Origin of the sequence: Pedobacter paludis (assembly GCF_003173575.1) — a bacterium.
GTDB classification, from domain to species: Bacteria; Bacteroidota; Bacteroidia; order Sphingobacteriales; family Sphingobacteriaceae; genus Pedobacter; species Pedobacter paludis.
The window spans coordinates 461,372-576,714 of record NZ_QGNY01000002.1 but is presented as its reverse complement, the minus strand read 5'-3'; the positions used below and the strand labels follow the sequence as shown (position 1 = coordinate 576,714).

The window sequence follows — 115,343 nt, the reverse complement described above, 5'->3', positions numbered from 1 at the left end:
CCTACAGCTCTTGAAAAATTCATAACGTTTTCTAATTTAATATTGCCCAAATCTGTTTGAGGTTTTCGGCTACTTCTTTTTATTTACTGCAATTGCTCGCAACTATTATAAGAACGGCTTCTACAGCCAATAGGTTTTTATAAAATGCTGATTTAGAACAACTAAACAGAATAGATTAAACAATTTGGTTGTTAAATTGTATGTACTAAGAATCGAAGTAGTGCGTTCACGCGTGTGCCTATTAATGCATAAAAGAAAATTTGTAGAAATCCAATTGCCACTTAGTTTCGTTTATAATAGAGAAAAACATATATTAAAAAAAAATATCCTATCCCTATGGAAGATCTATTTGCTTTAAAGACGAAGAATGTTGCGGGAAATATTAGAAAAATTAGAGAATATAGAGATTACACTCAAGATTACCTTGCAGCAAAATTAAAGATTTCTCAAAATGCCTATAGTAAAATAGAACTTGGTTATAGCAAGTTAACTATAGAACGTTTATTTCAAATCGCATCTATTTTAGAAGTTGAAGTGACTCATTTATTGACACTTGACCACACCGATTTAATTAAGATTATCTCTCCAGATGATAAATCTGTAGCAGTTGGATAACAAATTGCTTAAAATCTTATTAAAGTATTAACATTTTTTTTGGCCTGAAGGATTTTCGAATACCTTTGGGCCGAGAGAAAAAGTTATGCAAAATTCTATTACAAGCACCATTGCCTTTGTTAAAAAAACATTAGAAAATGCCGAAGCCGGCCACGATTGGTTTCACATTGAACGTGTTTATAAAACTGCCCTAAACATAAACGAAAAGGAAAAAGGCAACGAACATGTTGTAATTTTTGCTGCCTTATTACATGATATTGCCGATCCAAAGTTTAATAACGGAGATGAAGAACTGGGCCCAAAAGTAGCTGAGGATTTTTTAAAATCGATCTCCGTCGATAATGAAGTCATTGCCCATGTTAAGCTCATTATTCAAAATATGTCGTTCAAAAACAGTTTTGATGGTGCAGGCTTTACCTCAAAAGAAATGCAAATTGTTCAGGATGCGGATAGATTAGATGCTATAGGCGCAATAGGCATTGCTAGGGCTTTTACCTATGGAGGCTTTAAAAACAGAGTGCTTTACGATCCGGCCATTAAACCCCAACAACACCTTACCAAAGAAAGTTATAAGAATACAACGGCACCAACCATCAATCATTTTTACGAAAAGCTTTTATTGCTTAAAGATATGATGAATACCGAAGCTGGAAAAATTATAGCGACTGAAAGACATAATTTTATGCTTCAATACCTCGATCATTTCTATAAAGAATGGGAAGGAAATTAAAGCTAAATCACGGCTAACTTTAAATTTTCAGAATACCGATTTATAGGTATTTGATTTAATTTTTATTGCCCGTAAATTAGTGGTAAATCTACATCCCATGCAATCTTACCAACTTAAGTACCACAAGAACAGTCTGTTGCTAATTTCTATGATTGTTTTTCCTGTTATTTGTGCGGGGATAATGTTTGCTTTCTTATCCATTTTGCCACAGTCTTTACCCGAATGGGCAATGTTAACCTTAGTCTGTTCGTCTATTGGAATTATGATTGCCTTATCCTTTTGGATGATTAATACACAACTCATTGTAAAATGTTCTGTTAATATTGATGAAAGAGGAGTAAACCTCGAGATAAACAAATCGAGTCTCTTTTATAAACAAAAATATTTTTTTGCAGATTGGGAAAATGTAAATCACATTACAGAAAAATTCGATGGACGAAACGGAAGCTACTATTACCAAATTGCTTTTAAAACTCCATCTTTTAAAGCCAATTTCAATGCATTAAATCGTGGGGAAGAACAAGCTGAAAAATTTTATACTGAGCTTCGATATTTCCAAGAAACATATAATTTGCAAAAACTTCCGAAGTTTGATAATCAGGAATATGTTTCCAACTCGTGGGCAAATGCCTAATATTTTATTCCAAAAACGAATGTTATTTACCAAGCCTTACTAATTTTGTTAGCTATATTTTTGCTATTTTTGTTAGCAAATCTACTTGGCTATGTCTGATCGAATTCGTGAAAAATTAAATATTCTTGCCGATGCTGCTAAATACGATGTTTCTTGTTCATCTAGTGGCGGTACCCGTAAAAATGATAATAAAGGTGTAGGTAATAGTCATACCTCTGGCATCTGCCATACCTATACGGAAGACGGCCGATGCGTTTCCTTACTGAAGATTTTATTAACCAATCACTGCATTTACGACTGCCTTTTTTGTGTTTCAAGAAAGAGCAATGATGTAAAACGTGCAGCTTTTACGGTTGATGAAGTGGTAGAGTTGACCATGAACTTTTATCGCCGCAATTATATTGAAGGATTGTTTTTAAGCTCAGGAATATTTAAAAATGCCGACTTTACCATGGAACGACTTCTTTTGGTATGTAAAAAACTTCGATTAGAACAACGTTACAATGGTTATATCCATTTAAAAATGATTCCGGGCGCTAGTGATGAATTGATAAAAGAGGCCGGGCTTTATGCCGATAGAATGAGTATTAATTTGGAAATGCCTACTGAAGCCGGATTAAAACTTTTAGCACCAGAAAAAAGCCATGCAGATGTGATTAAACCTTTGGGCTTTGTTCAGCAAAACATAGTTCAGTTTGCTGAAGATAAAAAATTGATTAAACACGTTCCAAAATTTGTTCCTGCAGGCCAAAGCACCCAAATGGTAATTGGTGCCACGCCAGAAAGCGATAAGGATATTATGTACACGGCAAATGCATTTTATAAAAATTTCGCATTAAAGCGTGTTTATTATTCTGGTTATGTACCCATAAGTAACGATAGCAGAATGCCTATTTTAGGGACGCAACCTCCATTATTGAGAGAAAACAGATTATATCAAACCGATTGGTTGATGCGGTTTTACGGCTTTAAAGTTCAGGAGCTTTTAAACGATGCCAATCCAAATTTAGATGTAGATATCGACCCAAAATTAAGTTGGGCCATTCGGAATATGCAACACTTCCCAGTTGATATTAACAAGGCTGATTATAGAATGATTTTACGTATCCCAGGAATCGGAGTAATGTCGGCTCAAAAAATCGTTCAGGCCAGAAAATTTGGAAAACTCAGAATCGATCAATTGAAAAAAATTGGAGTTTCCTATAATCGTGCAAAGCATTTTATTACCTGTGCAGATAGTCCTTATCAATTAAAAGATTATCAAGGAACTCAGATAAAGGCCTTTATAATGGCCGAAAGCCAGAGTAAATATTTAAAGACAGATAGTAATCAAATGATTTTGTTTTAGATACATATAAATAAAAACCGCACTACAACATTCAATTGGCTGACACATTTTAATCTTTGAAATTAAACTGTAATGACTTATATTTTCGATGGCTCTTTACCCGGACTTTTAACTGCTGTGTTCGAATGGTTTGAACGTAAGCCAGGAAAAGTTACGCTTAAATCGATCGAAATTTTTCAACCAGAAGCTTTTGCCGAATGTTTTACCGTAACCACCAATTCTGAAAAAGCAGATCGGGTTTGGGCTGGATTGCAGAAAAAGTTAAAGAAAGATTGGCTCCGAAAGTTTTACTGCAGTTATTTATCAGAAATCCCCGAAGCTTTTAACCATCTTTTTCAGTTTACCACCTATATTTTTCAAAATGAAAAAGGCGCAGAAAGTAATTACGGGAACGAGCACGTTATTGCATTGGCCAAATATGCCAAAAGTGTAGAAAGAGAAAAGCACAGAATGGAAGCCTTCATTCGTTTTCAGCATACAGCAGATGGGATTTTTTATACTGGCATAGATCCAGATTTTAATGTTTTGCCATTAATTTCCAATCATTTTAAAAATCGTTATGCCGATCAACAATGGATTATTTACGATTTAAAGCGAAAATATGGTTTGCACTATAACTTAAATACCGTTGAGGAAATTACAATTAGTTTTACGGAAGGCGTAAATAAACAAAAACCCGCTGCAGTTTTAATGGATGCAAAAGAAGAACTTTACGCCGTTTTATGGAAGGATTATTTTAAAAGCGCCAACATTGTAGCCCGCAAAAACACCAAATTACATGTACAGCACGTACCAAGGAGATATTGGAAATATTTAACCGAAAAGCTTTGAGTTAACATTCCATTAACATAAAAAGCTTTAAATTGCAACATGAAATTAAGCGTGCTGGTTTTATTTACCGCTCTCGCGGTTGGCCTATCTATCGGGATGGTGAACTTTTATTTTCAGCACAGCTGGTATTATCTTGCCATTTCATTCGGGGTTTCTTTTTTAAGTAGTTTTTTGGTTTTTTATTATCTACTGGAAAAGTACATATATACAAAAATTAAGCTGATTTATAAGCTAATCCACAACCTTAAATTGGGCAAGGATTTAAAAGATGCGCTTGGAGAATACGTAAGTTCTGACCCGATTAACGATGTGGAACAAGAAGTAAAAGAATGGGCAGGCGCTAAGAAAAAGGAAATCGATTTGCTTAAAAAACAGGAACAATTTAGAAGAGAATTTCTTTCAAATGTTTCGCACGAATTTAAAACGCCTCTTTTTGCCATACAAGGCTACGTAGAAACCCTGCAAGATTGTTTAGTTGATGACCCGGAAATGGCCTTGAAATTTTTAAAAAAGGCAGAAAGCAATGTAGAGCGTTTAAGTTATTTAATTAACGATTTGGATGCCATTGCCAAACTAGAAACAGGCGAGGCGCCAATAAATTACCAAAAATTCGATTTTGTTTCTTTGGCAAAGGAAGTTATGGATAATTTGGAAGACAGAGCAAAGGCCAAAAATATTAAACTGTTTTTTAAAGATAAATATACTGCTGTAACAGCTGTTATGGCCGATCGCGAAAAAATCCGTCAGGTATTAATTAATTTAATGGTCAACAGCATTAAATATGGCATTAATGGTGGTGAAACTGCAATTAAGATTTTCGAACTGCACGATCAATTCTTGATAGAAGTTACGGACAATGGCATAGGCATAGAAGAAAAACATTTATTTAGGTTATTTGAACGTTTCTATAGAATAGATAATCACAGAGCGAGAGAAGTAGGTGGAACAGGGTTAGGCTTGGCGATTGTGAAACATATTTTAGAAGCTCATCAACAAACAATTTCGGTTCGCAGCACGCCTGGAATTGGAACTACGTTTGCTTTTACGCTGCAAAAAAGCGGGTAATTGTTGAGGTTTTTTCCCCAGAATACACAGAGACAGTCACAGTGCACACAAAGTTAGGTCAGGGCTTAATCATATAAGACATTTAAGAAAAATATAAGCTCATAATTCCATACAATCGTCATTGCGAGGCACGAAGCAATCTTACAACGGTAGCGATAAACTATGTATAAAGAGTGCTTCGTACCTCAGAATGACGATGTGTTTATTCTAGGATCCAACTCCGTTCTTAAACCCGATATAAGCGGCAACCCCAAATTTTTTTAATGAGGGCTATAGCGTTTAGCGGGACTGTCGTTTCAGAAGCACCACTGCCTTTGGTTTCCAAATCTTAATCATTCATAATCAATAACATAAAAAAGATGTTGAAATGACCAGAATGGCTATAAAACACTTAATATAATTTAGAACTTAACATTAACTTAACATTGGGCTTGTAGCTTTGCAACATATTAAAAATTAACATGAACAATATTTTTAAGTTCTTTACCCCTCAAGATAGAAAGTTTCATCCCCTATTTGAGCAAGCTGGCAGCAATGCATTAAAAATTGCAGAAACGCTTTTAGAGATGGTTAGCACTGGCGATGCAGAAAACAGAAAAACAATTTTCAAAGAAATTGAGCGCCTAGAGCACGTTGGGGATGACATTACACACTCGATTTTTCTTGAGTTGAGCAGGAACTTCATTACACCGTTTGATAGGGAAGACATCCACCAATTGGCTACCGCCGTTGATGATGTAGCCGATTATATTTATGGTACTGCCAACCGCATGCAGATGTACAACATGAACTCGATTAGTGAGCCGATTGTTAAAATTGCAGAGCTTTTGGTAGAAATGTGTACCGATATTGATAAAGCCATTAAAGAATTGCGCAGTTTCAAAAACATCCGTGTTATTGCTGATGCTTGTATTCGCATTAACAGCGGAGAAAATCAGGCTGATTACGTTTTCACTTTAGCGGTTGCCCGTTTGTTTGAATATGAAACAAATGCGATTGAATTAATTAAACATAAAGAGGTTTTACAAACGATAGAAAAAGCGACAGATAAGTGTGAAGATGTAGCAAATGTGCTTGAAACTATCCTTGTTAAAAACGCTTAATAAAACACAAACATGGTAACTACCTTATTGGTTGTTGTTGTAATTCTGGCCATTGCTTTCGATTACATTAACGGCTTCCACGATGCCGCTAACTCGATTGCAACGGTTGTTTCTACAAAAGTACTTACGCCTTTTCAGGCGGTTTTGTGGGCTGCCCTTTTTAATTTTGCGGCTTACTTTTATTTTACCGATCATAAAGTGGCTAACACGGTAGCCAAAACAGTTATAGAACATTATATTACATTAGAGGTAATTCTTGCTGGTTTAATTGCGGCAATTATTTGGAACCTCTTAACGTGGTGGTACGGAATTCCTTCCAGCTCATCGCACACCTTAATTGGTGGCTTTGCAGGTGCAGGTATGACTTATGCCTTGATTACGGGAGCTAGTCCGCTAGATGCCGTAAACATGGGTTATGTCATCAAAATTATTTCTTTTATTGTACTAGCGCCAATAATAGGTTTGGTCATCTCTGTTGTGTTAACGTTGATCATTATTAATATCTGCCGAAACGCAAAGCCAGCAACGGCTGAGAAATGGTTCAAAAGATTGCAGTTAATTTCATCAGCAGCTTTGAGTTTCTTCCACGGTGGTAATGATGCCCAAAAAGTAATGGGAATTATTGCAACAGCACTAATTGCTGCCAAGGTTATTCCAAATTTTGAGGCTATGCCTTGGTGGGTTCCAGTAGCTTGTTATTCGGCAATATCTCTAGGTACCATGAGCGGTGGCTGGAAAATTGTAAAAACAATGGGATCAAAAATTACCAAAGTAACCGCTCTAGAGGGTGTTGCGGCAGAGGGTGCTGGTGCCATTACCTTAGGGATTACCGAACATTTTGGAATTCCTGTTTCTACTACACACACCATCACAGGTTCAATTGTAGGTGTGGGTGTTGTAAAAAGTGTATCGGCTGTGCGTTGGGGCGTAACCATCAACTTAATCTGGGCTTGGATTTTAACCATTCCAGTTTCAGCAACCTTGGCTGCTATTATTTATGCCGCCATTTATTATTTCAAGTAAAAACAAAATCCTTTAAATATACTCGGAAGACTAAAGCAGATGCTTTAGTCTTTTTTGTTTAATATGGACCTGTATAGCCTCTTCGTTATTGCGAGGTACGAAGCAATCTTAATGCGCTCGCTATAAACTATTGTAGTAGGATTGCTTCGTACCTCGCAATCACGGCTGTTCATGTTATGCACTTAATTATCTTCTATTAATCATCATCTATGAGCATGGTAAAAATACTCAATTGTAATATCACAAATTACGTTTCATCTCTTTTGCTACTTCTTGCGCTAAAACATCATTGGTTTTCTCTAAATGTTCAATTATACTTTCTTTGTTTTTAGCAGAATGGTTCTGACTCATTTTAAATACGTGATCCAGCTGTGTAACCAAAATCTCGAATCCTGTTATCGCTTTTAAATGTTTTTGAATATACGCCTCATCCATTTTATTAAATGCAGCGGGACTCGTTTCCGGATCTTCGTACTTATTTGTCAAATCTCTAATCACATGATAGGTTTCTTCAGAAGATAATAACCTAATTATTCCCTTTGCCTGAACCGTTTTATAATTCCATGTAGAGGCAGATGCCGGATGTTCGTAAACAGACGCACTAATGTAAGCATGTGGACCTGTGAAAATGGCCATTACATTTGGATTATGTTCAAAAGCTTTACAATGATCAGTCTTGGTCATGATGTGGCCAATTAGCTTTATAGTTTCACCATCTACAATGGTTTTAACGGGTACTTGAGTAGCAACGGGGAATTCGCCATCAAAGCCAACCAAGGTTATAAAAGTATTGTTATGCATAAATTCAAGAAGATCTTCTTGGTTATCTGCTGTATAGTGTGGGAGTTTGTACATGTTCGGAAATAATTTATTCTGCAGCCCAAGCATCTTAGCTTAAATTAAAAAATCAGAGCATCTAATCTATTAGATGGATGCAATTTGGCAACAAATATTTATAAATGTATTTTGAGTGAATTAAGGAGTTAGAATTTCACGTTCATTTCAACCCTATCTGTTCCTTTTTTTGGCAAAACCCAGTCTGGGCCAGTTTCAATTAATCTTTTTGCTTCAGCATCAGCCAGTTTATTTAGGCTTTTAACAATTTTAAAATCCGTTGGACGGCCATTCTTTTTAACTCTAAAGCCAATTCTAACATATTGCGCTGGGCCTTTAGGGTTGAACAATTTATTGTTGTTTTCCAAATACTGTTCATAGTTAATTGTAGAAACTGGAATAGGTTTTGTGGCCTCGCCAGCAGATTTTCCATCAAGGTTTTCAACTGCCTTTAGCACAATTTTTGGAGCAGGGATATTTTCCTTTTTCCGGCCATTCGACCCCATGATCATCGCAATATCATTGATGGATTTATCTCCGGTAAGGGCCATTCTAATCCGGTTCGGATCTGAAGCAGCAGAAAGTGCAACATCGCTATAGCCATCAGCTTTGACCAAAATATCTTTGTTTTTGAAATTGCTATCAACTGGTAAAGAAAATGCTCCATTGGCATCGGTTGTGGTTGTGGCCTTACTTCCAGCTACTTTAACAACGGCACCTTTTACAGGCGCTCCATCCTGAGCAACAACATTACCACTGTAAACTATTTTATTCGAGGCGATTGCAGGAGCAGAAGTTATGGCATTATTTTTAGCTTTCGCATAGCCGACTGTTACAACTTCATTTAAAGAATTTTGATCTTCCTTAAGTGCAATTTTTAAGGTTTTTTTATTATCTATCGAAGCAATTGTGTTCTCGTAACCAAGATAACTAACCGAAAGATTTTTTGCTTTGGTACTATCAATCGCAAGACTAAAAAACCCGTCTTTATCAGCCGTAGCCACTTTATTTAAACCTGCAACTTTAATACTGGCTCCGGGTAATGGCTGTCCATCAACTTCAGAAATTACTCTCCCACTAACTACTTTATTTTCCTTTGCCGGCGCTAAAAAAGCAGGTGCAGCTGCAACTTCTGCCTTCTGCATTACTATTGGAGCGACTTCAGTTCTGGTGATTTCTGCTTCTGCAGATCTATTCTGTGCATAACTGCTTCCCTTAAACTCCGCTTTGTTAGCTGGAGGAATGGATTTAGTGTTTTTAGCTAAATCGCCAGTTTTAGCATCAGCAAGTGCTTTATCAATTAAAGTAGGCTGGACACTTTTATTCGCCTTTAAGGATGTATCATTTAGATAAGGTTTATTAGAAGCAATTGTTGTGTTGGTATCTAAATTTACAATTACGCCTTTGGCTCTACGCTGAGCGATTTCTGCATTTTTACGATTGGTTTCTCGCATAAAAAACAGGATACTAACCGCAATAAAAGCGACTGTTGCAGTGGCTGCAATGCTTAACCTTTGCGTAGTAATGCCCCACATTCTGCGCTTAATCGGCTGACTTGCAATGCGCTGATATAACTGTTTTTGAAGAATAGAGATATTCTCCTTACGTTTTGGCGATTGGCGCAGACCTTCTAAAGCTTCAGCGACGAAAGGATCTTCCAAAGCCTGGCGCTCAACAAAGTGCATAGCTTTAGCGTCAAGCTTACCGTCTAGGTAATCTTCCAGCACATCAATATCTAACCAATCGTTATTCACTACTATTTTTCTCTATACAAATCTTTAAATTCCGCTTACCATTTTGGATGTAGCTTTTTACTTTAAGCATATCATAGCCTGTTAAATCGGCTACTTCTTTATAGCATTTTTCTTGCAAATAAAATAAATCTACGCTTTTCCGCTGTTCTTCGGGCAATGTTTCCATGCACTTTTCCATTATGGTAAGCTGCGTTTCTTTTGTGTTATCAATATCTAGATGCACAAATTCACTGTTTTCCACAAAGGTATCGTCTATTGAAACGTTATTTTGCTTCGCAGATTTTCTTAATGCCATTAAACAATGGTTTCGAGTTAATACGTGCAACCAACTTTTAAAATTTTGCACTTCGTGAATTTTAAGTTTAGTAACCAATTCCTCGAAAATTTGCATCACGGCATCCTTACTCAGCTCTTCATCTTTAAAGTAATTTAAACAAACCCCAAAAACCAGGTGCATATATTTGTTGTACAGCGTGCCCAACGCATCTAAATCGCCCGTATTTTTGTACTCGGCAATAAGTTCTGCATCTTCTTTCTGGTTATTTCCAGCTGTGTTTTTTATAAACTTCAAAAAATTGGGTAGCTATGACAAATATCTTTCAAGTATAAAAAATATTTTTGAGTATCGATATGGAAAACGTCGGGTAACTACATCATCCTTAAAAATTAGAGATTATGAAAAAGTTACTTTTATCCTTAATTGCCTTAGTTTTATTGGTAAGTTTTAAACCGGCCACAACCCGAATAATTACAGGAATTGTTACAGACGGCACTGATGCATTGCCTGGAGCGGCAATTGCAACCAACAATAGTAAGCAGGTTGTTGCCACCAATATTAAAGGAGAATTTAGCATTACCATAACGGATAAAGACACCGAACTAAGGGTTTCATATATTGGCTACGTTAGTCAGCTTGTTAAAATCGGTAAAAGCAACAAAATTTCTATTCATCTAATTCCAGATTCCAAGTCGCTTTCTGAAGTTATAGTAGCTGGTTACGGCGTACAAAAAAAGGTGACTATGACTGGATCGGTTTCAACCGTAAACGCAGCTTCTCCTTTGCAGGGTAGAGTTGCCGGAGTTTCTGTAAATAGGTCAAAATCGAATGTTGTCCGCAATGATGAAAGTTACGCTGCCATTAACGAAAATACTTTTCACAAAGCTAAGAATGATCCCCTTTCTACCTTTTCTATAGATGTTGACGTGGCTTCGTACACAAACATAAGAAGGTTTATTAATGGTGGAAATCTTCCGCCAGTTGATGCAGTGAGAATAGAAGAAATGATTAATTATTTTGATTATAGCTACGAGCAACCCAAAGGAAACGATCCTGTAAATATTGTAACAGAAATTGCACCTGCCCCATGGAACAATAAACACAAACTGGTTCAAATTGGCTTACAGGCAAAAACAATTCCTACTGTTAATTTACCTGCATCTAACCTAGTATTCTTGATAGATGTTTCTGGATCAATGAACGACCCAAACAAACTGCCCTTACTCGTTTCTTCATTTAAGTTGTTAACAGATCAATTGAGAGCAAAAGATAAAGTTGCAATTGTAGTTTATGCTGGTAATTCTGGCGTTGTTTTGCCAGCGACCAGTGGCGATGAAAAAACAAGAATTAAGGAGGCACTGGATAAATTAAGTGCGGGTGGCTCTACAGCGGGTGGCCAAGGAATTGAACTTGCTTATAAAATTGCGAGCGAAAACTTTGTTAAGGGCGGGAATAACCGGGTAATTTTAGCAACTGATGGCGATTTTAATGTAGGTGCGAGCAACGATGTGGAGATGCAAAAATTAATTGAGGAGAAAAGGAAAACCGGTATATTCTTAACTGTTCTGGGGTATGGAATGGGAAATTATAAAGACAGCAAAATGGAAATCCTTGCCGATAAGGGAAACGGAAATTACGCTTATATTGATAATTTAACAGAAGCCAGAAAAGTATTGGTAAATGAGTTTGGAGGAACTTTGTTTACCGTTGCAAAAGATGTTAAATTGCAGATAGAGTTTAATCCATCAAAAGTGCAGTCTTACCGTTTAATTGGATATGAAAATCGTTTATTAAACAAAGAAGACTTTAATGATGATAAAAAAGATGCTGGTGAAATTGGATCGGGCCATACGGTTACTGCGCTTTATGAAATTATTCCGGTTGGTATAAAAGATGATTTATCAGATTCGGTTGATGATTTGAAATATCAGAAAACAAACCAATCAAAATCTGATCATTCTGATGAGATACTAACAGTTAAGCTTCGGTACAAAGAACCAAGCGGTAATAAAAGCAAACTCCTAACTAAAGGAATTATTGATAATGCGCTGGGTTTTAATGCTACAAGCGACAATTTTAGATTTGCTGCCGCCGTTGCAGAATTCGGAATGATATTGAGGAAGTCTTCCTTCAAACAAAATGCTACCTTTGAGCAGGTAATTACTTTGGCCGAAAACGCAAAAGGCAAAGATAAAGAGGGTTACCGATCAGAATTTTTAAGTTTAGTAAAATCGGCCAAACTAATGGCAAAGGATTTGCTAAGCATAAAAGATAAACTCATAATGAATGAAGAAAATTAATATTCTATCTGCATCCCTAGCATTAATATTATTTACAAACTTAAATGTTCAAGCGCAAATAAAGCTAAGCGACATTTTTAAAAAGATTACTGAAAAATCATCAACAACAAGTGCAACCGGAACCCCGTCTACTTTAGAGATCGGACAGGGGATTAAGGAAGCGTTACAAATCGGTGTTTCTGCCGGTGCAGACAGATTATCTGTTAAAGATGGATTTCTCGGAAATTTGGCCGTTAAAATTTTGATGCCACCAGAAGCGCAAAAAGTAGAGAAAACATTAAGAAGTATTGGCTTGAATAAACTCTGCGATAATGTGATTGTAAGCTTAAATCGTGCTGCCGAAGACGCAGCAACTGAAGCCAAACCTATTTTTATTTCGGCGATTAAGCAAATGACGATTACAGATGCCACTAACATCCTTTTGGGAAACAAAGATTCTGCTACTGAATATTTCAAACGTGTAACCACATCGCAACTGATGCAGAAATTTAGCCCGATTGTAACCACAAGTTTAAATAAAGTAAACGCCACAAAATATTACAGCGATTTAACCACACAATACAATCGTTTACCTTTAGTTAAACCCGTAAATACCAATTTAACAGAATACGTTACGCAAAAGGCAATTGATGGCTTGTTTTTAGAAGTTGCAAAAGAGGAACTGAAAATCAGAGACAATTTCAGTTCACGTAGCTCTACCTTATTGCAAAAAGTATTTGGCTATGCCGATAAGAAAAAGAGTTAAGTCTTGGTAAAATCATAAAAAGGGAGGATTCGGGTTTCAAAAGGACTTGAATCTTTTTTGTTTAAAACTATTTGTAAAATTGTACATGACTAAAATCAGCAGTAAAATCGTTTCTCTTTTAATTCCTTGTGTGGCGCTAATTGTTTCCTGTAATAACAATAAATCCGGCGAAGAAACTACCAAAGCCGTTTTGGATACCGTTTCTTTGAGCAATAAAAATTTCGCCCTTGCTTATCAGGATGGAAGCAAAATTGTGGCAACGAGCATCGATACCATGAAACAGATTTCGTTTGGTGGGGCAACCGACCCCGCCATTTCTCCTGATGGAAATAAACTGGCTTACACCGTTAACGACACCGCAGGTCACAGAACCATTTGGGTTGCTGATATGGAAAATAAAAGTCAGTTGCTATTGCAGGTAAATAGCGGTAATTATTATCAGGCAGTTTGGTCGCCCGGTGGAAATTCGATTGCTTTCAACATTTTCAACGCTAAAAATCTTTGGAAAATCGGCATTATCAAAACCGATAACACGGGTTATGTGATGTTGGATAGCGCCTCGAAAATTAATGTTTATGCTCCTACCTGGAAAAATGAAAAGGAACTTATCGGTCAGGATTTGGTTAATCTTTACACCTTCGACATTTCAGGAAAATTGACAGACACAAAATCTATCGCCGGCTTAATTGGTAAAGATTTTACCATTGCAAGCAGTAATCGTTTCTTTTATACTAAAGATGGAAAAAAATTAATTTTTAACGCCGGCAATGCCGATGTTTTGGATGGTTTAACAGGTCCGAGTGAAGCGGTTTACATTTTAGATTTAGCCGGCAAAAAAATAAATCGAATTTCGCCAAAAGGCATGAATGTTCCTTATGTTTTTGTAACTGCTGATGACAGAATTTTTTACAGCGGTTCGGAGAAACCTTACATTCAAAATAAGATTTATGTTTCTGATTTAAGCGGTAACAGTAAATTATTGGTTGATAAGGGAACGAACCCGACCGGGGCGTTGAAATAGGATTAAAGAGTGAAGAAGCTGTACTTCTGCTCAATCTGCTAAAAAGAACCACCCCGCCTTTCAGGCACCCCTCAAGAGGGGAATGCTAAGCGTCGAGTAGCAATTTGCAACCCAAGTTTCTTACACTGTTTTTGTTGTTTAAACCTGATTGCAATGGAAATACTTTTTTTTGTAGCACCCCTGAATAAGCTGTTATGCTGAGGCACGAAGCATCTGGAGCCTATGAAACAGATTCTTCGTTCCTCAGAATGACAGAAGTTTAAAAAAGATTGGAATGAAAAGCAGGGCTGAATTTTGCCAAAAGTTACGGCCTTTCGTTTTCAAAAAAAATGCTTCCAACTTAATTAAGCAGAAAGACTTACGAAGTTCAGCCCCCACGTAGACTGCCAACTTCATAAGTCATTAAAAAAACTTCAGAAATTTAAAGTAATATTGGGTTTCATCCGTTTACAGCTTTATTAAACAAAAATTTTGCCGACAAACGAACCCCAAAATATAATTTCTACGGTTGCCAATTATGGTAAACGCTTATTCAGTTTCATTCGCGGGCGGGTGAATACGGATGAGGACGCGGAAGATATTTTGCAGGATGTATGGTACCAATTGAGCAATCAGCCTGAAGCAGGAACCATCGAACAGATTAGCGGATGGTTGTACCGGGTGGCGAGGAACAAGATTACAGATAAGTATCGCAAGCAAAAAGATGTGCTTATCGAAGATTTGAGCTACGAGGATGAAGATGGGGAAATCAATTTCAGGGAGATTTTATTGGCAGAATCTTTTTCGCCTGAAGAAGAAAGTTTAAAGAAACTTTTCTGGGACCAACTGTTTTTAGCCCTTGAAGAATTGCCCGAAAACCAGCGTTATGTTTTTGTTCAAAATGAATTGGAAGACAGAACGTTTCAGGAAATTGCCGATGAAACGGGCGAAAACATTAAAACTTTAATATCGAGAAAAGGTTACGCGGTGAAACACCTGCGAAATCGTTTACAAAATTTATATCAAGAATTTATTAACTATTAATTGAGCTGAAAATGATGAACAGAAAGTTTAGTAAAGGCAAGAAATTCATTTTCTTTTTACCTGTTGTGGCATTAATTGCCTCGGCACTGGGTTTTATTGTAATGTATTTGTGGAACTGGATTTTGCCTGAAGTTACGCATGCGGGGAGATTGAATTTCTGGCAGGCGCTCGGGCTTTTGGTTTTATGTCGATTGCTTTTTGGTAATTTTAATAAAGGTGGTGGCGGTAATAATCGTTTCCGCGAAAAGGCAATGGGTATGCGCTCGAAATGGCATAGTATGAATGAGGAGGAACGGGCGAAATTTAAGGAAGAATATAAACGGAGATGTGGTGGTTGGGGTCATCGCAACAAGGAATAAATTTTAAGCCAGCTTTTCAGCTGGCTTTTTCTTTGCAATTATATTTTTCAATGTGTTGATCAGTTTGCGATTTATAAATTCCATAAATACCGACTTACGAAGTTGGTGATGGTTTTGTTCCGGGGAACTTCGTCAGTCTCTTAGTAGTTTATGGTTAAACTGTCAAAGCCAATTCTTTTTTTGGCCTAATCTGATCTCGCAAGCTGATGATCGGTGATAAAACCTTCAATCCCTCCAAACCAACCTAATACCTCATCTTTTTTAATTAATGTTCTGCTTCTAGATAAGTATGCCTGATAAGACGAATATTTATATTGTCCCATATAAGCCACAAGGTTATCCTGAACTGGATTTTGATGAATGTAGGTAATAATTCGAGTATAATAACTTTCAGAATCAATCTTTTTGCTTTTGTATCTTCCTTGAAATAGCGAACCGACGCGTTCATATTTTAGATTTATTACTTTGGAGTAGGAGATAAAAAAGTTCTTAATTCCTTTTTCAAAATCAACTTGATTAGTAACTTTTAAAAAGAAATGAAAATGATTGGGCATCAAAACATAAGCATAAACTTCTGCGCACGGATAAATATATTTTGCGAATTGAGATAAGAAAAACCTGTAGTTTTGATCTTCAAAAAATATTTCATTCTTATTATTGCCTCTATTGTAAATGTGGTAGTAGCAGTTTTCCTCTATTTTCATTTTCTTGTTTTTTTCGAAATAGGGAACTCTAATCTAACAAATTAACGTGACTTCGCAAATTGATGTCGACCAACGAAGTTGGTGATGGGTTTTGTTCTGGGGAACTTCGTCAGTCTATTGTGGAAAACCTGGTCAATCTCTTGATAAATTTTGTTTAACTGTCGAAGTCTGCCCCAGCTCTTGACCTGCCCCGACTTCGCAAGTTGATGAATGATAAGAAGTATATAAAAAACAATTTTTTATTTTTTTTAAAGTAAAAATAAATCTTCTCCGTCTACCCTATAAAATAACAAGAAATTAAAAATGAAACAGATATTAAAATCAATAGGGTTCGGGATTGTACTTGGTGCAGTCGCTTTCTTTATACCATTTATATTCAAATTTATCTTCGCTGTAATGATAATCGGTTTTGTGTTCAAAATGATTTTCAGAGGCGGAAGACCTCGCCATTTTGCGAACAGATTTGAGGGATTTGGAAACTACTATTCGCCGATAGTTCCAATCGATAACCAATGGTACAAACCAGCAGTTCAGGGAAATGGTCCGGTTCAAAACATTAACGTAAATTATTAATCGCCATGAAAGCATTTAGAATATTATTAGCCTTAGCTGTTGCAGGAGCAACATTTTACAGCTTAAACGCATTCGCCGTAAAGAACGGTTATCGCGATAGATTGGATTTCAAAAACAGGCATTATCACGAGTACGACTGCAACCACGAACATTACAGAAACCATGGTTTCAGTCACCACAACAGAAAAGCTGTTGATACTTCGATAACACCAATTGATAGCACAACATTAAATAAATAAGCTGATGTCTCAAGTTCTATTTTTAAGCGTTCCGTCACAAAGTGATGTTAATCCAAATCTTAGTTTGGCCAGTGAGTTGATTACCCGTGGCGAGCAAGTAACGTTTTTCAGTTCTGATGAATTTAAACAACCCATTGAAAGTATTGGTGCTGATTTTAAGGCTTACAGTAAAGATTTGGATGTTTTCAATACAACGGAAGATAACGAAAAACCTAAATCAGGTTTGATTACGGCGCTTTTAGAACCTATGAAGTTTATTGATGATATCGTGGTGCAGATAAGAGGATTGAAATTCGATTATGCCGTTTTCTCACCTGCTTATCCGTACGCGAACATCATCTCACAATTATTGGGAATTCCGAAAACGGAGTACGGCGTTTCCAATTAAAATATTGGCTTAGGCCGATAAATTAACAGATTAACAACAATTAAAATTAAAAAAATGTATAACGAAAATAGATGCCATTCAGGCAAAGTGAACAGAGGTTGGGGCGGAAGATTTGGTGGTCATCACCACGGAAAATTTGCCCGCCATGCAGAAGAAATGTTTGGAAAGGGTTTCAGACGTGTACCTGCAAATATTGAAGAAACAGATGAAAGTTACATCATTCACCTTTTTGCACCAGCGTTGGTAAAAGATGATTTGAAAGTGGTAACGAAAGATGATGTTTTAACCATTTCTTACACACCAAAAGAGGGTGCAGAATCTGCAGAGAAATTTAGCAGAAGAGAGTACAGCAACGGCGCTTTCGAAAGGGCTTTTGCTTTAAACGGAAAAGTACTTAGTGAAAATATATCGGCCAAATATGCTGATGGAATTTTAAAAGTTACACTTCCTAAAAACCCCGAAACGAATATACCTGCGAAAGATATTGCAGTAAACTAAGTTTCGTCTATTATAATTTCTGAGGCCTCGATTGTTTTGCAATCGGGGCTTTTTTGGGTTTTGGTTTTACCACAAAGAGCACAAGGGTTTTTTGCCACGGAAACGCAGAAGACACGGAAAAAGTAAGTTTAACTTGCGAAGTTTAAAAGGCCAAAGCGTGGGAGAACTTCGGAAGTTTAATAAGCTCTGGAATTGAATTTTGAGACTGGCGAAGTTTCTTACAACTTAACCCAGTGAAACTTCGTAAGTTGGGTTTTGCGCTTTGCAACCTAAGTTTCTTACACTGAATTGAGTTATCTAAACCCGATTGTCGCGGAAATACTTTTTGTTTGTACCAACCCCGAATAAGCTGTCATGCTGAGGCACGAAGCATCTGTAACCAATGAAACAGATGCTTCGTGCCTCAGCATGACAGGAGTTTAAAAAAATTGGAGCAAAAAGCGGGACTATCACAACCAAAATGCTCCGAACATTGCTTTCCAAATCATTTAACATATCGAGTTTAAACTCCCGTTTGCTATTCGCCGTATTTTAAGGTACTTTTGCTAAAAGACATAAACATAACAGATTGAATTTTAACGACTTTAATTTTAACCCCGACTTATACGAGGGCCTGATGGCCATGGGGTATAAAAGCGCTACTCCGATACAAGAACAAGCCATCCCCGTAATTTTAGATAATCACGACCTTATTGCCTGCGCTCAAACAGGAACAGGAAAAACCGCCAGTTATTTACTTCCCGTGATGGATAAAATAATGAGGGCGAAAGACAGGCACAACAATACTTTAATTTTAGCGCCAACCCGCGAACTTGCTCAACAGATTGATTTACAGGTTGAAGCACTTGCATATTTTACTAACATTAGTTCGCTTGCGGTTTACGGCGGTGGCGATGGCATTGCTTACGAACAACAAAAACGCTCGATGCGTGATGGTGTTGATGTAATTATTGCAACGCCCGGTCGCTTGATGGCGCACCTTTCTTCTGGTGTTTTGAAGCTGGAACATTTGCAACATTTAATTTTAGATGAGGCCGACAGAATGTTGGATATGGGTTTCTATGATGACATTATCCGCATTATAAGCTACCTGCCGAAGAAACGGCAAACGCTTTTGTTTTCGGCTACAATGGCGCCAAAAATCAGGGCGATGGCTGGTAAAATTTTGCACGAACCGCAACAAATTACCATCTCTATTGCGAAACCTGCTGAGGGAATTAACCAACAGGCTTATATTATCCACGACCAGCAAAAGCAAGCTTTGCTTACTGATATTTTTAAAGATGGAACCTATAAAAGTGCCATTATTTTTGCCTCGACAAAAGAAAAGGTTAAAGCTTTATACAAAACATTTAGGGGTTTAAACATCAAAGCAGATGCTTTCCACTCTGATTTAGGTCAGAAAGAGCGTGAAGATATTTTACTGGCTTTTAAAAATAAAAGGTTGCCAATCATTATCGGGACTGATGTTTTATCTCGAGGAATTGATGTAGAGGGTGTGGATTTGGTTATTAATTACGATGTTCCAGGCGACCCTGCAGATTATGTTCACAGAATCGGGAGAACGGCGAGAGCTTCGACGAAAGGAACGGCCATTACCTTGGTTAACGGCAGAGACAAACGCAAGTTTGATAACATTGAGAAACTTATTGAAAAAGAAGTTCCGAAAATGACTTTGCCCGAGCATATTTCAGCCATGGAAATTACCCATGTAGAAGAGAAAAGACCGCATCAAAATAATGGCAAGAAAAAGGTTTGGCATAAGAAAAAACCCAAATCAACAAGCTAATTTATTTAACATAAACATGATATTAGCTTTCTTGTTTAACAACTATTAAGAGTAAATTTAGTACATCAAAAATAGAAACAAACATGGAAGCAAAAATTGGAATTACCGCTAAAAACAGGCAAGCAGTTTCAGAACAATTGGCTAAATTATTGGCCGATGAATATGTTTTATATACCAAAACCCGCAACGCTCACTGGAATGTTGAGGGACCTGATTTTTTATCTAAACATAAGTTTTTCGAAGAGCAGTATGGTTTGCTTGAGGGATTTATTGATAGCGTTGCCGAGCGAATCCGCAAGATTGGACACTACGCTCCTGCTACCCTTAAAAACTTTTTGGCTTTAACCCATTTAACAGAATACAGCGAAAGAAAAAATGATAGTCTTGGCTACATTAAGGATTTATTGGCCGACCATGAAACCGTTATCGAATTCATCAGAGGAAACATCAATCCGATTGCCGATGAATATGGCGATGCGGGAACCAGCGATTACTTAACAGGTTTAATGGAAGAACACGAAGAAATGGCCTGGATTTTAAGGGCGCATTTATAAAATAATTTTCTTTTCTGAAACGCCAATAGGATTAATTCTTATTGGCGTTTTTCTTTTATCGCTATCTTTGCCGTATTCAATGGCAAATTTCATTTTAATCGGGCTGTGTATCCTTGCGGGAATTCTCTTTCGCAAAAGTAAAAGTTTACCAAAAGATGCACACAAAGGCATCAACGCCTGGATAATCTACATCGCACTTCCTGCAGTTTCATTTAAATATCTTCCGCACATTACCTGGACAAAAGATTTACTTTTTCCAGCTCTGGCACCGATTTGTGTTTGGATGCTGGGTTGGCTCTTTATCACCATTTATTCGAGGTTTCCAAAACTTAGTAGGGCAACTTCGGGCGGATTGAAACTAGTGAGTTCGTTAAGTAATACGTCGTTTATCGGTTTCCCGTTAATCATTGCCTACTTTAGTGAAAAGGAATTGGCGATTGCGATAATCTGCGACCAGGTTACTTTTACTTTGCTATCTACAATCGGAATTATTGTGGCTATTCGTTCATCGCAACAGCAGAAATTAAGCGCTAAACTTGTGCTTAAAAAGGTATTGACTTTCCCGCCCTTGATTGGTTGTGTTTTGGCTTTGATTTTACCACGATATTTAGATTTATCATCGTTGGATGTGCTGTTCGATAAACTGGCAGGAACTGTTGGGCCGCTGGCCTTGTTTTCTATTGGCTTGCAACTGAAATTCGGCGGTTGGTTCAGTGAAATAAAACACATCAGCTTTGCTTTATTATACAAGTTGATTTTAGCTCCGCTTTCTGTTTTAGTTTTCGCTTTACTTTTAGGGATGAACGGAATGATAACCAAAATAACGATTTTCGAAATGGCCATGCCGACTTTACTAACCGCGGGTGTAGTCGCCGACCAATATAATTTAAATCCAAAAGTTTCTAATCTGGTGGTTGGGATAGGGATTTTATTGTCGTTTATTACAACGGGAATTTGGTGGTTGGTGCTGAATTATTCGGGCTTGGTTTAGGTTTAACCTCAAAGGCGCAAAGTTTTCACAAAGAACAAAGCTTTTACCATATAAGACATTTAAGGAAATATAAGCTGGAAGCAGGTTATTACCACAAAGACTTAAGGGAATGTAACCACAGATAAGAAAGGATAAACACAGATGTTTTGATATTCGGTTTAAATTACTACACCCTAATTCCCTCTTTTTCTGAGAGGGACAGCATTAAACTAGCCCAACCTCTACACTTTCATAGGGTGAGGCTTTTTAAACCACAAAGACACAAAAGAACACAAAGATTTAAAGGGAATTTAAACACTGATATTTTGACATCCAGGTTTAATTACTACACCTTAAATCCCTCTCTTCAAGGAGAGGGACAGCACTACCTTACCCAAAGCACCAACTTTGATAGGGTGAGGTTTTCTTGAGTGAACTAAAATGTCTTAGGTGGTGAAGTTTTAACACTCAGGCAAGCTAATCGGGATATTGGTAGCCAAACCTCCATCTGAAGTTTCCTTGTATTTTGCATTCATATCCAAGGCGGTTTCCCACATGGTATTTACAACAGCATCTAAACTTACCTTTGCTTTATCAGGATTACTTTGTAACGCCAACTGACTTGCTGTAATCGCTTTAATTGCGCCCATTGTATTACGTTCGATGCACGGAATTTGAACCAAGCCTCCAATCGGGTCGCAGGTTAACCCCAAATGATGTTCCATGGCGATTTCCGCTGCCATTAAAACCTGACGTTGCGAACCTCCTAAACATTCTGTTAATGCTGCAGCGGCCATTGCAGAAGAAACGCCAATTTCTGCCTGACAACCGCCCATCGCTGCTGAAATCGTTGCGCCTTTTTTGAAAATGCTTCCAACTTCTGATGCACAGGCAATAAACTGAATGATTTTTTCTTCAGAATAGCCATCGCAAAAGGTAATAAAGTATTGCAACACTGCCGGAATTACGCCCGCAGCGCCGTTTGTTGGTGCCGTTACAACTCTACCGAAGGAAGCATTTTCTTCGTTTACGGCTAAAGCAAAGCAACTCACCCAATCTAAAATATAATTAAATCCATTTCCGCCATTTCGAATGGCTTCAACCCAGGAATTATAATCATGATATTCGCTTTTGCCAATCAATCGTTTATTTAAAGGGAATGCTCTTCTTGCTACTTCCAATCCTCCGGGCAAAAAGCCTGTGGTGTGGCAACCGCGATAAATGCAATCCCGCATCACATTAAAATGCTGAAGGATGCCTGCTTTGGTAACCGATTCTGGTCGCCAGGCAGTTTCATTTTCCATTACGATTTCGCTTACTTTTAAACCTGTAGATAAGCACCAGTGCAAAAGTTCTTTCGCTTTTTCTACAGGAAAAGGTAAATCAACTTGTGATTTTTGACTATTATCTTCTCCCTCTTTTACTACGAAGCCACCGCCAATTGAATAATAGGTTTCGGAAAAAGCCTTTCCATTGCTTAAAAAAGCTTGAAAAGTCACCGCATTCGGGTGGAAAGGAAGACTTTCTGCAAAAAGAAAAAGTAAATCGTTATTATAATCGAAATCAATAATTAATTTTCCTGTAAGGTTTAATTTTTTGTCCTTTTGGATTCCCTCAAAAGTTGGAGTAACCGCATCAACATCAAAAGTTACCGGATCGGCACCGGTTAAACCTAACAAAATTGCAACATCGGTTCCGTGGCCTTTTCCTGTTTTGGCAAGCGAACCATAAAGCAATATTTTCACCATTTCTACATCTTCCAAAAGGTTTTTTTCTTTAAGTGATGCTGTAAATTGTTGAGCTGCTCTCCAGGGACCAAGTGTGTGAGAACTTGATGGACCAATGCCTATTTTAAAAATATCGAAAACCGAAATCTGTTCTTTAATCATGAATATAGTGAGTTATACAAAGCTAAGATTGTTTTAGAACTTCATATGAATTAATTTTTACGTCAGGATAAAATATTTTATCTTTAATTTCAACAAATAGCGCTCTCTTATGGATTTTAATTCTAAAACTTACGAACAAATTGATTACCGTTATTGCCGAGCCTCTTCGGGATTAAGATTTGCAAATTATATTATTGATACCCTTTTTATTTACTTCTTGATTTTCTGCCTTGGAATTGTGATTGCGATTATTGACCCAACAATTATTGATACAATTGATGATGGAATTACGGACAGGATTGTTGGTACAATCTTTTATGGTGTAATGATGTCTTTCACAGAAATCATCTTAAACGGCAAATCGATTGGCAAGTTAATCACCAAAACCAAGGCTGTGAACTTAGATGGAAGTGATCTTAGTTTCGAAAAAGCATTTACTAGAAACTTAATTCGGATAATTCCATTTGATGCGCTTGCTGCGTTAGGAACTCCATCAATTCCGTGGCATGATAAATGGTCTGACACTATGGTTATTGATGAAAAAAAACTTGCCTTACAAAAACAAAGTGCAGATTTATTTGGATCTTTTAAAAATCAAACTCAATAATCTCATTGTCCTTCAGCATTCGTTCTACAAATTTTTGATGATTTTTTGGCGTTCCCGTTGCCGTCCAATTTCCGGTGATGATGTTGTTTACCAGTTGATGTTTACCCCTTTGTGGCTTTAATTTGCTCTCTCTAAAAACTTCTTCATAGCTTTGTAAATCGCCGTGGGCATGCTGTTTTTTAACGATCCGATAAACACGTTTTGTAAAACGGCGATCGCCAATTTCTTCTAAAAACGGGAAAATAATTAGCGCCAAAAGTACAACTGCGGTAACGCCTATTGCTTGTTCATAAAAGCCTGAACCTACCGCCATTCCTATGGCTGCAACAATCCATATAATACAGGCCGTGGTTAAGCCTTTTACTCTATTTTCTTCTTTAAAAATTACCCCCGCACCTAAAAAACCTATCCCGGTAACAATGTTAGAGGCAATTCTATCCTGACTTGTAGCGCCTATTTTTATGGAAAGAATGGTAAATAATGTGGCGCCCAAGCCAATCATCATCATGGTTTTTAACCCTGCTGATTTGCTTCTATATTCGCGTTCGGCACCGATTAACCCACAAAGGAGCGTGGCTAAAAGAAATTTATTGACTTCGCTTTGCGTGATAAAATGGTTGCTATCCAGTAGGTCGTTCATTTTGGCATCGATTTACAAAGCCAAATTAATAAAAATCGTAACATCTTAAGCCATTCGCTCTTCCACCATTAGAACTATTTGGAAAATATTTCTCGTAACCTACTCCAATTTCTGTTGATCCACTGGTGTTGGTGTAGTTAAGCTTCGATGTTGTTGCGTCGTGACTGATGCCCAATCTAAATTTTTCGCCATTGGTTCTGCGATTAAAAATATCGAAGATTACCGAAAACACAATTGCATCGTTTCCATTAGAATTTCCATCATTACGGTACCAAATACCCGCATTAATGCCTGCATATTTAAACTGTGTACCAAAACTGTACGACATTACATTCTGCTGTTTGTAAACCACCACAGAAGGAATTAAGTAGGTTCCATCGCGATCGTACTGATCGGGAATTAAAGAAAGCTTGTAACTCAAATTTCCGGAAATTCTAACAGGAAGTTTAGATTGAAAACCACTTAAAGATTCGTCTGGGTGATTAAGATGATGCATTCCTGCACCAATCATAAATTTACCATAAACTAAATTGGCACCGGCATTTGCATCGAAATAAAATCGACTGTCTACACTTGGTCTTTCAGCTCCAGATACACTGCCTGGAATATATCCTTGACTAAGATCTATTTGATCGCCAAAAACCAGTTTACTCCAGTCTAGCTTTTGATTGGTAATGCCTCCCTGCAAACCGAAAGATAATGTAAAATCATCGCCACCAATGATATATGAATAGCTAACCGCAACATTGTTTTTGGTTAAATAAGCGGTTCCCTCGCTGCTGCGATTAAAAATTATGCCCAAACCACTGTTAATTTTTTGGAGGTTTAAATCTGCCGAAGCACTCATGTAAGAAAAATCGCTGGCTAAGCCTGTCCATTGATTTCTATATAAGGCATTAAACCGAATATCGCCTTCAAATTGTCCTGTTAAAGCAGGATTTAAATAAATAGGCGCATTGTAAAACTGCGAGAATATATGATCCTGCCCTAAAGAAACAAAAGGCAAGCTCAGCACAAGCATCAATACTATCATCCTCCTCATCATCATCTAATTAAATATATTAAGCCTGTTTTTCTAGGTGGAGATGAATCATAGGTCATCCCTTTCCAATCACTTCCATTAATAAACTTCACTTCTATTCGCCAATAATAAACCCCTTGCTGTTGTGGCTGGCCGTTGTAAGTTCCATCCCAGCCCTCCATTGGAGCGCCGTCATCTAGTTTTGTGGTTTCCCAAAGCATTTGTCCCCATTTGTTAAAGATCATCATACGCCACTCCTGAATTCCTCTTCCTTTAGCCTTAAATGTTCGAAGTTCGTTTTTTGCGCTTGCCGGCATAAATGAATTCGGCAGATTTAAGTATCCGGGAACTCCAATAATCCGAACGGATTGGAAAGTGTTTGACGAACAGCCTTCCTTGCTCAAGATTTTTAGTGTTACATTATAAACGCCTTCTTCCGCATAAGTATGGATGGGATTTTGAAGGGTAGAAACCGAGCCATCGCCAAAACTCCATTCCCAACTTACAGCACCCAAACTGGTATCTTTAAAACTGAAGGTATAGTTAGGGATTGATGTTTCATTACCTGGGCTTATCGTAAAAAAAGCCTGCGGTGGCGCAACGATGTTGATGTAATTTTGTACCGTTACACTATTTTTACAGCCCAAAAGATTGGTTGATGTTAAGGTTACTGTATAATTTACTCCAGAACCTTTGTATGTATGCTGAGGTTCAAATTCTGCTGATGTTGTACCATCGCCAAAATCCCATAAATAACCTATTGCGTTTTTGCTCGTGTTTTTAAATTTCACCAAAGTTCCATCGCAGCCCACTGTTCTATCCGAGCTAAAACCAACGGTTGGTTGCTCCAAAACAGTTATTGTTTCGGTGGTTTGTGCGTTTGAACAATTATTAGAAGCGTATAAAGTTACCGTGTACACACCTGCTTTTGTAAATACATGTTGAACAACTTCTGGGGCAGAATTGGTTACCTGTGTTCCGCTTCCATCGCCAAAATCGTAAACAAACCGATTTGCACCCTTGGTATTGTTATAAAAATTAACGGTTAGTGGCGCACAACCCTGCAATTCGTTTGCGTTTACAACCAATTCTGGTGTGATGTTATTTGGCGAAACCCGAAGCGTATAATTTGAGGTGCTTTTACCACAGGCATTCTCAGCAGTCATGGTAATTACGTAATCGCGAACAACCAAAGTAGTAAATAAATGGCTCACGGTACTTCTATCTGTAGTGGTTACAAGTGGCGAACCATCATTAAAATCGAAAGTATAAGTTGTGCCCGAACTTTCTGGCGAGGTATTGCTGAAGTTAACCGTTAAGGGTGAACATCCGGCGGTTTTATCAGGGCTAAAAATAGACACTGCTTTTCCCTGAACAAATACAGTTGAAGTCTGCGTTGTAGTTCCGCAAGGGGTAACAGCAGTTAAAACAACGGTATAGGTAATATCTTTTCCTGTTGGATCTGCCTGATAAATTACAGCAGGAGGTTGAGCTAAGTTTGAAGTGGTTCCATTACCAAAATCCCACTTAAAAGTAGAAGCGGTTAAAGAATTAGAAGTATTGGTAAAATTAACCGTTAACGGTCCACAGCCTTGAGTTGCAGATTGTGTATAACTGGCCGTTACGCTTTGCTGTGTGGAGAAGGCATGCGAGCTTTCTGCCCCAATACAACCCAAACTACTGGTTACAACAAGTTTTATAACCACGCTTTTATTATCTCCTACAATGGTATATCCCGGAAAGGTAATGCCTGTTCCTATTTGAACATTATCTGCAAACCAAGTATAAGTATTGTTTCTATCGGGATAAGGCGTTGCTTTAACATTTGCCGGAGTTAAAATAAACGGCGGACATCCTGTATCAGAGGTAAAGGTAATTTCAGCTCTGGCTGGAGGATTTAAAGTGATTTTAACCTGATTACTTAAATAGCTGGAACATGCCCCACTGGATACCGAGCGTCTATATAAAACGGTTGCCGTAGGTGCAGGAGGCGTAAAGTTAATCCCTGTTGCGCCACTAACATCTACCCAAGTTGTGCCGTTATCTAAGCTAGATTGCCACTGATAGGTATAAGTTCCACTTCCGCCTGTTGGCGTAGAGCCTGTAATTTGACTAGCTACACCACCCACACAAACGCTTTGATCGGCAGAAATTGTATTATTTCCCAATCCCGGTAAAGTTTGAATCTGGATGTCATTACTATTAGAAGTACAGGTACTGCTATTAACAATTCTTCTATAAAAAGTTGATGTAGTTATTGCCACACTCAAATCTTTCCCTATTTGGCCATTAATGTTAGTCCAAGTTGTTCCATCAGAACTGCTTTGCCATTGGAACGTATAAGTGCCACTTCCGCCAGTTGGCGTATTGCCCACAATGGAAATGTTCGAACCTGAACAAACCGTTGTAGAGGTTGAAGTTATGGTATTTATTAAGTTTGGATAATAAGTAACCGTTGTTTCAGAAAATGTAGTTGGACAGGTTGCAAAACCAGTTATAGTCCATCTAAACGTATAATTTTCTCCCGGCACCAAACCCGTAACTGTTGTATTATACAAAGTTGGGTCAGTAATGGTAACTCCTGTTTGCGCTGAAACCAATGTCCACAATCCGGTATATGGCGCAGGATTATTTCCATTCAACGTAACTTGATTTCCGCTACATAAGCTTTGGTTTGCACCAGCGTTTGAAGCTGTTGTGCCTGCATTAACTGTTACAGTACTTATAGTTGAGCTTGCTTCAGCGCATATTCCATTGGATACGATGGCTCTAAATTTTGTAGTTACGGTTAAATTTGAGAAAACATACGGGTTCGCAGTAGAAGCAATTGGAATCCAGCTTATGCCGTTATCCACCGATCTTTCCCATCTAATTATATTTCCTACCTGACCAGTCAAGCCAATATTGCCTCCATTTGTACCACTACAAACGGCAACATCTCCACTTGTCGTACCTCCCGAACTTTGTGCTTTTACAGTTACAACTAAAGTAAAAGGAACACCATCGCAATTATTTAACCGTGGTGTTATGGTATAGGTTACACTGGCATCGGCCGATAAATCTGTATTTGTTAAAATATCCGTTATTGCTCCAGAACCCGATGTGCTAAAACCTGATGCCGAAGCAGAACCTGTTGCCGTCCAAGTATAAGTTGCGCCAGCTGGACTACTAATTGGTGTATAATTTACCGCAGTTCCTGTACAAACCGTTTTTACTGCCGGGCTCGTGATGGTAAGATTTGGTTCAATTTTTAAAACTACTTCATCATCAACCTGAGCGCATGGTCCAGTTAACCCCGTTATTGCCCTTAGAATTAAATTTACACTTCCAGCGGATTTTTCTGCAGCTGTTGGTGTATAGGTAGCATTTAAGGTATTTCTATCTGGCGAAAAAGTACCTAAGCCTCCTACCCAGCTTTGGCTGGTGGTTGTGCCCGTTACTGCACCATTGAGTGTAAAACCTGCGCCAATGAAACAGCTTGTTTGATCAGGGCCGGCATTAACAATAGGCGCAGTGATAAAAGTTAGCTTTTGAGAAGCCGTAGCTGTTCCACAATTGTTGGTATGGGTTACGGTTACGGTATATTCTACATAATCATTAAATTTTATGGATGGATATTGAGAAGTTGCGCTCGTGCCTCCGGTAAAAGTGAAACTCCCTCCGGTAACCGTCCACAAATATGGCGTTACCGCTCCTGATGCACTTCCCGTCAATGTAGATTTTGTAGGGCCAGTGGTTGTTGGATTAAAATCGTAAGTAGCCAAATTACACAATACAACATCTGGAGACAACACTGCAGTTGGGCTTGCATTAACAACAACCGTTTGAGGTGCTGAAACTATATTTCCGCAAGAAGCTGAGGAAATGCTTAATGTAACTACATAATTTCCAGGAACGGTAAAATTAAATTCTGGCTCTTTACTTGCTGCAGTTGTTCCATTTGCAAAAGTAACAGCAGGCGTAACCGTCCAATTGTAATTATTAGTAGCGCTACAAATTGGATCTATAACAGAAATATCAGTTGCCTTTAAAATACTTGGCGCACAGACTGTATTAGAGGGAAGTGTAAATGACGGTTTTGGTGGGTCTTGGATACAGATTGGCATTTCTACCGGATCTGCATTACAGGCGCCATTACTATTCGATTCTAGCCGAATAACATGTGGACCATGTGTGGGAAAATTCCAGACTAAATTATAAGATCTCGGTTGATTTGCTTTTACAATTACACCATCAACAAACCAATTATAGGTTACGTTATTTGGCGTGCAGCCTGGTGTATTCGTGTTTGGGTTTTCACCCACAATCGATGTATTAACAAATGTGATATTGGTTGCGGTACAACCCGGAGTGCCAAACGTGAAAGAATTTACAGGCTTAACTACAACTTTTGCTGTTGTAGAAACCGCGGTTCCTACATCGCCACAAAAATTATTATTTACACTTACCACCACATCAAAGACATTGTAAACGGTTCCGCTACTTCCTGTTGAGTTAATACCGCAAGATGATTTGGTGTAAAGATGCCTTACCTTATCCGAGTTATTTAAAATATCACACAACGTGTAGGTTGATGTGGTATTATCACCCCAATTAATTTTATAAATATCTCCAGGAAAATTGTTCTGGATCCCTCCGGTACCAGAAGTTGTAACTGTGAATTCTAAAAATCCAGCGGGTAAACAAACAATGTTGTTTCCACTGGTCGCGAAAGCAGTTACTACAGGGTTATTAACAATTAAATAAGCTTTTGTGCCAACTGTTCCATTTGGCATTACGGCTTTGGTAAAAACGGTATAATGAGCCAATTGAGCCTTAAACGAAGGTACGCCTGATGCAAAATTTAAATTCGCTGGCGCACCACCATTAATTTCGTCGGTAACAGTTGCTGTAACGGTACTTCCTGTTGTAGAAAGATCATTAAAAAAGAAATCTTTATTGGGAGATGGTATACAAGTTCCAAATGTTTCTTGATTTGATGCATTTAATAAAGGTGCTGATGATATTTTTGCAGAAACTGCTGGACCGGCCTTAATTTCAAATGGACCAGAAGTTGAGCTAATCATTAAAGGAGTGGTAGATTTTATCCTAACCCGATAGCCTGTACCACCGGGTGTACCATTCGGAATGGTTCCGTTAACGTAAGTACTGTAGAAACTAGCGTAAGTACCTATTAAGGTCTCTGTTGCAAAACTGCCACTGGCATCAGATAGGTATAATTGAAATGTATTTCCGGGAGTAATACAAGTTGCAGGATCGATACTAAACATTGCCGCAATTGTACTTCCTGGCGTATATGGTCCCGCATCAACAGTTGTGATGTTTAATTGAGCGAAACAAGATGAGGTAAAAAACAATACCCCAAAAAATAGGGCAACACAAGGCCACTTCCTTCTACAACTGGTCTTCATAAATCTCTAACACTAGGGAACTATTTAAAGCACACACCTTTTTAAGAATTCAGAAGCTTGTTTGAAGTGTTTCTTCTGAGAGAGCAACTTAACAGGAGATTTAGTTAAAATCATCTTTAAATATTCTGTTTCAAAGAACGTAATTTTTTCCTTACAATATAAAATATTTACACGAATCGAACGAAATGAACAGCGATAGAAAGCTATAAACGCCATATAGAAGCTATTTTGGGCATAAAAAACCCCCCAAGCTTTTTAAGCAGGGGGGAGTAATATTACACGAAAGTATTTCGCAATAGACAGTTAGATGTTAATTACATCATACCGCCCATGCCGCCGCCACCCATAGGAGGATGAGCGCCAGCACCACCTTCTTCAGGTTCGTCTGCCAATACAACTTCTGTAGTTAATAGCATCGCTGCGATAGATGCCGCGTTTTCTAATGCAACACGACTTACTTTAGTTGGATCGATAACACCAGCACCAATTAAGTTTTCGTATACATCGGTACGGGCATTATAACCGAAATCAGCAGTTCCTTCTTTAACTTTTTGAACTACGATAGAACCTTCGATACCTGCGTTTTCGCAAATTTGACGTAATGGCTCTTCGATAGCACGACGAATGATTTGGATACCTGTATTTTCATCTTCGTTAATTCCTTTAAGGTTAGCTAAAGCTTCTACCGCACGGATGAAAGCAACACCACCACCTGCAACAATACCTTCTTCTACAGCTGCACGAGTTGCATGTAAAGCATCATCAACACGGTCTTTTTTCTCTTTCATTTCAACCTCACTGGCTGCACCAACGTAAAGAACTGCAACACCGCCAGCCAATTTAGCCAAACGCTCCTGTAATTTTTCTTTATCGTAATCAGATGTAGTGGTTTCAATTTGGGCTTTGATTTGGCTAACACGAGATTTAATATCATCAGAGTTACCAGCACCATTAATTACAGTTGTATTGTCTTTATCAACAACAACTTTCTCAGCAGAACCTAAATAAGTTAGATCAGCATTTTCTAATTTATAACCTCTTTCTTCTGATACAACGATACCGCCGGTTAAAATTGCGATATCTTCCAACATTGCTTTTCTTCTATCGCCAAAACCTGGTGCTTTAACCGCAACAACTTTTAACGAACCACGAATTTTGTTAACCACTAATGTAGCTAAAGCCTCGCCATCTAAATCTTCAGAAATGATTACCAATGGTTTACCAGTTTGAACTGTTTTTTCTAAAACTGGCAACAATTCTTTCATGTTGCTAATTTTTTTGTCGTAGATTAAAATGTAAGGATTTTCTAGTTCAGCCTCCATTTTATCAGCATTGGTAACAAAGTATGGAGATAAATAACCTCTATCAAATTGCATACCTTCTACTGTTTTAACTTCAGTTTCAGTACCTTTTGCTTCTTCTACTGTAATTACACCATCTTTACCTACTTTGCTCATTGCCTCAGCAATTAACGAACCGATAACCTCATCATTGTTAGCTGAGATTGATGCAACTTGTTTAATTTTATTGTTATCATCACCAACCGCTTGCGATTGAGATTTTAAGTTTTCTACAACAGCTAAAACTGCTTTATCAATACCACGTTTCAAATCCATTGGATTTGCACCAGCAGCAACGTTTTTAATACCTGTAGTAATAATTGCCTGAGCTAAAACCGTAGCAGTAGTTGTTCCATCACCAGCAATATCAGCTGTTTTAGAAGCTACTTCCTTAACCATTTGAGCGCCCATGTTTTCAACCGCATCTTTTAATTCGATTTCTTTAGCAACCGTTACACCATCTTTGGTAATGGCTGGTGAACCGAATTTTTTATCGATAATAACATTACGGCCTTTTGGACCTAAAGTTACTTTTACTGCATTTGCAAGAATATCTACGCCACGTTTCAGGGCGTCACGAGCTTCTACGTTATATTTTACTTGTTTTGACATTTTTTTAAATTTGATAATGTGATGATTTGATGATTAGCTAATTAACTAATTACCGCATCTGCTAATTTTTATTTATCCTACAACAGCGTAGATATCGGTTTCACGCATAATTAAGTAATCCTTTCCTTCATAAGGGAATTCTGTACCACCGTATTTACCATAAATAACAACATCACCAACTTTTACAGTAGCTTTTTTACCTTCAGAATCTTCTTCAGAAACAGAAACTACAGTTCCTTTAGATGGTTTTTCTTTAGCAGTATCAGGGATATACAAACCCGATGCAGTTTTTTCTTCTGCCGCAGCCGGTTCAACGATTACTCTGTTCGAACTGCCAGCAATTGGTTTAAGGTTTAACGCCATAACTTTTTATTATTTTATTTTGAGTTTACTTTTATTAACTAGGCTTTCAATTAACACTTTTTATGCCAAGTGCCTTCTAGGGACAAATTTGCACCTGTACTGTCAATTTTTTAAACAATTAAAGAATATAGCAAAATTTTAAGTGTCAGCTTGGCAGAGGATTTTTTTCAAAATTGCCAATGATTGAGATTTTAGGGAGATGTTAAGCAAATTTTATATTGAGATTCTATATCTCTCTACAAAGAGTGGTCGTCATTGCGAAGCATGAAGCAATCTAATAATTATTGCTTTAAGATTGCTTCGTACCTCGCAATGACGTGACGGTTATTCCAACGACTAAAAAATTCATTTTAGGCAAAAATGAATGAACTCTGGCTAATACAATAAAGAATATTTGCGATGTTTCAAACACAAAAAAAGCTTTCCCTTTGGAGGAAAGCTTTTAAAATGCTAATTATTATTAATTTATTTCTTTGTAGTATCTGTTGCTGCTGGTTTTGCAGGAGCCGCATTGTTTAAACCACCACCAATTGGAGATGGAGAAGGTGTTTTATCTAAACGCTCTTGAATGGTTGAGTTTCCGCCAACAGCACTTGCGCCACCGCTAGTTTTGGCAACTGTAGTAATGGATAAAGTTAAAACAACAATCGCAGCCAATAAAACCCACGATCCTTTTTCTAACACATCGCCAGTACGTTGTACACCAAACATGTTACTACCGCCACCACCAGCAGCTAAACCGCCACCTTTAGGATTTTGTATCAACACAAATAAGCCTAAAGCTACACACACAACAATTAATAAAATGATTAAAAAAGTTATCATGATAATATTATATTTTAAAATTTCTTTTCTATAGATTGGATAAGGTCGGCAAAGTAACGGCTTTTTTCCGGATATTTCAAACTTAATTTTTTATAAGTATCTATGGCTTTGTGGTAAAGCATTTGCTCGATATAAATTTTGGCTAAAGTTTCCGAAACGAGGTCGTAATGATCTTCAGCGCTTTTCTTTGCCTTGTTCTCATTGTCAATCTGCTCGGGTTTTGGTGGCTTTATCGTTGGGTCTTCTTTTAAAAACTTCTCAATAATTTCTGCACCCTTTGCATCTTTAACCTCCGTTGATGGATATTCTGCCAAATGATCTGCTACTTCGAAAGGCGTTTGAATGTGGAAAATATGTTCAACATACTGTTGCTGAAACTCTGCCCTTTCTTGGTTTTGTTTCTGCTGTTGTTTTATAACACCCGGTTTCGGTTGTGCATAAGGCTGAAAAATTTGCTCATGTTCTTTTCGGGTTTTGGCCAACCACCACAAAAAAGTATAGGGTAGCTGATCATCGTCGTATTTAGATACAAAACTTACTTCTGGTTCGTCTGGCGTTACTGTTTCAATGTGCGGTGCTTCGGGTACCACATCGGTACTTAACTTCTGCTCGAAAGCAAAAAAATCGGTACTCGATACCTGTTCAATAAAAGAATCGTCTTCTGCGGGCAAATCCAATAAATGACTGTCTATTCCCGGCAGGTTATTTGGCGTTTCGATATTTACAGGCTGTGTAACTTGAGGTGCCGGATTTTCATCAACCTCGCCGATTTCATCAAAAATCTCTTGCTCATCCTGGGTGCTTTCGGCATCAACTGCAGCAAAACTTTCAGCTTCTGTTTGTTCAACTTCTTCTGATTCGACTTTTTTTGGCTCCTCAACCGCTACCGATTGTAGAATTTTATACAAAACATTTCCATTGCTGTATAGTGCTGCTTTGGGTACAAACTGCAAATCGGCTTTTGCCAGAAGTAAATGAATGGGTTGTGCGTATGGATATTCCTTTAGCATTTCCTGCAACATTGGGATATGCGCCGACCCAACCTTTCCGGGTTGTGCAAGTAAATCTGCCAGGAGCTTTTTGTTATCCATTATTGAGGTTTGCTGCTAAGTTAAAAATGTTTTCGGCTTTTTTAAAAGCTCAATCCGTGTTTTAGTCTTCAATAATTAAATCAAAAACCGAATTACCACTGCGCAAATGCACGGTTAAAAATATCTTCAGATAATTGTTTGTTGATATTTTCGATAGCGCCAGGCAATAAGGTTTGAATGGGTGCTCCGCTGATCGGGAAATCAAAATATCTGGTAAAGCTTTCTTCAAAACTTTCTTTTTCGTGGTCTTTTACATTATTCCTATACTTTACAGAAACCGTTATGGTTAATCTGTTTGCGCCTGCGGTAGGTGTAGCACTATTTTGAAGCGCTACCGGCTTAATATCGTAACCTGTTATTCTGCCCTCGAATGATGCATCGCCCTCACCTGATGTTGAAATAATCAATTTGGTTTGGTTACGGATTCGGGTTTTTAACGATTCGGTAATTTGGTTACTTAGCGTTGGTATTACTAAAGGCGCATTGTTTTCAAACACCCGAATAACCACTGTTTTTAATCCTGTTGTTGATGCCCCGCTAAATTTATAAGAGCAAGCGCTCCATATTGAGGCAAGAAGGATTAAAGCAAATATTTTTATTTTCATCAGTATAATTGGTTTTTAAAGGCGATGAACTTATAAGTTTAATTCTTTAATTTTTCTGTAAAGCGTACGTTCAGATATTCCCAATTCCTGAGCAGCAAACTTACGCTTGCCTTTGTGCTTTTTTAGTGCTTTCTTAATCAGATCTGATTCCTTATCAACAAGCGATAAAGATTCTTCTACTTCTTCGGCATCATGCGCAAAATAATCTGAATTGCCATTGCCATTAATGTTGTTATTGTTTGGCGCTGGCTGTTGAATGGTAAAAGCATGTTCCTGTCCGGCTGGCAATTCTACGTCTCTGTAAAGCTGATTGATATATTGAGGATTATCAGCCAAAACTGTTGCTGTATTTCCGCCGTGCTGAATAATTTCTGCAACCAGCTTTTTGAGTTCGACCATATCTTTCTTCATATCGAAAAGCACCTTGTACAAAATATCTCTTTCTGTAAAATCTTCTTTCGAATTTGAATTAATCGTCATCGGTAAATTGCTTCCGGCTTCGTTCGGGATGTAATTTAAAATTGCAGGTCCGGTTACATTCCGATCTTTCTCCAAAACACAAATCTGCTCTGCAATATTTTTCAATTGGCGCACATTTCCGGGCCAACTGTAATTGGTTAAAATCTGTATGGCATCGGGCTCTAAATGCAAAGCTGGGCTTCTATATTTATCGCTAAAATCGGCCGAGAATTTTCTAAACAAAAGATAAATATCTTCTTTACGTTCGTGCAATGCTGGAATTCTTAAAGGAACGGTATTTAATCTGTAATATAAATCCTCACGAAATTTTCCGTTTTTAACACGGTTGTAAACATCAACATTTGTAGCGGCAATAATTCTTACATCTGTTTTTTGAACTTTTGATGAACCGACACGCAAATATTCGCCACTTTCTAAAATTCTTAATAAACGGGCCTGAGTACCTAACGGAAGTTCGGCTACTTCATCTAAAAAGATTGTTCCGCCGTTGGCAACCTCAAAATAACCTTTTCTAGCTTCATGTGCGCCGGTAAATGAGCCTTTTTCATGACCAAACAATTCAGAATCTATCGTTCCTTCTGGAATGGCACCACAGTTTACAGCTATGAAAGCACCGTGCTTGCGGGCACTCATTTGATGGATAATTTGAGAGAAAACCTCTTTACCACTCCCACTTTCGCCAGTAATTAAAACCGACATATCGGTTGGTGCAACTTGGCTGGCAATATCTATGGCACGGTTAAGTAATGGCGAATTGCCAATAATACCGAACCGCTGTTTTATATTTTGTGTATCCATTCTTTAGTATCAAGTATGAGTCATTAAACAAGCTCCGTCATTGCGAGGTACGAAGCAATCTTACTACTATGGGTTATAACAAACGCATTAGGATTGCTTCGTACCTCGCAATGACGAAACCTTATACTATCTTTCCAATCAGCGTAGCTGAAGTACATTTTTCGATCAACACATTTGCATATTGACCAGGCTTTACACCTTCAATTGCAGGGAAAATTGCCATTGCACCACTATCTCCTCTTCCGCAATAATCTAGATCTGATTTTTTTGATGTTCCCTCAATTAAAACTCTTACCGTTTTACCAACCCATTCTTGTAAACGCATTAAAGAGTGTGCCTGTTGTTTAGCTAAAATTTCTGCCAGTCTACGTTTTTTAACTTCTTCTGGAATATCATCTGCCAATTTACGAGCGGCCAATGTTCCTGGTCTTTCTGAGTAGGTGAAGTTATAAGCAAAATCGTATTTAACATAATCCAACATGCTTAAGGTATCCTGATGTTCTTCTTCCGTTTCCGTACAGAAACCTGCGATGATATCGGTAGAAATTGCACAGCCCGGAATAATTTTTTTAATCGCATCAATCCTGTTAATGTACCATTCGCGGGTGTAAGTCCTGTTCATTAAATCTAAAACACGGGTATTTCCAGATTGAACGGGCAAGTGTATGTAATTGCAGATGTTATCGTATTTGGCGATGGTGTATAAAACCTCGTCAGTAATATCTTTTGGATGCGAGGTTGAAAAACGAACCCTTAAATCTGGGCTAACCAATGCCGTTTGCTCTAAAAGTTGAGCAAAATTTACAGTTTCTAGCCCATCTTCTGATGTCCAGGTATATGAATCTACATTTTGGCCCAATAGGGTTACTTCGCGATAGCCGGCCTCGAATAAACTTTTTGCTTCTGCAACAATCGAATGTGCATCACGACTCCTTTCGCGACCGCGGGTAAATGGTACTACGCAGAACGAGCACATATTGTTACAACCTCTTGTAATCGAGATAAAAGCCGTAATACCGTTACTATTTAAACGAACGGGGCTAATATCTGCGTAAGTTTCCTCACGAGATAGAAGTACATTCACGGCTTTATGTCCGCTTTCTACCTGCTCAATTAGGTTCGGTAAATCACGGTAAGCATCCGGGCCCACAACTACATCAACCAAACGTTCTTCTTCTAAAAATTTAGATTTTAAGCGCTCTGCCATGCAACCCAAAACCCCTACAATTAATTTAGGGTTACGGCGTTTTTCTACACCAAACTGCGATAAACGATTTCGCACCCTAGTTTCGGCATTCTCGCGAATAGAGCAGGTATTGATGAAAATTACATCGGCTTGATGATAATCTCCGGTGGTTTCAAAACCTGTTTCCGAAAGTATCGAAGCAACAATTTCGCTATCTGCAAAATTCATGGCGCAACCATAACTTTCTATATATAATTTACGTGCATCAGCTTGTATGGGTTTATCCAAAATTAGGGCTTCACCTTGCCTAGCTTCATCATGCGTCTTATCCTGTACTTGTAAATCAATCATTATCAAAAAACATTTTGGGATTGCAAAAATACATAAATTAAATTAAAAATGACAATTTGACATGTTTAGTTATAATGTTTACAAAGCAATTATTTATTAAAACAAAACTCATAATTGACGCTAGTCTGGATTTGCAATCCAGACTTAAGAACTTAGGATTTGTAATCCTTTGACAAATTATCTCTTAAATAAGCTAAAGGCAATGAAAGACAAATCCTTTAAGGGGATTCTAAATCCACTTACAAAGGAAGAGATTGCTCCACGGGAGTTCCTTTGGAACAAATCTCCACCAGCAAAGGCCACAAAAATCCGTCAGCTAAAGCAAATGGCAATGAATAGCAACTTGCAGGAACAAACCTTTTGGCTACCAATATGTTCTACACTGATAAGCAAAAATTATGGTCGCTCAAAAAAGCAAAAAAATTTGGATTTGGATAGGAAGCATATTAGGCGCTTTGGTTTTAATTTTAGCCTTTGGCGCTATGTTCTTGAGTGCCAGATGGAAACCGCTTTTAACCGAAAAAATTAAGGAAGGTGTTTACAATGGCTCTCATCATTTATATAAAATCGATTTTAAAAGCATTAACTTAAACCTTATTACAGGAAGTTTGGCGCTCCGCGATGTAACTTTAACACCCGATACATTAGTTTTTGATTCTCTAAAAGCCAAAAAATTGGCTCCAGCCCATACCTTCGAAATCAAGTTAAAAAAACTGCAGGTTACAGGGGTGGGAATTTTAACGGCCTACTTTAAAAAACGGGCAGAAGTAAGCGCAATTATTTTAGATAAGCCGTCGATAAACATGATTTTTAACAAGGTTCCAAAAGAAATTGATTCGGTGAAACCTGAAAAAAGTTTATATCAACAAATTTCAAATACCTTTAAATCACTTCACATTAAATCGATAAAAATTGTTGACGCCGATTTCGATTACCTAAACAAAAGTCTCGCTAAAAAAACAAAGAAATCCATTAAGCATCTTGATATCAATGTCGTTGATTTTCTATTAGATTCTCTCTCGCAAAATGATTCGAGCCGTTTTTATTACACTAAGGACATTTCTTTTCAGGTTGCCGGCTACAAAGCTTTAACCAAAGATAAAATGTATACCATGAAGGTAGATACGGTTAGTGGCTCTTTGGCTACCAAAAAAATAGTTGCCAAGGGATTTAAGCTAACGCCCATGTACCCTGAATTAACCTTTGCAAGGAAATATAATGTTCAAAAAGACAGATACAATTTAACTTTCGATAAAATTGAGTTTAATGATGTTGATTTTATGGGGCTCAATACCGATCAGAAGTTACATGCAAAATCGTTAAGAGTTGGTCCAGCGACTGTGGAGGTTTTTATGAGCAGAGAATCGCTCCCGCCTCCGGGATTGGACAAAGCCAAAAATTTCCCTCATGTCGCATTAAAAAGATTAGATTTTCCTGTCCGAATAGATACAGTAAAACTGCGGGATATTGATTTAAAATATTCTGAATACAATCCGGCAAGTAAAAAAATAGGCTCTGTAAATTTTAAGTCGCTAGGTGGCAATATCCTTAATGTAACCAACGACAGTGCAAGGCTGGCCCAAAACAACCATGCGGTTGCAGATTTGAACACTTTGCTAATGGGCTCGGGGAAATTAAATGTTAAGATAGATTTTAACTTAACAGATAAAAATGGTGCATTTTCATATAGTGGAAGCATGGGCACTTTTGATTTCACAAAACTGAATCCTCTTTCAAAAGCATTGGGATTGGTAGAAATTGAAAGTGGCAATGTTCAAAAGATAAATTTTAAGGCAAGTGGAAATACCAGAACCGCCACAGGCTCTATGAATATGCTTTACACCAATTTAAAAGTTAAGCTTCTATCAGATAATATTGATGGTGAGGGCACAAAAGAAAAAGGACTTCTATCTTTTTTGGCAAATACCATTTTGGTAAAGGATGAAAATCCTAAAAAGGGAGAGGCTCCAAGAACTGCAACAATGACGAATACAAGAATTAATTCTGCATCGTTTTTTAACTTGATGTGGAAAACGGTTTTTGTTGGAATTAGGGATATTGTAGGGGTTGGCATTGTGCCTGTTAAAGATCCGATTCAGCAGCAGAAAAAGGTAGCGAAGAAAATCAGAATTCAAAAAAGAGAAGACCGCAAAGAGGCTAGAAAAGCAAAGCGGGAACAGAAAAAGAATCAATCTACACAGAAATAACTCGGTTTTAAGGCAAATTTATGGCTCATTTTTTTTCAAATAAGTTTATAAATGTATATTGCTAGTAAAATCCAGCCCATTCGTTAAATGCAAGAAACAAAAAGACATCGTTATAGATTTTTGAAATGGGTTGCCGGTGTTATTTTTATTGTTTTTATTTTATTAGCCAGTGTAGCCTGGTTCTTGAATGTAAAATCGAGGCCATTGCTTACCGATAGGATAAAAACCTTACTTTACAAATCTACCGATAGCCTTTATACCATTAGTTTTACCCGGGTTTCTACCAATATTTTAACGGGTAATGCAACGCTTCAAAATGTAATCATCAAGGCAGATACCAATCGTTACAAGGAATTGGTGCGCTTAAAGCGAGCGCCAAATAATCTATATCAGGTTTCTTTAAAAAAATTGGTGGTTAAACATTTCCATCCTATAATTCTTTACAGAGAACACAAACTAGAAATTGAGGAAGTTTTATTTGACAAGCCAGAGGTGCTCATGACAAATAAACAATTGGCCTTTAATGAGAATAGGCCACCCAGACCTATTAAATCTCCATATGATATCATTTCTAAAAACCTAACCTCATTTAATATTCAATCTATATTGTTTAGAGATGCGAGCTTTAAATACATCAATAAAAATGTAGCCAAGCCAGAGGTTTTTGCTATTGATGATTTAAATATCGGCTTAACAGATTTGCTTGTTGATTCTACCTCTGCTGAAGATCCAACCCGATTTTATCTGCTTAAGGATGTAGTAATCAATCTTAAGGATTACGTTTATCCAACACCGGATAAAATGTATAAAATCAATTTAAATCAACTCGATTTTAGAGCATCAACAGGACGATTAAAGGTGAAAAAATTTGCCCTTGAACCTTTATACGATGAAATGAAGTTTGGGCGTGTTGCTGGGTATGCAAAAGATAGGTTTGATATTCAAATGAGCGATATTTCTTTAAACGGGCTCGATTTGCCACTTTATATTAGCAAGCAAGAAGTTTGGGCTAAAGAAATGGCTGTAGCCAACGGTTCGGTTTCTGTTTTTAACAACAATGAATTACCCAAGCGTGAAAAGGAAAGCAAAATCGGCAAGTTTCCCCATCAACTCTTACAAGCTTTGGGCATCCCGATTTTAATTCAAAAAATACAGCTTAAGGATATAAATATTGTTTATTCGGTTTTTGATAAACAGAGTAAGCAACGTGGAAGATTATCATTCGAAAACACATCCGGTACAATAAGCAATGCCACTAATGTAGAAAAAATTAAAGCCATAAATCCTGTTATGGATGCCAATTTAACCACTTATTTAATGGGTCAGGGCAAAATGGATTTAAATTTTAAATTCGACCTTACCGCAAATAATGGTGCCTTTTCTTATAATGGTATACTTCAAAATTTTAATGCCCGGGTTTTAAATCAAATTACAAAGCCTTTAGGCATGGTTAGGATTAATAGAGGAAATGTAGATAAGCTTTCTTTTAATTTTAAAGCAAATGATTTGGGCGCAAAAGGAAAACTAGATTTTACCTATTTTGATTTGTCTGTTGCATTAATGAAAAACGACCCCGAAAAAGATCATTTGGTTAAGCGTGGTTTGCTTTCGTTTTTGGCTAATGCGCTAATTATAAAATCAGAAAACCCGGGGCCTGACGGAAAAGTCGTTTCTGCTAACGTAAGCTATGATAGACCAGCCAACACATCATTCTTTAATCTAATATGGAAAAGTCTTTTTGTTGGCATAAAGTATAGCATTGGCATTACCGAAGAAAAGCAGAACGAAATGCGGGACCATATTGCCAAGTTTAAGGCTATGAGAGAAAGTCATCGTTTGCGAAAGTTGAAAAGACTGGAGCGTAGGCACCAGAAAGAAGAAAGAGAACAAAACGAAAAGCGTTAGTTTTTTGTAACGTTTTTCTATATTTATTCTCTAAAATCAAAAAACTAAAACTATGGTTATTGCCCTCCTAATTATCGCCTTTGTATTTATCATCGGGATTTTCTTTTACAACTCCCTTATTGGGAAGAGAAATCAGGTTACCAACGCCTTTTCTGCAATTGATGTAATGCTAAAAAAGCGTTTCGATTTAATTCCGAACTTAGTAGAAGTTGTAAAACAGTACACCACCTACGAGTCGGGTACGTTGTCAAAAATTGTCGAGCTTCGTGCTAAAGCTACTTCGGGTACCATAAGTGATGCTGAAAAAGCATCATTAGATGCTCAATTAAGTACGAGCGTGAAAGGATTGATGGTTAATGTAGAAAATTATCCGGATTTAAAGGCCAATACCAACTTCATTAATTTACAAACCACCTGGACAGAAAGTGAAGAGCAGATTGCGGCCGCAAGAAGAACTTACAATTCTGCAGTTACAGATTACAACAACTCCATAATGATGTTTCCTGGAAGTATGTTTGCAGGCATGTTGGGCTATCAGCAAATTTCTGTTTTGGATACAGCCGAAGAGGAACGCAAAAATGTAAGTGCAAAGGATCTTTTTAACAGTTAATGAGCTTAAGTATTGATGGAAATGTTGCCCTACAGAACGTATTGGCAACATTAGAAGTTGAACGTAAAAAAATTGCATCTACCCAAACCAAAGGTTATCTTTTTATCGGTGGTGGAATTTTATTGGGCATATTGGGTACTGTTGCCGGTTTCCCTGTACCATCTATATTGGCAGGATTAGTCCCTATTATTTTTGGCGGGATTACCCTTTACCGCATAAGCGATGAGCTACGTGCTTACAAAGACGCCTTTAAACGGGATGTAATTGGTACAGCGCTAAAAAACTTAGATCAAAGCTTAACAATTGACCCGTATAAAGGCATTTATGAGCCAGAGTTTATTGGTTCTCAGCTTTTTAAAACAGATCCAGATCGTTATAGTACTGAAGATTTAGTAAGAGGGGTAGCAGGTAAAACTGGTTTTTATTTTGCGGAGGTACATGCAGAATACAAAACAGAGGTACGAACTAAAAATGGAACGCGTACCGAATGGCACGATATTTTTAAGGGAATTATTTTCGTAGCCGACTTCAACAAGAATTTTAATGGTGTAACCATAGTTAGACCGAAAGATATCGGCAGTTCTATTGGTGCATGGTTTTCCAAAAATGTTTTTTCTTTTGGCAACAACGATGTTGTTCAGTTGGAAAATACCGCTTTCTGCAAAGAGTTTATAACTTATGCTAACGATCAGGTTGAGGCTAGGTATATTCTTACACCTGCAATGATGGAAAGAATTTTAGAGCTCAATAGCCGGGCAAAGTACACCCTTACCATGTCATTTATCAGCTCTAGAATGTATATCGGTTTTCCGTTGGATAGAAACTATTTTGAAGCACCAATATTTAAAACACTATTAAACCCCGATTTACTAAATGAGGATATCTCTACAATTAATTTTATGTATGATATCATCAGGGAATTGGATTTAAATACAAGAATTTGGGGCAAGAACTAACTTAAATGTTTTCTTACAATTTCTTCAAGAGCAGCAATATCAAATGGTTTTGATAAATAGCTATCTGCTCCAGCTTCGTTAGCCAATGCAGAAATATCGTTATTTGCCGAAAAATAAATAACTGGGATGTGCTTTAAATCCGGGTGATTTTTTAGCGCTTTTGTTGCTTGGATTCCACCCAAATCCGGTAACCAGTTATCCATAAAAATAATATCCGGCATGTAATCTGCTACTTGCTTTTCGATGTTATTTGCATTTTCTGATGTTTTGATTTCATATCCGGCATCCTCTAAAATAAAGGTGCATAAATCAAGGATATCCTTATTATCATCAAAAACAAATACTTTCTTTGTAACCATCATAAATCTATCTACAGAAAGGCAATCCTATCGTTTAATTAAATTGTTAATATATTCTGCCATTTCGGTGGCATGTAAAACTGCGTCAGCCTTTACGTTGCTAAACGCTTGCTGAGGCATATACGGCATTATAGCACTCTTAGGATTCTGTATAACCACCTTGCCCCCTAAATTGTTTACAACTTTTAGGCCATTTACTCCATCAGCGTTAGAACCTGACAACAAAATGCAGACTAAACTGTATTTAAATACCTCTGCAGCAGATTGAAAAGTTACATCAATTGATGGTCTTGAATAATTTACTTTTTCAGAATAATCTAAAGAAAAAGTCTTGTCTTCTTCGATTAACAAATGATAATCTGCCGGTGCTATATAAACGTTTTTGGCCAATAGCGGAGTTTTTTCTTCTGCTTCCCTTACATTTAAAACGGTTCTCGCCTGAAGCAGATCCGTTAATAAACTCTCATTATTAGCCTTGCGATGCACCACCAAAATAATGGGAAAATCTATATCATTGCTTAATGCCGGAAAAATTTCTAAAAGCACATCCAGGCTTCCGGCAGAACCACCTATTACCAGTGCACCGCAAGAATTAAAAGTTAAAGTTTCCGCCATATTTTTTCGGTTTTAACTCTCTTATACTCTTTGGATTTGGCCCAAAATTCTAAACTTTCCTTACTTCCTAATGCAATATAACCTAATTTTTCTATGCTGTTATCAAATAAATTAAACACTTTGTGCTGAAGTTCCTTATCAAAATAAATTAATACGTTTCTGCAAAGGATTAGCTGAAACTCATTAAAAGAATGATCAGATACCAGGTTATGTGTAGAAAAAATCATCTTCGAACTTAATGTTTCATCAAATTTCGCCAATGAATAATTGGCTGTATAGTAACTCGAAAAATCTTTTATTCCTCCCGAATTTACATAATTTTCGGAGTACTGTTTTAAGTAGTTTAACGGAAACATACCCTTCTTGGCCTTTTCTAAAACCGATGGGTTTATATCCGTTGCGTAAATAAGCGATTTGCTTAATAAATTTAGCTCTTTTAAAACAATTGCAAGTGAGTAAGCTTCTTCGCCGGTAGAACAACCTGCAACCCAAACCCTTATAAATGGGTAAGTGCCTAAAACAGGCAAAACATCGTTTCTGAGTGCTTTGTAGAAAGATGGATCGCGGAACATTTCTGTAACGTTTACGGTAATCTCTTCTAAAAACCTTTTAAAATATTGTTTGTCGCTTTTAATGGTATACCGAAACTCTGCAAAGCTTACAAAGTTATCTATAGCATATAAACGTGTTATTCTACGCTTAATGGATGCATGCGAATATTCCAGAAAATCGTATCCGTGAGCTTCCAAAACATCATTCAAAAGAATCTCTACCTGCTCATTATCTATCGCATCACTTATCACCTTCTATGTTGTAAAATTTTCTATTTGTATTAATAATTCATCTACGTTAATGGGTTTGGATATATACCCCGAAGCACCTGCAGATAAACACCGTTCCTTATCGCCAACCATGGCCTGAGCAGTAACTGCCAAAACTGGAATATCCTGCATTTTAGCAGATTTTTTCATTACCGAAATGGCCTGGTAACCATCCATATCCGGCATCATCATATCCATTAAAACAATTGCCACGTTCTCGTTTTCTTCCATTATAGAAAAACCCTCCCTGGCACTCAAAGCAGATACACATTCAAAACCTTTGGCTTTTAAAACAGCTTTTAATGCGAAAATGTTTCGGTTGTCATCATCAATAATGAGAATTAATTTTTTAGGCATAATTTATTAAAAAGAGGGTTAAGAGTTGTGGTGATTTTCGTAAAGCCAAACGCGTAACAGTGAAACCAGCTGATCCATATCTACAGGCTTGCTGATGTAATCTGATGCGCCCGCAGCAATACATTTTTCCCTATCGCCCATCATGGCTTTGGCGGTTACAGCTAAAATAGGCAAATTGCGGTATTTCAAATCTTGCCTAATTGCTGTCGTGGTTTCATATCCATCAAGTTCTGGCATCATCATATCCATTAAAACCACATCAACATTTGTATTTTCGCTTAGTAGTTTTAAGGCTTCCTTACCATCTGTGGCAGCCAAAACCTTCATTTGATGCTGTTCTAAAACCTTAGTTAACGAGAAAATATTTCTAACATCATCATCCGCCACCAAAACAGTCTTACCCTTTAATACATCCTGCAATTCAGAGAATTTCTTAGGCGCCTTATTTTTGTCTTTGTTTTTTTCTTCTACCAGATGAAGAAACAAACCTGCCTCATCTAAAATACGTTGATAAGAATGGGCTGTTTTTACAACGATAGAATCTGCATACTGCTTAATTCTATTTTCCTCTCCTTTAGATAAACTTTTTCCGGTAAAAATAATAATCGGCAGGTTTTCTAAACCAGGCGTTTTCTTTACCACTTCCAGTGTTTCGTAAGCGTGCTTATCCGGAATGCCCATATCTAAAATAACACAGTTTATATCTGGCTTATTTAATGCAGATACCCCTTGGCTAACTTGATTTACAACTTCCGTTTGGATATTGAAATTGCTTAAGAAGTAACTTAGGGCTTTGGCATGTTGTTCGTTTTCCTCAACAATTAACACCTTTTTGGGGTGGCGGCTTAAAGCATGTTCCAGTTTATGAAAAATTTCCTGCATGTGCTCGAAAGCGAAAGGTTTATTGATAAAATCAACCGCTCCCTTTAGTAAACTTTCTTTTTTTACCTGCAATGAAGACATAATGTGTACTGGAATTGGGCGAGTTTCTGGATTTGATTTTAGCTCTTCCATTACTTGCCAGCCATCTTTTATAGGCAACTGGATATCCAATAAAATTGCAACAGGATTGTAGGCCTTTGCCATTTCGATTCCAACATCGCCCCGAACCGCAACTAAACCCTTGTAATTTCGCTTACGGGTAAAATCGAGCAGGGTTTTGGCAAATGGCGTATCATCTTCTACAATTAAAATTACCTTGTCATCAGGTTGAATATTTTCGCGGTCATCTTCAATTTCTTCTGGAATATTGGAAACCGTTAAATTGCTTACCTTTTTAACGGGCAACTCTGGCACTACAACTTCTACAGGTTTTTCCCAAGGATTTGAAACCCCCTCGAAACCTTTATTTTTATCAATAGGGAGTGTTAAGGTAAAAATACTTCCTTCACCTTCAGCGCTTTTTAAATCGATGTAGCCACCCAAAAGCTTGGCTAATTCTCTGCTTATGGATAAACCTAAGCCCGTTCCGCCAAACTTGCGTCTGGTAGATCCATCAGCTTGCTGGAAGGCTTCGAATACCATTGCCTGTTTTTCTGGCGCAATACCTACTCCGGTATCGGTAACTTTAAAAATTAAGGCATTGAGATTCTCATTTTTAACAATATTTAAGGTAACAGAACCTTGTGTTGTAAACTTGATTGCATTTGATAAAAGATTTTTCAGAATCTGTTCCAATCGCATTTTATCGGTATGGAAAAACTCTGGCACTTCATCGGTTTTTTCTACAACCAGTTTTAGGTTTTTATCTTTTGCTACCGGATTAAATAGCGAGCGCATGTTGCTTATAACCTCATCAATTTTAATATTGGCACGATCAAGCTCCATTTTACCAGCCTCAATTTTCGAAAGATCGAGAATTTCGTCAATTAAGCTTAATAAACCTTGTCCAGAGCTTTGAATAACCTCGGCATATTCTTGATGTTCTTTTTCTATCTCTTCATTTTCGGCCATTAATCTAGAGAGCAGCAAAATCGAATTTAACGGCGTTCTCAGTTCGTGAGACATATTCGCCAAGAATTCCGACTTATATTTTGTGCTTAATTCCAGTGCTTCGGCTTTCTGCTGAATTTCAATATTTCGCTCTTCGATAAGTTCGTTTTTCTCTTCTAAAAGGCTACTTCTTTCTTCGAGTTCCTGGTTACTTTGAAGCAATTCTTCTTGTTGAACGCGAAGTTCTTCTTCCGATGCCTGAAGTTTCTGGGCCTGTGCTTCAAGCTCTGCATTCATACCTTCTAGCTCGTTGTGCTGTACTTGAAGTTCTTCTGACTGAGCTTGTGTTTCTTCTAACAATTGTTGAAGTTTTTGTCTGTTTTGTGCGCCCAATAATGCAGTACCTACATCGCTTAAAACAAGATTTAAAAAATGCAGCTGCAAATCTGAATAATTGGTGATGGTGCCCAACTCTAAACCGCCAATCGAAATTCCGTTTCTTATAATTGGCAATACCAACAATTGCGCCGGCTTAATATTTCCTGTTGCATAACTTATGGTAATTTCTCCCTGTGGAACATCTTCCAGCAATATTGATTTTCCTGATTTTACGGCCTGACCAATTAAGCCTTGCCCTAATTCTATAACCTCTGCCAGATCTTGCTTATGCAATGCATACTGTCCTTTTAAATGAAGATAGCCATCATCCTTAAAAAGGTAAACAGCTCCAACTTGACTTTTAGTATAGGAAACCAAAAATTCGATAATGTCATCAGCCAAATGGAAAACGTCTTTCTCGCCAACCATTTTAACATTCAAGTTGGCCACTCCAGTTTGCAACCACTCATTTTCTGCAAGGGTATCAAATGATTTTTTGAGTGAAAACGACATCGTATTTAGAGATTCGGAGAGTTCTCCAATATCATCTTTTGATTGTTCATCCAATTTAACGCCGTAGTTACCGCTAGAAATTTGAGAGGCAATTTCTTTAATGGCAACAATCCGTTTCTCCATCTCATATTTTTTATCCTCGATTTCTTTTTGAAGCTTAACGCGTTCGTCAAAATCAACCGAGACTTTTCTATAAAAAAACAAGGTGATTAAAATGGCTAAAATGGCAGCAACCAATATTAAGATTGGCGTGTATGATGTTAGTTTGTTTAGTTCTATCGTTCTAACCTCCAACAGTCGTCTTTCTTCCTTAACCATTTGGCTCACTACGGTTCTGGCCTGGTCCATATAGGTTTTACCCTGAAACAGCACGGTTGGATCCACCTGTCCGCCAAGCGATTTAATTTCTATTGTTGACTGTAAAATCCCCATTCGCTTAGACATAATATTTCTCAACTCAGCAACTTTCTTTTGCTGAACGGGGTTGTCTTTGGTGTTTTCGCCAACTTTGTTTAAAGTATTTAAAGCGGTATCGCTTGCACCGTTATAAGGCTCTAAAAAAACTTTATTTCCGGTTAACAAATAACCTCTTTGACCAGTTTCGGCATCTTTAAGGGTCGATATAATATTCTGTACGTCTAATATAACCTCATCGCTGTGCTTAACCAGCTCAGTGCTTTTAATTAGGTTGCTAATGCTTACATATGAAGCTAATGAACTGATAAAAAGAATAATTAGCGATAAGCCCAAGCCTAAGCGTAAATTATTTTTAAGAGTTGTTTTCATTTATTGAGAAGTATATTGTGTTTGTTTGGTAATTAGAATCAGTTAGGCTTCTACGGCAAGGTTTTTTTCTTCTATAATAGGGATAATGAAATAAAATTCGGAACCCTCATTAAGAACGCTATTCACTCCAATTGTTCCGCTGTGTCTTTTAATAATTTCAGAACAGATGTACAACCCGATTCCCAAACCGTTAAAGCGATTGCTGTTTTCTTCTACACGATAGAATTTTTCGAATATTTTGAGCTGCTGTTCAGCGTCGATTCCGATTCCGAAATCTTTTACGGCCAAGTAAAGTTTACCATCTTTAATGTTGATGGTTACATTTACCTGATTGGTTCCGGGTGCATATTTTATAGCGTTGGTTATAAAGTTAATTACAACCTGCTCTAACCTCACCTCATCTCCAAAAACCATTTCTTCGGTTTTGCCTAACTTAGTAATCTTGAAGTCTGGATAATTTTGTTGCAACATTTCTATGGCATTATTAACCATATTATCTGCACAAAAAGGCTGCATATTAAACTTCAGTTTTCCGCTCTCGATTTTAGAAATATCAAGCAGGTCAACTATCAGATCATTTAGCTTCTCTAATTGAATGCTGGCCTTATTTAAATGATTTTGAGCAGTAGCTTTATCATCTTTATTAATGCTGCGCTGAAGCAGCTGAATGTATCCCTTTACGCTGGTTAAAGGGGTTTTTAATTCATGACTGGCAATGCTGATAAATTCATCTTTTTTATGCTCGGCCTGCTTTCGAAATTCGATTTCTTCTAATAGCTTTTCCTGAACTTCGTTTAGTTTTCTGCTCTGCTCGTAAATCCGGTAAAAGGTTTTTATTTTAAGCAATAGCACATTAATATCAACGGGCTTGGTAATGTAGTCCAATCCGCCGCTTAAGTAACCTTTGGTAATAAATTTAAGTTCTGTATTTACTGCCGATAGAAAAATTATGGCGGTATCTTTTGCTTTGCTAAATCCAGATATGGCTTCTGCAACCTCAAAGCCATCCATATCTGGCATCTGAACATCGAGAATGATTAGAACGTAGTTATTTTTTAATACTTTTTTTAGCGCTTCTTCGCCGGATGATGCGGTATCAACCTCAAAATTGTGTGCTTGGAGTACTTTCGATAAAGAGATCAGGTTTTCAGGCCTGTCATCAACTATAAGGATCATCTTTGATAAAACAAATAAGAAGCCGGGATAATTATGTTTGGTTTAGAGAAAAAATTCTCGATAACTGTAAACAAACAACAGAAGTTTAAAATGGTTTTAACTTTTTATAAATTATTTGAATTAAAGGTATCGCCTTGTTTAATATCGCCGGTTTCAAATCCTTTTTTAAACCAGTACATGCGTTGTTGCGAAGTTCCATGGGTAAAAGAATCGGGCTGTACATCGCCTGTAGCTTGTTTTTGCAACTTATCATCACCAATTGCATTTGCAGCGGTTAGCGCTTCTTCTATGTCGCCTTCATCCAATTTAAAATCCTTTAAGTTTTGAGCATTATGCGCCCAAAGGCCGGCAAAAAAATCGGCCTGAAGTTCTAATTTTACTGATAAACGATTGTATTCTTTTTCGCTTACCTGCCCGCGTGCCTGGTCTAGTTTTTCGGAAATGCCCAAAAGATTTTGTACATGATGACCCACCTCATGCGCAATAACGTAAGCTTGGGCAAAATCGCCAGCGGCACCAAAACGGTTTTTCAGTTCGTCATAAAATGATAAATCGATATATACCTTTTGATCTCCAGGGCAATAAAACGGACCAACATTGGCGCTGGCATTTCCGCAGGCCGTTTGAACAGCTTCTCTAAATAGCCTAAGTTTAGGATATTCGTACTGTTTGCCCATTGCCTTAAATTCCTGATCCCAAACCTGTTCTGTAGATTCTAAAACACCCGAAACAAACTGCGCCTGAGGATCATTCTGTGGTACACCTTGTTTAACTTCGGTATTGTCCGTTGCAGGAATCTGGCTTACCAAACCGCTTAAATCCTTACCAAAAAACAAGCCTAAAACAATAACAATTAAGCCAATACCGCCACCTAGAACAGTTTTACCTCCGCCACCGCTTCTTCCATCTTCTACATTATTACTTCCTTTACCGAACCATTGCATGTTTATATATTTTTAGTTGTATGAATAACCCTTGGTATTTAAAATTGTTATACTAAAGTATAAATTATTTCATTTGGTTTAACACGCTTTTATTCTTTTGGGTTGTAAACGCTTTTAAATAAAAAAAACCCAAGTGTTAACCTGGGCTTTCTTTAGTGCGAGCACTTAACTATTAAAAACAGCAATTGCCTTTTCTATTCGGGATTTGGTTTCTTTGGCACCAAGTAAAATTGCGATATCAAAAACCCCAGGCCCAAACTTACCGCCAACCAGCATTATTCTAAACGGAAGCATTAATTCTCCTGGTTTAAATCCCTTTTCTTCGGCTAATGCCTTAAAGGCTGTTTCTGCAATTGAGGCATCAGTTAAGTTTATATTTTCAGCGTAAGCTTTAAAAAACTCCGCTTTCTCCGGTGTCCATTTTGGTTTTACAGATGCTGTATCGTATTCGGCAGGTGCCCTAAAGAAGTAACCGCTTTGAGCAACAAAATCTGGCAATAAGGTACAGCGATCTTTAATTAAATCTATAATTGTAAATAAGAACGAATCGTTTTTTACATCAACACCTGCAAATTTTAATTCTTGCTTAACGCTTGGTGCCAAACGTTCGGCTGATTGTACTTTAATCCACTCGTGGTTATACCATTTGGCCTTTTCGAAATCGAATTTAGCCCCTGCTTTGCTGATTCTTTCGATAGAAAATTTTTCTTCCAATTCTGCTAAGGCAAATAATTCTTGATCGGTTCCATCATTCCAACCCAAAAGGGCTAACATATTGATGAAAGCCTCAGGTAAAAAGCCCATTTCTTTAAAGCCTTTGGTCATATCGCCAGTTTTTGGATCAGTCCAGTTCATGGCATAAACGGGAAAGCCTAAACGATCACCGTCACGTTTGCTTAATTTTCCATGTCCATCAGGTTTCAAAATTAAAGGTAAATGCGCCCATTGAGGCATATCGCTTTCCCAACCCAGATATTTCCAAAGTAAAATATGAATGGGTGCAGAAGGCAACCATTCTTCTCCCCTAAAAGCATGGCTAATTTCCATGGCCTTATCATCTACAACAACCGCTAAATGATAGGTTGGCATACCATCTGCCTTTAATAAGACTTTATCATCAACCTGTGCCGTTTCGAAACTTACATCGCCACGAATTAAATCGTTGAAATGAACAACTTCGTTCTCAGGAATTTTTATGCGAATTACATGTGGTGTGTTAGCACTTAAAAGGTCTTCTACTTCGCTAATGGTAAGCGTTAACGAATTGCGCATCTGCATCCGTGTGGCCTGCCCATATTGAAAGTTTGAAATTTCTTTTCGCTTAACATCCAGTTCTTCTGGCGTATCGAAAGCGTAATAGGCATAGCCATCTGTAATTAACTGCTCTGCAAATTTTCTGTAACTTGGTTTACGCTCGCTTTGGCGGTATGGCCCGTAATTACCGGGGTTATTTGGGCTTTCATCTGGAGTAATGCCACACCAGTTTAAACAATCTACAATGTATTCTTCAGCACCTTCAACAAAACGGTTTTGATCGGTATCTTCAATACGTAAAACGAAAGTTCCATTGTTTTTTTTTGCAAACAAATAATTAAACAATGCGGTACGAACACCGCCTAAATGCAGGCCACCAGTTGGACTTGGGGCAAATCTTACTCTAACTTTTTTATCCATAATTGGGTTGTTGAGCGATTATGTTTGGCCTTTTTACGCTTTAAGCGCTTATTGCCAAATATTAACCGCAAGACGCCACAAAGATATGTTTTTCATCTATTTTATAATGCCTTTATCTGCGGTGAAGCCATTATCGTTGCTTAATGGTTTTTGAAAAAGCATAATGGTTTTGTGTTTTTTTCGTTTTGTTATTGTATTTTGCCTATCCAAAGCATGAATCCATACGAAAAGAAACGCCGCTGGAAATTTTTCCTTCTCATTTTTGCCATTCTAATTGGCATCGCCTCAGTATTTTACACCGACTCTTTTGTTAAAAAAATGGAGCGTGAAGAAGCCAATCAAATTCAACTTTGGGTTAAAATACAAGAACGCTCCATGTTCTTAATGGACAATGACAATTTCACAGAAATCGTAGAAAGCGTACGAAAAAACACAAAAGCGCCTGTAGTAGTGGTAGATTCTTCTGGACATATTACCACATACTTTGGATTAGATTCGACTAAAACGAATTATTCTACAGATACTAAATTGGTTTACGACAGCCTTTATTTTGTTCATCAGCTTAGCAAAATGAAAGCCCAACACCGGCCTCTGGATATGAATATTTTAGGTGCACCATATAAAGCCTATTATAAAGATTCTTTTATACTTACTCAGCTTCGATATTTCCCATACATCCAAATGATAGTGATTTTCCTTTTCTTGATAACTGCCTATGCGGCTTTTAGTTCATCGAGAAGAGCAGAGCAAGATCATGTATGGGTTGGTTTGGCAAAGGAAACGGCACACCAGTTGGGTACTCCAATTTCATCACTCATGGCCTGGACGGAGTTAATGAAATCTAAATTCGATGCCGAAGATGATCCATTGATTGCTGAAATGGAAAACGATATTAAACGGCTGGAAATTATTACCGATCGTTTCTCCAAAATTGGCTCAAAACCGATTTTAGAAGACCATACAGTTTACATTGTGATCAGTAATTTTATCGATTATTTTAAAGTAAGAACATCCGATAAAGTTAAATTCAGCATCACTGGCGATGATCAGGTTAGGGCGATGTTAAACATTCCTTTATTTGATTGGGTTATCGAAAACCTGTTAAAAAACGCCGCAAATGCCATTGAAAATGAAGGTTCGATAGCCATTAACATTATAGAAAATTTGGCAAAGGAGCAAGTGTTTATAGATGTGACCGATAGTGGAAAGGGAATTCCAAGATCTAAGTTCGATGCTGTTTTCCAGCCGGGATATACCACTAGAAAACGTGGCTGGGGTTTGGGTTTATCGTTAACGAAACGCATTGTAGAAAACTACCACAGCGGAGAAATTTTTGTTAAAGATTCCGAACTTGGCAAAGGCACAACCTTTAGAATTATATTAAAAAGCAGTTTAACATATGAACCGACCACAGCCTAACGAATATCCTGTTTGGGGCGAAACTTACATCAGTAAAGTTGATGGCGATATTTTCGAAATTCTGGAAGAACAGGTTTTTAGCATTCCGGCTTTGTTCGAATCTAGTAAGCAAAAAGAAAATTTTGCTTATGCCGATGGCAAATGGACGCTTAAGGAAATGCTTGGCCACATTATAGATTGCGAACGTATATTTGTTTACCGCATGACCTGTTTTGCACGAAACGAGCAACAGCATCTTCCTGGTTTTGAAGAAGACGATTATGTTGCCAATGCCCATTTTGGCGAGCGTAACTATGAAGACATGATTGAAGAATTTGGAGCCCTTCGCAAAGCCAATCTTTATTTTTTCAAAAGTCTTAACGAAGAAGAATTAAATAGAAAGGGAGTTGCTTCGGCAAGAGAGATTACTGTAAAATCTATTTTATTTATAGCGGCGGGTCATATTATTCATCATGTTGGTGTACTAAAAGAACGTTACCATGTGGTTTAAAGACTTTACAATTGATGATTTAAACAATCGCCCGAAAAACCATTTGGGTGCTTTGCTCGACATTAAATTTACAGAAATCGGTGAAGATTTTATTGTTGGAACCATGCCAGTAGATGAAAGAACCCATCAGCCTGCCGGAATTTTACATGGTGGTGCTTCGGTTGTTTTGGCAGAAACACTCGGGAGCATTGCTTCTTACATGTGTATCGATCCAGAAAAATATGTTGCCGTAGGTTTAGAAGTTAACGCCAATCATTTACGTCCGGTTAAAAGCGGTTTGGTTAAAGGCATTTGTAAACCTTTGCACGTTGGCGCAAAAACCCAGGTTTGGGAAATTAAGATTTACGATCAACGTGGAAAAATGAACTGCATCAGTAGGCTTACTGTTGCAATAATAAATAAACCGCAATAACGGAGGAATATGCTTAAGCCATGGTACGTGTCTCCACGTACCATTAAACTTGTTTATACTTTATAATCTTTTTCGATGGCTTTCTTTTCTATCAAAAATGAGGTTATTAAACCTAAACCGCCAAAAATTCCGACAAATCCAAAGTAAATTGCAACAGCCTGTCCTTCTTCAGCGTCTGTCATGCTGCCACAAAACACACCTCTAACGGTAAATAAAGCAACCAACAAACCTAAGCCTACACCAACCATTAACAAGCCGAATTTCAAACTTAAATACGGTTTCGGTACCGAAGCGCGATTAAGTCTTGGATCCATGCCCCGCTCAATCATTGCCATTTTTTCTTTGTTCGATAAATATCTGATCCCAAATACCATCGCGAATGTTCCCAAGAACATTGATATGGGTACTAATATGCCATTCATAATTATAATTTTTTATTGTTAATACTTCTGTTTTTATTTTGAACCGCGTTCTGTGTATTATGACAACATGGTTTTTAATCAGGTTACACCCGGTAGAGAAAAAAATCAATAAATAATCATCGGTTTCAAATTGGAGGTAAAAAACTTCTTTACCTTTACCGCATGAACTGGATTATATTAATTATAGCTGGCTTTTTCGAAGTTGGCTTTACAACCTGCCTAAAACTTTCGAATAATTTTACGAACGTAAAATGGAGCATCGGTTTTTTAATTTCCATAACATTAAGTTTTATTCTGTTGAATAAAGCCACTCAAACGTTACCAATGGGAACTGCATATGCCGTATGGACAGGCATTGGCGCCGTTGGAACCGTAATAATCGGGATTACATATTTTAATGAACCAGCAACTTTCTGGCGCATCTTTTTTATCTGCACGCTTATTGGATCTATCGCCGGATTAAAGTTTTTTGCCTCGCATTAGTATTTCCAAACATTTTATTAGGTGCTGTTCGGGATGTTAGCAAAGCGCACCTCGAACATGGGGATATTATGGATTTGTAATCCATCCACAACACATTGAGGTTTGTCAAACCTCCATTATCCTTAAATTCGACATGCCCTGCGGAACATATTGAACAGCGAATATTGCAGTTCTCCAAATTGAACTGTCCTTTCATTTTTGAAAAACCATCTATAAAACATCTGCAGATAATAATACAAATCGTTCTTTTGCCTGTAACCTCGATATCTTTAATGTAGTCTTAGTTTAAGCATGGAGCAAAAATTTACAGATTTAGAGCTGATCCAACAGGTATTGAACGGCGAAACCGGGCAATATGCATTGTTGGTGAAACAGCATCAAAGGTTTGTATTTACACTTGCCCTAAGGTTTGCAAAAAACAGAGAAGATGCTGAAGAAATTGCTCAAGACTGTTTTGTTAAAGCCTATAGAGCGCTGGGAACTTTTAAACAAACGGCAAAGTTTAGCACTTGGCTTTATACCATTACGTACACAACAGCCATGACTTTTTTGCGCAAAAAGCGTTTAGAAACTTCATCCATTAACGAGGATGATACGCTAATTCAACTCGAAAATCATATTTCGGGCTTTAACGCAAATGGATATGAAAAACAGAATAGTCATGCTTTTTTAAACCAGGCCATTACACTTTTAGCACCAGATGATGCAACAATCATTACCATGTTTTATCAAGGCGAGCAAAGTTTAGAGGAAATTGGTGAGGCTTTACATATTGAGCCAAATACGGTGAAGGTAAAATTGCACCGAGCAAGACAAAGATTAAAGGAAAAATTACAATATTTACTAAAAGATGAAGTAAAGGAGTTACTATGAATACAATAGAACAACAGCTTTGGGATTATATAGATGGCAATTTAGATGAAAATCTAAAAAAATCAATCGAAGAAAAAATTGATTCTGATCCACAAATTAAGCTTCAGTATGACGAGTTTTTAAAGTTTAACCTCACTTTTAGCAATCTGGATTTAGAAGAGCCATCAATGTCATTCACTAGAAAGGTGATGGAAGATATTGCCTTGGTACCGGCGCCAATTTCGTTAAAAACAAAGGTAGATAAGCGAATTATTTATATTATTAGCAGCTTTTTTGTTTTATCTATATCGGCAATTTTAGGTTTTATTGCTTACAACACCAAGTTTACAATGCCAAATTTTGATTTCGATTTAACTTTTAATTTTGATACAGGCAAAATAATTACGCCAACAACGATCAACATTTTCTTGTTTGTAGATTTGATCATCGGGCTGGTTTTTATGGATTATTTTTTGAGAAAGAAAACTGCCCAAAAACAGTTATAGATTATAGACGTATTATTCCCGCTGATCAAAATGATTTACGCAGAGTAATTATCTGTGAAATCTGCGAAATCTGTGGGAGCTAATAGAAAAACCTATTTGGCAAAACTTAGTATTTCCCGCTGATCAAAAGGATTTACGCAGAAAATATTTCAATCTGCATAATTAGCGAAATCCGTGGGAGCCAATAAAAATCTACTTGGCCAAAACTTAACATCCAATTATCAGTAAAAATAAAAAGGGTTGCCTTCTTGCGAGAGCAACCCTTTCCATAAATATGATAAATAAATTAAATTACTTTCACATTAACGGCGTTTAAGCCTTTTTTACCGTTAGCAACTTCGTACTGAACTTTGTCGTTTTCACGGATTTCGTCGATAAGACCTGTTGAATGAACAAAAATTTCGCTATCGCCGTTAGCTGGTACGATAAAGCCAAAACCTTTAGTTACATTGAAGAATTTTACTGTGCCTTCTTGCATTGTATTAAATATTAAAATTAAGTGTGCAAGGTAAGTTTTAATTTTTAAAATCAAAATAAATTTTAACATTTTTTTAACGTTAAAATTTTGTAAATAGCAGATTACTAAGGCTTTTTAATTGCCTTGCCTACAATCATAACTGTTATTTGGCTGTTGTGTGCTATTCCTAATGTTGTGCCCGGAACAATATTGAATAGATTTCTGAGGTAAACATCGGCCACACCCTGCATCATTCTTTTTTTGCCTTCGGCGGTTTCTGCCAACACCCCATTAACGTTTAAAATTTTTACCCTTCCGGCATAATCTACAATAGCCGAACACTCATAAGCAAAATCTTTATATGCCCTATCGATTTCAATTCTATACTGTGGAAACAGGTAATCGTAAGCGGCAGTTCGTTTTTGAAGTTTATCTACTGTACTGAATTTCTTAACCGTAACAATTTTGCTTTTGGGAATAAACTGAACTGGTGAGGTTGCCGCAAAAGCACTATCGCTATTCGCATTAACCTGTGCCGATCTTTTCTCTATGAACAATGTATCTTGCTTACTCGGTTTTTGCAATTCGGCTGCCGAAATTTTCAATTTATTTTTAATATAGCTTTGGGCATAAAAAGTCATGTTTACATCCGAACGGATATCTGCAGCAATTACTTTTCCATCGACCTGAATGCGTTGAAAAACTAAACTGTCTTTACTAATGTGCTTTACCTTAAAAAACTCTTCTGCAAAGTTGTACACGTTTCCATGATCATATTGAAGGTAAAACTTTTGCATAATCTGTTTCTGCGGGCTCCAGGCCATCATGGTGTCTTCTGCTGCAACTTCAATTATCCATGAGGGTTTTTGCATAAAGCCATCCTCATTAAAAGAAAGGCCATTGCTAAAACGTCTCTTTACCTCCTCATAACGGATGCCTTTTACGGGTGCAAAGGTAAAATCTCTCAAAGTTGCATCGGTACTTTTGGTTCTGGTACAAGCAGAAAAAAGCAACGCCAAAAAGAAAAGCTTTATAATATTGTTGATCATTTTTAAACTAAAATCTTCGGCTAAAATAAATAATTAACCTTAGGGCAATAAAATTTATTTCTTCCTTTTAACTAAAACCACATTGGCTACCTTTCGTTGCCCTGCATGGTCCCATTTTTTGTTATCTGTAGGGTAATTGATTACTCCACCATCTGCAAAACCGTTTACCCATAACGTGGTAGAGCCACCGCCATCAAAATTAAGCACCGTTGAACAGCCCAGCCATTTCATTAATTTGGTTAGTTCGTGCAAACTCATACCTGCTGAATTGTCATTTCTCCCATCAACAGTTAGCAGAATTACCCTTCCATTTGGTTTAATGCCTAAACAGGTTCTTGGATGGCGTAAATAGGTAAAGCTGGTTGTATCTAACATTTCATTCACGTTATTAAAAGTTAGTAAAGGTCCGTTTAGCAAAACGTTTTGTTCGGGTAATCTGGTTTCCCAATCTGTTGAGCCATCCCATTTTTTTACGGCAAGCATTCCATTATCAATTACAACAGCCGCCTGTTGGTGCCGAGCCCGAGTTCCGTTTTTATCCAATCTAACCGTATTAATTACCTGGCCATTTACCTTTACAAAATCGACTGAGCCTCCATTTTTAACATCAAAGAAATTACCATTAACCGCAGCAATAGCTGTATCTCTTAAACCAAAATTACTTGTGGTTATCAGTTCCTTTACTTCTGCATCTAATGCAAAAACGGCTTTTCTGCCTGTATTTTTTATTTCTAGATAGGAAATGTTCTCATTGGCCAAGAATAGGTTTTTCTGGTTAAAATGATGTTGATACAAGCGCACCTGTTTAGCCACTCGTGTTTTCTGCCATTTGGCCTTAACTATTGTTATCGAATCGGTGTTTTGAGCAAAACCAGATAAGGCGCAAATACACAGTAACATTAAGCATGATAGTCTTTTAAACATAGGAAATAGATTTGCATTAAAATTAAAAAAAAACGGAGCAAACCAACTTAATGATCTGCTCCGTTTTTGTAACATTAAGAAAACACTTACTTTTTAGGATCGAGAATGTTTTTGATTCTAATACCCAAATCTTCGTAGTGTGCTTTTGTAACTGCATCTCCAGCAACCGATCTTGCTTTAACAGTAACAAGCAGAGACTTAAGTTCTGCTCTAACCAATGGCCTGATATCCGATAGGCTGATGTTAATTGGTGTTAAGCCATAACTTGCAGCGGCATCAACAGGAAAACCAACAGGCAATTCAGATTCGGTTGTCATTAAAGATCCCAAACGATCTACATATGCTCTCTGTAAGTTGCGTTTAAAACCATCGGCTCTGCCTGCCACAAAAACCGAGGTTTTTAAATCTGCAAATAATTCTGGCAAGGTATAGGCTTTAGTTGCGCCATTTTTTGTTTCGTTATCTAATAAACGAGCAATGCGTGATGCAGATAAAAGACCAACCAACGTGTTTGTTTGCACAGATTTGATTCTGTTTAACAATACTCCATTATCGAATTTGCCTAGTTGCTCGTTATTGATTAACCAAAGTGGCGTAGTAAACAATTGCTGATTGAAAAAAGTGATTGCCTCTTTCTGTTTTGCTTTTGATAAATATGCATAAACAGGACCAGATTGATCGTAGGTTTTAAAATTCTCGCTCATACCGCCAACATTTGTAGCAACGTGCCCCATGTAACGGTTATATTGACCAACAATTTCCGTGTAAATTTCTTTTAAATCGCTATAGTCTTTTCCTTTTTGGTAGGTCCATTTTTCTACGTTTGGCAAAATGCGCTTTAAGTTTGCAATGCCATAATTACTGGCTTTCATTGCGTTATCGCCCAAATCCTCACTCTGTAAACGAGGATCCAAAGTAGTACCCTGGCGGCCATAAAAATATAAAGGGTTGCCCGCATTTTTTAAGGTCCATTGGTCTAAAACTTCTTTTTCCTGCTCTGAAGATTTATTGCCTGGAAACCAGGTATATCCCCATTTTACAGCCCATTTATCGTATTCGCCAATTTGAGGATGAAGTTTGGTCACGCCATCTCCAGGTTGAGCAATGTAGTTGAAACGGGCATAATCCATAATAGACGGTGCCGTTCCATGTGCATTGGTAAAGGTTTTAGAACGAAGTGAATCTACCGGATAAGCATAGCTAGAGCCGAAATTATGAGGTAAACCTAAAGTATGCCCTATTTCGTGTGATGACACAAAACGAATTAATTCGCCCATTTGTTCATCTGTAAACTGTGCTTTACGAACTGCGGGATTAATGGCCGCTGTTTGAACAAAATACCAATTGCGCAATAAGCTCATTACGTTGTGGTACCAACCAATATGGGTTTCTAAAATCTGGCCAGTTCTTGGATCGCTAACGTGCGGACCATAGGCATTTGCAATATCAGAAGCGAAATAGCGAACAACAGAATATCTAGAATCTTCTACACTAAATTGAGGATCTTGTTGAGGAGTTGGCGCTTCTTTACCAATAATTGCATTTTTAAAACCCGCAGCCTCAAAAGCAACTTGCCAATCGTTAATCCCCTCAATTAAGTAAGGAACCCATTTTTTCGGCGTAGCCGGATCAATATAAATAATGATTGGTTTTATTGGCTCAACCAATTCGCCACGTTTGTAAGCGTTGGTATCTTTTGGGACCAAATTCCACCTGTGAATATAAGCAGTACGTTCTGCCTTTTGCGCATTTGTTCCGTAATCGATTTGAGACTGACCAAAATATCCCACTCTGGCATCCATAATTCTTGCCTTTACCGGGATTTTTGGCAACAACAACATCGATGTATTAAATTCGAACGTAACCGCTGCGTTGCTATTATCTGTTGGCGATTCTAATGCACGATAAGTTTTTGCTGTTTTAACCTCAATGTTAATTGGGAAAGTTTTAACCGTATCAATGTAAGAACGAGTGGCATCAAACATGGTAACTTTATACATTTTACGAATTTGATCGGTAGCACCAATCGCCATAATATCGCCATTGTAAAAATCAGTAACATCGATAACCACACCGGTGGTATCTTTATTATAAGCCTTAACTTCAAAACTTGCCAAAATCTGATCAAGATTTGAGTTTTTTACAGATTCAGACATATCGCTGTTTGGATCAGCCTTTGTTGCATAACTTGGAACACGGATAAAAATCTGCTTTCCTCTACGCTCCCACTTCCAAACCTGCTCATTTAATTCTTCGCCGCCGTATTGTTGATTGCCAACTTTTACACCTGCCGGAACTTTTGCTAAACGAGTAACCACTAACATTTCGCGATTGATCATCGAATCTGGTATTTCAAAATACCACCTATCGTCTACTTTATGGGTTTTAAAAAGACCTGTTGTTGTTTTTGCTTTGGATGTAATTACTTCAGAAAAAGGTTTAATGCCTTCTTTTTTTTGTGCTGCGGGTGCTGGTGCAGATTGAACTGGAGCAGTTGTTTTTTTGGGAGTGGTTTTGTTTGGCCATTTTTGTGCGTATGCCGTGCTTGTTCCGGCCACACCAAATGCAACAATACCTGCAAAAGCAAGTATTTTAACTTTTTTATTCATGTGTGTTTATTGGTTTTATGATAATAAGAGGCCGAAGTTAAGGCCTTGTTACAGGATAGTTTAAGTGTAACTATAAAATTACCAGCCTTGCGCTAAATTCTTTTCTCGAGTTTTACAACTACGTAAAACACACGATCATCCCGATAAATTTCGAAGATTACATTTCTAGCATTTGATGATTTAAATAATTCGGTGAGGTCGTTTAAGGTATATGAATCAACAGGTTTAAAATTTACACCAATAATTTCATCTTTAGCGCAAAGTCCGGCTCGTTCTGCAGGAGAATTTTCATCTATCTCTCCAATTAAGAATCGCTTGTATTCTTGCTGATCGAGGTAAACCACCATTCCAACCATGTCGTGCTCAAAGGGTAATCTAGCATATTTATTTGGTTTTAAATAGATGAATTGTTGCTGATAGTTGAACTGAATATCAAACTTTCGGAGTAAATCTGCACCTAAATTTCCATTACGTTTGGTCAGGTCGATTTTATCCGCTATTGTGTTATAATCTGGGAAACCAGAAACAACGTTTGTAAAAACTTGATCGCCCAAAGATATTTGATGAACCCTTGCGATATAACCCTTAATCTGCCCACTTAAGCTCATTCCCAAATTGGCCTTTATTTTTCTTTCCGGAACTGTAACGGCTCCGCCATCAATCATTTCCATAGAAAGCGCATGGCTGGCGCCTGTATCCATTAAAAACTTACCCTTTACAGCTCCGCTATCCTGAACCTGAACATCTGCTGTAATATAAGGTTTAAGATTTTCAATTTCAATGGGAACTTTTTTGCCACGGTATTTCACCCTAGAATATGGATATGAAAATATAATTCTGTTTTCGCTATATCGCACATCAACCATAAAACTGTTAAAGAAGTTGAAACCGATCAGCCCATAAACCTTTATGCCCAAATGGCCAGATAAATTAAAAAGATCTTCTTTTAAAATCGCCGTAGGGATATGTTCTATTTTTGCCCGCCCAATACTTGCATTTATATTTTGAGATACATAAGCCTCTACGGTTTCTACACCCAAGCCTGTTACCTTAATTTTGCGGAGCATGTTAAAATCCAAAGAATCGATAATGGATGGCTCGGTAACAATCATTGGCCCTACACCGGTATCCAAAACAAAATCAAACGGCCCTTTTCCATTAATAAAAACAGGGATAACAATTAAATTTTTTATGCTCTTGAAGGGTAAGGACTGCTTAATCTGATTGCCCGAAAAAAAGAATTCCTGACCTTTTACTTGGGTAAAAAACAACAATAAAAGCCCCACGCAAAATATCATTTTGCGACAGCACAAAAGTGTTACAGGCCTATACTTGGTTAACATTAAATTAAATTTAATAAATTAGTTGATATTATCACCCACAACCTCAAAACATGTTTCGTTCCATAACCTCAAAACTATTTATTTCGGCTTCCTTAGCACTTACCGTTCTTATCTCCGGTTGCTCAACCGATAAAATGATTTCTAGAAAAGTTGCAAAAGAGTTTAAAAATTCGGCCATTATTAAAGAATATATGGTTGGCTTTGCACTTTATAACATGGATAGCAAAAAGATGCTTTATCAAAAAGATGCCGACAAATATTTCACACCAGCATCCAACACCAAACTGTTTACCTTTTACACCAGTTTGAAAATGTTGCCAGAAGATATGCCAGCGCTTAAATATATTGAAAGAAATGATTCGTTAATTTTTTGGGGAACAGGAGACCCATCGTTTTTGCACAGTACTTTAAAAAGCAAGAACACATACAATTTCTTAGCCTCTAGCAACAAAAAACTGTTTTTTGCACCCGGTAGGTACGAAGGTAATTTTTATGGAGAGGGTTGGGCCTGGGATGATTATAATGCCTATTATCAGCCAGAAATTAATGAGTTGCCAATTACTGATAACATGATTGCTACAAAATATGCAGCTTCAAACAAAATCAGTATAGAGCCTAAAATGTTTGCCCCATTATTTAAAACTGATTCTGCAAAAACCAAAGGCGATTTTTATGTTGTAAGAGATTTCCTGACAAACAATTTTGTAACGCCATTAATCGACGCTAAGCCTACCTACAATCAGCAGATTCCTTACAAAACATCACCACAAACTACGGTTGATGTACTGACAGATACTTTGCACAAACCGGTTGGTTTGATTAAGATGAAGATCCCGACCGATGCCAAAACCTTTTATGGCGCAAAACGCGATTCTGTTTTAAAACACATGATGTTACCAAGTGATAATTTTATTGCCGAGCACTTATTGTTGGTATGTTCCAATCAACTTGGCGATACATTAAGTACTGATAAAGCCATAAATTATGCTGTAAAAAATTATCTTTCCTTTTTGCCTGATAAGCCTAGATGGGTTGATGGATCTGGTTTATCGAGAAAGGATCTGTTTACGCCGAGAGACATTGTTTTTCTATTGGATACCATTTATAAACAGGTAAACAACCGCGAAAAATTATTTGATATGTTGCCCGCAGGGGGAAAAAGTGGAACGTTAAGAAATGCCTACCCGAAAACCGACACGCCATTCGTATACGGCAAAACGGGTTCGCTAAGTGGCGTACACAATCAAAGCGGTTATGTATTAACCAAGAAAGGCAAAATGTATATCTACTCCTTTATGAATAATAATTTCGTTAGACCAACTTCGGATATTAGAGGTGAAATGGTGAGAATTGTGACTTATATTCATGATAATTTTTAATAAATTTTCATCATGAAATCCTTTTTACTCAGCATATTTACCTTTTTTTGCTTAACAGCATCGGCACAAAAGCAAATTGTTTTTAATTCTAAAAACTTGCCACAGGCAGATACCGTTTGGGTATTTACACCAAAAAAGATAGACAAAAAGACAAAATTTCCAACAGTAATCTTGCTCCACGGTTTCAGTGGAAACTATAAACAATGGAACAACATTATGGATGCTCAAAAATACGCCGATGAATATGGTTACATTTTGATCCTCCCTGATGGATTGTACAAAAGCTGGTACATGAATAGCCCGGCGAAACCAGATTGGCAATACGAAAGTTTCTTTTTTGATGAGCTGTTGCCCAAAATGAAATCAGATTTTCCGATAGATTCTTCAAAAATTTGCATTACTGGTTTAAGCATGGGCGGGCATGGTGCTTTGCGTTTATTTTTAAAACATACCGAATTATTTTTGAGCGCAGGAAGCACAAGCGGTGGTGTAAATCTTCGCGATGCAATTGGAAAATTTGGAGTGCCCGAGTTGTTGGGAAACCCTGATAAAGACAGTGACATCTGGCTAAAGTATTCTGTAATTACGGATATTGAAAAACTTGCTGGAAATAAAAAATCGATTATTTTCGATTGTGGATCGGATGATTTCTTTTATGCATCGAACAACGCTTTGAAGAAAAAATGCGATAACTTAAAAATTAATGCGACTTATATCTCCCAGCCTGGAAACCATAATGCTAACTATTGGAAAAAATCCATCAAACAACAATTCGAGTTTTTCCAAAAACAAATTCTGAATTAATGCCTACAGATTTTACTTCGCTTGATCAACCTTTCTCTAATCAAATTAACATTAAAGGCGAATCCTATTTGTATTTCGGGGGAACTGCTTATCTGGGCATTCCACAAAATCAGGAATTTTTAAAATTATACATCGACGGTATAAAAAAATATGGCTTAAATAACGGAACAAGCCGAAGCAATAACATTCAGCTTGGCATTTATAATGATGCTGAGACAGTTGCTGCAGTAAGATTTAAATCAGAAGATGCACTAATTACATCGAGCGGTTACTTGGCAGCTCAGCTCACGGTTAAAACCTTAAGCCAACACGGAAAAGTTGTTTATGCACCTGCAACCCACCCTGCATTGTGGCTGCAAAACCAAGAATCTGACACTCGATCATTTTCAGATTGGGCAAAAAATACCCTTCAATTAATTAATACTTCTGAACAAAAAAACTGGGTAATCATAAGCAATTCCATGAATAATCTTTTCCCGGAGATTTATGATTTCAGTTTTTTTCTTCAGGTAGATCCAGAAAAACATGTGATTTTAATTGTAGATGACTCACATGGAATCGGAGTGAATAATTTTGGTTCGAGTGCTTTTGATCTTTTACCGCAGCAAAAAAACATAGATCGGGTTGTGGTGGCATCAATGGCAAAAGGTCTAGGTGTTGATGCCGGTTTAGTTTTAGCTTCAAAAGAAACTATTCAGGGGCTCAAAAATACCAACGAATTTAACGGCGCATCGCCATCCGCTGCTGCTGGTGCCTATGCATTTATGCATGCAGAAAGCATTTATAAAATGGAATGGGAAAAGCTGCAGCAGAATATTTCATTTTTGGTTGATAAACTAGATTCGAGATGGAAATTTGCGACGCATTTTCCAGCATTTTTAATTCATGATCCAGAAATTGATCAAAAACTTTTAAAGCATAACATATTGATTTCCTCTTTTCCATATCCTACCAAAAACAGCCCGCCAATTAATAGAATTGTATTGAGCAGTTGGCATCAAAAAGCAGACTTAAATCAGTTAATTAATTCAATAAATTCTTAGTTACAATTTGTCAATAATTTTTTCAACCTTTAATTATGAAAAAATTGCTTCTTTTATTTTCTTTAACGTTACTCTTTACACAAATTTCATTCGCTCAAACAACTGATATTTGGGTGGTTAGACATGCGGAAAAAGACAAAACAAATCCAGACGATAAAAATCCAAACCTATCGGATGAGGGCAGAATAAGAGCTGGCGATTTGGCCATCTATTTAAAAAAGGTAAAATTCGATGTTGCATTTGCTACCCCAACCAAAAGAACACACCAAACTTTAGATTCTTTAGTAATTAAAAAAGTGATCGATTATAAAGACGTTAAGGAATTGGTAGATGACATTAAAAAAAATTATGTTGGCCAAACCATCATGATTGCTGGGCATTCCAATACGGTTTTAGAAATTGTTGAGGCTTTTGGTGCAAAGCGACCTAGGGAAGACTTAACCGATGATGATTACGACTATATTTTTCATTTAACGGTTAAAGGAGAAAAAGCCAAGGTAAAAATGGGTCAATACGGCCGACCGCATCATTTATAATTGCCCGAACGGTATATCCATTAAATCGTAGTTTTGCCAGCCGTTAAAATCAAAGTGCCACCACTCATTATCGAGCACGGTGAAATTATACTTTTGCATTGAGGCAATTAAGAAATCCCTATTTTTTTTCACTTCTGCAGAAACAGGTGTATAGTTAGCCGCAGCTGCCGCAGAAAAACTATCGTAAGGCGTTTCCATTACCACATCCTTACCCGTTTTTAAATCAATTATGGTTAAATCTATGGCACATCCTCTATTGTGTTTAGAACCTTTGGCGGGGTTTGCCACAAAGTTTTTGTCGCTAGCCTTTTGGTAAAATGCAACGGTTACGGCGTATGGCCTGTAACCATCAAATATTTTTAACCCGTAACCTTTTTTCTTTAATTCAGCCTGAATTTTCTTTAACGATTCTACAACAGGTTTCCTTGCAAATGCCCTCGCTTGCTGATACATTACCTGTTTCATAAAGTTATTGGTAGTTGCATAGCGAATATCAAGTTTTATACTTGGAATCGCCTTTTTAATTTCGACCAGCTCGTTATTCGAGTTCTTTTTTACTGATTTTATATATTGATTGTATGAACTTACAACAACCAGTTTTTTGGGTACTTCTTGTGTATTCTGAGCAATTGCAGAAATATGCGGTAAAAGAAGAAGTATGAAGAATTTAAATTTCATATTCGGCGTGTTTAGGTGGTTCGTCATTGCGAAGCACGAAGCAATCTTAATACTATAGTTACATAGCAATCGTTCTAAGGTTGTTTCGTGCCTCGCAAAGAAGATGTATATATTCTACTGATTTGAAACCACCAAAAGTTCTAAATCCTTAAAAGGCAGATTAAACATATCGGCCAAATCTTTATTGGTTACATTGCCTTGGTAAATATAAAGCGCTTCACGAATTCCAGGATTATTCCAAACCATATTCATCAGTCCGCCAAACTCGCCAATATCCAACAGAATTGGAGCAAAAATATTAGTCAACGCGTAAGAGGCTGTTCTAGGAACACGAGAAGCAATATTTGGTACGCAGTAATGAATTACATCGTACTTTCTAAAAACCGGGTTGGTATGGTTGGTTACTTCTGATGTTTCGAAACACCCGCCTTGATCTATACTTACATCGATAACAACAGAATGTGGTTTCATTCTGGCAACGGTTTCTTCCATTACAATACATGGGCTTCTTCCGTGGCTTGCACGAATGGCGCCAATCACTACATCGCATGTAACAATGGCCTTATTTAAAACTATAGGTTGCATTACCGAAGTAAAAACCCTGCTGTTTCCTAAATTATTTTGTAAACGACGTAAGCGGTAAATTGAGCTGTCGAAAACCTTAACTTCCGCACCCAGCGCTAAAGCGGTTCTAGCAGCATATTCTCCTACGGTTCCAGCACCTAAAATTACGATTTCAGTTGGCGGAACGCCAGTAAACCCACCAAGCATTAGACCTTTTCCACCGGTAACATTGCTTAAATATTCTGCTGCTATTAATATGGATGTAGAACCTACAATTTCACTCATTGCCCTAACTACACTCAACACATTTCCTTCATCCCGTAGATTTTCGAAACATAATGCATTAATTTTTTTTTGCATTAATGCCTTTAAATATTCTTGTTTTAATGTTCCGGTTTGAAGCGAGGAAATTAAGGTTTGCCCTTTGTGCATCATCGCAATTTCCTCAAGCATTGGAGGCGCAATTTTTACAAGGATGTCAGAATCGAAGACTTCCTTTTTATCGTAGGCTATTTTAGCACCTTGCTCTGCATATTCAGAATCAGAAAAATTAGCCGCTATGCCCGCTCCGCTTTCTAAAATTACCCTATGGCCATTATTTACCAAAAGCGCAACGGATAAAGGTGTAAGTGCTATTCTGTTTTCTTGAAAAGAAATTTCCTTTGGGATTCCAATATTTAAATTGTTTTTTCTATTTCTGGTTTCTAGTGTCGCTTCCTGTGTTTGTAATAAACCCTGGCGAGCTATATCGGCCATTCCTTCGCGTAATCCTGTAGCCATGATGCTTAAAAATGTATTTGTTTTAGGTTGTTCAAGATACGGAAATTCTGTTAAAATATTGATAACTAAATGTTATACCTTCGAAAACCTGAATAATCTTTGGGTTTCAGCCTCAACAGCAATCTCTACTTTAATGTAGTGCTCAGGCAAAAGCTCATCTACCCTTTCTGGCCATTCTATCAAACAAATTCCACCACCATAAAAATATTCTTCGTAGCCTAAATCATATGCTTCCTGAATATCCTTTATTCGATAGAAATCAAAATGAAAAACTGATCCACTTGGGCTTTCATACTCATTTACAATAGAATACGTTGGACTCGAAACCACATCCGAAACCCCTAAAGCTTCGCATAGTTTTTTAATGAAAGTAGTTTTACCAGCGCCCATATCGCCTTCGAAAACAAATATTTTTTCGGTAGATGCAAATTCGATAAGTTGTTTTGCAACGCTTGGTAAATCTAAAAGGCTATTAACTTCTATCTTCATTTTAAAAGAATAAAGGCAAAAGTAATACATAATTGTATCGCTTTTGCCTTTAATATTAAGTGCTTGAATAAATCGTCATTTTGACCGTAGTGGGGAAATCTTTGAAACAATAAATTGATAAAAATCCAAAGATTTCTCCATTTCGCTCCGCTTCAGTCGAAAAGACGAATTGTTGAATATATTTATCTCGGCGAGTAAGTAATTACCGGAATAATCATTTCCTCCAAAGAAATTCCCCCATGCTGGAAAGTTTCATTATAGTAATTTACAAACTGATTGTAATTATTAGGATAAACGAAATAACTATCCTCTTTGGCAAAAATGTAACTGCTGCTAATGTTAATCTTGGGCAACATCGCATCGTGCGGATTTTTAATTGCAAAAACTTCTTTAGCATTAAAATTAAGGTTTCTACCTTGTTTATACCTCAAGTTTGTATTCGTGCTTCTATCGCCTATAACCTTAACAGGTTTTTTCACGCGGATGGTTCCATGATCGGTTGTAATTACAACTTTAACTTGTTTTTGAGAGATTTTTTTAAGCAGTTCCCAAAGTGGCGAATGTTCAAACCACGATAAGGTAAGTGAGCGATATGCGGCATCATCGTTTGCAAGTTCACGAATCATTTGCATATCGGTACGGGCATGGCTCAGCATATCAACAAAGTTGAAAACAATTGCATTAAAGTCATTTTGCAACAAGTTGTTGGTTTGTTCTACCAAATCTTTCCCTTGCTCGAAAGTTAGAATTTTGTTGTAGCTAAATTTACATTCCTTTCTTAAGTTGCGTTTAATGTTATCGGCCAAAAAGGCTTCTTCGTGCATGTTTTTTCCACCTTCATCATCGTCATTTTGCCATAATTGAGGAAAGCGTTTTTCCATATCCAAAGGCATTAAGCCAGAGAAAATAGAGTTTCTAGCGTATTGCGTTGCGGTAGGCAAAATACTGGTATACATATCTTCCTCATCAATTCTAAAGTATTCAGAAATTAATGGGTTAATAATTTTCCATTGATCATAACGCAAATTATCAATCAGGATAAAAAATACCGGCGTTGTATCGTTTACATGTGGAAATGCTTTTTTCTTAAGCAATTCGTTAGAAAGTAGAGGAGATTTATCTTTGTCCTTAATCCAGCCTAAATAATTTTCTTCTATAAATTTCGAAAACTGTGTATTGGCTTCTTGTTTTTGCATGGTTAAAATTTCATGCATTTGAGGGTCATCGAGTTTCTCTAGTTCAAGCTCCCAAAAAACAATCTTTTTGTACACCTCAATCCACTCTTCGTAGTTTAATCTATCGCTCAAAGTCATCCCCAAGCGTCTAAAATCCTGTTGATAAGCCATCGAAGTTTTTTCGCTCACCAACCTCTTGTTATCGATCAGCCTTTTTATGGTTAATAAAACCTGCTTCGGGTTTACGGGTTTAATCAGATAATCATCAATTTTGCTCCCTATGGCATCTTCCATTAAGTTTTCTTCCTCACTTTTGGTGATTAAAACAACCGGAACTTCAGGATTTAAATTTTTAATTGCCGAAAGGGTTTCGATGCCACTCATTCCGGGCATGTTTTCATCTAAAAAAACAAGGTCGAAATGTGATTTTCCAAAAGCTTCGAGTGCGTCATTACCATTGGTAAAAGTGGTTACTGCATAACCTTTATCGTTTAGTAATAATATATGAGGTTTTAATAAGTCGATTTCATCATCGGCCCACAATATTTTAGTTTCTTGCATGTTTTTGTAAAAATAAATAAGGATTGCCTTTATATTTTGGCAGGTAAATCAAACTATAAATAAAAATAGCAATTTTTGTACCGTATCTGTCTATTTAACTATTTTTAACGATTGAATAAGAAGAAAATAATAAATGATCCGGTTTACGGATTCATTAGTATCCCGTCTGAACTGGTTTACGATGTAATTTCGCATCCTTACTTTCAGCGTTTGCGCTACATCAAGCAACTTGGCATGACGCATTTGGTTTATCCGGGCGCTTTACATACTCGTTTTCATCATGCTTTGGGTGCAATGCATTTAATGAGCCTTGCCATTAATTTATTAAAGAGTAAGGGCCATGTAATTACCGAGGGCGAAGAAGAATCTGCTATTCTGGCTATTTTACTGCACGATATTGGCCATGGTCCTTTCTCGCATGCGCTAGAACATTCGCTGGTTACCGGAATTAAGCACGAAGATATTTCGGCAAAGCTGATGCACGAACTGAATCTGCATTTTGATGGAAGGCTAACACATGCAATAGAAATTTTTAACGGTACCTATCCTAAAAAGTTTCTTCATCAGTTAATATCTGGCCAGCTTGATTTAGATCGAATGGATTACCTTAACCGCGATAGTTTTTTTACAGGCGTAAGCGAGGGCGTAATTAGTTTTGATCGGATTATCAAAATGTTTAACGTTTATGATGATAATCTGGTTATTGAAGAAAAGGGGATTTATTCGATAGAAAAATTTTTAATCGCCCGCAGGTTAATGTACTGGCAAGTTTATCTGCATAAAACAGTAATTGCTGGTGAAATGATTTTGGTTAAATTATTAGAAAGAGCAAAACATCTTTCGGCCAATGGCGAAGATCTGTTTGCATCACCCTCGTTAAACCATTTTTTAAAAAATGAGATCAGCGAAATTGATTTCTTTGAAAAAGACATCAATTTAAAGCATTTTACCAATCTCGATGACCAAGATATTTATGCCGCAGTTAAAGTTTGGGTCAACCATCCAGATAAAATACTTTCTACGCTTTGCCAAATGCTCACATCGAGAAATTTATACAAGGTAGAAATGGGAAATGAAATGGCCGACCAAGATAGAATTGAGTTTTTACAAACCGCCGCGATAAACCTTTTGGGTATTGAGCCATTGGAGGCAGGATACTTTGTTTTCACAGATTCTATTCAAAATAGAGCTTATAATGCCGGGGTTGGAAATATTAAAATATTGATGAAAAATAACGATATTGTTGATATTGCAAAAGCATCAGATTTATCGAACTTGGAGTCGTTACAAAAAACTGTTGAGAAATACATCCTTTGTTACCCGAGGGGGATTTAAGTTTTTTTAACAAAATATTTAACTTTTAGTGCCGTTTTAAGTCTTATTATTGTGTAGAATATACACTAATTAACCTATGTAGGTTTTTTTGTTCATATCAATTTAACATTTACCTTTGTACGATGCAATTTACTGCCAAGCAGATAAGCGAGTTTTTAAATGGTTCCATTGATGGTAACCCCGATGTAGCCGTAACCGAACTCTCTAAAATAGAAGATGGTAAAGAAGGCTCCTTGTCTTTTCTTTCTAATCCGAAGTATGAAAACTTTTTGTATTCTACTCAGGCATCGGTAGTTATCGTTTCAAAAGATTTTAATCCAACCCAAGATTACAGCAGCACACTTATTCGTGTAGATAATCCTTATAGCGCTTTTACTATTCTTTTAGACAAGTACAATGAGGCTGTTAATGCGCAAACTGCAAAATCTGGAATCGATAAATTGGCTTTTGTTCATCCATCCGCAAAAATTGGCAAAAATGTTTTTATAGATGCATTTGCTTATGTTGGCGAAAATGTTCAAATCGCTGATGGTTGCAAAATAAATACGCAAACTTTTATCGGTGCAGATTCAAAAATTGGAGAAAACTCTACATTTTATCCCGGTGTAAAAATTTATCACAATTCTATTATTGGGGCTCGCGTAATTATCCACGCCAATACCGTTATCGGCAGTGATGGTTTTGGTTTCGCACCACAAAAAGATGGCACATACAATAAAATCCCTCAAATAGGAAACGTTATTATAGAAGATGATGTTGAAATTGGTGCCAATACTGCGGTTGATCGTGCCACAATGGGATCAACAATTGTAAAAAAAGGGGCAAAAATTGATAATTTAATTCAGATTGCGCACAACGTAGAAATCGGCGAAAACACCGTTTTAGCGGCACAGTCTGGCGTTTCTGGAAGTACTAAAGTAGGGCCAAATAGCGTTATTGGAGGGCAAGTTGGTATTGCTGGCCATTTAACACTTGCAAAAGGCACTCAAATTGGTGCCCAAGCAGGATTAAACTTTAACATTACCGAAGAAAATAAACAATGGCATGGTAGCCCAGCACAACCTTTAAGGAACTGGATGCGTGCATCTGTAATTTTTAAACATCTCCCAGATGTAGAAAAGAGAATAAATACGCTCGAAGAAGAAATAAAAAGACTTACATCTGAGTTGGAAAAGAATACAATACAAAATGAACGTTAGACAAAAAACGATTAAAAAAGAAACATCTGTATCTGGAGTTGGTTTACATACCGGAGCAAATGTTACCCTTACTTTTTGCCCTGCGCCAGAAAATCATGGCTTTAAATTTCAGCGTGTTGATTTGGATGGTCATCCAATGATTGATGCTGATGCAGATAACGTAACCGATACTTCTCGAGGTACAACACTTACTCAAAACGGCGCAAGCGTTAGCACGGTAGAGCATGTTATGGCCTCGTTAATTGGAATGGACCTTGATAATGTTTTAATCCAATTAGATGGGCCCGAGACCCCAATTATGGATGGCAGCTCTATCCAATTTATAGATTTACTTGAAGAAGTTGGTAGTATTGAACAAAATGCAGATCGGGAGTATTTTACCATTCCTCATAACATTACGTACACTGAAGCAGATAGAAAAGTAGAAATTGTAGCCATGCCTTTGGATGACTACCGTTTTACTTGTATGATAGATTACAACTCTCCTGTTTTAGGCAGCCAACATGCAGGCATTAATACCATTGCAGAATTTAAAAAAGAAATTGCCTCTTGCCGTACCTTCTGTTTCCTGCACGAATTGGAATATCAGTTATCGCACAATTTAATAAAGGGCGGAGATTTAAATAATGCCATTGTTATTGTTGATAAAGAAGTAACAAAGGATGAATTAAGCCATCTTGCCAAACTGTTTAATCGCAAAGATATTGATGTTGCGCCTCAGGGTATTTTAAATAACATGGAATTGCGTTACCAAAACGAGCCTGCCCGTCATAAATTGTTAGATATGATTGGCGATTTAGCTTTGGTTGGTATGCACTTAAAGGGTCACATTATGGCGGCCCGTCCCGGACATGCGGCAAATGTTGCTTTTGCCAAAAAGATTAAAGCAGCAATAAAAAAAGAGAAAAATAAAAAAATACAAAAGGTTTACGATCCAAGTGCAAAACCATTATACGACGTTGTTCAGATAATGGACATTTTGCCTCACCGTCAACCGTTTTTATTTGTAGATAAAATTTTGGAACTTTCTAAAAACCACGTTGTGGGCGTTAAGAATGTAACCATGAACGAAGAGTTTTTTAAAGGACATTTTCCTGGTGCGCCCGTTTTCCCCGGCGTAATCCAAATCGAAGCAATGGCTCAGGTTGGAGGTATTCTTGTACTCAGTACCGTACCAGATCCAAGAAATTACTTAACTTACTTTTTAAAGATTGATAACGTGCGTTTTAGAGCCCAGGTTTTACCTGGCGATACGATTGTTTTCCGTTGCGATTTACTAGAACCGATTAGACGGGGCATTGCCCAAATGAAAGGTGTAGGAATGGTTGGGGAGAAAATTGTTGTCGAAGCCGAAATGATGGCCCAAATTTCAAAAATTAAACAAGCAGAACCCGCTCAATAATGATACAACCTTTAGCATATATACATCCTCAGGCAAAAATTGCCGAAAACGTGGTAATCGAACCTTTTGTTGTGATACACAAAGATGTTGTGATTGGCGAAGGAACATGGATTGGTTCTAACGTAACCATTATGGATGGCGCTCGTATCGGTAAAAACTGCCGTATTTTTCCAGGAGCTGTAATTTCTGGAGAACCTCAGGATCTTAAGTTTGCAGGTGAAATCACAACTGCAGAAATTGGTGATAATACAACAATTAGAGAGTGTGTTACCATTAACCGTGGTACCAAAGACAAATGGAAAACAACCATTGGAAGCAATTGCCTAATCCAGGCTTATTCTCACATAGCGCATGATTGCGAAGTTGGCAATAACTGCATTTTCTCTAACAGTACAACCTTAGCTGGCCACATTACTATTGGAAACAATGTTGTTTTAGCAGGCTTGGTGGCTATCCATCAATTTGTTAAAGTTGGTTCTTATGCTTTTGTAACAGGCGGCTCATTGGTTCGTAAAGATGTTCCTCCATATGTTAAGGCGGCTCGTGAGCCACTTTCTTACGCTGGAATTAACTCCGTAGGCTTGCGTAGAAGAGGGTTTACAAACGAACAGATTGATGAAATCCAAGAAATTTACCGTGTACTTTTTGTAAAGCACAATAACGTAACCAAAGCCTTAGATATGATTGAGGCCGAATTCAAACCAACTGAGATTCGTGATGAGATTGTAGATTTCATTCGCAACTCTAATCGCGGTGTAATGAAGGGTTTCGGAATGGGAAGCTAGTTAAGGTAGGAAGTAAAACCTAATCTTAATGTTGTTCTGTGTCTAACTTGGTAAATATTTAATAATCTCATGTGTGACCTAACGCTTATTAGAACAAATTCAGAGCACACCGATTTTAAAAAATTGGTTGTTTTGTTGGATAAAGATTTAGCGATAAGAGATGGTGAAGAGCATGCTTTTTATGCTCAGTACAATAAAATTGACGCAATTAAGGAAGTTGTTGTTGCTTACCAGAATAATATTCCGGTAGCTTGCGGTGCAATCAAACCGCTTTCAGAAACCGCAGCCGAAGTTAAGCGGATGTTTGTTCATCCCGACTACAGAAAGCAAGGTATTGCAGCAAAGATCTTAACTGAGTTGGAGCAATGGGCCACGGAATTGGGTTTTGGTCAAGCTGTTTTAGAAACAGGAAAAAAGCAACCCGAGGCAATCGCCTTATATCAAAAAGTTGGCTATCAAATTATACCAAATTATGGTCAGTACATTGGTGTAGATAATAGTGTTTGCATGGCTAAATCGCTTTCCGGTCTTAATACCTGAAACCATTCTTGATACGAACAAATGAAGATAGCTTTAAACAATGTAGGCAGGAGATTTAACAAGGAATGGATTTTTAAAAACCTTAGCGCCGAATTTATTTCTGGCGAGAGCTATGCAATTTTAGGCCCCAACGGTTCCGGAAAATCAACGTTATTAAGCGTGCTTACGGGCAGTTTAACTCCATCAGAAGGTGAGATTAGCTACTCGAATTCGAAAGAAATCCCTGTTGAAAGTATTTACAAATACATCAGCTTAGCGGCTCCATATCTTGAGCTAATTGAAACCTTTACATTAAAGGAAATCATCGACTTTCATTTTAAGTTTAAAAACTTTGCTGCGGATGTTGATGCTAAAAAGCTGATTAAAATTTTGGGCTTGGAAAAATCTGTTAATAAACAAATTAAATATTTTTCATCGGGCATGAAGCAGCGAACCAAACTTGCTTTGGCCTGCTGTTCCGATTCGCCTATACTATTTTTAGACGAGCCAACGAGTAATTTAGACGTTCAAGGAATAAATTGGTATCGCGAATTGATTGAAAATTTCACAAAAGATAAGCTTACTATAATTGGTTCTAATCAAATTCAAGAGTATGAATTCTGTGATAAACAGATTCAAATAGCTGATTTTAAATAAATTAACTTTCTTTCCTACTTCTTTCGTACCGGCCTGTTTGTCATTTATTTGTATTATAAAAATATTTTTAAAAATTTATTTTGTATTTAATAAATTGTTCTTACCTTTGCACCACCAAAAAGAGAAACAATTAATATTTATCTCTTAGAGGAAAAACGATCATTTTCTCCGTTTTACGGAAACAAAATATACAGCTTTAAAAAGCGAAAAAATTTTTCATAGTTTAGTTTGAGGTTTAGGTTGATTATGCCTTTGGAGTGGTTCCCAAAGGCATTTCTTTTATACGGAGGTTTTGCTAGAAAAGTCGTCATTACGAATCAATCCTAAAGCGCTCATAAATGAAAACCCCTAGCAGGATTGCTTCGTGCCTCGCAATGACGGTAAGGCGTTTTTGCAAGGGCAGCTCTTGTTTCTTGCACAAAACCAGGTTATCTAAACCCGATTGTTCGGAAATACTTTTTATTCTTACAAAAAGATAGAGCAAAGGCGGAACTACAGTAACCGATTAATCCATGTTTTGTTCCAAAGGAATTCTTTCGGAACTTTCCAAATCAAAAATCCTTTATTTAACTTTGGTGTTTTAAAAAAAACATAATTATTAATGGCAAAGGCATCAGAAGTAAAAAGCGGAAATGTACTTCGTTTTAACGGAGAGTTGGTAAGTGTGGAAGAATATATTCACCGTACACCGGGCAATTTAAGGGCTTTTTATCAGGCTCGTATGCGCAACGTTAAAACCGGTAAAATTGTTGAATATCGTTTCCGTACAGATGAAGAAGTTACGATCTGCCGAGTGGAAACCAACGATTATCAGTATTTATATGAGGATGGTGATTACTTGGTTGTTATGGATAATAACACATTCGAGCAATATAATATCCCGAAATTGTTGTTCGGCAGTTCGATTAAGTTTTTAAAGGAAGGCATGAATGTTACCATTGCTTTCGAAAGCGAGGAACCGATTGTTGCACAATTGCCAAATAGCGTTGAGCTTGAAATTACCTATACCGAACCTGCCGTAAAAGGCGATACATCAACCAGCGCACAAAAATATGCCACGGTAGAAAGTGGTGCAGAAATTAGGGTTCCGTTATTTATTAACCAAGGCGATAAGGTTAAGGTAGATACCAAAACCGGAGATTACGTGGAGCGTGTTAAGTAGGTTACAACACCCTTACATCCTAAACCTTAAGCCTAAACCTTTGTAGGTTTTTGCCAAAATAATTTTACCTTTGCCGTCACAAAAAACTGAAATATAAAATCCAGATAGGATAACAGAATATGGCTAAAGCATCAGAAATTAAAACAGGTAACATCCTGCGTGTAAACAACGAGTTGGTTACTGTCGACGAATGGAATCACCGTACACCAGGTAAAGGCGGCGCTTTTTACACTGGTAAATTTCGCAACATTAAATCGGGCAGAATTGTTGAGGCTCGTATGAACACAGACGAGGCTGTTGAAATTTGTCGCGTTGAAACTAACGATTATCAATATTTATACGAAGAAGGCGATTATTTGGTCGTGATGGACAACAATACTTACGAGCAATATAATGTAGAAAAATCGTTGTTCGGTTCGGCAATCAAATTTTTAAAAGAAGGTATGAGTGTTATCGTTTCTATGGAAAGCGAAGAGGCGATTATGGGTCAGTTGCCAAACTTTGCTGAATTTGAAATTACCTATTCTGAACCAGCTGTTAAAGGCGATACTTCTACAAATGCATTAAAAGCGGCAACATTGGAAAACGGTGTTGAGGTTAAGGTGCCAATGTTTGTAAACCAAGGCGATAAAATTAAAGTTGATACCCGCACAGGCGAATATGTTGAGCGTGTAAAATAATTTATAAAAATTTTAAAAAAAGCCCTTGAAAATGAATTCAAGGGCTTTTTTGTTGGTGGTAGCAGGATAAATTCTGCGCTTTGCACTTTCCCCTCTTTTAGAGGGGTGTCCGCAGGACGGGGTGTTTATTTGTCTTAGCAAGACAGGCTTTTTGGCAACAAAAAGAAACAAAAATTGCCGGCTGAAAATTTTTCTGTTGAAGTCAGTGGTTTAGCGTTGATGGTGGAGCCCGAAAAATTTGTTAGGCCGGATTGAAGTGGAACGGGTATACAATGCTTTGACCTAGCTAGATAGAGATGCAAATCTTATATATGGGATTACATTTGTTACTAAAATTTTCAATTGCCCCTGCAAGAAACAAGCTCCGTCCAAGTTGATATAAATACCTAACTTTGATTATGCTAAAATCCGAAATCAGAAAACAAGCTTTAAAAGATAGATTAGCCATTAGCGATGAAGAATATGGATCGCTGAACAAGGGATTGTTGCATCAATTTATTGCACTAGATTTCAGCTTGGTAAATACCTTGCACATCTTTTTACCTATTGAAGAAAAGAAAGAACCAAATACCTTTCTTTTAATCGAATGGTTGGCAGAAAACCATCCGGAAATTAAAATTATTGTTCCAAAAGCCGATTTTGAAACCGCATTAATGACACACCATGAATATTTGGGCATTGATGATTTAAAAAAGAATCTGTACAATATTTTAGAGCCACAAAAAGGAATTCTTCATAATGGCGAAGTAGATATGATTTTAGTTCCTTTGCTGGCTTTTGATCATCTAGGTTATCGAGTGGGTTATGGCAAGGGCTTTTACGACCGTTTTCTTCAAAATATAAATGCTCAAAAAATAGGCTTATCTTTGTCGCCTGCAATAAATAAAATCGATGATGTAAATGAACACGACATCCGATTGGATTACTGCATAACACCAACAGAAACCATCAAATTTTAAGCTTGCAATCATGGCACAGGAAATCGTTATCAAAACAGAAAAACAATACGAAGATAACATGATTGCAGTATTCGAACTGCAGGAAAAAGAAGAGCTTACGGCCGATGATTTAAAGCAGATAGATTTAATGCTAAAAGCTGGTGAAAAATACGAGGCAGAGCATTTGTAATTAATTTTTTTTCTGCGGTTCTTTCTCCTGTTTCGAGCTTATGGAATCAGCATATCCATGCGCATTTTAGGCTAAAATTCCCCACTTCGTTCTAAATGGTGCTTTCTTATAACCTTAGAATCAATCCATTTCCAATAAAACCGGGCAATGATCAGAATGAATTGCATCAGGCAAAATGCGCACATTTTTTAATCGGCTCTCCATTGGTCGGGTTGCTAAATGATAATCGATTCGCCAACCCAAATTTTTTCCTCTAGAACCTGCTCGATAACTCCACCAAGTATAATGATGCGGATCTTTGTTAAAATGCCGAAAAGTATCTATAAAGCCGTTATCCAAAAATAACTGCATCCATTCGCGTTCTTCAGGCAAAAAACCCGATGAGTTTGCATTTGATTTTGGATTATGAATATCTATTGAAGTATGGCAAATGTTATAATCTCCGCTCACAATTAAATTTGGAAATTCTTTACGAAGCTCACCAATATAAGTATCGAAAAATCTCATAAACTCATACTTTTTTACCTGGCGCTCATCGCCACTAGATCCAGATGGCATGTATAAGCTCATAAGCGAAAAGTCATCAAAATCCGCTCTTAAAATTCTCCCTTCGCGATCAATCCATTCTTCTCCGCAACCGTATTCTACATGATTTGGCTTTATTTTAGTTAGAATCGCAACACCGCTATATCCTTTTTTCTCAGCAGGAAACCAATAATGGTGATAACCCAATTGCTCTATCAGACCAATAATTTCAGGGATTTGCGAAGGCAATGCTTTAACTTCCTGCATGCAAACCATATCGGCATTGGTTGCCTGCAACCAGCCAAAAAAATTTTTGGTGCTTGCCGCCCTTATGCCATTAACATTATAGGAAATGATTTTCATTATTTCAAATCTCCTTTCAGTAACAATTTCTCCAGCTTCTTGGCATCTCTTTTCTTCAAAATGGTGATTTCCATTTTCACATCTTGCTTTGGGCGGTTATTTTTATCAGTTGGAAGAGCGGCAATCTTATCAACCAAATCCAGGCCCTGAACAATTTCGCCGTAAACCGTGTAATTTCGGTCTAAGTGTGGGGCACCTCCTATTGTCTTATACACCTGCCTTTGCCATTCAGGTATTTTAAATTTCAAGCGCTTTTCTTCAACACTGTTTAATTGCTCATCGGTAAAAACCTTGCCCTGCACCAAATAAAACTGGCAACTGCTCGATGCTTTCTCAGGATTGTTGTCTCTGGCCGCAGCAAGCACACCCTTTTTATGGAATAAACTATCTCTAAATTCAGCAGGGATTGTATATTTTAATCCGCCCTCGCCCAAAAGCGAATCAGGTTTGGCATTTCTTGAGTCAGGATCACCACCTTGAATCATGAAATCCTTAATCACCCTGTGAAATAATGTACCATTATAAAACCCTTCTTTTGTCAGTTTTAAAAAATTATCACGATGAAGTGGGGTTTCATTATAAAGCTTAACAATACATTCTCCAAAATCGGTTTTGATTCGGATATATTGATTTTTCGGCTTAGCCCCAAAGGCAGATAATACTGAAAATGTGCAAATTATTAAGAGTAGTTTCTTCATTAGAATAGTGTTTCAGGCTAAATTAAGTTAAAAAATGAAATTGAATAAATAAATACCTAAGCAATTCGATTTTTTTTGCTTTACCTTTGTAAAGATGAAGTTAAAACAAAAAATAGCACTTTCTTTGGCCGTATTTTACACGGTTAGTGTTATGGGTTTGGCTTTAAGCTTACATTTTTGTGGTGGCAAACTAGAAAATGTAAAGATCTTCAGCAATGAAGTCTCGTGTAAATTCTGCAAAGATATTCCTGCTGAAAAGAAAAAAGACGACGGCTGTTGCAAAAATACGCAGGTAACGGTTAAAGTAAAGGACAGTCATCAAACGGAGGCACAGATTCAAATGCCGAAGTTGTTTTCGATTCAGCTTTTTCTGCACCCGCCTGTTTTAGAATTCGCATCTAACATTACTCCTGCATTTTTAAGCAAGATAGCAAACAAAGCTCCGCCATTATCGGCTCGGCTTCCCCTCCACATTTTCAATTGTATTTTTAGGAATTAGGATTAAATAAATCCGCAATGCTGAACTTCTTTCAGCATCTAATTTTGCTATAAAGACTCTGAATTAAATTCAGCACTCGATAGCATAAGGTTTATTCTAATTCAAAAAATCATGAAAACAATAAAATTATTCAGCATTATTATGCTGCTATTTGCCGTTAATGTTTCGGCACAAAAAATCACTTCGGCAGATTTACAAGTTACAGGCTTAACCTGCTCTATGTGTTCAAATGCAACACAGAAATCGTTGGAAACTTTAGGTTTTATCAGCTCGGTAAAGCCCGATTTAAACAAAAACATCTTCGTTTTAACCTTTAAAAAAGATGCAGATATCAACCTGGATTTAGTGCGAAAAAAAGTTCAGGATGCAGGTTTTTCTGTTGGCGGATTAACTGCAAGCTTTAGTTTTAATCAGGTAAAAGTTGATGAAAAAGGCCAGGCAATTGTAGATGGAAATGTTTATCGTTTTGTTAATGCCAAAAACAAAACCTTAAACGGAACGGTAAAAGCGAGCGTGGTTGATAAAAATTTCATATCGGGCTCTGCATTTAAAAAACAGGCTACAACAGCCAATTCTGATGCTTATGCAAGCGGAACTGGTTTAATAAATGGCAAGAAAACTCGTATTTATCACCTTAGCATTTCTTAACGATGAAGAAGCTATTCTTTTTGGCATTGATAATTCTCTGTGCCAGAATAACTGTTTCTGGTCAGGAATTATATGTTTTTACAGAACCGGCAAGTAACATGCCTACAAAATCCATTGGCGTAAGAATTACCAACGAAGGTATGTTTAATTATCCTGGCTATGTAAGCAGAACGATTCCGGAGGTTATGTTTGGTTTCAATAAAAACCTGATGGCACATGCACAGGTCTTTCTTTCGGATATGGATGGAAAATACCGTTTAGAAGGCGGAAGCATATATGCAAAGTATCGGTTTTTATCGCTCGATGAAGCTCATAGCCATTTTAGAGCTTCGGCATTTGGTAGAGTAAGCACAAGCAAACGGCCGACTTATACGAAAGATATCAATCTCGAAGGGGACAACAGTGGCATGCAGGGCGGTTTAATTTTCACTCAGCTGCTTCATAAATTAGCGCTTTCTGCAACACTCGGTTATGCACATGCTTTCGAAAATCAAGCTCGGCAAATTGCTGGAATGCCTCGCCCCAATAATATGCTTTCTTATAGCTTATCATCTGGATACTTGGTTTTACCGATTACCTACAAAGATTACAAACAGCCCAACTTTAATGTATATTTAGAATTGCTCGGCAAAACCGATCCAAGTAGTGGCCAATCTTATTTAGACGTAGCTCCTGCCGTACAGATGATCTTAAATAGCAAAACGCGGATCGATTTGGGCTATCGTTTTCAGGCAACGGGCGATATGGAAGGCAGATATACCAAAAACATGTATCTGGTTAGAGCAGAGTTCAATTTTTTTAACGTTTTAAAATGATAATAATGAAAAAGATTTTCTTATTTATAGCAATCCTCGCAATTGCGACAACAAAAATCAGTTTTGCTCAAAGTAAAGCTGATGGCGCATTTAATCAGGTATTAACCGCTTATTTCGATTTAAAGAATGCATTGGCATCCGACAAAAAAGATCTGGCTACAGCAAAGGCCAAAGCATTGGTAGTTAAAATTGACGCTGTGCCGCATAAAGATTTACCTGCAGATCAGCATAAATTTTGGATGGAACAATCTACGCTAATCAAAGCCAAAGCAAAGGAACTGGCAAATGCGAAAGACATTAAAATTCAAAGAAAAGCATTTGAGGGAATTTCTTACCCAATGATTAAAACGCTGAGAACAATAAAATTTAATACAAGTACAGTTTATGTTCAGCATTGTCCAATGGCAAAAGCGAGCTGGCTAAACGAGAAAGAGAACATCGAAAACCCATATTACGGAAGCATGATGTTCGAATGCGGCGATGTTGCTGAAACAATCAAAGCTAAGTAATGATCTTGCACATCAAAAATATGGTTTGCAACCGTTGCAAAATGGTGGTTAAGGCTGAGCTGGAAAAGCTTGGCTTTAACCCTATTTCTGTTGAACTGGGTGAAGTTTCTTTATCAGAAAATATTTCTGCAGATGATAAAATAAACATCGCTCAAAAACTAAGTCATTTTGGTTTTGAATTGTTGGAGGATAAAAAAACCCAAATAGCCGAACAAATAAAAACTACAATAATTAATTTGGTTCATTATACCAGAGAGCCGTTAAAAATTAATCTTTCTTCTTACTTAAGCAAGCATTTAAATTTAGAGTACTCTACTTTGAGCTCAATTTTTTCTGAGATGGAGAACCAGACTATCGAGAAATATTTCATTGCTCAAAAAATAGAGAAAGCCAAAGAAATGCTTACTTATGGCGAACTCACTTTAAGCGAAATTGCTTTTCAGTTAAATTACAGCAGCGTTGCGCATCTCTCTTCTCAATTTAAAAAAGTTACAGGTTTAACGCCGTCTGCCTATAAAGGAGAAACTGTTGATAAGCGAAAAACGCTGGATGAGATTTAAAGTTCCGTCAGTTTCAAACTGAGGGCAAGGAATAGCAAAGCGTTCAAAAATTAGAGCTTTAACATTTCGATTGGTTACGCTCATTGCCCTTAACTTCAATCAACGGATAATAATGAAAAATAATTGGCTTTACCACAATTCTTCTTTCTTAACATACATCAAGCCTTTAAAATCTGATATAATGTAATTTTAGAAATAATTTCAATGCCATGTCAACATTATCTCAATTCAGAAGTTTTACTCAACGTTTGCCACAAACGGATTTAATGCCAACATTATTTATTGGCCATGGATCGCCGATGAATGGAATTGAGAACAACGAGTTTAGCCAGAGCTGGAAAGACTTGGCTCGTAAAATTCCGGTTCCAACAGCCGTATTGGTCGTATCCGCACATTGGTATACCCACGGAACTTTTGTTACTGCGATGGATTTTCCAAGCACAATACATGATTTCGGAGGGTTTCCTCAGGCACTTTTTGATGTTCAATATCCAGCTCCGGGAGATCCTAAATTGGCAAATGAGCTACCTGGTTTGGTACATTCTACACCTATAGGTTTAGATCATGATTGGGGATTGGATCACGGCACTTGGACAGTTGTTAAACACATGTATCCTGATGCAAATATTCCAGTTTTACAATTGAGCATTGATTATACAAAATCGCCAGAACAGCATTACGAAATTGCTAAGGAGATTTATGCCTTGCGCAAAAAAGGCGTGCTCGTTTTAGGAAGTGGCAATATGGTTCATAATCTGAGGATGATCAGCTGGGAAATGATTAACGGCGGGGGTTACGATTGGGCCCACGAAATGAATGATAAGTTTAAAAATTTAATTGCCAGTGGCGATCATAAACCATTAATTAATTACCGCAATTTAGGTACCGATGCCATGTTGGCAATCCCAACACCAGAACATTATTTGCCTTTAATTTATACACTGGGGATGACAAACGACAATGATGAAATTTCATTCTTTAATGATAAAGCGGTTGGCGGTTCTTTAACGATGACTTCTGTATTGGTGGGATAATCTCAGTATTTACCACTAGCGGTTAATAAGTTGTCATGCTGAGGAATGAAGCATCTGTTTCATGGTTTGCAGATGCTTCGCTCCTTAGCATGACAGTTTTTGAATAAAATTCTATAACATTTTATGATTATTCTGTAACAGGATTAATTACTCTGTGAGGTAACTTTGCCTAAAGTTTTAATTATGACACATACCTATCAACTTACCGGAATGACTTGCGGAGGTTGCGAAAATAAAGTTAAAAGCAATTTATTGGCTCTCCCTGATGTAACTTCCGTAGAGGTTTCAAAAGACACGAATTCTGCAACAATTGGCATGGATAAACATATTGGGATAGACAAGTTTCAACAAGCGCTCGGAGGAAAAGATAGTAAATATCAGATCGCTACAACAGCAAATAGCGAGGCACTTGAAGAAACTAAATCTTGGGCCGAAACATACAAACCGATCTTGTTGATTTTCGGTTATGTTACCGCAATTTCGCTGGTGGTTTCTTGGCAAAATAATGCCATAAACTTCATGACTTTCATGCGAGTTTTCATGGCAGGGTTCTTCCTAACTTTTTCCTTTTTTAAACTGCTAAACTTAAAAGCTTTTGCCGAAAGTTATGCCATGTACGATCTAGTAGCCAAAAAATTTAGCACATGGGGCTATTTATATGCTTTTATTGAACTCGGATTGGGTTTAAGTTTTGTGCTTAATTTATCGCTCGCAATTGTAAATTGGGTTACCTTAATTGTAATGACGGTGAGCATTTTAGGCGTATTGGAAAGTGTTTTGAACAAGAAAAAGATTCAATGCGCTTGCCTTGGTGCCGTTTTTAATTTACCCATGAGCACTGTTACCATTGTTGAAGACGCAATTATGATTGCAATGAGCGCCGCGATGTTGGTGCTGATGTAGATTCTTCATTAGGATTTAACCTGTTTTGGAATTTAAGAAAATATAAGGTTAGGTCTTCGAAATCGTGTTTTTAATATGCGCCAAGTGGTGTTTCCCATGCCATGCGTACATACCTAACATGTTTGCCAACGTATGTTCTTTGCCGTGTGCAGGATGAATATATTTTCTTTTATAATCTTCGATCTTTAATGTTTTAAGGAAAGCTACCCATCGCTGATGCAAACTTGCCAATAACGCAATAGACATTTGGATATCGCCATTTTTTGCCTCTTCGGTTTCCGCCCAGCGTTCTTCAAAATAATGTCTGATGATTGGAAGATCTTCCGTTATGGCTTGCTTAAAGCGGATATAAGCATTCATGTGGCTGTCTGGAATGTGGTGAACTACTTGCCTAAGTGTCCAGCCACCGGGACGATAAGTTTGATTTAATTCATCGTCGCTTAGATTTTCAGTTGCACTTTTGATCTGTTCAGGCAATTGTTCAATTTCAGCAATCCAGATTTTTGCTTGTTGTTCATTAAAAATTTCGGGCATCAAAAACTGACCAATCGGGTATTTTAGTTGTTCTAAATCCATATAGGCAAAATAGGTTTTTTATAAGAATAAGGAAAAATGTTTTTGCCACGGAAACACAAAAACCAAAGAAAATTTATGCCTTTATTCTGGGCATGTATTTTTTCCAATCATATTTATTAGGCCTGTTATTTATCATTTAAGGAATGTAAAAGAAATGAGCTGTTAAACTGATACGAAATCTCTTGCATGTTCAATTAAATTTAGTTAAAATACGTCCATTTCATTAAAAATTCATTCATTTAAAGCATATTGCATTAAAATTTAAATTTCGCAAATGAAGAAATTGTTTTTTGTTTTCGCATTCTTGATTCCGCTGATTACCCGAGCCCAAACCATTAAAACAGATGTGCTGGTAATTGGAAATGGCGATGCGGCTTTAGCGGCAGGAATGCAGTCTTACAAATCTGGGGTTAGAACAGTAATCTTAACACAGGTTCAGGGATTTACAGGTCAGAAATCAGGCTCAACTAAATCTGCTGAGGTACAAAAACTCTATAAAAACTTAACCATATGGGAGGCTAAAAAGTTAGCTCAATTAGGAGAAACAACTTCAAAGGTTAAAGGCAAGGAGGTGAAAAAAATGATAGATAGTACTACCTATTTAAACGTGATTCATAATGTGCAGTATACAGAAATTAGTCGTTCTGGAAACGGATGGGAACTTAAGCTGGCAAACGGCCAAAGTTTAAAATCCAAAATCCTGGTTTTGGTTGATGATCCTACAAAGCTCTTAAGTGCCTTGAAAATTAAAACACTTGCTTCGGTTGAAACTGAAATTTTAAGTTATAACAAAAACTTATACAGAACAACAGTTGCTGGCATCTCCGCTTCAGAACCTCGATACCTTTCCTTATATAATTTGCTCATTCCCAATCAGGAAAATTTATTGTTTATCCCGCCAGGGAATATAGAACTTGGGCAAGCCGCCGGTGCAACCGCAGCCTATGCTGCCTTTTTCGAAACTAAAACAAGTTTATCAAACCTTAAGCGAATTCAAGGTGAGCTTTTAAGTTATAAGCTCGCTTTAATGCCTTTTGAGGATATTAAAGCGGTAGATTCTAATTGGTTAGCCATTCAAAAAATAGGCGTTACCGGTATTTTAAAGGCTGAAATTAAAGGTGGTAAAGCTTATTTTAATCCGGAAGTTAAGGTTACTTACGATGAGATTAAGCAACCGCTAAAAGACTATTACTATAAAGCTCAAATCTGGTTTGATGATCATCAAAATATTCCCATCAATTTAGAAAATACAATATCTCTTGTTTCGTATGTAGGCAACAAATCTGCAGAAGCTACAAAAACAGAGCTTCAGAAAAAATGGAACAAAAGCTATAAGTTTTCCAGCAAATACGATCTGAACAAAAATCTTACGCGTAGGGAATTTTCAGTAATCATCAATGAATATCTAAAGCCTTTCGATGATGTAAATGTCGATAAAACCGGGAGGGTAATTAGATAACCCACCCTATGAAAGACAGAGGTTATTTACCGAGCAGTGTCTTCCTCTTCTAAGAGAAGGAGACTTGGCCTTTATTTAAACCTATCGAATTTACTTATAGTGTAAAAAATCCCTCTCTTTTAGGAGCGTGACGTAAAATAAAGGCCAGAGCAAATCCTTTGATGGGGCGAGGCGTTGTAACATTTCCATTTCCTGATGAATTTCGGTATCCTAATAATTAAATTGCGATACCCAAACTAAAATTCATGAAGAAATATTTACTTTTCCTTTCGATTTTTGCAGTAGAATATTCTTTTGCACAACAAATTGCTCCATTAACTGTAGAAAAAATTATGCGAGACCCAAAATGGATGGGTATTGCACCAACAAATTACCGTTGGACAGCTGATAGCAAAACCGTTTACTTTAATTGGAATCCAGAAAACAAGCCAAAGGAAGAATTATATAAAATTTCAATTGCTTCTGCTAAACCGGTTAAAGCTGTAGATAAAGAAGATGAGAAATTATTGGCCACTAATTTTATTTATAATAAAGATAATTCTTTAGGCCTAATTGAAAAAGGAGGCGACATCTACTTGCAAAATTTCAAAACAAATAAAGAAATCCGTTTAACCAATACGATGGAAAGAGAAAGCAATCCTGTTTTCTTAACTAATGGTGATGTTGTTTATCAACTGGGCGATAATCTTTATGAGGTAAATCTTAAATCGGCAGAAACCAAACAGCTTACAAATTTTGTAAAAGGCAAAAAAGCAAACAGGCCTGAAATGAAACCGTTAACTGATCAGGATAAATGGTTAAAGGCCGAGCAGACAGAACTTTTTGATATCATTAAAAAGAGAAATGCAGAAATAAGGGGTGGTGCAAGAGGCGCTGGAGGTGGAAGAGGTCGTTTTGGTGCTCCAACTGGCGATACAAAATCACTTAAGGAAATTTACGCAGACGACAAATTTCTTAATGCGGTAACGATAAGTCCAGATGGGCATTATATTACTTATAAACTTACTACGCCGGCATTAAACAACCACAGTACCATCGTTCCGAATTACGTAACTGCTTCTGGTTATACTGAAGATATTCCAGGCCGTACCAAGGTTGGTGAGAATGAAAACATTTCGGAAGGATTTATTTACGATACACAAAAAGACTCGATATATTCTATCCAACTTTCTACCATTCCGGGGATAAAAGATCTGCCAGATTTTTACAAAGATTACCCAAAGGAACTAGAGGCGATTAAAAAGAAAAACGAAGATAGACCGGTAAATTTTTTCGGTCCTGTTTGGAATGAGAATGGAACTACGGGAGTTTTGGTAGCCACTTCAATTGATAACAAAGATCGCTGGATTTTAAAGCTTGATGCATCCACTGGAAAACTTTCTTTAATTGATCGTCAGCGTGATGAAGCTTGGATTGGTGGGCCTGGAATAAGTGGCTTTTTTCAAGGCAGTACAGGCTGGATAGATAACAATCGTTTTTATTATCAAAGCGAAGCAACAGGATATTCGCACCTATATGTAGCCAACATTTCAAGTGGCGAGAAAAAGCAACTGACCACGGGAAAATGGGAAGTACAAACCTTAAGGCTTTCTAAGGATAAAACCACTTTTTATTTTACGGCGAATAAAGAACATCCTGGCATTACCAACTTTTTTAAAATTGGAGTAAATGGAGGGGAGCCCATTCAAATAACCAGTATGAAGGGCTTAAACGACATTACGCTTTCTCCTGATGAAAGATGGGTTGCCATTAATTATTCTTTTATGGATAAACCTGCCGAATTGTACTTACAGCCAAGTAAACCCGGCGCAAAAGCAGTAAAAATTACACAGTCTACATCGGCAGAATTTAATTCTTATAAATGGCGCCAACCAGATATGGTTACTTTTAAAAACCGTTATGGTACCGATGTTTATGCAAGGGTTTATAAATCAGACAATCCTCACCCAAATCACCCAGCGGTTGTTTTTGTTCACGGAGCAGGTTATTTACAAAATGTTCACTTTGGCTGGAGTACCTACTTCCGCGAGTTTATGTTTAATAATTTATTGGCTGATAATGGTTACACCGTAATTGATATTGATTATACAGGAAGTTCTGGCTATGGTAGAGATTTCCGTACAGGAATTTATCGCCACATGGGCGGAAAGGATTTAACCGATCAGGCCGATGGTGTTAAATTTCTGGTTGAGAAGTATGGCGTAAATCCCAAACATGTAGGTTTATATGGAGGTTCTTACGGTGGTTTCATTACCCTAATGGCGATGTTTAACGAATCGGATGTATTTACGAGTGGTGCCGCATTACGCTCCGTTACCGATTGGGCACATTATAATCATGGTTATACATCCAACATTTTAAACGAACCTTTTAATGATCCGATTGCATACAAACAAAGCTCTCCCATTTACTTTGCAGATAAACTTAAAGGAAACTTATTAATAGCACACGGAATGGTTGATGTAAATGTTCATTTTCAGGATATCGTTCGAATAACACAGCGATTTATAGAACTCGGAAAAAACAATTGGGAACTTGCGGTTTTCCCTGTTGAAGATCATGGTTTTGTTGAGCCAAGCAGCTGGACGGATGAGTATAAAAGGATTTTTAAGCTGTATGAAAATACATTGAAGAAATAGAATTTTGAATCCCTCTTGATGAAAATTTAGAGGGATTTTTTGTTCCCTTCGGCTGAAGCATGATGGCAATGAAATAAAACCCTGATGCTTAGAAAAGGGCAAGGTTCCTGCCGAAGAGATAGCACCTTACAGTTCCTCGCCGTTGATTTTAACTGAAGCACGAGCGCAATTAAGTAAAATCTAAGTGCTTGGAAAGCATTTTGTGATTCTTTGCCGTTGGTTTCAACCAACGGAATAAAAAATTAAATCATTAGGCTTTAGCCGAAAGGGCAACTTGCATTTAAAATTACCCAAGAACCACAGGTTTCTGTTAAGTTCCCGTCGGCTGAAGCATGACGGCAATGAAATTCAAAATCGTCCCTACAAAAGCATCTTGAAATTTTTTGCGCTTGATTTCGACCAATTAAAGCATGGCAGAATTAAATGAATTAATTTTAAATGCACCCTGTAGTTCTTTGCCGGTTTCAACCAACGGTATAAAAAATTAAATCATTAGGCTTTAGCCGAAAGGGCAACTTGCATTTAAGATTACCCCAAGAATTACAGGCGGTTATTAATTAAACTCGACAGTAGTGGAAATACTTTTTGTTGTACAAACCAAAAAGATTGCAACGAATGGCGGGGCTTCAGTGCCCAAAAGCATCTTCCGTTCATTTACAAATAATTAAATAGTAAAATTTTATACATTAATTAAAGATTATAGTTTTTAACTATATTAACATCAATAAATACAATTAACAATTAATAAATCTGGGTTGATTGGCAATTGATTTCGCCGTACCTTTGCGGTACAAAATTAAAGACAAAAATTATGGCAATAGTAGGCAAAAAATTTCCAAGTGTTAGTATAGATGCAATGTCAGACATGGGTGATGACTTAAAAATCAATGTATTTGAAGAAGCGGTAAATAAAAACAGTAAAGTTTTATTATTCTGGTATCCAAAAGATTTTACTTTCGTTTGCCCTACAGAACTACACGCTTTCCAAGCTGCATTACCTGAATTTGAAAAAAGAAATACAATTGTAATTGGTGCATCATGCGATACGAACGAAGTTCACTTCGCTTGGTTAAATACACCAAAAGATAACGGTGGTATTGAAGGTGTTACTTATCCAATTTTGGCAGATACACACAGACAGTTATCTGGAATTTTAGATATTTTAGACCAGGAAGTTAATTACGATGAAGAAGGAAACGAATCTTTCTCTGGTTCAAATGTTTCTTTCAGAGCTACATACTTAATTGATGAAACTGGTAAAGTTTTTCATGAAAGTGTTAACGATATGCCATTGGGCAGAAACGTTAAAGAATATTTACGTTTAATTGATGCTTATGCTCATGTTCAAAAACATGGCGAAGTTTGTCCTGCAAACTGGGAAGAAGGAAAAGAAGCGATGAACGCAAACAGAACAGGCGTTGCTGAATATTTAGCCGCTAACTAATTAAACAAAACATTATGTTTTTAGAATTAACAGAAGATAATCTTCAACAGTATTTGGCCGATAACTCGAAAGTTATGGTTCAGTACGCTGCGTCGTGGTGCGGTAACTGCAGAATCATGAAACCGAAGTTTAAAAAATTAGCTACTGAAAACGAAGATGTAGCTTTCTTAATTGTTGATGCCGAGAAACTTCCAAATTCACGCAAATTTGCAAACGTTGATAATTTACCAACGTTCGCAGCTTTTGATGGTGGTAATTTGGTAGACCAGGTTCAAACCAACAAAGCAGAAGGTTTAATTGAACTATTTAATAAAATAAAGTAATGAAGATTCCGGTTATAAGACAATTATTTCAAAACACAACTCCTGCTCAGTTAGAGACTACTTTAGAAGTTTTGGAGGCATTCTGCGAATTTAGAGGCGTTAGCGAGCACGAAGTTGATGTTGCAGGCGAAATGATTACCAATATCTGTGGTGCATTAGAAGTGCATCAAATGGTAAGTGATGGAGCGGTTGAAAAAGATGCGCTAAATGCTTTCGGCCAGAAAGTAATGGGTTCGATTGATAGATAATTTCTTAATCTGAATTTCACAATATAAACCCTTTGCAGTTTTTGCAAAGGGTTTTTTGTTATTTAGGCATTCTGTCATTGCGAGGCTCGGAGCAATCTTAATGCGCTGAATTAGCGATCGTTGTAGGATTGCTTCGTGCCTCGCAATTACGACCGTGTAAGGCATATATAAAAAAAGGTCTGTGAGGACACAAACCTTAAGTCTATTTAAACCTTGCAGTTTTGAAAACCTGCGAGGTTTTTAATCGCCAAATTCTAAGCCAAATTCCTTCCTGCATTTACAATACCGAAAACCGTTCTAACGGCTAATTTTTCCAAAGCATGCTGATCTTTTTCATTTTGATCGTGCTGAAGTTTTTCTAAAGCAAAATGCTGAATCAACACCAATGGTAAAATAATTCTTTCTCGTGTTGCGATTGATTTTTTATCTACAGGATAATTCGCCATTAAAGTTTCTTGTCCTGAGAGTTTTAATAGCATCTCTTTGGTTAACTCGAATTCATCGTGTAGTTGAGTCCAAAAGGCACCAAATTCCTTATCTCCTGCTAAATGTGCTGTAATTACGAAATCTGATTTGCTCATGCTCATCATACAGTTATCAACAATCGTTTTTAAATAATCCGAATCCTCGTAAACCTTTACCACTTTATTCCAGTTGCCTGCTTTTTCTTGTGTTCTTAAAGCTGATCCCATTCCATAAAAACCAGGAACGTTTTGTTTTAACATACTCCAAGCCGTAACGAAACTAATTGCCCTTAAATCTTCCAGTTTCATTTCGCCTCCGCCATTTCTTTTTACCGGGCGACTGCTAATATTTGCCTGAGACAATAATTTAAGCGGCGATAATTTTTCTAGATAACTAACAAAAAGTGGATGCTCACGCAAATCGACAAAAGCTTTATAACTTTCTTCTGCCATTTCATCGAGCAAGGCTTTATTTTCCGCATCCAAAAGAATATTGTGTTTCTCTTTTAAGCCGGAAGTAAGTCCTGCATTAATAAGTTGTTCTATATTAAATTCGGCGCTTTCTATTGAGCCATATTGAGAACTGATGGTTTGCCCCTGAACGGTTAACTGCATGTTCTTATTTGCAATTTCCTTACCCATTGAAGCATAAAAACGATGCGTTTTACCTCCCCCGCGAGCTGGCGGACCACCACGCCCATCGAAAAATGCCAATTGAATATTATGTTTGGCAGAAACGGCAGATAAAGATGTTTTGCCATTAAAAATAGACCAGTTTGCCATTAAATAACCACCATCTTTTGTACTGTCAGAATAACCAAGCATAATATCTTGTTTATTTCCCCGACTAGCCAGATGTGCTTTGTAAAATGGGTTGCTATACAGAATATCCATAATCTCCGCAGCTCCCTTTAAATCATTAACAGTTTCAAAAAGCGGAACAAAATCTATCGTTAAGGCTTCCTTGCTCCAACCGTTCCAAAGAAAAAGCTCAATTAACTGAAGAATATCACTTGCCTGCTGACAATTACTGATGATGAACCTATGGCAGGCTTTTTCTCCGTTACGTTTCTGGATTCCTTTTATCTCTTTTATAACTTCAATGGTGTCTTTCGTTAAGGAATCTGCTTCGGTGGCATAAACGATGGTAGCTTCTTTAAAGGAAATCAATTTCAGTTTTTCGGCTTCAGAAAGTTTATCATAATCTGCCGGATATAATGAAGAGATTGGTTTATTCTGGCGACAATATTCGTGTACGCTTCTTAAAACCCTACTATCCTGACGAATATCAAGCGAAGCAAAATAATTTCCATATAAATCAATTTTGCGGATTAAATCGTTTACCAAATCCACAAATAAACCATCGTGCTCAGCCAATAATGTATCTTTTATCTTGTTAAGATTTTCTCTTAACTCGTCGGAAATATCATGTAATTCGCATGTTTGATCGAAGGCATTTTTATAAAGTACATCGTGTAAGTGCGCAATGTTTTCTTCTACACCTCTAAAGGTAATGCGTCGCTTAATTACTCTAAAATCGCGATAATAACAACGGAATAAAATCTGACGCAGCATTTTAGAAACTTCTAAAGTGGTTTCAGAGTGAATATTCGGATTTCCATCTCTATCGCCACCTGGCCAAAAGCCCAGTTCTAAAATCTTTTTAGTTTCAAGGTTATATTCATCCAAATTCTGATCGATCTCTTCTTGAATATTTGCTGCGGCGAAATAAAATGTGTTTTCTAAAAACCATGCTAAGTTTAAAGCTTCGTCTACCGGTGTTGGCGATTTTTTGTTGAAAAACGGCGTCTTACCCAACTGCTGTAAAAGAGAATTCATCGATGTGATGTCGTTATCTCTTATGGCTTTGGTTAAATCGGTGATGATTGCGAGTACGCTTCCGGGATAAAATTGGGTTGGATGGGCGGTTAAAACCAAACGCAGAGAAAGTTCATCAATAAGCTTTTCAATTTTTGCCAACATTGGTTTGTTATCGGCATTCTTTTTTAAGATGAAAGCAAGCGTACTTTGCTCATCTGTAGTGTTTAACTTGGTAAAAGAAGCATCTTCTACGGCATCAAAAAGCACAACTTGGCGCTCTATATATTGAATAAAACGGAAGAGCAGATCAACAATATCTTTTCTGTCTTTATAGCTGGTGTACTTCGCAAAAAACTCCTCAATAATTTGAGCCGGCTTTTGTCCGTTTGCAATTCCTTCTTCGCAACTTTTAAAGAATAATGGCAGTAATGTGCCTGTATCCTTAATTTTATAAAAAGGGAGGGTTAAAAAAAGACTATTAAACAGTTCGAATTTTGAGATAACCTCATTATTAAAAATAGATTCTCGTTGTGTTGTTAAACGAAGTTTAGGCATGGCTTAAGCAATAGTTTTGTATACGGTAATACTACAAAAAATGCGTAAGCTATTAAAATTCTAGGCCTTACAATTTGGAAAATTGTAGAATATATTTTAATTTTAGAATCTTATTTGGGTATTTGATACTTGAATAAGAACATTTGCAATGTTTAAGGGCATTGCATTGATTGTTAATTTTTTGGGTTAAAACAGCCGATGTAATAAAATACACCGGCTGTTTTTATTTTTGGCCAATTTTGTGCTGAATTTTAAGCTTTTTGGCTCAATGTTATTGAAGAATCGACAAAGCATCTAAAGCTTAATTTCTCTTTGAAGAAACCTCTTTGATTCTTTGGCAAAAAAAAGTTGGACACCTAGGCATCCAACTTGTAATTTATAATCTATTATTACTTTAAGTTTTAATGCGCATCGGTAACAATCTTTGCGCCCTTCTTAAATTTCTGCAGATACAGTAAAGGTATTGAGAACAACATGATCAACCCGGCAACCCAATATGCATCGTTATAGGTTAGCAACATGGTCTGTTTAATTACCGATCCTTCAATCGCTTTCATGGCCATAAGTCTTGCATCTATAAATGATGAGCCTTTAGCCATAAAGTTGTGGATCAATCCGTTTAACTTGCCGGTAAAAGCCGGATTATATTCATTAATGTTGCTCAATAGGTTACTTCTATGAAATCCTGCCCTGATGTGGATTAATGTAGTTAACGCAGCGATTCCGAAAGATCCCCCTAATTGTCTACTCATATTGTTCAATCCAGATCCCTGACCAATTTCCGGTCCGGATAAATCTTGCATTGCCAAGGTGGTTAATGGCACGAATAGCAAAGCCATTCCGAATCCTCTAATTACCAGTGGCCAGAAGAAATCTCCGGTGCCCGATGCAAGGGTAGATTTACTCAACATCCAGCAGAAAACGAAGAATAAAAACATCCCTCCTGTGGCCATAAACTGCGCTGGAACGCCTTTTTTAAGCATTATACCAATAAACGGCATCATGGAAATTGTACAAATCCCGCCCGCAATAAAGAGCTTACCCGTTTGTAAAGGCGTAAAACCTAAAAGATTCTGAGCAAAAACCGGGAAAACGAATACTGAACCGTACAAACCAAATCCTAATATAAAGGAAGTAAACATCCCGATAGAGAAGCTTCTTTTCTTCATGATTTTTAGATTCACAATTGGGTGATCGGTACTCGTTTCTCTCCAGATAAATAACAGCAATCCAAAAATAGAAGTTACAGCCAATGCAGTAATGTATGGGGTTGAAAACCAATCTTCGCTTTCGCCTTTTTCCAATAAGGTTTGTAAGCTACCAACTGCAATGGCCAATAAACCAATTCCCCACCAATCAACAGGCTTACCTTGCCCATCCTTGGGCGTCTCTCGAATAAAGGTTATGGTACAGTACGCGGCGAGGATTCCGACGGGAATATTTACATAAAAGATCCAAGGCCAATCGGCTATTTCTAAAATATAACCACCAATTGTTGGTCCAACAGTTGGTCCAACAACTGCACCTAAACCAAATAAAGCCGTGGCTATACCCACATCTTCGCGAGGCCAGGTTTCTATAAGAATGGCTTGAGCAGTAGAAATTAAACCACCGCCGGCCAAACCCTGAATAACCCTAAATAAAATTAGCTCGTTTAATGATGTTGCGTTTCCGCATAAAAATGAAACCAGTGTAAAGACGATAATGGAGGTTAAGAAATAATTTTTACGCCCGAAACGACTCCCCAACCAGCCCGACATAGGCAGAATGATTACGTTTGCGACGGCATAACCTGTGGATAACCAGGCGACATCCTCTAAGGTAGCGCCAAGGTTTCCTTGTATTTGTGGAATAGCTACGTTTACGATGGTTGTATCAATCAGCTCCAATAACGAGGCTGTGATTACCGTAAACGTAATAATCCATTTTTTAAAACCTACTTCGGCCATTTTAAATATTAGTTAGTAGAAACAGAAGCTTTAACGCTCATTCCTGGACGTAGTTTGGCTAACATTTCTTTTGATGGATGAATTTTGATTTTTACTGGAATACGTTGAACAACTTTAACGAAGTTACCAGTTGCATTATCTGGAGGTAATAAAGATCCTTTTGCGCCAGTAATTGGAGAGAAGTTATACACTTCACCTTGAATTTTTTCTTCGGGATAAGCATCAACCTCGATTTCAACTTTTGATCCAGATTTTATTTTCTCTAATTGTGTTTCTTTAAAGTTAGCCGTTACATAAATGCTGCCATCATTAACTACGGAGAACAAAGATTGACCAGCTTGAACCAATTGTCCTTTTTGAACATTTTTCTTAGAAACAATTCCGGTTGCTGGTGCTTTAATGTCCGTGTAAGACAATTGAAGTTTGGCAAAGTCGATATCGCTTTGGCGCTGGCTAATTACGTTACTGCTTACCGCCAGCTGCGATTCAGTAGTACCAACTTGTTTTACCGCAGCCGTATATTGATCTTGTGCTGCTTGGAATGCGGCCTGAGCCGATTCTAAAGTCGCCTTAGCCTGGTCGAAAGCTTGTTGTGTAATTGATCCGTCTTTAACCAAGTTTGCATAACGTGCGTAGTCTTTGTTTGCTAAGTTTAACTTAACTCTTGCCGCCGCAACATTGGCTTTTGCTGTACTTGTATTTGCCTGGGTTGCTATAATTTGAGACTGAGCAACACCAACGCCGGCGCTAGCGCCTTTTTGGCCAGACTGGGCTTGCTCTAACTTCACTTTATAATCGTTATCATCTAACTTAACCAAAATCTGGCCTTCGGTTACATGCGTATTTTCTTCAAAACTAATGTCTTTTACATAACCGCCAACACGAGCAACAACAGGACTGATATCACCATCAATCTGAGCATCATCCGTATCTACGTGTTTGCTATAATAATTCCATTCTGTAACCCCGAAGATTACACCTATTACTAGTAAAACACCTAAAATGATGGGTACTACTATGTTCTTTTTTTTCTTTTCAGTTGTCATTGCTGTATTTATTGCGTTATTTTTCCTGTTGATTTTAGTAATGTATAGTAAGCCAAACCTGCATCTGCCTTAGCTATTTCTAAGTTTATTTTTGCTTGGTATAATAATGTTTCGGCGTCGATACGATCAGTAACCGAAGCCACGTTGTTTTTATATTTCGATGCCAATAATTTATCGTTTTCAGTTGCTTGTGCAATTGAGGTTTCTAAAACCTGAATCTTGTTTACGGCAACCTGATAGTTTTGATAATTTTTATTGATGTCTGTTTTTACCTGATCAGAAAAAATATCTTTCTGGATGGTAATTTCGCTCTGCTGAATTTTTGCTTCGCTTACTTTATTTCTATTAGACCAAAGGCTTGCGATATTCCATGAAACTGTAGCGCCCAATGTAACCGGCATTAAATATTGGTTTGTTGGAGGAATAAAATTACCGCTAGGGTTAATATAATATAAGTTTGCGCCAACGCCTACAGTAGGCAACGTGTTTGCTTTTATTGTTTTGATATTATAATCGGCAACTTTATTCTGCACATCAAGCTGTTTCAATTCCTGGCGATTTGCCATTGCCTGTCCGATATAATCATTAAGTGCGCCAGGGGCTTTCAACCCTCCATTTGGATCAGTAATTTTAACTTCAGTATCTTCTGGCAAGCCCAACAAAATATCTAAGTTGTAATTGATGATTTTACGATTGTTCTCAATATCCATTTGTGTTAGGGTAACATTTGCCTGTTGCAACTGGAAACGCAAAACATCATTTTTGGTAACAATGCCCTGTTCGAAGAAACGCTGAGCCTGTTTAATTTGAGCGGCAATCGATTCTAAATTCTGATCGACTACTTTTCTGCTTTGTGCAACCTTATAAAGAGCATAATAAGTGTTAATTACCGCATAAGTAATTTCTTCCTTACTTTTATCAGCATCTAAACGGGCAACATCTGCCAATAATTTGGTTGATTCTTTTGCATATTTTAATTTACCACCCCCATAAACAAGTTCTTGTACAGCTGCAGTTCCTACAAAAGCATCGGCTCTTTTTGGTAATTGAAGAGAGGAGCCCCCACCCGGTAAAGTAAAAGTGCTGGTCGGAATTTCGGCATGGTTATATAAAAAACTGGCATTTGCTGTTGGCAATACATTGTCTTTTACAATTTCTAGCTGGGCAACCGCCTGATCTATTTTGTTTTGGGATAATTTTAAGTTTTTACTATTGGCTATGCCAAGTTCAATTGCTTGGTTAATGTTTAATTCCTTTGTGCTCTGTGCAAATAAAGCCGCCGGAATTAATGATGCCGCAAGCATTAATCTAATTGATTTGGGTATCATTTTTTTGTTGTTAAATAAACGGTTGTTAGATCTTTTAAGTGATTGATTGCTCTTTCCTTAATAATTTTTTTGTCTTTCGGATTGTTTAAATCGAAGTTTGAACAGGGCATAACCTTATTTGGTGCAATTACGATATTGGTTACGGTGCCCATAATGGTTGCGATAACCATCCTAACATCAACCTTGTTAAAACTACCATCTTCAATTCCATCGGTAATAATTCGATCGATAAGCAACATGTTGTGGCTCATGGCATCCTTAATCTTATCGTACATTTCGGGCCTCTGACTTAAAGAAAGCTCCCTGTGCATCATTTTATGGAAGGCCACGTTTGCAAGGATTCTGTTCACATAACCCTCTATTACCCGATGTAATTTTTCAATTGGTGAAATTTTATCCTCGTTAATGATTTTTAACTGAGAGGCAAAACCAGCAATCCGCTCGTTCATAATCTCAATAAAAACACCTTCTTTAGATCCGAAATAGTAATTTATCATTGCCATATTTGCTCCAGATTCTCTCGCAATCTGCCGAGTTGAAGTACCTTCGTACCCCGTCTCGCAAAACAGCTTTTCAGCTGCTTCGAGTATGGCCTGTCTTTTATCTATCTTTTCTGTTTTCATTTCTTTTTGATGACGCAAAATTAATCAATCGTTTGATTAAAATCCAAATGTTTTTATACTTCTTTTACATTTCCTTGATAAAAGCCTAATTTTAGTTGTATAAATCTGCCCAGATATGAAAATTAGATGCTTACTTATTTTGCTTTTTTTTCTTTTCCTCAGTTCTTTTAAATCAACAAACCAAACAGCTCAGCAGAGCTGGATAAGAATTAACCCATTGGGATATTCTCCGTCAGGCATTAAAGTGGCAGTGTGGGTAAGCAAGGGCAATGACATTCCGTCGCTTTTCGAAATTATAGAAAAAGATGGCGGAAAAGTGGTTTACACCTCATCCAATATTAAAAACTTTGGCGCTTACGGTCCATTTCAACATACTGCTCGTTTAAATTTTTCTGATTTCAATCGCCAGGGCAGTTTTTTTATTCGAGTGAATGGAACATTATCTCCTCTTGTTCTTATCAACAATCATGTATACGATGGCGCCGCTGATTTCTGCTTGCGTTATATGCGCCAGCAAAGAAGTGGCTTTAATCCTTACCTAAAAGATAGTTGCCACACACATGACGGCTTTGTGTTGTATGGAAACAAGGCTGGCATAAAAGATAGTACACATTTTGATGCCTCTGGTGGCTGGCATGATGCGAGCGATTACTTGCAATATTCTACAACATCGGCCAATGCAACCTATCATCTATTAATGGCTTACAGAGATTTTCCAGAAGTTTTCGGAGATGAAAAGCAGGCTAATGGTTTGGATGGCAAAAACGGAAGGGCAGATGTTTTAGATGAAGCAAAATGGGGTTTAGACTGGCTGTTAAAAATGCATCCCAAAAAAACCATTATGTTTAATCAATTGGCCGATGATCGCGATCATATTTCCATGCGGATTCCAAAAGAAGACAGCCAATATGGAAAGGGTTTTGAGCGCCCGCTTTATTTTATAACTGGCGAGCCACAACAAAGAGGCAAGTTTTTGAATAATACCACGGGCACGAGTTCTACTGCAGCGAAATTTAGCAGCGCTTTTAACCTGGGTGCTGCTCTCTTTAAAAAACGGGATCCAGATTATTCCAAAATCTTAAATATAAAAGCGAAAACAGCCTATCAATTCGCCTTAAACAAACCCGGGGTTACACAAACGGCATCCGTAAAATCGCCTTACATCTACGCCGAGGATAATTGGGTAGACGATATGGAACTTGCGGAAACGGCTTTTAATTTCGGCAAAAAGAAACCGGATCAGAATCGGTTAGATAAAGCAATAATTTACGCCAATCAGGAAAAAACTACGCCCTGGTTGTTAAGCGATACCGCAGCACATTATCAATATTATCCGTTTATCAACCTAGGTCATTACGAACTGGCCAAACAAATCGGGAAAGAAAGCTTAACCGAAACTTATTACAAAGAAGGGATAGAGCAGGTTTGGGGTCGGGCAAAAAACAATGCATTTTATCGGGGCATCCCTTTTATTTGGTGCAGCAATAATTTAACTGTTGCTTTTGCCATTCAGTGTAACTGGTATTCAAAATTAAGTGCCGATAAATCTTTTTCTGAACTGGAGCAGGCCAATTTCGATTGGATTTTTGGTTGTAATCCCTGGGGAACGAGCATGGTTTATGGATTACCAGGCTATGGCGATTCGCCTACTGACCCACATTCGGCTTTTACGCATTTAAAAAATTATCCCATTGATGGAGGTTTGGTAGATGGCCCGGTTTATACCAACATTTATAAAAACTTAATCGGAATTAAACTGGCCGACAGTGATGAATATGCAGATTTTCAAAGTGATCTGGCCGTTTATCATGATGATTATGGCGATTACAGCACCAACGAGCCTACAATGGACGGGACCGCATCACTGGTTTATTTATTAGCAAGCAAAGAAGCTGAAGCAAAGGCTAGAGAAAATAAAACCTATACTTTGGGGGCCATTACCCGTGGCGATTCTACCACGAAAAAAATTGCTTTGGTTTTTACGGGCGATGAATTTGGCGATGGTGGTGAAATTATAGCCAAAACACTGCGTGATGAAAACATTAAAGCCTCGTTTTTTTTAACAGGAAATTTTTATCGAAATGCCAATTTTAAAACGACAATCTCTAAATTAAAGAAAGATGGTCATTATCTCGGTCCACATTCAAATAAACATCTTTTATATTGCGATTGGACGAAGCGAGATAGTTTATTGGTAACCAAACCTCAATTCGATGATGATTTAAAATCAAATTATGAGGCTATGGCTTCCTTTGGGATAAGTAAAACAGATGCCAAGTTTTTTCTTCCACCTTACGAGTGGTATAATCAAAGCATCTCAGACTGGACAAATAAGCAGGGTTTAAATTTAATCAACTTCACATCTGGTACGCGATCGAACGCAGATTATACTTATCCCGAACTGGGGAAAAGTTATCGAACCAGCGATGAGATTTATCAATCAATTATTCAATTTAATGAATCAAAAGTGAGTGGTTTAAATGGATTTGTCTTATTGCTTCATATCGGTACTGATCCAAGAAGAAAGGATAAATTTTATCTTCAATTACAAAAATTGATCGCCTACCTTAAAAATAATGGCTACGATTTGGTGAGAATTAACAATTTATTAGAATAATGAGTAGATATCACAAATTAAAATTTAAAATAAATATTAACTTTGCCTCAAATATTTGAAAACATGAGCGTACAACAAAATAGCAACAATAACTTTAACTGGCTTTATTATGCATTAGGTTTAGTATTTGGAATTATAACTGCAGTGGTTATTACGCAAAGCTATATTTATGCAATTCTGGGTGCAATCTTCGGTTTATTAACTGCAGGTTTATTCTTAAACGCTTTAGTAAAAGGCAGAAAATACTAATAACTAACTTTATTAAGAGATAACCGGCTCTTATACTGTTACTAATCTACTTTTGATGAAGAATATATTTATTCTTGTTTTCGCTCTTTTGTGCCTTGGTGTAAAAGCACAGGAAAATTCCGCAGCAGACATTAAATTTCCCGTTGCAGACCCTAGTCCGGCAGATATGGTTTACTATCCGCTAAATGCCCCAAAGGTAAAAGCAGACGATGCAACAAAACCAATCATCAAAATTATTTATTCTCGTCCGCAGAAAAAGGGGCGTGAAATTTTTGGCGTTTTAGAGCAGTATGGCAAAGTTTGGCGTTTTGGCGCTAACGAAAGTACCGAGGTTAAATTCTTCCAAAAAGTAACCATTGGTGGCAAAAAAATTAAGGCTGGTACTTACAGTTTATTTGCCATTCCAGATAAAGATAAGTGGACTATTATTGTAAATAGCCAAACGGATAGATGGGGTGCTTTTACATACGATCAATCAAAAGATCTCGTTCGGGTAGAAGTTCCGGTTAAAACTTTAGTAAAGCCAATCGAATATTTCTCACTAACATTTACGCCGAAAGAAAAAGGTGCTAATTTAATTATTGGCTGGGATAAAACTCAGGTTGAGTTGCCGATTGGTTTTTAAGATTTCAAAACATTCATTATACAAGCCTTCAGAAAATCTGAAGGCTTTTTTGTTTCCAAGAATCCTATTTTTGTAAGAAAGAATAACGCGTTCAATAAAACCCCGGTCTGCGACCACCCCTCTAAGAGAGGGGAATTTGTCGGATTTTATAGGCATTTTGTCATTCACCTCTTTCAGAGGAGTGCCTGAAAGGCGGGGTGTTTATTCTATTTTCGTATTTGACAAATCTTATTAAGGTTTTCTAACTTATCAAGCCACCCATAAATGGATCTGTAATCGTAATTTCTCCTGTTTCTATTTTCCCTGCAAAGCGGTGACTAAAAACTGTATTTCCAGCCTGGCTAATACTGAAATCGTACCAATTTCCGTTCTTGGTTGTATTTAGCGATATAATTGTACTTGCTTTTGGTTTTAAAGTTATTCGTTGAATTCCAGATTTATAGGCATTATCTATTATTTGCAGAGCAAGCGTACCAGATGATTTATTTTCGATTTCAAAAACTAAATTTCCGCTTAGCTTTTTGGCTACCAATCCTTTTTGCTCTGGATAAACCTTTACCGAAAGATTAGGATTTGATCTGTTTCCCTTAAAATGACGGTGGAATCCATTTGGTCCTGTAATCGCCAAATCGTAAATGCCGTTGTCAAAATCATCCAGACTAATTTTATCATTCAAGATGGCACCGGCTTTTACTGCATAAGCCCAAATTTTACCATTTACGCCTTTATATTTTGAAGGTGTGCTCATGTTAAAAGGAGCACCAACGGTTTCTGTTTGGTTCCCAAACAATGTTTTAACAGATTGAAAAGTTAATTCAAGTTCGTTGTTTTTCAATACAGAATCTACCACCAAATGATAAGGCAATGCACATGCCGGTTTGGAACCACTTTCCTGTTTCGGGATATGTATTGATGTTTCTGAAGAAAAAGACTGGTGCTTGTTTATTTTTGAAACTTCCGTTTGGTTTAATGCTGTTGGGCCAACCTGCGCTGGCTTATTTTTGGCGTTTTCTATACTGGTAACCACGGCTTCCTTTTTGAGCGATTGTGGCGATTTAATTTCTTCTCCGTTATAGGGTCTAAATACTGAAGTCAAATCTCCAGAAACGGCTCTTCTCCAATCGCTAATGTTATTGCTTTTAATCTGTTTGCCTGTTTTTCTATTGAGCCACTTCTCCATAAACATAAGCGAAGAAGTGTGATCGAAAACCTGCCCGTTTACAAAGCCGCCCTTACTCCAAGGCGAAGCAACAACTAGGGGAACTCGATAACCCATTCCAATTGGGCTGGCTTTCTTGGCTTCAAAATCTGTAGCATAATTTATCCCAGGAGAAACTTTTCCTGTTGATGGGTCTTCGGGATTAGGCACTACAAATGGTGGCTGATGGTCGAAATAACCATCGTTTTCATCATAGGTTAAAATGAAGATGGTCTTTTTCCAAACTTCTGGATTTTTAGTTAAAATATCTAAGGCTTCTGATACATACCAGGTTCCATAAAGCGGGGAGCTGGTGTGATCAGAAAATCTTTGTGGGGCAACCAGCCAAGAAACCGTAGGGAGTTTTCCTTCATCTACATCTTTTCTAAACTGATAAAATATATCTCCCTTAGGGATATTTATCGTTTCAGATTTTCCTTCATCGTTGGTAAAAGTAAATGGAGCAAGTTCCAGATAATCTTTTTGACTGATGTTGGTTTGAAAAGCTTTATCAATTAAATTCTTCTCTTTTGGAGAAAGTTTATCATACTTCGCCTGAACTTCTTTTGCGCTCAAAGCCGGCTTAACGGTATTATCACCGTTTTTTCTAAAATAGGCCGAAAGCTTTACATTATGCCTTGAGATATATTCTACAGGATTGTCGCCATAATTACCCAACCAGTCATCTATTTCGCCTTCGGGTAGTTTCGATGTCCACAGTTCGTTCTGATAAATACGCCAATCTATGCCGTTATCCTCAAGTGTTTCCTGAAAGGTTGGCCAGTCTACAAAAACATTATTCTGCGATTCTGCCTGATCGTTATTTACAACAGCTACTTTATTCTCACTTCGCTCTCCCCTAACTGTTCCGGTAAAAAAGAATAAACGGTTGGGCGTAGTTCCAGTTAACGAAGAGCAAAAATGCTGATCGCAAATGGTAAAAGCATCTGCCAAGGCATAATAAAAAGGAATATCGTTGCGGTTATAATGCGCCAATGTCATCGGAGATTTTGCAGGAATCCACTTATCGTATTTGCCTCCGTTTCTGGCTGCCAACTGATCGTTCCACGAATGCGGTAAACCGCCTTGCCAGGTAATTTTTGTTTTGTTAATATCTACATGGAAGGGCGCATAGGTGTAACCTTGATTATCCTTTTGCAACCAAACTTTATTTCCATCCGGCTGGATATGTGGATGTGGATCATTAAACCCTCTCACACCCTTCATTTTACCAAACATGTGATCGAAAGATCTGTTTTCCTGCATTAAAAACACAATATGTTCGGCATCGTAAAAAGTACTTCCCAGTTCGGGATTAATAGACATTGCTTTAAGTACCGAACTCGGCAAAGCGTTGGCCATACCGGTAGCTCCAGCAAATAGAGCAGCCTTTTTTAGAAATTCTCTACGTGAATCCATTTGTATATATTTAAGATGATCGAACAGATGTTATACGATCCATCTTTGCATATTCTATTATTTCTGGTATACCCTTACATAATCTACTTTCATCGTAGCCGGAAAAATAGAATCGTCTACGCCTTTTTTTCCGCCCCAGCCACCGCCAACGGCTATATTTAAAATCAGATGGAAATTTTGATCAAACGGCCATTCAGGGCTTCCCTTTTTAGTGTTTTTAAAGGTTAAATATTTTTGATCATCAACAAAGAAATCCATGTGATCTTCAAACCACTCTATAGCATAAACATGGTAGGCCGTGTAAGGATTAATTCTTACACCCTTACCTACCTGCGTATGGATTACATGATTAAATTTTTCTGTATGTACGGTTCCGTAAACGCTGTCCGGTTCGTAGCCCACGTGTTCCATAATGTCTATTTCTCCACTTTTTGGCCAATCGCCATATTTCCAATCTGTTGGAAGTGCCCAAATTGCTGGCCATAATCCTCTGCCTTTTGGTAAAATTGCGCTCACTTCTACCCTTCCGTATTTAAAGTCGAATTTGTTTTTGCTTACCAAGCGAGCTGAGGTATAATGATTTTTATCCTTATCGGCCTTTAATGCGGTTATATTTAAATTTCCTTTTTTAACATTTGCGTTGGCAGAATCTGCATTTGTGTAATATTGAAGCTCATTATTTCCCCAGCCGTTTCCACCAACATCATAAGACCAGTTTTTGCTAAGAGGTAAACCGGCATCGTTAAATTCATCGGCCCATTTCAGTTTCCATCCATTTGCAACGGGTGTTTTTTTCAGTTCTTCAAAAGTCAATTCGGGTTCGTTTGTGGTAATATAATCTACATTATGTGCCAAAAGCCATTGAATTTCTGGTACTGTATTTACCGTCCAAGCGTTTACGGTTAGTCCTAATTTATGTGCGTTTTCAATCCAGCCATCTTTTTGATAAATGCTATAGTGGTAATCCACCCCTGTTAATTTATCGGCTTTCATTTGCTCGGCACTGATCTCGCCTTTCAAGTAGGCAACCTTAGCTTTTGGCAACAGGGCTAAAACACGCTTGCAATAATCGTAATCGAAGCTGATGTATTCTACCCAATCTACAACTTTAAGTTTCTGCACCATTTCGATGCATTTATTTGTTACCTCGATTCCTCTTTCCTTGCTTATTAACGATGGCTTAATTTCTAAAATAAGCTTTGTGGTTTTCTGCTTTTTACCTGCAGATAGATAAGCCTCAAGGGTTGGGATTTTCTCGCCATTACTCATAGTTTTGGTTAAGAGCTCTTCGTACTTAACTTTTTCGATGGTTAATCCCTGAAATTCTGGATCATGATTGATTACCAAAACATTATCAGCGGTCATCCAAACATCAAACTCAGATCCATAACAGCCCAATTTTACAGCTTCGTTTAATGAAGCAATAGAGTTTTGAGGAAAATTATTTTTCTTCCACGCACCACGATGGGCAATAACCTGATTTTTATTCCAGTTAAATTTTTGGGCAAAGGTGGTAGAAAAAACAAAAACCATTAGGCTAGATATAAGTACTCGTTTCATATTTGGGTTTGATTATGCAAAAAATCAAAAGTAGATTTTTATAAGAATATTACCTTTAAATCTATGTAACCTTTGTATTAATTTAAAACAAGATAAAAAATTTAAAATTGATTTCGCTAGAAACGATAATGATGACGTTATAAAGGCGTTACCTTATTACAAAGATTTTTCAATTGATTTTATATATTTACGCTAAAGCGTATGGCAGGTAATAACTATAATGATTTACTAAAAAAAATAGATGAATTCATCCGAAAGTTTTATTTAAATAAAATTTTGAGGGGGAGCATTTATGTTGCCACTATTTTGCTAGGTTTGTATCTTCTTGTTTTTCTGGTACTTTACTATTTAAATCCTGGGGCTAGCTTTAAAACTTTTATATTCTTTAGCTATTTATTGCTGGCCCTGCTGCTCATTGGTTTTTTAATTATCAAGCCTTTGTTGGCCATGCTCAAGCTTGGTAAGCATTTATCTTTTGATGAAGCATCGGTTATCATCGGAAACCACTTTGCCGATATTAAAGACAAATTGCTCAACACACTTCAGCTTCATCGCCTTTCGGAGAATCTGCCAGAAAATAATCATTTAATTTTGGCGAGTATTGATCAAAAAATATTGGAGCTTAAGCCAGTCCCGTTTTATACGGCTGTACGGATTAATGATAATCGAAAATATTTAAAATACCTCTTTATCCCGCTTTCAATTATTTTACTAATCGGTATAATTGCTCCGGCGATTTTAAAAGAAGGAACAAATAGTTTTTTCAAATACGACGAGTATATCGCTCCGCAAGCACCTTTTAGTTTTAATGTTTTAAACAAAAATTTAACGGTTACGCAAGGCGATGATTTGACGCTTAACTTAAAACTAACCGGCGATCAACTTCCTGCAGATGTTTATGTGGAAGATGGAAAAAATACGTATAAACTCGAAAAAGAGAACATAAGTAAGTTTAATTATAGCATCAAAAATATTCAAGGCGATAAAAAACTGGTTTTCAAAGGTGGCGGTTTCAGCTCTCCTATATTTACGGTTAGCGTTAAACCTCGTCCAGAATTGCTAAGCGCTACAGCAACATTAAATTTTCCCGCTTATTTAGGTAAAAAACCCGAAGAGATTTCTAACGTTGGCGATCTGTTACTGCCTGAAGGCACAAAAGTGAACTGGAATTTTAAAACCGGACAGAGTAATGCACTTCTTTTTGTGCTAAACAATCAACAGTATGTATTAAAAGTAGCCGAAAACGAATCTGGTTTTAATGCAGTTATCAATTCCAATTCAAAATACAGCATTACACCAAAAAACCAGTATGCTACCCTGCAGGATTCTCTATCGCATCAAATTACAGTGATTAAAGATCAAACTCCAGGTATTTCGGTAGAAGAAAAAACAGATTCATTAAGCAATAAAGTACTTTATTTTACTGGTGAGGTAACTGATGATTATGGATTTTCTCGCCTAAACTTTAAATATAACATTAAAGAAAACAATAAGACAGTTGGTACCGGAACCAAAAACATAGCCATTAAAACCAATGCGACAGACAATAACTTTTTCTTCTTTTGGGATTTAAAAGCCATTGCACTAAAGCCTGGTCAGGAAATCGAATATTATTTCGAAGTAGCAGATAATGATGGTGTTAACGGAGCAAAACTAACACGCTCCGAAATAAAAACCTTTAAACAGCCAACCAAAAAAGAAACCGCAGACCAGGTTAATGCAAGTAATCAGGCATTAAAACAAAAAATGCAATCTGCTATTCGTTTGGCAAATACCATCGAAAAGGAAAGCAAAAAAGTTGCCGAAAGTCTGATCGATAAAAAACAGATTTCTTTTGAAGATAAAAAACAAATTGAAGCGCTGTTGGATAAACAAAAGCAACTTGATGAAGCTGTGAAAGAAATTAAGGAGCAGAACGACAAAAACATTCAAAACCAGGAAGATCAAGGTCAAAATCAAGAGCTTTTAGAAAAACAGAAGCAGATTAAAGATCTTTTTGATAACGTGCTTGACGAAAAGACAAAAGAGCTTTTGCAGAAATTGCAAAACCTAATGAATGAGAAAAATAAGGACCAAACGCAAAACGAACTTTCGAAAATGCAGTTGGACAATAAAACACTTAAAAACGAGCTCGACAGAATTTTAGAGTTATATAAGCAATTGGAATTTGAACAAAATCTGCAAAACGACATTAACCGTTTGGATGATTTGGCCAAACAACAGAAGGAGCTTGCAGATCAAACAAAGAACAAAAAAGAAGACAATCAATCTTTAAAAGACAAGCAGGAAGCTTTAAACAAAGAAATGAATGATTTGAAAAACGATTTGAAAAAATTGGAGGAAAAAAATCAATCATTAGAAAAGCCAAATCCTTTCGATAATCCTGAAAAGGAAATGCAGGAAATACAGAAGGACCAGCAAGACAGTAAAGATGCTTTAGATAAAAAAGATCAGAAAGGCGCAAGCCAAAAACAACAAAAAGCTGGAGAGGAAATGGAAAAACTTTCCAAAAAAATGAGCGACATGCAACAACAGGGCGAGGAAATGGAAAACAACCTAAACGCCAAAGAACTGCGCCGTTTATTAGAAAATCTGCTTAATACTTCTTTCGAACAGGAAAAGGTTATGCTCGCCCTTAAAAAAATGACGAATGCCGATCCATCTTACATCAGTAATGTTCAAAAGCAACGAAGCATTAAAGATAACCTCAAAACCATTGCAGATAGTTTGTTTTCGCTGAGCAAGAGAGTTCCGCAAATTGAATCTACCGTGAATGAAGAGATGAATAAAATTAACTTCAATTTGGATAAAAGTTTAGAAAGTCTTGGAGATAGGCGAACACCAGAAGCGAATCGCTATCAGCAATTTACCATGACTTCAATAAATAATTTAACATTGATGTTAAGCGAGGCGTTAAATCAGTTGCAAAACATGTCTAAAAACTCAAAAGGCGGAAAAGGCAAACAAAAACAGGGTATGAAACAGCTTTCGCAAATGCAGGAGCAACTGAACAAAAGTATGCAGAAAGCTAGGGAGCAAATGCAAAAATCTGGTAATCAGGGTACGGTTGGCAAAGGCGAAATGAGTAAGGAGTTTGGAAAAATGGCTCAGCAACAGCAGATGATCCGTCAGGCTTTGGAAAAAATTAATAGAGAAGATAATAAGGATGGTACGGGTAAAATGGGCAATTTAAATCAGGCCATTAAAGATATGAAGCAGACGGAAAGTGATTTGGTAAACAAGCGATTGCAACAAGAAACCCTGCAACGCCAGAAAGAATTGTTGACCAAGCTTTTAGATGCAGAAAAAGCTGAACGAGATCAGGAAGAAGATTCTAAAAGAGAAAGTAAAGCCACAAAAGAGTTTCCTCCTTCCTATCAAAAAATGCTCGATCAATATAAAAAACAACAGCTAAACGGAAGCGATATGTTGCAGAAGTTACCACCGAGTTTAAACTACTATTACAAAAACAAAATTTCCGAGTATTTAAAATCGTTGAGTTTGACACAATAGGTTTTGTATGGAAAATGACGGAGCCAATCATCTTATTTAGAAAGATGAAAATATTTGGAATTATTACACTTAGCCTAATTTTTATTTCTTGCATCAGAGAACGAGAATTGCAATTAGTTTTAACTGATCAAAGTAAAAATGCTTTATGGAATCAGAAAGAGGTTTTTCAAAATGGAAATTTATCAGGGGTTATTAATCAATTCGAATTTTATAAAGATGGGAGTTCAATGGCCTTTATTTCAGATAATGAAAGTAAAAAAGGTATTCAAGCTGTATTAAATTTAGAAAGTTCTAGTTTGGGTAGTTGGCACTTTAGCAAAAAAGATAGTACCTTACAGATTTGTGCTGTCTTTATTTTCAAAGTAACAAGAATAAGCCAAGATACAATTTTTATGAGTGGAAAGGGTTTTAAAGGCAATTATCTTTTAATTAGAGTTGTGCCAAAAAGAGACTAAACTTATCGGTTTGTGTCCCCAAGAACCGAAACGACATTATTACGCATCCTGTCATTCTGAACGCAGTGAAGAATCTCCAAGCTATGAAAAACTACCTTAAATGCCTCACTTACTGGAATTAGTAGGTTAAGTTCTGCAGAGCTAATGGGTTGCGGATTCTTCACTGCGTTCAGAATGACAAGGCGCATACCACATTTGACCAAAAATTATTTCCTAAATTTGCGCTTATAAATATTCCAATATGCCTGCGATTTCCTTTTTTACAGAGTCTATCTCTTATAATTTACCACAAAAGTTAAAAATTAAGAAATGGATAAAAGCTACAATAGAAAAAGAAGGCTATAAACTGGGCGAGCTTAATTTTATTTTCTGTAGTGACGATTATTTGCTCACGATTAATCAGCAATACCTCAATCATGATACTTATACCGACATTATTACTTTCGATAATTCTGATATAGCAAAGCGCATTGTAAGCGACATCTTCATCAGCATAGATCGGGTTAAAGAGAATGCAAAAACCTATAAAACCACAGATTTTGACGAGGTTTGCCGCATAATGATCCATGGAACACTTCACCTTTTGGGTTATAAAGACAAAGGCAAAGAAGCGAAAACCTTAATGACACAAAAGGAAGATGAATATTTAGACCTTAGAGCCGAAGCTGGGATTCTTATCTAAACTTTCGCAAAGGCAATTGCTTCCTTAAAAGATTCGTAAATTAATTTATTGTCTCTTCTTAAAAGTGTTGGGTTTACCTTAATCTTCACAAAACCATCTTCCCTGGGTTGCCCAAAAATAATGTTGTGCTCCGCCCGTAACCTTGCATTTAATTTCGCAGCATCTATACCCTTTTCTACACTTACATTAAATTGATTTGTACCATTTTCTATTGGGATAAACTTTAAACCTTTTAGCCTGCCAAATTGCTCAAAGAGATCTTTAGTTTTAATGATAATCTTTTGCATTACTTCATCTATATCAGTTAAATGATGCAAAGCCATCG

107 protein-coding genes (1 of these 107 cut by a window edge) are annotated in these 115,343 nt (G+C 37.2%); 63 read left to right on the top strand and 44 right to left on the bottom strand.

The features are described from left to right. Positions 1 to 336 precede the first annotated feature (336 nt). The 8 genes from DF947_RS07045 to DF947_RS07010 all read left to right on the top strand — a co-directional run bounded on the left by DF947_RS07045 (position 337) and on the right by DF947_RS07010 (position 7,349). A complete protein-coding gene (locus DF947_RS07045; RefSeq protein ID WP_109928992.1) occupies positions 337 to 615 on the top strand; it encodes a helix-turn-helix domain-containing protein in 279 nt (92 codons plus the stop codon). Positions 616 to 700: 85 nt separating this feature from the next. Continuing rightward, positions 701 to 1,345 (top strand): HD domain-containing protein, encoded by a 645-nt coding sequence (locus DF947_RS07040; protein ID WP_109928991.1) that lies wholly within the window; start codon positions 701 to 703, stop codon positions 1,343 to 1,345. A gap of 97 nt (positions 1,346 to 1,442) precedes the next feature. Further along, positions 1,443 to 1,979, top strand: a complete 537-nt coding sequence (locus tag DF947_RS07035; RefSeq protein ID WP_146202882.1) for a hypothetical protein — start codon at positions 1,443 to 1,445, stop codon at positions 1,977 to 1,979. 91 nt (positions 1,980 to 2,070) lie between these two features. Beyond that, positions 2,071 to 3,327 carry a putative DNA modification/repair radical SAM protein gene (locus DF947_RS07030; RefSeq protein ID WP_109928989.1) on the top strand — a complete coding sequence of 419 codons (1,257 nt, stop codon included), beginning with the start codon at positions 2,071 to 2,073 and terminating at the stop codon, positions 3,325 to 3,327. Positions 3,328 to 3,399: 72 nt separating this feature from the next. Next, a complete protein-coding gene (locus DF947_RS07025; RefSeq protein WP_109928988.1) occupies positions 3,400 to 4,158 on the top strand; it encodes a TIGR03915 family putative DNA repair protein in 759 nt (252 codons plus the stop codon). Between the two features lie 39 nt (positions 4,159 to 4,197). Further along, the gene (locus DF947_RS07020) at positions 4,198 to 5,223 is read left to right on the top strand and encodes a sensor histidine kinase (RefSeq protein WP_109928987.1); all 1,026 of its coding nucleotides are present in this window, start codon (positions 4,198 to 4,200) and stop codon (positions 5,221 to 5,223) included. A gap of 461 nt (positions 5,224 to 5,684) precedes the next feature. Beyond that, positions 5,685 to 6,326 carry a DUF47 domain-containing protein gene (locus tag DF947_RS07015; RefSeq protein WP_205940750.1) on the top strand — a complete coding sequence of 214 codons (642 nt, stop codon included), beginning with the start codon at positions 5,685 to 5,687 and terminating at the stop codon, positions 6,324 to 6,326. 12 nt (positions 6,327 to 6,338) lie between these two features. Further along, positions 6,339 to 7,349 carry an inorganic phosphate transporter gene (locus DF947_RS07010; protein ID WP_109928985.1) on the top strand — a complete coding sequence of 337 codons (1,011 nt, stop codon included), beginning with the start codon at positions 6,339 to 6,341 and terminating at the stop codon, positions 7,347 to 7,349. A 240-nt stretch (positions 7,350 to 7,589) separates the two neighbouring features. Here the strand turns inward: DF947_RS07010 and DF947_RS07005 are convergent, their stop codons facing one another. The 3 genes from DF947_RS07005 to DF947_RS06995 form a co-directional block, all read right to left on the bottom strand. Continuing rightward, the gene (locus DF947_RS07005; RefSeq protein ID WP_158526239.1) at positions 7,590 to 8,204 is read right to left on the bottom strand and encodes an FMN-binding negative transcriptional regulator; all 615 of its coding nucleotides are present in this window, start codon (positions 8,202 to 8,204) and stop codon (positions 7,590 to 7,592) included. 128 nt (positions 8,205 to 8,332) lie between these two features. Next, positions 8,333 to 9,937, bottom strand: coding sequence for a carboxypeptidase-like regulatory domain-containing protein (locus DF947_RS07000; RefSeq protein ID WP_109928983.1), 1,605 nt, complete (start codon positions 9,935 to 9,937; stop codon positions 8,333 to 8,335). After that, positions 9,930 to 10,508, bottom strand: a complete 579-nt coding sequence (locus tag DF947_RS06995; protein ID WP_109928982.1) for an RNA polymerase sigma factor — start codon at positions 10,506 to 10,508, stop codon at positions 9,930 to 9,932. Before DF947_RS06995 ends, DF947_RS07000 begins: the two co-directional genes overlap by 8 nt. A gap of 104 nt (positions 10,509 to 10,612) precedes the next feature. Between DF947_RS06995 and DF947_RS06990 the strand changes: the two genes are divergently transcribed. The 5 genes from DF947_RS06990 (at position 10,613) to DF947_RS06970 (ending at position 15,662) form a co-directional block, all read left to right on the top strand. Beyond that, positions 10,613 to 12,514, top strand: a complete 1,902-nt coding sequence (locus DF947_RS06990; protein WP_109928981.1) for a vWA domain-containing protein — start codon at positions 10,613 to 10,615, stop codon at positions 12,512 to 12,514. Continuing rightward, a complete protein-coding gene (locus tag DF947_RS06985) occupies positions 12,501 to 13,259 on the top strand; it encodes a DUF4197 domain-containing protein (protein ID WP_109928980.1) in 759 nt (252 codons plus the stop codon). The genes DF947_RS06990 and DF947_RS06985 overlap by 14 nt, the downstream gene beginning before the upstream one ends. A gap of 85 nt (positions 13,260 to 13,344) precedes the next feature. Further along, positions 13,345 to 14,280 carry a TolB-like translocation protein gene (locus tag DF947_RS06980; protein ID WP_109928979.1) on the top strand — a complete coding sequence of 312 codons (936 nt, stop codon included), beginning with the start codon at positions 13,345 to 13,347 and terminating at the stop codon, positions 14,278 to 14,280. A gap of 471 nt (positions 14,281 to 14,751) precedes the next feature. Continuing rightward, a complete protein-coding gene (locus DF947_RS06975; RefSeq protein WP_109928978.1) occupies positions 14,752 to 15,303 on the top strand; it encodes an RNA polymerase sigma factor in 552 nt (183 codons plus the stop codon). An 11-nt stretch (positions 15,304 to 15,314) separates the two neighbouring features. Beyond that, a complete protein-coding gene (locus DF947_RS06970) occupies positions 15,315 to 15,662 on the top strand; it encodes a hypothetical protein (protein WP_109928977.1) in 348 nt (115 codons plus the stop codon). 185 nt (positions 15,663 to 15,847) lie between these two features. Here DF947_RS06970 and DF947_RS06965 read toward each other — a convergent pair whose 3' ends face one another. Then, positions 15,848 to 16,366 carry a transposase gene (locus DF947_RS06965; RefSeq protein WP_109928976.1) on the bottom strand — a complete coding sequence of 173 codons (519 nt, stop codon included), beginning with the start codon at positions 16,364 to 16,366 and terminating at the stop codon, positions 15,848 to 15,850. A 303-nt stretch (positions 16,367 to 16,669) separates the two neighbouring features. On the opposite strand from DF947_RS06965, the gene DF947_RS06960 reads away from it, so the two are divergent. The 7 genes from DF947_RS06960 to DF947_RS06930 all read left to right on the top strand — a co-directional run bounded on the left by DF947_RS06960 (position 16,670) and on the right by DF947_RS06930 (position 21,398). Beyond that, positions 16,670 to 16,939 (top strand): hypothetical protein, encoded by a 270-nt coding sequence (locus tag DF947_RS06960; protein WP_109928975.1) that lies wholly within the window; start codon positions 16,670 to 16,672, stop codon positions 16,937 to 16,939. A 5-nt stretch (positions 16,940 to 16,944) separates the two neighbouring features. Further along, a complete protein-coding gene (locus DF947_RS06955) occupies positions 16,945 to 17,178 on the top strand; it encodes a hypothetical protein (RefSeq protein ID WP_109928974.1) in 234 nt (77 codons plus the stop codon). Positions 17,179 to 17,182: 4 nt separating this feature from the next. Next, on the top strand, positions 17,183 to 17,566 hold the full coding sequence (locus tag DF947_RS06950; RefSeq protein ID WP_109928973.1) for a glycosyltransferase: 384 nt from the start codon (positions 17,183 to 17,185) through the stop codon (positions 17,564 to 17,566). A gap of 54 nt (positions 17,567 to 17,620) precedes the next feature. After that, positions 17,621 to 18,064 carry an Hsp20/alpha crystallin family protein gene (locus DF947_RS06945; protein WP_109928972.1) on the top strand — a complete coding sequence of 148 codons (444 nt, stop codon included), beginning with the start codon at positions 17,621 to 17,623 and terminating at the stop codon, positions 18,062 to 18,064. Positions 18,065 to 18,632: 568 nt separating this feature from the next. Next, on the top strand, positions 18,633 to 19,853 hold the full coding sequence (locus tag DF947_RS06940; protein ID WP_109928971.1) for a DEAD/DEAH box helicase: 1,221 nt from the start codon (positions 18,633 to 18,635) through the stop codon (positions 19,851 to 19,853). An 83-nt stretch (positions 19,854 to 19,936) separates the two neighbouring features. Next, on the top strand, positions 19,937 to 20,407 hold the full coding sequence (locus DF947_RS06935; RefSeq protein ID WP_109928970.1) for a Dps family protein: 471 nt from the start codon (positions 19,937 to 19,939) through the stop codon (positions 20,405 to 20,407). A gap of 79 nt (positions 20,408 to 20,486) precedes the next feature. Then, positions 20,487 to 21,398 (top strand): AEC family transporter, encoded by a 912-nt coding sequence (locus DF947_RS06930; RefSeq protein WP_109928969.1) that lies wholly within the window; start codon positions 20,487 to 20,489, stop codon positions 21,396 to 21,398. Between the two features lie 440 nt (positions 21,399 to 21,838). Here the strand turns inward: DF947_RS06930 and DF947_RS06925 are convergent, their stop codons facing one another. After that, entirely contained in the window at positions 21,839 to 23,266 is a 1,428-nt protein-coding gene (locus tag DF947_RS06925; RefSeq protein ID WP_109928968.1) for an L-serine ammonia-lyase, read from the bottom strand. A 109-nt stretch (positions 23,267 to 23,375) separates the two neighbouring features. On the opposite strand from DF947_RS06925, the gene DF947_RS06920 reads away from it, so the two are divergent. Further along, positions 23,376 to 23,873 (top strand): RDD family protein, encoded by a 498-nt coding sequence (locus DF947_RS06920; RefSeq protein ID WP_109928967.1) that lies wholly within the window; start codon positions 23,376 to 23,378, stop codon positions 23,871 to 23,873. On the opposite strand, the gene DF947_RS06915 is transcribed toward DF947_RS06920, so the two are convergent. The 10 genes from DF947_RS06915 to miaB form a co-directional block, all read right to left on the bottom strand. Next, on the bottom strand, positions 23,854 to 24,513 hold the full coding sequence (locus DF947_RS06915; RefSeq protein WP_109928966.1) for an MgtC/SapB family protein: 660 nt from the start codon (positions 24,511 to 24,513) through the stop codon (positions 23,854 to 23,856). The genes DF947_RS06920 and DF947_RS06915 overlap by 20 nt on opposite strands. Positions 24,514 to 24,538: 25 nt before the next feature. Beyond that, positions 24,539 to 25,555: a PorP/SprF family type IX secretion system membrane protein gene (locus DF947_RS06910; RefSeq protein ID WP_240615328.1), complete on the bottom strand. Its 1,017-nt coding sequence runs from the start codon at positions 25,553 to 25,555 to the stop codon at positions 24,539 to 24,541. A gap of 2 nt (positions 25,556 to 25,557) precedes the next feature. Then, a complete protein-coding gene (locus tag DF947_RS22630; protein WP_109928964.1) occupies positions 25,558 to 30,945 on the bottom strand; it encodes a PKD domain-containing protein in 5,388 nt (1,795 codons plus the stop codon). Between the two features lie 314 nt (positions 30,946 to 31,259). Next, positions 31,260 to 32,897 carry a chaperonin GroEL gene (gene groL / locus DF947_RS06900; RefSeq protein WP_109928963.1) on the bottom strand — a complete coding sequence of 546 codons (1,638 nt, stop codon included), beginning with the start codon at positions 32,895 to 32,897 and terminating at the stop codon, positions 31,260 to 31,262. A gap of 72 nt (positions 32,898 to 32,969) precedes the next feature. After that, positions 32,970 to 33,260, bottom strand: a complete 291-nt coding sequence (locus DF947_RS06895; protein WP_056086646.1) for a co-chaperone GroES — start codon at positions 33,258 to 33,260, stop codon at positions 32,970 to 32,972. A 465-nt stretch (positions 33,261 to 33,725) separates the two neighbouring features. Next, complete coding sequence (secG, locus tag DF947_RS06890) at positions 33,726 to 34,085, bottom strand: preprotein translocase subunit SecG (RefSeq protein WP_109928962.1); 360 nt, start codon at positions 34,083 to 34,085, stop codon at positions 33,726 to 33,728. 14 nt (positions 34,086 to 34,099) lie between these two features. Further along, positions 34,100 to 35,176, bottom strand: coding sequence for a hypothetical protein (locus DF947_RS06885; protein ID WP_109928961.1), 1,077 nt, complete (start codon positions 35,174 to 35,176; stop codon positions 34,100 to 34,102). 92 nt (positions 35,177 to 35,268) lie between these two features. Further along, the gene (locus DF947_RS06880) at positions 35,269 to 35,781 is read right to left on the bottom strand and encodes an LptE family protein (protein ID WP_109928960.1); all 513 of its coding nucleotides are present in this window, start codon (positions 35,779 to 35,781) and stop codon (positions 35,269 to 35,271) included. A 30-nt stretch (positions 35,782 to 35,811) separates the two neighbouring features. Further along, entirely contained in the window at positions 35,812 to 37,059 is a 1,248-nt protein-coding gene (locus DF947_RS06875; protein ID WP_109928959.1) for a sigma 54-interacting transcriptional regulator, read from the bottom strand. Positions 37,060 to 37,180: 121 nt separating this feature from the next. Then, positions 37,181 to 38,596, bottom strand: coding sequence for a tRNA (N6-isopentenyl adenosine(37)-C2)-methylthiotransferase MiaB (gene miaB / locus DF947_RS06870; protein ID WP_109928958.1), 1,416 nt, complete (start codon positions 38,594 to 38,596; stop codon positions 37,181 to 37,183). A gap of 398 nt (positions 38,597 to 38,994) precedes the next feature. Here miaB and DF947_RS06865 point away from each other — a divergent pair, with 398 nt between their 5' ends. The 4 genes from DF947_RS06865 (at position 38,995) to DF947_RS06850 (ending at position 44,274) form a co-directional block, all read left to right on the top strand. Next, positions 38,995 to 40,803: an AsmA family protein gene (locus tag DF947_RS06865; RefSeq protein WP_109928957.1), complete on the top strand. Its 1,809-nt coding sequence runs from the start codon at positions 38,995 to 38,997 to the stop codon at positions 40,801 to 40,803. Between the two features lie 87 nt (positions 40,804 to 40,890). After that, positions 40,891 to 42,708: a hypothetical protein gene (locus tag DF947_RS06860; protein WP_109928956.1), complete on the top strand. Its 1,818-nt coding sequence runs from the start codon at positions 40,891 to 40,893 to the stop codon at positions 42,706 to 42,708. A 52-nt stretch (positions 42,709 to 42,760) separates the two neighbouring features. After that, positions 42,761 to 43,318: a LemA family protein gene (locus tag DF947_RS06855; protein WP_109928955.1), complete on the top strand. Its 558-nt coding sequence runs from the start codon at positions 42,761 to 42,763 to the stop codon at positions 43,316 to 43,318. Then, entirely contained in the window at positions 43,318 to 44,274 is a 957-nt protein-coding gene (locus DF947_RS06850; protein ID WP_109928954.1) for a DUF3137 domain-containing protein, read from the top strand. Before DF947_RS06855 ends, DF947_RS06850 begins: the two co-directional genes overlap by 1 nt. Here the strand turns inward: DF947_RS06850 and DF947_RS06845 are convergent. From DF947_RS06845 to gltX, 8 genes are all read right to left on the bottom strand, one after another. Next, a complete protein-coding gene (locus DF947_RS06845) occupies positions 44,271 to 44,636 on the bottom strand; it encodes a response regulator (protein WP_205940749.1) in 366 nt (121 codons plus the stop codon). The genes DF947_RS06850 and DF947_RS06845 overlap by 4 nt on opposite strands. A 24-nt stretch (positions 44,637 to 44,660) precedes the next feature. Further along, positions 44,661 to 45,248, bottom strand: coding sequence for a chemotaxis protein CheB (locus tag DF947_RS06840; RefSeq protein WP_109928953.1), 588 nt, complete (start codon positions 45,246 to 45,248; stop codon positions 44,661 to 44,663). Next, positions 45,233 to 46,051, bottom strand: a complete 819-nt coding sequence (locus DF947_RS06835; protein WP_109928952.1) for a CheR family methyltransferase — start codon at positions 46,049 to 46,051, stop codon at positions 45,233 to 45,235. The genes DF947_RS06840 and DF947_RS06835 overlap by 16 nt, the downstream gene beginning before the upstream one ends. A gap of 3 nt (positions 46,052 to 46,054) precedes the next feature. Then, positions 46,055 to 46,426 carry a response regulator gene (locus tag DF947_RS06830; protein ID WP_109928951.1) on the bottom strand — a complete coding sequence of 124 codons (372 nt, stop codon included), beginning with the start codon at positions 46,424 to 46,426 and terminating at the stop codon, positions 46,055 to 46,057. Between the two features lie 18 nt (positions 46,427 to 46,444). Then, positions 46,445 to 50,035: a response regulator gene (locus DF947_RS06825; RefSeq protein ID WP_109928950.1), complete on the bottom strand. Its 3,591-nt coding sequence runs from the start codon at positions 50,033 to 50,035 to the stop codon at positions 46,445 to 46,447. 42 nt (positions 50,036 to 50,077) lie between these two features. Then, on the bottom strand, positions 50,078 to 51,211 hold the full coding sequence (locus tag DF947_RS06820) for a sensor histidine kinase (RefSeq protein WP_109928949.1): 1,134 nt from the start codon (positions 51,209 to 51,211) through the stop codon (positions 50,078 to 50,080). Between the two features lie 104 nt (positions 51,212 to 51,315). Then, the gene (gene ypfJ / locus DF947_RS06815; protein ID WP_109928948.1) at positions 51,316 to 52,155 is read right to left on the bottom strand and encodes a KPN_02809 family neutral zinc metallopeptidase; all 840 of its coding nucleotides are present in this window, start codon (positions 52,153 to 52,155) and stop codon (positions 51,316 to 51,318) included. Positions 52,156 to 52,320: 165 nt separating this feature from the next. Beyond that, a complete protein-coding gene (gene gltX, locus DF947_RS06810; RefSeq protein ID WP_109928947.1) occupies positions 52,321 to 53,829 on the bottom strand; it encodes a glutamate--tRNA ligase in 1,509 nt (502 codons plus the stop codon). Positions 53,830 to 54,042: 213 nt separating this feature from the next. On the opposite strand from gltX, the gene DF947_RS06805 reads away from it, so the two are divergent. Genes DF947_RS06805 through DF947_RS06795 form a run of 3 tightly spaced genes read left to right on the top strand, consistent with a single transcriptional unit; the run spans position 54,043 to position 56,150 of the window. Then, on the top strand, positions 54,043 to 55,248 hold the full coding sequence (locus DF947_RS06805; RefSeq protein ID WP_109928946.1) for a sensor histidine kinase: 1,206 nt from the start codon (positions 54,043 to 54,045) through the stop codon (positions 55,246 to 55,248). Then, positions 55,229 to 55,738, top strand: a complete 510-nt coding sequence (locus tag DF947_RS06800; protein WP_109928945.1) for a DinB family protein — start codon at positions 55,229 to 55,231, stop codon at positions 55,736 to 55,738. The genes DF947_RS06805 and DF947_RS06800 overlap by 20 nt, the downstream gene beginning before the upstream one ends. Beyond that, positions 55,728 to 56,150: a hotdog fold thioesterase gene (locus DF947_RS06795; protein WP_109928944.1), complete on the top strand. Its 423-nt coding sequence runs from the start codon at positions 55,728 to 55,730 to the stop codon at positions 56,148 to 56,150. Before DF947_RS06800 ends, DF947_RS06795 begins: the two co-directional genes overlap by 11 nt. A 53-nt stretch (positions 56,151 to 56,203) precedes the next feature. Here DF947_RS06795 and DF947_RS06790 read toward each other — a convergent pair whose 3' ends face one another. Next, a complete protein-coding gene (locus DF947_RS06790; protein ID WP_109928943.1) occupies positions 56,204 to 56,572 on the bottom strand; it encodes a DUF6249 domain-containing protein in 369 nt (122 codons plus the stop codon). A gap of 162 nt (positions 56,573 to 56,734) precedes the next feature. Between DF947_RS06790 and DF947_RS06785 the strand changes: the two genes are divergently transcribed. The 3 genes from DF947_RS06785 (at position 56,735) to DF947_RS06775 (ending at position 58,413) form a co-directional block, all read left to right on the top strand. After that, entirely contained in the window at positions 56,735 to 57,055 is a 321-nt protein-coding gene (locus tag DF947_RS06785; RefSeq protein WP_109928942.1) for a DMT family transporter, read from the top strand. Positions 57,056 to 57,346: 291 nt separating this feature from the next. Further along, positions 57,347 to 57,928, top strand: a complete 582-nt coding sequence (locus DF947_RS06780; protein WP_109928941.1) for an RNA polymerase sigma factor — start codon at positions 57,347 to 57,349, stop codon at positions 57,926 to 57,928. Then, the gene (locus tag DF947_RS06775; RefSeq protein WP_109928940.1) at positions 57,925 to 58,413 is read left to right on the top strand and encodes an anti-sigma factor; all 489 of its coding nucleotides are present in this window, start codon (positions 57,925 to 57,927) and stop codon (positions 58,411 to 58,413) included. Before DF947_RS06780 ends, DF947_RS06775 begins: the two co-directional genes overlap by 4 nt. Positions 58,414 to 58,699: 286 nt before the next feature. On the opposite strand, the gene DF947_RS06770 is transcribed toward DF947_RS06775, so the two are convergent. The 5 genes from DF947_RS06770 to DF947_RS06750 all read right to left on the bottom strand — a co-directional run bounded on the left by DF947_RS06770 (position 58,700) and on the right by DF947_RS06750 (position 64,795). Further along, positions 58,700 to 58,891, bottom strand: coding sequence for a cold-shock protein (locus DF947_RS06770; protein WP_025141747.1), 192 nt, complete (start codon positions 58,889 to 58,891; stop codon positions 58,700 to 58,702). Positions 58,892 to 58,995: 104 nt separating this feature from the next. Continuing rightward, entirely contained in the window at positions 58,996 to 59,919 is a 924-nt protein-coding gene (locus DF947_RS06765) for a hypothetical protein (protein WP_109928939.1), read from the bottom strand. Between the two features lie 54 nt (positions 59,920 to 59,973). Next, positions 59,974 to 60,819, bottom strand: a complete 846-nt coding sequence (locus DF947_RS06760) for a phosphodiester glycosidase family protein (RefSeq protein ID WP_240615327.1) — start codon at positions 60,817 to 60,819, stop codon at positions 59,974 to 59,976. A 110-nt stretch (positions 60,820 to 60,929) separates the two neighbouring features. Next, on the bottom strand, positions 60,930 to 63,452 hold the full coding sequence (locus DF947_RS06755) for a zinc-dependent metalloprotease (RefSeq protein WP_109928938.1): 2,523 nt from the start codon (positions 63,450 to 63,452) through the stop codon (positions 60,930 to 60,932). Positions 63,453 to 63,544: 92 nt separating this feature from the next. Next, the gene (locus tag DF947_RS06750; RefSeq protein ID WP_109928937.1) at positions 63,545 to 64,795 is read right to left on the bottom strand and encodes an aspartyl protease family protein; all 1,251 of its coding nucleotides are present in this window, start codon (positions 64,793 to 64,795) and stop codon (positions 63,545 to 63,547) included. Between the two features lie 50 nt (positions 64,796 to 64,845). On the opposite strand from DF947_RS06750, the gene DF947_RS06745 reads away from it, so the two are divergent. The 4 genes from DF947_RS06745 to DF947_RS06730 are packed head-to-tail and all read left to right on the top strand — an operon-like array spanning position 64,846 to position 68,557. Further along, a complete protein-coding gene (locus DF947_RS06745; RefSeq protein WP_109928936.1) occupies positions 64,846 to 66,174 on the top strand; it encodes a D-alanyl-D-alanine carboxypeptidase/D-alanyl-D-alanine-endopeptidase in 1,329 nt (442 codons plus the stop codon). 12 nt (positions 66,175 to 66,186) lie between these two features. Beyond that, positions 66,187 to 66,978 (top strand): alpha/beta hydrolase, encoded by a 792-nt coding sequence (locus DF947_RS06740; protein WP_109928935.1) that lies wholly within the window; start codon positions 66,187 to 66,189, stop codon positions 66,976 to 66,978. After that, positions 66,978 to 68,021, top strand: coding sequence for an aminotransferase class I/II-fold pyridoxal phosphate-dependent enzyme (locus tag DF947_RS06735; protein ID WP_109928934.1), 1,044 nt, complete (start codon positions 66,978 to 66,980; stop codon positions 68,019 to 68,021). The genes DF947_RS06740 and DF947_RS06735 overlap by 1 nt, the downstream gene beginning before the upstream one ends. A 35-nt stretch (positions 68,022 to 68,056) precedes the next feature. Further along, complete coding sequence (locus DF947_RS06730; RefSeq protein ID WP_109928933.1) at positions 68,057 to 68,557, top strand: phosphoglycerate mutase family protein; 501 nt, start codon at positions 68,057 to 68,059, stop codon at positions 68,555 to 68,557. Here the strand turns inward: DF947_RS06730 and DF947_RS06725 are convergent. The 4 genes from DF947_RS06725 to porX form a co-directional block, all read right to left on the bottom strand. Further along, a complete protein-coding gene (locus DF947_RS06725; protein ID WP_109928932.1) occupies positions 68,552 to 69,235 on the bottom strand; it encodes a M15 family metallopeptidase in 684 nt (227 codons plus the stop codon). The two genes, DF947_RS06730 and DF947_RS06725, sit on opposite strands and share 6 nt — an antisense overlap. A 114-nt stretch (positions 69,236 to 69,349) precedes the next feature. Next, positions 69,350 to 70,579: an alanine dehydrogenase gene (locus DF947_RS06720; protein WP_109928931.1), complete on the bottom strand. Its 1,230-nt coding sequence runs from the start codon at positions 70,577 to 70,579 to the stop codon at positions 69,350 to 69,352. A 72-nt stretch (positions 70,580 to 70,651) separates the two neighbouring features. Then, a complete protein-coding gene (gene tsaE / locus DF947_RS06715; protein ID WP_109928930.1) occupies positions 70,652 to 71,068 on the bottom strand; it encodes a tRNA (adenosine(37)-N6)-threonylcarbamoyltransferase complex ATPase subunit type 1 TsaE in 417 nt (138 codons plus the stop codon). Between the two features lie 182 nt (positions 71,069 to 71,250). After that, complete coding sequence (porX, locus tag DF947_RS06710; protein WP_109928929.1) at positions 71,251 to 72,804, bottom strand: T9SS response regulator signal transducer PorX; 1,554 nt, start codon at positions 72,802 to 72,804, stop codon at positions 71,251 to 71,253. Positions 72,805 to 72,915: 111 nt separating this feature from the next. Between porX and DF947_RS06705 the strand changes: the two genes are divergently transcribed. The 10 genes from DF947_RS06705 to DF947_RS22190 all read left to right on the top strand — a co-directional run bounded on the left by DF947_RS06705 (position 72,916) and on the right by DF947_RS22190 (position 81,671). After that, on the top strand, positions 72,916 to 74,139 hold the full coding sequence (locus tag DF947_RS06705) for an HD domain-containing protein (RefSeq protein ID WP_109928928.1): 1,224 nt from the start codon (positions 72,916 to 72,918) through the stop codon (positions 74,137 to 74,139). A 122-nt stretch (positions 74,140 to 74,261) separates the two neighbouring features. Continuing rightward, positions 74,262 to 75,338, top strand: coding sequence for a UDP-3-O-(3-hydroxymyristoyl)glucosamine N-acyltransferase (gene lpxD / locus DF947_RS06700; RefSeq protein ID WP_109928927.1), 1,077 nt, complete (start codon positions 74,262 to 74,264; stop codon positions 75,336 to 75,338). Beyond that, positions 75,328 to 76,740: a bifunctional UDP-3-O-[3-hydroxymyristoyl] N-acetylglucosamine deacetylase/3-hydroxyacyl-ACP dehydratase gene (locus DF947_RS06695; protein WP_109928926.1), complete on the top strand. Its 1,413-nt coding sequence runs from the start codon at positions 75,328 to 75,330 to the stop codon at positions 76,738 to 76,740. Before lpxD ends, DF947_RS06695 begins: the two co-directional genes overlap by 11 nt. Beyond that, positions 76,740 to 77,525 carry an acyl-ACP--UDP-N-acetylglucosamine O-acyltransferase gene (lpxA, locus tag DF947_RS06690; protein WP_025141731.1) on the top strand — a complete coding sequence of 262 codons (786 nt, stop codon included), beginning with the start codon at positions 76,740 to 76,742 and terminating at the stop codon, positions 77,523 to 77,525. Before DF947_RS06695 ends, lpxA begins: the two co-directional genes overlap by 1 nt. Before the next feature lie 69 nt (positions 77,526 to 77,594). After that, the gene (locus DF947_RS06685; RefSeq protein WP_109928925.1) at positions 77,595 to 78,065 is read left to right on the top strand and encodes a GNAT family N-acetyltransferase; all 471 of its coding nucleotides are present in this window, start codon (positions 77,595 to 77,597) and stop codon (positions 78,063 to 78,065) included. Between the two features lie 21 nt (positions 78,066 to 78,086). Next, positions 78,087 to 78,701 (top strand): ABC transporter ATP-binding protein, encoded by a 615-nt coding sequence (locus DF947_RS06680; RefSeq protein WP_109928924.1) that lies wholly within the window; start codon positions 78,087 to 78,089, stop codon positions 78,699 to 78,701. Between the two features lie 601 nt (positions 78,702 to 79,302). Continuing rightward, positions 79,303 to 79,863, top strand: a complete 561-nt coding sequence (efp, locus tag DF947_RS06675; RefSeq protein ID WP_109928923.1) for an elongation factor P — start codon at positions 79,303 to 79,305, stop codon at positions 79,861 to 79,863. A gap of 119 nt (positions 79,864 to 79,982) precedes the next feature. Further along, positions 79,983 to 80,543 (top strand): elongation factor P, encoded by a 561-nt coding sequence (gene efp / locus DF947_RS06670; RefSeq protein ID WP_109928922.1) that lies wholly within the window; start codon positions 79,983 to 79,985, stop codon positions 80,541 to 80,543. Positions 80,544 to 80,941: 398 nt separating this feature from the next. Next, on the top strand, positions 80,942 to 81,502 hold the full coding sequence (locus DF947_RS06665) for a 5-formyltetrahydrofolate cyclo-ligase (RefSeq protein WP_109928921.1): 561 nt from the start codon (positions 80,942 to 80,944) through the stop codon (positions 81,500 to 81,502). A gap of 10 nt (positions 81,503 to 81,512) precedes the next feature. Beyond that, positions 81,513 to 81,671 (top strand): hypothetical protein, encoded by a 159-nt coding sequence (locus tag DF947_RS22190; RefSeq protein ID WP_158526238.1) that lies wholly within the window; start codon positions 81,513 to 81,515, stop codon positions 81,669 to 81,671. A 120-nt stretch (positions 81,672 to 81,791) separates the two neighbouring features. Here the strand turns inward: DF947_RS22190 and DF947_RS06660 are convergent, their stop codons facing one another. Beyond that, positions 81,792 to 82,559 (bottom strand): exodeoxyribonuclease III, encoded by a 768-nt coding sequence (locus tag DF947_RS06660; protein WP_109928920.1) that lies wholly within the window; start codon positions 82,557 to 82,559, stop codon positions 81,792 to 81,794. After that, positions 82,559 to 83,257 (bottom strand): peptidylprolyl isomerase, encoded by a 699-nt coding sequence (locus DF947_RS06655; protein WP_109928919.1) that lies wholly within the window; start codon positions 83,255 to 83,257, stop codon positions 82,559 to 82,561. The genes DF947_RS06660 and DF947_RS06655 overlap by 1 nt, the downstream gene beginning before the upstream one ends. Positions 83,258 to 83,351: 94 nt before the next feature. Here DF947_RS06655 and DF947_RS06650 point away from each other — a divergent pair, with 94 nt between their 5' ends. The 7 genes from DF947_RS06650 to DF947_RS06620 all read left to right on the top strand — a co-directional run bounded on the left by DF947_RS06650 (position 83,352) and on the right by DF947_RS06620 (position 88,225). Then, positions 83,352 to 83,756: an HYC_CC_PP family protein gene (locus tag DF947_RS06650; protein WP_109928918.1), complete on the top strand. Its 405-nt coding sequence runs from the start codon at positions 83,352 to 83,354 to the stop codon at positions 83,754 to 83,756. Between the two features lie 111 nt (positions 83,757 to 83,867). Then, positions 83,868 to 84,404, top strand: coding sequence for a heavy-metal-associated domain-containing protein (locus DF947_RS06645; RefSeq protein ID WP_109928917.1), 537 nt, complete (start codon positions 83,868 to 83,870; stop codon positions 84,402 to 84,404). Between the two features lie 2 nt (positions 84,405 to 84,406). Next, positions 84,407 to 85,219 (top strand): hypothetical protein, encoded by an 813-nt coding sequence (locus tag DF947_RS06640; RefSeq protein WP_109928916.1) that lies wholly within the window; start codon positions 84,407 to 84,409, stop codon positions 85,217 to 85,219. A gap of 5 nt (positions 85,220 to 85,224) precedes the next feature. Further along, entirely contained in the window at positions 85,225 to 85,728 is a 504-nt protein-coding gene (locus tag DF947_RS06635; RefSeq protein WP_158526237.1) for a DUF3347 domain-containing protein, read from the top strand. Beyond that, on the top strand, positions 85,728 to 86,288 hold the full coding sequence (locus DF947_RS06630; RefSeq protein WP_109928914.1) for a helix-turn-helix domain-containing protein: 561 nt from the start codon (positions 85,728 to 85,730) through the stop codon (positions 86,286 to 86,288). The genes DF947_RS06635 and DF947_RS06630 overlap by 1 nt, the downstream gene beginning before the upstream one ends. A 209-nt stretch (positions 86,289 to 86,497) precedes the next feature. Then, complete coding sequence (gene ygiD / locus DF947_RS06625; protein WP_109928913.1) at positions 86,498 to 87,322, top strand: 4,5-DOPA-extradiol-dioxygenase; 825 nt, start codon at positions 86,498 to 86,500, stop codon at positions 87,320 to 87,322. Positions 87,323 to 87,505: 183 nt separating this feature from the next. After that, complete coding sequence (locus DF947_RS06620) at positions 87,506 to 88,225, top strand: heavy-metal-associated domain-containing protein (RefSeq protein ID WP_109928912.1); 720 nt, start codon at positions 87,506 to 87,508, stop codon at positions 88,223 to 88,225. Between the two features lie 48 nt (positions 88,226 to 88,273). Here the strand turns inward: DF947_RS06620 and DF947_RS06615 are convergent, their stop codons facing one another. Then, positions 88,274 to 88,801, bottom strand: coding sequence for a YfiT family bacillithiol transferase (locus DF947_RS06615; protein WP_109928911.1), 528 nt, complete (start codon positions 88,799 to 88,801; stop codon positions 88,274 to 88,276). A 274-nt stretch (positions 88,802 to 89,075) separates the two neighbouring features. Here DF947_RS06615 and DF947_RS06610 point away from each other — a divergent pair, with 274 nt between their 5' ends. The 5 genes from DF947_RS06610 (at position 89,076) to DF947_RS06590 (ending at position 94,914) form a co-directional block, all read left to right on the top strand. Beyond that, positions 89,076 to 90,260 carry a hypothetical protein gene (locus tag DF947_RS06610; RefSeq protein WP_109928910.1) on the top strand — a complete coding sequence of 395 codons (1,185 nt, stop codon included), beginning with the start codon at positions 89,076 to 89,078 and terminating at the stop codon, positions 90,258 to 90,260. A gap of 245 nt (positions 90,261 to 90,505) precedes the next feature. After that, positions 90,506 to 92,899 carry a S9 family peptidase gene (locus tag DF947_RS06605; RefSeq protein WP_167398002.1) on the top strand — a complete coding sequence of 798 codons (2,394 nt, stop codon included), beginning with the start codon at positions 90,506 to 90,508 and terminating at the stop codon, positions 92,897 to 92,899. Between the two features lie 811 nt (positions 92,900 to 93,710). Beyond that, positions 93,711 to 94,343: a peroxiredoxin gene (locus DF947_RS06600; protein WP_025141704.1), complete on the top strand. Its 633-nt coding sequence runs from the start codon at positions 93,711 to 93,713 to the stop codon at positions 94,341 to 94,343. Between the two features lie 14 nt (positions 94,344 to 94,357). Then, positions 94,358 to 94,666, top strand: coding sequence for a thioredoxin family protein (locus DF947_RS06595; RefSeq protein WP_109928909.1), 309 nt, complete (start codon positions 94,358 to 94,360; stop codon positions 94,664 to 94,666). Further along, on the top strand, positions 94,666 to 94,914 hold the full coding sequence (locus DF947_RS06590; protein ID WP_109928908.1) for a DUF6952 family protein: 249 nt from the start codon (positions 94,666 to 94,668) through the stop codon (positions 94,912 to 94,914). Before DF947_RS06595 ends, DF947_RS06590 begins: the two co-directional genes overlap by 1 nt. 254 nt (positions 94,915 to 95,168) lie before the next feature. Here DF947_RS06590 and DF947_RS06585 read toward each other — a convergent pair whose 3' ends face one another. The 5 genes from DF947_RS06585 to DF947_RS06565 all read right to left on the bottom strand — a co-directional run bounded on the left by DF947_RS06585 (position 95,169) and on the right by DF947_RS06565 (position 102,700). Beyond that, positions 95,169 to 97,754 carry a phosphoenolpyruvate carboxylase gene (locus DF947_RS06585; RefSeq protein WP_109928907.1) on the bottom strand — a complete coding sequence of 862 codons (2,586 nt, stop codon included), beginning with the start codon at positions 97,752 to 97,754 and terminating at the stop codon, positions 95,169 to 95,171. 401 nt (positions 97,755 to 98,155) lie between these two features. Beyond that, on the bottom strand, positions 98,156 to 99,703 hold the full coding sequence (locus DF947_RS06580; RefSeq protein WP_109928906.1) for a DHA2 family efflux MFS transporter permease subunit: 1,548 nt from the start codon (positions 99,701 to 99,703) through the stop codon (positions 98,156 to 98,158). Positions 99,704 to 99,711: 8 nt separating this feature from the next. After that, on the bottom strand, positions 99,712 to 100,749 hold the full coding sequence (locus tag DF947_RS06575) for an HlyD family secretion protein (protein ID WP_109928905.1): 1,038 nt from the start codon (positions 100,747 to 100,749) through the stop codon (positions 99,712 to 99,714). 8 nt (positions 100,750 to 100,757) lie between these two features. Continuing rightward, a complete protein-coding gene (locus DF947_RS06570) occupies positions 100,758 to 102,077 on the bottom strand; it encodes a TolC family protein (protein ID WP_109928904.1) in 1,320 nt (439 codons plus the stop codon). Next, on the bottom strand, positions 102,074 to 102,700 hold the full coding sequence (locus DF947_RS06565) for a TetR/AcrR family transcriptional regulator (RefSeq protein ID WP_109928903.1): 627 nt from the start codon (positions 102,698 to 102,700) through the stop codon (positions 102,074 to 102,076). The genes DF947_RS06570 and DF947_RS06565 overlap by 4 nt, the downstream gene beginning before the upstream one ends. Positions 102,701 to 102,815: 115 nt before the next feature. Here DF947_RS06565 and DF947_RS06560 point away from each other — a divergent pair, with 115 nt between their 5' ends. From DF947_RS06560 to DF947_RS06550, 3 genes are all read left to right on the top strand, one after another. Beyond that, positions 102,816 to 105,317 (top strand): glycoside hydrolase family 9 protein, encoded by a 2,502-nt coding sequence (locus tag DF947_RS06560; RefSeq protein ID WP_109928902.1) that lies wholly within the window; start codon positions 102,816 to 102,818, stop codon positions 105,315 to 105,317. 63 nt (positions 105,318 to 105,380) lie between these two features. Then, the gene (locus tag DF947_RS06555; RefSeq protein ID WP_109928901.1) at positions 105,381 to 105,566 is read left to right on the top strand and encodes a hypothetical protein; all 186 of its coding nucleotides are present in this window, start codon (positions 105,381 to 105,383) and stop codon (positions 105,564 to 105,566) included. 55 nt (positions 105,567 to 105,621) lie between these two features. Then, positions 105,622 to 106,191 (top strand): DUF2911 domain-containing protein, encoded by a 570-nt coding sequence (locus DF947_RS06550; RefSeq protein WP_109928900.1) that lies wholly within the window; start codon positions 105,622 to 105,624, stop codon positions 106,189 to 106,191. Between the two features lie 241 nt (positions 106,192 to 106,432). Here the strand turns inward: DF947_RS06550 and DF947_RS06545 are convergent, their stop codons facing one another. Both DF947_RS06545 and DF947_RS06540 read right to left on the bottom strand, forming a co-directional pair. Continuing rightward, positions 106,433 to 108,808 (bottom strand): phosphocholine-specific phospholipase C, encoded by a 2,376-nt coding sequence (locus DF947_RS06545; RefSeq protein WP_109928899.1) that lies wholly within the window; start codon positions 108,806 to 108,808, stop codon positions 106,433 to 106,435. A gap of 57 nt (positions 108,809 to 108,865) precedes the next feature. After that, positions 108,866 to 110,368, bottom strand: coding sequence for a glycerophosphodiester phosphodiesterase family protein (locus DF947_RS06540; RefSeq protein ID WP_109928898.1), 1,503 nt, complete (start codon positions 110,366 to 110,368; stop codon positions 108,866 to 108,868). Between the two features lie 201 nt (positions 110,369 to 110,569). Here DF947_RS06540 and DF947_RS06535 point away from each other — a divergent pair, with 201 nt between their 5' ends. The 3 genes from DF947_RS06535 to ybeY all read left to right on the top strand — a co-directional run bounded on the left by DF947_RS06535 (position 110,570) and on the right by ybeY (position 115,018). Beyond that, positions 110,570 to 113,881, top strand: coding sequence for a DUF4175 family protein (locus DF947_RS06535; protein WP_109928897.1), 3,312 nt, complete (start codon positions 110,570 to 110,572; stop codon positions 113,879 to 113,881). Between the two features lie 44 nt (positions 113,882 to 113,925). Continuing rightward, the gene (locus DF947_RS06530) at positions 113,926 to 114,336 is read left to right on the top strand and encodes a hypothetical protein (RefSeq protein ID WP_146202881.1); all 411 of its coding nucleotides are present in this window, start codon (positions 113,926 to 113,928) and stop codon (positions 114,334 to 114,336) included. A 241-nt stretch (positions 114,337 to 114,577) separates the two neighbouring features. Then, the gene (gene ybeY, locus DF947_RS06525) at positions 114,578 to 115,018 is read left to right on the top strand and encodes an rRNA maturation RNase YbeY (RefSeq protein WP_109928895.1); all 441 of its coding nucleotides are present in this window, start codon (positions 114,578 to 114,580) and stop codon (positions 115,016 to 115,018) included. On the opposite strand, the gene DF947_RS06520 is transcribed toward ybeY, so the two are convergent. Continuing rightward, on the bottom strand, positions 115,015 to 115,343 hold the 3' end of the coding sequence (locus DF947_RS06520) for a threonine aldolase family protein (RefSeq protein WP_109928894.1). It continues 859 nt past the right edge of the window; the window shows 329 of its 1,188 coding nt (coding positions 860-1,188); its start codon lies beyond the right edge, outside the window — the gene reads right to left on this strand; its stop codon occupies positions 115,015 to 115,017. The two genes, ybeY and DF947_RS06520, sit on opposite strands and share 4 nt — an antisense overlap.

Bases quoted from the DNA above. Each gene is read 5' to 3' on its own strand.
- DF947_RS07045 (WP_109928992.1), top strand. From the start codon at position 337: ATGGAAGATCTATTTGCTTTAAAGACGAAGAATGTTGCGGGAAATATT.
- DF947_RS07040 (WP_109928991.1), top strand. From the start codon at position 701: ATGCAAAATTCTATTACAAGCACCATTGCCTTTGTTAAAAAAACATTA.
- DF947_RS07035 (WP_146202882.1), top strand. From the start codon at position 1,443: ATGCAATCTTACCAACTTAAGTACCACAAGAACAGTCTGTTGCTAATT.
- DF947_RS07030 (WP_109928989.1), top strand. From the start codon at position 2,071: ATGTCTGATCGAATTCGTGAAAAATTAAATATTCTTGCCGATGCTGCT.
- DF947_RS07025 (WP_109928988.1), top strand. From the start codon at position 3,400: ATGACTTATATTTTCGATGGCTCTTTACCCGGACTTTTAACTGCTGTG.
- DF947_RS07020 (WP_109928987.1), top strand. From the start codon at position 4,198: ATGAAATTAAGCGTGCTGGTTTTATTTACCGCTCTCGCGGTTGGCCTA.
- DF947_RS07015 (WP_205940750.1), top strand. From the start codon at position 5,685: ATGAACAATATTTTTAAGTTCTTTACCCCTCAAGATAGAAAGTTTCAT.
- DF947_RS07010 (WP_109928985.1), top strand. From the start codon at position 6,339: ATGGTAACTACCTTATTGGTTGTTGTTGTAATTCTGGCCATTGCTTTC.
- DF947_RS07005 (WP_158526239.1), bottom strand. From the start codon at position 8,204: ATGTACAAACTCCCACACTATACAGCAGATAACCAAGAAGATCTTCTT.
- DF947_RS06990 (WP_109928981.1), top strand. From the start codon at position 10,613: ATGAAAAAGTTACTTTTATCCTTAATTGCCTTAGTTTTATTGGTAAGT.
- DF947_RS06985 (WP_109928980.1), top strand. From the start codon at position 12,501: ATGAAGAAAATTAATATTCTATCTGCATCCCTAGCATTAATATTATTT.
- DF947_RS06980 (WP_109928979.1), top strand. From the start codon at position 13,345: ATGACTAAAATCAGCAGTAAAATCGTTTCTCTTTTAATTCCTTGTGTG.
- DF947_RS06970 (WP_109928977.1), top strand. From the start codon at position 15,315: ATGATGAACAGAAAGTTTAGTAAAGGCAAGAAATTCATTTTCTTTTTA.
- DF947_RS06965 (WP_109928976.1), bottom strand. From the start codon at position 16,366: ATGAAAATAGAGGAAAACTGCTACTACCACATTTACAATAGAGGCAAT.
- DF947_RS06960 (WP_109928975.1), top strand. From the start codon at position 16,670: ATGAAACAGATATTAAAATCAATAGGGTTCGGGATTGTACTTGGTGCA.
- DF947_RS06955 (WP_109928974.1), top strand. From the start codon at position 16,945: ATGAAAGCATTTAGAATATTATTAGCCTTAGCTGTTGCAGGAGCAACA.
- DF947_RS06950 (WP_109928973.1), top strand. From the start codon at position 17,183: ATGTCTCAAGTTCTATTTTTAAGCGTTCCGTCACAAAGTGATGTTAAT.
- DF947_RS06945 (WP_109928972.1), top strand. From the start codon at position 17,621: ATGTATAACGAAAATAGATGCCATTCAGGCAAAGTGAACAGAGGTTGG.
- DF947_RS06935 (WP_109928970.1), top strand. From the start codon at position 19,937: ATGGAAGCAAAAATTGGAATTACCGCTAAAAACAGGCAAGCAGTTTCA.
- DF947_RS06930 (WP_109928969.1), top strand. From the start codon at position 20,487: ATGGCAAATTTCATTTTAATCGGGCTGTGTATCCTTGCGGGAATTCTC.
- DF947_RS06925 (WP_109928968.1), bottom strand. From the start codon at position 23,266: ATGATTAAAGAACAGATTTCGGTTTTCGATATTTTTAAAATAGGCATT.
- DF947_RS06920 (WP_109928967.1), top strand. From the start codon at position 23,376: ATGGATTTTAATTCTAAAACTTACGAACAAATTGATTACCGTTATTGC.
- DF947_RS06915 (WP_109928966.1), bottom strand. From the start codon at position 24,513: ATGAACGACCTACTGGATAGCAACCATTTTATCACGCAAAGCGAAGTC.
- DF947_RS06910 (WP_240615328.1), bottom strand. From the start codon at position 25,555: ATGAGGAGGATGATAGTATTGATGCTTGTGCTGAGCTTGCCTTTTGTT.
- DF947_RS22630 (WP_109928964.1), bottom strand. From the start codon at position 30,945: ATGAAGACCAGTTGTAGAAGGAAGTGGCCTTGTGTTGCCCTATTTTTT.
- groL (WP_109928963.1), bottom strand. From the start codon at position 32,897: ATGTCAAAACAAGTAAAATATAACGTAGAAGCTCGTGACGCCCTGAAA.
- DF947_RS06895 (WP_056086646.1), bottom strand. From the start codon at position 33,260: ATGGCGTTAAACCTTAAACCAATTGCTGGCAGTTCGAACAGAGTAATC.
- secG (WP_109928962.1), bottom strand. From the start codon at position 34,085: ATGATAACTTTTTTAATCATTTTATTAATTGTTGTGTGTGTAGCTTTA.
- DF947_RS06885 (WP_109928961.1), bottom strand. From the start codon at position 35,176: ATGGATAACAAAAAGCTCCTGGCAGATTTACTTGCACAACCCGGAAAG.
- DF947_RS06880 (WP_109928960.1), bottom strand. From the start codon at position 35,781: ATGAAAATAAAAATATTTGCTTTAATCCTTCTTGCCTCAATATGGAGC.
- DF947_RS06875 (WP_109928959.1), bottom strand. From the start codon at position 37,059: ATGGATACACAAAATATAAAACAGCGGTTCGGTATTATTGGCAATTCG.
- miaB (WP_109928958.1), bottom strand. From the start codon at position 38,596: ATGATTGATTTACAAGTACAGGATAAGACGCATGATGAAGCTAGGCAA.
- DF947_RS06865 (WP_109928957.1), top strand. From the start codon at position 38,995: ATGGTCGCTCAAAAAAGCAAAAAAATTTGGATTTGGATAGGAAGCATA.
- DF947_RS06860 (WP_109928956.1), top strand. From the start codon at position 40,891: ATGCAAGAAACAAAAAGACATCGTTATAGATTTTTGAAATGGGTTGCC.
- DF947_RS06855 (WP_109928955.1), top strand. From the start codon at position 42,761: ATGGTTATTGCCCTCCTAATTATCGCCTTTGTATTTATCATCGGGATT.
- DF947_RS06850 (WP_109928954.1), top strand. From the start codon at position 43,318: ATGAGCTTAAGTATTGATGGAAATGTTGCCCTACAGAACGTATTGGCA.
- DF947_RS06845 (WP_205940749.1), bottom strand. From the start codon at position 44,636: ATGATGGTTACAAAGAAAGTATTTGTTTTTGATGATAATAAGGATATC.
- DF947_RS06840 (WP_109928953.1), bottom strand. From the start codon at position 45,248: ATGGCGGAAACTTTAACTTTTAATTCTTGCGGTGCACTGGTAATAGGT.
- DF947_RS06830 (WP_109928951.1), bottom strand. From the start codon at position 46,426: ATGCCTAAAAAATTAATTCTCATTATTGATGATGACAACCGAAACATT.
- DF947_RS06825 (WP_109928950.1), bottom strand. From the start codon at position 50,035: ATGAAAACAACTCTTAAAAATAATTTACGCTTAGGCTTGGGCTTATCG.
- DF947_RS06820 (WP_109928949.1), bottom strand. From the start codon at position 51,211: ATGATCCTTATAGTTGATGACAGGCCTGAAAACCTGATCTCTTTATCG.
- ypfJ (WP_109928948.1), bottom strand. From the start codon at position 52,155: ATGCAATGGTTCGGTAAAGGAAGTAATAATGTAGAAGATGGAAGAAGC.
- gltX (WP_109928947.1), bottom strand. From the start codon at position 53,829: ATGGATAAAAAAGTTAGAGTAAGATTTGCCCCAAGTCCAACTGGTGGC.
- DF947_RS06805 (WP_109928946.1), top strand. From the start codon at position 54,043: ATGAATCCATACGAAAAGAAACGCCGCTGGAAATTTTTCCTTCTCATT.
- DF947_RS06800 (WP_109928945.1), top strand. From the start codon at position 55,229: ATGAACCGACCACAGCCTAACGAATATCCTGTTTGGGGCGAAACTTAC.
- DF947_RS06795 (WP_109928944.1), top strand. From the start codon at position 55,728: ATGTGGTTTAAAGACTTTACAATTGATGATTTAAACAATCGCCCGAAA.
- DF947_RS06790 (WP_109928943.1), bottom strand. From the start codon at position 56,572: ATGAATGGCATATTAGTACCCATATCAATGTTCTTGGGAACATTCGCG.
- DF947_RS06785 (WP_109928942.1), top strand. From the start codon at position 56,735: ATGAACTGGATTATATTAATTATAGCTGGCTTTTTCGAAGTTGGCTTT.
- DF947_RS06780 (WP_109928941.1), top strand. From the start codon at position 57,347: ATGGAGCAAAAATTTACAGATTTAGAGCTGATCCAACAGGTATTGAAC.
- DF947_RS06775 (WP_109928940.1), top strand. From the start codon at position 57,925: ATGAATACAATAGAACAACAGCTTTGGGATTATATAGATGGCAATTTA.
- DF947_RS06770 (WP_025141747.1), bottom strand. From the start codon at position 58,891: ATGCAAGAAGGCACAGTAAAATTCTTCAATGTAACTAAAGGTTTTGGC.
- DF947_RS06765 (WP_109928939.1), bottom strand. From the start codon at position 59,919: ATGATCAACAATATTATAAAGCTTTTCTTTTTGGCGTTGCTTTTTTCT.
- DF947_RS06760 (WP_240615327.1), bottom strand. From the start codon at position 60,819: ATGTTACTGTGTATTTGCGCCTTATCTGGTTTTGCTCAAAACACCGAT.
- DF947_RS06755 (WP_109928938.1), bottom strand. From the start codon at position 63,452: ATGAATAAAAAAGTTAAAATACTTGCTTTTGCAGGTATTGTTGCATTT.
- DF947_RS06750 (WP_109928937.1), bottom strand. From the start codon at position 64,795: ATGTTAACCAAGTATAGGCCTGTAACACTTTTGTGCTGTCGCAAAATG.
- DF947_RS06745 (WP_109928936.1), top strand. From the start codon at position 64,846: ATGTTTCGTTCCATAACCTCAAAACTATTTATTTCGGCTTCCTTAGCA.
- DF947_RS06740 (WP_109928935.1), top strand. From the start codon at position 66,187: ATGAAATCCTTTTTACTCAGCATATTTACCTTTTTTTGCTTAACAGCA.
- DF947_RS06735 (WP_109928934.1), top strand. From the start codon at position 66,978: ATGCCTACAGATTTTACTTCGCTTGATCAACCTTTCTCTAATCAAATT.
- DF947_RS06730 (WP_109928933.1), top strand. From the start codon at position 68,057: ATGAAAAAATTGCTTCTTTTATTTTCTTTAACGTTACTCTTTACACAA.
- DF947_RS06725 (WP_109928932.1), bottom strand. From the start codon at position 69,235: ATGAAATTTAAATTCTTCATACTTCTTCTTTTACCGCATATTTCTGCA.
- DF947_RS06720 (WP_109928931.1), bottom strand. From the start codon at position 70,579: ATGGCTACAGGATTACGCGAAGGAATGGCCGATATAGCTCGCCAGGGT.
- tsaE (WP_109928930.1), bottom strand. From the start codon at position 71,068: ATGAAGATAGAAGTTAATAGCCTTTTAGATTTACCAAGCGTTGCAAAA.
- porX (WP_109928929.1), bottom strand. From the start codon at position 72,804: ATGCAAGAAACTAAAATATTGTGGGCCGATGATGAAATCGACTTATTA.
- lpxD (WP_109928927.1), top strand. From the start codon at position 74,262: ATGCAATTTACTGCCAAGCAGATAAGCGAGTTTTTAAATGGTTCCATT.
- DF947_RS06695 (WP_109928926.1), top strand. From the start codon at position 75,328: ATGAACGTTAGACAAAAAACGATTAAAAAAGAAACATCTGTATCTGGA.
- lpxA (WP_025141731.1), top strand. From the start codon at position 76,740: ATGATACAACCTTTAGCATATATACATCCTCAGGCAAAAATTGCCGAA.
- DF947_RS06685 (WP_109928925.1), top strand. From the start codon at position 77,595: ATGTGTGACCTAACGCTTATTAGAACAAATTCAGAGCACACCGATTTT.
- DF947_RS06680 (WP_109928924.1), top strand. From the start codon at position 78,087: ATGAAGATAGCTTTAAACAATGTAGGCAGGAGATTTAACAAGGAATGG.
- efp (WP_109928923.1), top strand. From the start codon at position 79,303: ATGGCAAAGGCATCAGAAGTAAAAAGCGGAAATGTACTTCGTTTTAAC.
- efp (WP_109928922.1), top strand. From the start codon at position 79,983: ATGGCTAAAGCATCAGAAATTAAAACAGGTAACATCCTGCGTGTAAAC.
- DF947_RS06665 (WP_109928921.1), top strand. From the start codon at position 80,942: ATGCTAAAATCCGAAATCAGAAAACAAGCTTTAAAAGATAGATTAGCC.
- DF947_RS22190 (WP_158526238.1), top strand. From the start codon at position 81,513: ATGGCACAGGAAATCGTTATCAAAACAGAAAAACAATACGAAGATAAC.
- DF947_RS06660 (WP_109928920.1), bottom strand. From the start codon at position 82,559: ATGAAAATCATTTCCTATAATGTTAATGGCATAAGGGCGGCAAGCACC.
- DF947_RS06655 (WP_109928919.1), bottom strand. From the start codon at position 83,257: ATGAAGAAACTACTCTTAATAATTTGCACATTTTCAGTATTATCTGCC.
- DF947_RS06650 (WP_109928918.1), top strand. From the start codon at position 83,352: ATGAAGTTAAAACAAAAAATAGCACTTTCTTTGGCCGTATTTTACACG.
- DF947_RS06645 (WP_109928917.1), top strand. From the start codon at position 83,868: ATGAAAACAATAAAATTATTCAGCATTATTATGCTGCTATTTGCCGTT.
- DF947_RS06640 (WP_109928916.1), top strand. From the start codon at position 84,407: ATGAAGAAGCTATTCTTTTTGGCATTGATAATTCTCTGTGCCAGAATA.
- DF947_RS06635 (WP_158526237.1), top strand. From the start codon at position 85,225: ATGAAAAAGATTTTCTTATTTATAGCAATCCTCGCAATTGCGACAACA.
- DF947_RS06630 (WP_109928914.1), top strand. From the start codon at position 85,728: ATGATCTTGCACATCAAAAATATGGTTTGCAACCGTTGCAAAATGGTG.
- ygiD (WP_109928913.1), top strand. From the start codon at position 86,498: ATGTCAACATTATCTCAATTCAGAAGTTTTACTCAACGTTTGCCACAA.
- DF947_RS06620 (WP_109928912.1), top strand. From the start codon at position 87,506: ATGACACATACCTATCAACTTACCGGAATGACTTGCGGAGGTTGCGAA.
- DF947_RS06615 (WP_109928911.1), bottom strand. From the start codon at position 88,801: ATGGATTTAGAACAACTAAAATACCCGATTGGTCAGTTTTTGATGCCC.
- DF947_RS06610 (WP_109928910.1), top strand. From the start codon at position 89,076: ATGAAGAAATTGTTTTTTGTTTTCGCATTCTTGATTCCGCTGATTACC.
- DF947_RS06605 (WP_167398002.1), top strand. From the start codon at position 90,506: ATGAAGAAATATTTACTTTTCCTTTCGATTTTTGCAGTAGAATATTCT.
- DF947_RS06600 (WP_025141704.1), top strand. From the start codon at position 93,711: ATGGCAATAGTAGGCAAAAAATTTCCAAGTGTTAGTATAGATGCAATG.
- DF947_RS06595 (WP_109928909.1), top strand. From the start codon at position 94,358: ATGTTTTTAGAATTAACAGAAGATAATCTTCAACAGTATTTGGCCGAT.
- DF947_RS06590 (WP_109928908.1), top strand. From the start codon at position 94,666: ATGAAGATTCCGGTTATAAGACAATTATTTCAAAACACAACTCCTGCT.
- DF947_RS06585 (WP_109928907.1), bottom strand. From the start codon at position 97,754: ATGCCTAAACTTCGTTTAACAACACAACGAGAATCTATTTTTAATAAT.
- DF947_RS06580 (WP_109928906.1), bottom strand. From the start codon at position 99,703: ATGGCCGAAGTAGGTTTTAAAAAATGGATTATTACGTTTACGGTAATC.
- DF947_RS06575 (WP_109928905.1), bottom strand. From the start codon at position 100,749: ATGACAACTGAAAAGAAAAAAAAGAACATAGTAGTACCCATCATTTTA.
- DF947_RS06570 (WP_109928904.1), bottom strand. From the start codon at position 102,077: ATGATACCCAAATCAATTAGATTAATGCTTGCGGCATCATTAATTCCG.
- DF947_RS06565 (WP_109928903.1), bottom strand. From the start codon at position 102,700: ATGAAAACAGAAAAGATAGATAAAAGACAGGCCATACTCGAAGCAGCT.
- DF947_RS06560 (WP_109928902.1), top strand. From the start codon at position 102,816: ATGAAAATTAGATGCTTACTTATTTTGCTTTTTTTTCTTTTCCTCAGT.
- DF947_RS06555 (WP_109928901.1), top strand. From the start codon at position 105,381: ATGAGCGTACAACAAAATAGCAACAATAACTTTAACTGGCTTTATTAT.
- DF947_RS06550 (WP_109928900.1), top strand. From the start codon at position 105,622: ATGAAGAATATATTTATTCTTGTTTTCGCTCTTTTGTGCCTTGGTGTA.
- DF947_RS06545 (WP_109928899.1), bottom strand. From the start codon at position 108,808: ATGGATTCACGTAGAGAATTTCTAAAAAAGGCTGCTCTATTTGCTGGA.
- DF947_RS06540 (WP_109928898.1), bottom strand. From the start codon at position 110,368: ATGAAACGAGTACTTATATCTAGCCTAATGGTTTTTGTTTTTTCTACC.
- DF947_RS06535 (WP_109928897.1), top strand. From the start codon at position 110,570: ATGGCAGGTAATAACTATAATGATTTACTAAAAAAAATAGATGAATTC.
- DF947_RS06530 (WP_146202881.1), top strand. From the start codon at position 113,926: ATGAAAATATTTGGAATTATTACACTTAGCCTAATTTTTATTTCTTGC.
- ybeY (WP_109928895.1), top strand. From the start codon at position 114,578: ATGCCTGCGATTTCCTTTTTTACAGAGTCTATCTCTTATAATTTACCA.